The sequence below is a fragment of the Klebsiella terrigena genome (genome assembly GCF_012029655.1).
GTDB classification, from domain to species: domain Bacteria; phylum Pseudomonadota; class Gammaproteobacteria; order Enterobacterales; family Enterobacteriaceae; genus Klebsiella; species Klebsiella terrigena.
In genome coordinates, this window is record NZ_CP050508.1 from 4285719 (window position 1) to 4401061 (window position 115343).

Annotated in this window: 101 protein-coding genes, 2 tRNA genes, 1 other RNA gene, 5 pseudogenes and 1 other annotated feature (2 of these 110 cut by a window edge); of the genes and pseudogenes, 47 read left to right on the top strand and 62 right to left on the bottom strand. The window is 57.2% G+C overall.

The features are described from left to right. A protein-coding gene (locus HCK03_RS20135) for an IbrB-like domain-containing protein (protein ID WP_115193413.1) crosses the window boundary here: on the top strand, window positions 1-286 show its 3' portion. The gene continues 341 nt to the left of window position 1, outside the view; the window shows 286 of its 627 coding nt (coding positions 342-627); its start codon lies off the left edge, out of view; it ends in the stop codon at window positions 284-286. Between the two features lie 141 nt (window positions 287-427). Here the strand turns inward: HCK03_RS20135 and HCK03_RS20140 are convergent, their stop codons facing one another. The 3 genes from HCK03_RS20140 to HCK03_RS20150 are packed head-to-tail and all read right to left on the bottom strand — an operon-like array spanning window position 428 to window position 1907. Continuing rightward, entirely contained in the window at window positions 428-934 is a 507-nt protein-coding gene (locus tag HCK03_RS20140) for a 2-oxo-tetronate isomerase (protein WP_264766044.1), read from the bottom strand. 13 nt (window positions 935-947) lie between these two features. Beyond that, on the bottom strand, window positions 948-1394 hold the full coding sequence (locus HCK03_RS20145) for a DUF421 domain-containing protein (RefSeq protein ID WP_041144412.1): 447 nt from the start codon (window positions 1392-1394) through the stop codon (window positions 948-950). Between the two features lie 9 nt (window positions 1395-1403). Continuing rightward, the gene (locus HCK03_RS20150) at window positions 1404-1907 is read right to left on the bottom strand and encodes a hypothetical protein (RefSeq protein WP_041144411.1); all 504 of its coding nucleotides are present in this window, start codon (window positions 1905-1907) and stop codon (window positions 1404-1406) included. A 380-nt stretch (window positions 1908-2287) separates the two neighbouring features. Here HCK03_RS20150 and HCK03_RS20155 point away from each other — a divergent pair, with 380 nt between their 5' ends. The 3 genes from HCK03_RS20155 (at window position 2288) to HCK03_RS20165 (ending at window position 4364) form a co-directional block, all read left to right on the top strand. Continuing rightward, entirely contained in the window at window positions 2288-2638 is a 351-nt protein-coding gene (locus HCK03_RS20155; protein ID WP_167692093.1) for a DUF1304 domain-containing protein, read from the top strand. Window positions 2639-2929: 291 nt separating this feature from the next. After that, on the top strand, window positions 2930-3754 hold the full coding sequence (locus HCK03_RS20160; RefSeq protein ID WP_167692094.1) for a hypothetical protein: 825 nt from the start codon (window positions 2930-2932) through the stop codon (window positions 3752-3754). A 19-nt stretch (window positions 3755-3773) separates the two neighbouring features. Further along, window positions 3774-4364 (top strand): nucleotidyltransferase domain-containing protein, encoded by a 591-nt coding sequence (locus HCK03_RS20165; RefSeq protein ID WP_206110926.1) that lies wholly within the window; start codon window positions 3774-3776, stop codon window positions 4362-4364. 23 nt (window positions 4365-4387) lie between these two features. Here HCK03_RS20165 and HCK03_RS20170 read toward each other — a convergent pair whose 3' ends face one another. Both HCK03_RS20170 and HCK03_RS20175 read right to left on the bottom strand, forming a co-directional pair. Then, window positions 4388-5560, bottom strand: a complete 1173-nt coding sequence (locus HCK03_RS20170; RefSeq protein ID WP_041144408.1) for an MFS transporter — start codon at window positions 5558-5560, stop codon at window positions 4388-4390. Further along, window positions 5557-6750 (bottom strand): serine hydrolase domain-containing protein, encoded by a 1194-nt coding sequence (locus HCK03_RS20175; protein ID WP_143967609.1) that lies wholly within the window; start codon window positions 6748-6750, stop codon window positions 5557-5559. Before HCK03_RS20175 ends, HCK03_RS20170 begins: the two co-directional genes overlap by 4 nt. A 116-nt stretch (window positions 6751-6866) precedes the next feature. Here HCK03_RS20175 and HCK03_RS20180 point away from each other — a divergent pair, with 116 nt between their 5' ends. After that, window positions 6867-7787, top strand: a complete 921-nt coding sequence (locus HCK03_RS20180; RefSeq protein WP_167692095.1) for a LysR family transcriptional regulator — start codon at window positions 6867-6869, stop codon at window positions 7785-7787. 699 nt (window positions 7788-8486) lie between these two features. Further along, the gene (locus tag HCK03_RS20185; RefSeq protein ID WP_228283752.1) at window positions 8487-8822 is read left to right on the top strand and encodes a SymE family type I addiction module toxin; all 336 of its coding nucleotides are present in this window, start codon (window positions 8487-8489) and stop codon (window positions 8820-8822) included. An 83-nt stretch (window positions 8823-8905) separates the two neighbouring features. Here HCK03_RS20185 and imm45 read toward each other — a convergent pair whose 3' ends face one another. Together imm45 and HCK03_RS26565 are read right to left on the bottom strand one after the other, a co-directional pair. Continuing rightward, window positions 8906-9226, bottom strand: a complete 321-nt coding sequence (gene imm45 / locus HCK03_RS20190; protein ID WP_167692096.1) for an Imm45 family immunity protein — start codon at window positions 9224-9226, stop codon at window positions 8906-8908. After that, window positions 9226-10716: pseudogene (locus tag HCK03_RS26565) on the bottom strand (VENN motif pre-toxin domain-containing protein); the annotation flags it as partial. The pseudogene HCK03_RS26565 and the gene imm45, both read right to left, overlap by 1 nt. 579 nt (window positions 10717-11295) lie before the next feature. Here HCK03_RS26565 and HCK03_RS20200 point away from each other — a divergent pair. Further along, window positions 11296-11742: a SymE family type I addiction module toxin gene (locus tag HCK03_RS20200; RefSeq protein ID WP_228283753.1), complete on the top strand. Its 447-nt coding sequence runs from the start codon at window positions 11296-11298 to the stop codon at window positions 11740-11742. Window positions 11743-11797: 55 nt separating this feature from the next. On the opposite strand, the gene HCK03_RS20205 is transcribed toward HCK03_RS20200, so the two are convergent. The 4 genes and pseudogenes from HCK03_RS20205 to HCK03_RS20215 all read right to left on the bottom strand — a co-directional run bounded on the left by HCK03_RS20205 (window position 11798) and on the right by HCK03_RS20215 (window position 23373). After that, entirely contained in the window at window positions 11798-12031 is a 234-nt protein-coding gene (locus HCK03_RS20205) for a hypothetical protein (RefSeq protein ID WP_167690988.1), read from the bottom strand. Further along, entirely contained in the window at window positions 12028-19917 is a 7890-nt protein-coding gene (locus HCK03_RS20210; protein ID WP_456095404.1) for a hemagglutinin repeat-containing protein, read from the bottom strand. The genes HCK03_RS20205 and HCK03_RS20210 overlap by 4 nt, the downstream gene beginning before the upstream one ends. A gap of 975 nt (window positions 19918-20892) precedes the next feature. Further along, window positions 20893-21699, bottom strand: a pseudogene (locus tag HCK03_RS26705) (filamentous hemagglutinin N-terminal domain-containing protein); the annotation flags it as partial. 12 nt (window positions 21700-21711) lie between these two features. Further along, the gene (locus HCK03_RS20215; protein ID WP_167692099.1) at window positions 21712-23373 is read right to left on the bottom strand and encodes a ShlB/FhaC/HecB family hemolysin secretion/activation protein; all 1662 of its coding nucleotides are present in this window, start codon (window positions 23371-23373) and stop codon (window positions 21712-21714) included. Between the two features lie 285 nt (window positions 23374-23658). Here HCK03_RS20215 and HCK03_RS20220 point away from each other — a divergent pair. After that, a pseudogene (locus HCK03_RS20220) lies at window positions 23659-24100 on the top strand (tyrosine-type recombinase/integrase); the annotation flags it as partial. A gap of 15 nt (window positions 24101-24115) precedes the next feature. Here the strand turns inward: HCK03_RS20220 and HCK03_RS20225 are convergent. Continuing rightward, a tRNA-OTHER gene (locus HCK03_RS20225) sits at window positions 24116-24209 on the bottom strand. A gap of 491 nt (window positions 24210-24700) precedes the next feature. Here HCK03_RS20225 and HCK03_RS26440 point away from each other — a divergent pair. Further along, window positions 24701-25230, top strand: a pseudogene (locus HCK03_RS26440) (IS3 family transposase); the annotation flags it as partial. A 367-nt stretch (window positions 25231-25597) separates the two neighbouring features. Here HCK03_RS26440 and HCK03_RS20230 read toward each other — a convergent pair. The 3 genes from HCK03_RS20230 to HCK03_RS20240 form a co-directional block, all read right to left on the bottom strand. Continuing rightward, window positions 25598-27445 (bottom strand): hypothetical protein, encoded by a 1848-nt coding sequence (locus HCK03_RS20230; RefSeq protein WP_167692100.1) that lies wholly within the window; start codon window positions 27443-27445, stop codon window positions 25598-25600. 411 nt (window positions 27446-27856) lie between these two features. Further along, complete coding sequence (locus HCK03_RS26445) at window positions 27857-27952, bottom strand: hypothetical protein (RefSeq protein WP_255313511.1); 96 nt, start codon at window positions 27950-27952, stop codon at window positions 27857-27859. 418 nt (window positions 27953-28370) lie between these two features. Next, window positions 28371-28447 (bottom strand) — tRNA-Arg (locus tag HCK03_RS20240). A 353-nt stretch (window positions 28448-28800) separates the two neighbouring features. Here HCK03_RS20240 and folD point away from each other — a divergent pair. Beyond that, a complete protein-coding gene (folD, locus tag HCK03_RS20245) occupies window positions 28801-29667 on the top strand; it encodes a bifunctional methylenetetrahydrofolate dehydrogenase/methenyltetrahydrofolate cyclohydrolase FolD (RefSeq protein ID WP_041144398.1) in 867 nt (288 codons plus the stop codon). Between the two features lies 1 nt (window position 29668). Beyond that, window positions 29669-29881, top strand: a complete 213-nt coding sequence (ybcJ, locus tag HCK03_RS20250) for a ribosome-associated protein YbcJ (RefSeq protein WP_041144397.1) — start codon at window positions 29669-29671, stop codon at window positions 29879-29881. A 105-nt stretch (window positions 29882-29986) separates the two neighbouring features. Here ybcJ and cysS read toward each other — a convergent pair whose 3' ends face one another. Next, window positions 29987-31372 (bottom strand): cysteine--tRNA ligase, encoded by a 1386-nt coding sequence (gene cysS / locus HCK03_RS20255; RefSeq protein WP_041144396.1) that lies wholly within the window; start codon window positions 31370-31372, stop codon window positions 29987-29989. A 173-nt stretch (window positions 31373-31545) separates the two neighbouring features. Between cysS and ppiB the strand changes: the two genes are divergently transcribed. The 5 genes from ppiB to mnmH all read left to right on the top strand — a co-directional run bounded on the left by ppiB (window position 31546) and on the right by mnmH (window position 35647). Beyond that, window positions 31546-32040, top strand: a complete 495-nt coding sequence (gene ppiB / locus HCK03_RS20260) for a peptidylprolyl isomerase B (protein ID WP_041144395.1) — start codon at window positions 31546-31548, stop codon at window positions 32038-32040. A 3-nt stretch (window positions 32041-32043) separates the two neighbouring features. Then, window positions 32044-32766: a UDP-2,3-diacylglucosamine diphosphatase gene (gene lpxH / locus HCK03_RS20265; protein ID WP_115193419.1), complete on the top strand. Its 723-nt coding sequence runs from the start codon at window positions 32044-32046 to the stop codon at window positions 32764-32766. A 119-nt stretch (window positions 32767-32885) separates the two neighbouring features. Beyond that, window positions 32886-33395, top strand: a complete 510-nt coding sequence (purE, locus tag HCK03_RS20270; protein ID WP_041144393.1) for a 5-(carboxyamino)imidazole ribonucleotide mutase — start codon at window positions 32886-32888, stop codon at window positions 33393-33395. Continuing rightward, window positions 33392-34459 (top strand): 5-(carboxyamino)imidazole ribonucleotide synthase, encoded by a 1068-nt coding sequence (gene purK / locus HCK03_RS20275; protein WP_167692101.1) that lies wholly within the window; start codon window positions 33392-33394, stop codon window positions 34457-34459. Before purE ends, purK begins: the two co-directional genes overlap by 4 nt. A 111-nt stretch (window positions 34460-34570) precedes the next feature. Beyond that, window positions 34571-35647, top strand: a complete 1077-nt coding sequence (mnmH, locus tag HCK03_RS20280) for a tRNA 2-selenouridine(34) synthase MnmH (protein WP_115193421.1) — start codon at window positions 34571-34573, stop codon at window positions 35645-35647. Between the two features lie 60 nt (window positions 35648-35707). On the opposite strand, the gene HCK03_RS20285 is transcribed toward mnmH, so the two are convergent. Further along, window positions 35708-36853, bottom strand: a complete 1146-nt coding sequence (locus HCK03_RS20285) for a porin (protein ID WP_041144390.1) — start codon at window positions 36851-36853, stop codon at window positions 35708-35710. A 313-nt stretch (window positions 36854-37166) separates the two neighbouring features. Here HCK03_RS20285 and HCK03_RS20290 point away from each other — a divergent pair, with 313 nt between their 5' ends. Further along, window positions 37167-37475, top strand: coding sequence for a monooxygenase (locus HCK03_RS20290; RefSeq protein ID WP_041144389.1), 309 nt, complete (start codon window positions 37167-37169; stop codon window positions 37473-37475). 86 nt (window positions 37476-37561) lie between these two features. On the opposite strand, the gene ybbP is transcribed toward HCK03_RS20290, so the two are convergent. Beyond that, entirely contained in the window at window positions 37562-39976 is a 2415-nt protein-coding gene (gene ybbP, locus HCK03_RS20295) for a putative ABC transporter permease subunit YbbP (protein WP_167692102.1), read from the bottom strand. Then, window positions 39973-40659 carry a putative ABC transporter ATP-binding protein YbbA gene (ybbA, locus tag HCK03_RS20300; protein WP_041144387.1) on the bottom strand — a complete coding sequence of 229 codons (687 nt, stop codon included), beginning with the start codon at window positions 40657-40659 and terminating at the stop codon, window positions 39973-39975. Before ybbA ends, ybbP begins: the two co-directional genes overlap by 4 nt. Here ybbA and tesA point away from each other — a divergent pair. The 3 genes from tesA to HCK03_RS20315 are packed head-to-tail and all read left to right on the top strand — an operon-like array spanning window position 40627 to window position 42965. Beyond that, window positions 40627-41253 carry a multifunctional acyl-CoA thioesterase I/protease I/lysophospholipase L1 gene (gene tesA / locus HCK03_RS20305; protein ID WP_206110927.1) on the top strand — a complete coding sequence of 209 codons (627 nt, stop codon included), beginning with the start codon at window positions 40627-40629 and terminating at the stop codon, window positions 41251-41253. The two genes, ybbA and tesA, sit on opposite strands and share 33 nt — an antisense overlap. Further along, the gene (locus HCK03_RS20310; RefSeq protein ID WP_167692103.1) at window positions 41243-42052 is read left to right on the top strand and encodes an SDR family oxidoreductase; all 810 of its coding nucleotides are present in this window, start codon (window positions 41243-41245) and stop codon (window positions 42050-42052) included. Before tesA ends, HCK03_RS20310 begins: the two co-directional genes overlap by 11 nt. A 58-nt stretch (window positions 42053-42110) precedes the next feature. Continuing rightward, window positions 42111-42965, top strand: coding sequence for a thioredoxin family protein (locus HCK03_RS20315; RefSeq protein WP_148250933.1), 855 nt, complete (start codon window positions 42111-42113; stop codon window positions 42963-42965). Between the two features lie 53 nt (window positions 42966-43018). Here HCK03_RS20315 and fetB read toward each other — a convergent pair whose 3' ends face one another. Next, entirely contained in the window at window positions 43019-43801 is a 783-nt protein-coding gene (gene fetB, locus HCK03_RS20320) for an iron efflux ABC transporter permease subunit FetB (protein WP_041144383.1), read from the bottom strand. Further along, a complete protein-coding gene (gene fetA / locus HCK03_RS20325) occupies window positions 43788-44465 on the bottom strand; it encodes an iron efflux ABC transporter ATP-binding subunit FetA (protein WP_167692104.1) in 678 nt (225 codons plus the stop codon). The genes fetB and fetA overlap by 14 nt, the downstream gene beginning before the upstream one ends. A 137-nt stretch (window positions 44466-44602) precedes the next feature. Here fetA and HCK03_RS20330 point away from each other — a divergent pair, with 137 nt between their 5' ends. Both HCK03_RS20330 and HCK03_RS20335 read left to right on the top strand, forming a co-directional pair. Next, window positions 44603-45520, top strand: coding sequence for an SPFH domain-containing protein (locus HCK03_RS20330; protein WP_041144381.1), 918 nt, complete (start codon window positions 44603-44605; stop codon window positions 45518-45520). After that, window positions 45517-45981: an NfeD family protein gene (locus HCK03_RS20335; RefSeq protein WP_167692105.1), complete on the top strand. Its 465-nt coding sequence runs from the start codon at window positions 45517-45519 to the stop codon at window positions 45979-45981. The genes HCK03_RS20330 and HCK03_RS20335 overlap by 4 nt, the downstream gene beginning before the upstream one ends. Here HCK03_RS20335 and cueR read toward each other — a convergent pair. Continuing rightward, window positions 45978-46388, bottom strand: coding sequence for a Cu(I)-responsive transcriptional regulator (gene cueR, locus HCK03_RS20340; RefSeq protein ID WP_041144379.1), 411 nt, complete (start codon window positions 46386-46388; stop codon window positions 45978-45980). The genes HCK03_RS20335 and cueR overlap by 4 nt on opposite strands. A gap of 115 nt (window positions 46389-46503) precedes the next feature. Between cueR and HCK03_RS26450 the strand changes: the two are divergent. The 4 genes and pseudogenes from HCK03_RS26450 to ybaK all read left to right on the top strand — a co-directional run. Further along, window positions 46504-46677 (top strand): annotated as a pseudogene (locus HCK03_RS26450) (STM2901 family protein); the annotation flags it as partial. A gap of 397 nt (window positions 46678-47074) precedes the next feature. Beyond that, a complete protein-coding gene (copA, locus tag HCK03_RS20345; RefSeq protein WP_167692106.1) occupies window positions 47075-49576 on the top strand; it encodes a copper-exporting P-type ATPase CopA in 2502 nt (833 codons plus the stop codon). Between the two features lie 143 nt (window positions 49577-49719). After that, window positions 49720-50514, top strand: coding sequence for a TraB/GumN family protein (locus HCK03_RS20350; RefSeq protein ID WP_167692107.1), 795 nt, complete (start codon window positions 49720-49722; stop codon window positions 50512-50514). A gap of 201 nt (window positions 50515-50715) precedes the next feature. Next, window positions 50716-51195, top strand: a complete 480-nt coding sequence (ybaK, locus tag HCK03_RS20355) for a Cys-tRNA(Pro)/Cys-tRNA(Cys) deacylase YbaK (RefSeq protein ID WP_076944707.1) — start codon at window positions 50716-50718, stop codon at window positions 51193-51195. Window positions 51196-51263: 68 nt separating this feature from the next. Here ybaK and ushA read toward each other — a convergent pair whose 3' ends face one another. Further along, complete coding sequence (ushA, locus tag HCK03_RS20360; RefSeq protein ID WP_167692108.1) at window positions 51264-52916, bottom strand: bifunctional UDP-sugar hydrolase/5'-nucleotidase UshA; 1653 nt, start codon at window positions 52914-52916, stop codon at window positions 51264-51266. Window positions 52917-53079: 163 nt separating this feature from the next. Between ushA and HCK03_RS20365 the strand changes: the two genes are divergently transcribed. Continuing rightward, window positions 53080-54300, top strand: coding sequence for an MFS transporter (locus HCK03_RS20365; RefSeq protein WP_041144371.1), 1221 nt, complete (start codon window positions 53080-53082; stop codon window positions 54298-54300). Window positions 54301-54623: 323 nt separating this feature from the next. Beyond that, window positions 54624-56300: a YbaL family putative K(+) efflux transporter gene (gene ybaL, locus HCK03_RS20370; protein ID WP_167692109.1), complete on the top strand. Its 1677-nt coding sequence runs from the start codon at window positions 54624-54626 to the stop codon at window positions 56298-56300. An 83-nt stretch (window positions 56301-56383) separates the two neighbouring features. On the opposite strand, the gene HCK03_RS20375 is transcribed toward ybaL, so the two are convergent. From HCK03_RS20375 to HCK03_RS20415, 9 genes are all read right to left on the bottom strand, one after another. After that, a complete protein-coding gene (locus HCK03_RS20375) occupies window positions 56384-57688 on the bottom strand; it encodes an inosine/guanosine kinase (RefSeq protein WP_135185108.1) in 1305 nt (434 codons plus the stop codon). A gap of 63 nt (window positions 57689-57751) precedes the next feature. Continuing rightward, window positions 57752-58714 (bottom strand): ferrochelatase, encoded by a 963-nt coding sequence (gene hemH, locus HCK03_RS20380; RefSeq protein ID WP_041144368.1) that lies wholly within the window; start codon window positions 58712-58714, stop codon window positions 57752-57754. Window positions 58715-58841: 127 nt separating this feature from the next. Then, window positions 58842-59486: an adenylate kinase gene (adk, locus tag HCK03_RS20385; protein WP_041144367.1), complete on the bottom strand. Its 645-nt coding sequence runs from the start codon at window positions 59484-59486 to the stop codon at window positions 58842-58844. A 192-nt stretch (window positions 59487-59678) separates the two neighbouring features. Beyond that, window positions 59679-61553, bottom strand: coding sequence for a molecular chaperone HtpG (gene htpG, locus HCK03_RS20390; protein WP_167692110.1), 1875 nt, complete (start codon window positions 61551-61553; stop codon window positions 59679-59681). A 159-nt stretch (window positions 61554-61712) separates the two neighbouring features. Beyond that, entirely contained in the window at window positions 61713-62318 is a 606-nt protein-coding gene (gene recR, locus HCK03_RS20395) for a recombination mediator RecR (protein ID WP_041144365.1), read from the bottom strand. Then, complete coding sequence (locus HCK03_RS20400; RefSeq protein ID WP_041144364.1) at window positions 62318-62650, bottom strand: YbaB/EbfC family nucleoid-associated protein; 333 nt, start codon at window positions 62648-62650, stop codon at window positions 62318-62320. The genes recR and HCK03_RS20400 overlap by 1 nt, the downstream gene beginning before the upstream one ends. Before the next feature lie 57 nt (window positions 62651-62707). Further along, complete coding sequence (gene dnaX, locus HCK03_RS20405; RefSeq protein WP_115193434.1) at window positions 62708-64612, bottom strand: DNA polymerase III subunit gamma/tau; 1905 nt, start codon at window positions 64610-64612, stop codon at window positions 62708-62710. After that, window positions 63311-63375 (bottom strand) — a sequence feature (DnaX frameshifting element). It overlaps the preceding gene by 65 nt. A gap of 92 nt (window positions 64613-64704) precedes the next feature. Next, window positions 64705-65256 (bottom strand): adenine phosphoribosyltransferase, encoded by a 552-nt coding sequence (gene apt, locus HCK03_RS20410; protein ID WP_041144362.1) that lies wholly within the window; start codon window positions 65254-65256, stop codon window positions 64705-64707. A 150-nt stretch (window positions 65257-65406) separates the two neighbouring features. After that, window positions 65407-65784, bottom strand: a complete 378-nt coding sequence (locus HCK03_RS20415; RefSeq protein WP_041147537.1) for a DUF454 family protein — start codon at window positions 65782-65784, stop codon at window positions 65407-65409. Window positions 65785-65853: 69 nt separating this feature from the next. Between HCK03_RS20415 and priC the strand changes: the two genes are divergently transcribed. Further along, a complete protein-coding gene (gene priC, locus HCK03_RS20420; RefSeq protein WP_143992494.1) occupies window positions 65854-66381 on the top strand; it encodes a primosomal replication protein N'' in 528 nt (175 codons plus the stop codon). Window positions 66382-66395: 14 nt separating this feature from the next. Next, complete coding sequence (gene rsmS / locus HCK03_RS20425) at window positions 66396-66572, top strand: pleiotropic regulatory protein RsmS (protein WP_071844892.1); 177 nt, start codon at window positions 66396-66398, stop codon at window positions 66570-66572. 39 nt (window positions 66573-66611) lie between these two features. Here the strand turns inward: rsmS and mscK are convergent, their stop codons facing one another. Together mscK and acrR are read right to left on the bottom strand one after the other, a co-directional pair. Further along, the gene (gene mscK / locus HCK03_RS20430; protein ID WP_115193436.1) at window positions 66612-69956 is read right to left on the bottom strand and encodes a mechanosensitive channel MscK; all 3345 of its coding nucleotides are present in this window, start codon (window positions 69954-69956) and stop codon (window positions 66612-66614) included. A 142-nt stretch (window positions 69957-70098) separates the two neighbouring features. Beyond that, window positions 70099-70749 carry a multidrug efflux transporter transcriptional repressor AcrR gene (gene acrR, locus HCK03_RS20435; RefSeq protein ID WP_041144359.1) on the bottom strand — a complete coding sequence of 217 codons (651 nt, stop codon included), beginning with the start codon at window positions 70747-70749 and terminating at the stop codon, window positions 70099-70101. A gap of 142 nt (window positions 70750-70891) precedes the next feature. Here acrR and acrA point away from each other — a divergent pair, with 142 nt between their 5' ends. The 5 genes from acrA to maa all read left to right on the top strand — a co-directional run bounded on the left by acrA (window position 70892) and on the right by maa (window position 77065). Next, on the top strand, window positions 70892-72073 hold the full coding sequence (acrA, locus tag HCK03_RS20440; protein ID WP_041144358.1) for a multidrug efflux RND transporter periplasmic adaptor subunit AcrA: 1182 nt from the start codon (window positions 70892-70894) through the stop codon (window positions 72071-72073). Window positions 72074-72107: 34 nt separating this feature from the next. After that, entirely contained in the window at window positions 72108-75254 is a 3147-nt protein-coding gene (gene acrB / locus HCK03_RS20445) for a multidrug efflux RND transporter permease subunit AcrB (protein WP_041144357.1), read from the top strand. A gap of 475 nt (window positions 75255-75729) precedes the next feature. Beyond that, window positions 75730-76104, top strand: coding sequence for an Hha toxicity modulator TomB (gene tomB, locus HCK03_RS20450; RefSeq protein WP_041144356.1), 375 nt, complete (start codon window positions 75730-75732; stop codon window positions 76102-76104). A gap of 26 nt (window positions 76105-76130) precedes the next feature. Next, window positions 76131-76349: an HHA domain-containing protein gene (locus HCK03_RS20455; protein WP_041144355.1), complete on the top strand. Its 219-nt coding sequence runs from the start codon at window positions 76131-76133 to the stop codon at window positions 76347-76349. 149 nt (window positions 76350-76498) lie between these two features. Further along, entirely contained in the window at window positions 76499-77065 is a 567-nt protein-coding gene (gene maa / locus HCK03_RS20460; protein WP_041144354.1) for a maltose O-acetyltransferase, read from the top strand. On the opposite strand, the gene HCK03_RS26665 is transcribed toward maa, so the two are convergent. Next, a complete protein-coding gene (locus HCK03_RS26665; protein WP_370461147.1) occupies window positions 77037-77174 on the bottom strand; it encodes a hypothetical protein in 138 nt (45 codons plus the stop codon). The two genes, maa and HCK03_RS26665, sit on opposite strands and share 29 nt — an antisense overlap. On the opposite strand from HCK03_RS26665, the gene HCK03_RS20465 reads away from it, so the two are divergent. Beyond that, window positions 77164-77631: a YlaC family protein gene (locus HCK03_RS20465; RefSeq protein ID WP_041144353.1), complete on the top strand. Its 468-nt coding sequence runs from the start codon at window positions 77164-77166 to the stop codon at window positions 77629-77631. The two genes, HCK03_RS26665 and HCK03_RS20465, sit on opposite strands and share 11 nt — an antisense overlap. Here HCK03_RS20465 and pdxR read toward each other — a convergent pair. Next, complete coding sequence (pdxR, locus tag HCK03_RS20470) at window positions 77603-79060, bottom strand: MocR-like pyridoxine biosynthesis transcription factor PdxR (RefSeq protein ID WP_167692111.1); 1458 nt, start codon at window positions 79058-79060, stop codon at window positions 77603-77605. The genes HCK03_RS20465 and pdxR overlap by 29 nt on opposite strands. Window positions 79061-79161: 101 nt before the next feature. Here pdxR and HCK03_RS20475 point away from each other — a divergent pair, with 101 nt between their 5' ends. Next, a complete protein-coding gene (locus HCK03_RS20475) occupies window positions 79162-79872 on the top strand; it encodes a GNAT family N-acetyltransferase (RefSeq protein ID WP_167692112.1) in 711 nt (236 codons plus the stop codon). Here the strand turns inward: HCK03_RS20475 and ykgO are convergent. The 3 genes from ykgO to HCK03_RS20490 form a co-directional block, all read right to left on the bottom strand. Next, window positions 79869-80009: a type B 50S ribosomal protein L36 gene (ykgO, locus tag HCK03_RS20480; RefSeq protein ID WP_003859006.1), complete on the bottom strand. Its 141-nt coding sequence runs from the start codon at window positions 80007-80009 to the stop codon at window positions 79869-79871. The two genes, HCK03_RS20475 and ykgO, sit on opposite strands and share 4 nt — an antisense overlap. A 2-nt stretch (window positions 80010-80011) precedes the next feature. Further along, on the bottom strand, window positions 80012-80272 hold the full coding sequence (locus HCK03_RS20485) for a type B 50S ribosomal protein L31 (protein ID WP_041144350.1): 261 nt from the start codon (window positions 80270-80272) through the stop codon (window positions 80012-80014). A 118-nt stretch (window positions 80273-80390) separates the two neighbouring features. Then, window positions 80391-81464, bottom strand: coding sequence for a LacI family DNA-binding transcriptional regulator (locus tag HCK03_RS20490; RefSeq protein ID WP_115193440.1), 1074 nt, complete (start codon window positions 81462-81464; stop codon window positions 80391-80393). Between the two features lie 269 nt (window positions 81465-81733). On the opposite strand from HCK03_RS20490, the gene HCK03_RS20495 reads away from it, so the two are divergent. Then, a complete protein-coding gene (locus HCK03_RS20495; RefSeq protein WP_167692113.1) occupies window positions 81734-83005 on the top strand; it encodes a maltoporin in 1272 nt (423 codons plus the stop codon). A 218-nt stretch (window positions 83006-83223) separates the two neighbouring features. On the opposite strand, the gene HCK03_RS20500 is transcribed toward HCK03_RS20495, so the two are convergent. The 6 genes from HCK03_RS20500 to HCK03_RS20525 all read right to left on the bottom strand — a co-directional run bounded on the left by HCK03_RS20500 (window position 83224) and on the right by HCK03_RS20525 (window position 90538). Next, window positions 83224-83538, bottom strand: a complete 315-nt coding sequence (locus tag HCK03_RS20500) for a glucose PTS transporter subunit EIIB (protein ID WP_041144347.1) — start codon at window positions 83536-83538, stop codon at window positions 83224-83226. Between the two features lie 67 nt (window positions 83539-83605). Further along, the gene (locus tag HCK03_RS20505) at window positions 83606-85663 is read right to left on the bottom strand and encodes a beta-galactosidase (RefSeq protein WP_167692114.1); all 2058 of its coding nucleotides are present in this window, start codon (window positions 85661-85663) and stop codon (window positions 83606-83608) included. Window positions 85664-85794: 131 nt separating this feature from the next. After that, window positions 85795-86997 carry a glycoside hydrolase family 53 protein gene (locus HCK03_RS20510; RefSeq protein WP_115193441.1) on the bottom strand — a complete coding sequence of 401 codons (1203 nt, stop codon included), beginning with the start codon at window positions 86995-86997 and terminating at the stop codon, window positions 85795-85797. 4 nt (window positions 86998-87001) lie between these two features. Then, the gene (locus HCK03_RS20515) at window positions 87002-87853 is read right to left on the bottom strand and encodes a sugar ABC transporter permease (protein WP_041144345.1); all 852 of its coding nucleotides are present in this window, start codon (window positions 87851-87853) and stop codon (window positions 87002-87004) included. Window positions 87854-87863: 10 nt separating this feature from the next. Beyond that, entirely contained in the window at window positions 87864-89171 is a 1308-nt protein-coding gene (locus HCK03_RS20520; protein WP_076944689.1) for a carbohydrate ABC transporter permease, read from the bottom strand. Window positions 89172-89305: 134 nt separating this feature from the next. Beyond that, complete coding sequence (locus HCK03_RS20525) at window positions 89306-90538, bottom strand: extracellular solute-binding protein (protein ID WP_041144343.1); 1233 nt, start codon at window positions 90536-90538, stop codon at window positions 89306-89308. A 354-nt stretch (window positions 90539-90892) separates the two neighbouring features. Between HCK03_RS20525 and HCK03_RS20530 the strand changes: the two genes are divergently transcribed. Both HCK03_RS20530 and HCK03_RS20535 read left to right on the top strand, forming a co-directional pair. Continuing rightward, window positions 90893-92002, top strand: a complete 1110-nt coding sequence (locus tag HCK03_RS20530) for an ABC transporter ATP-binding protein (protein ID WP_076944687.1) — start codon at window positions 90893-90895, stop codon at window positions 92000-92002. 264 nt (window positions 92003-92266) lie between these two features. Beyond that, window positions 92267-93826: an EAL domain-containing protein gene (locus HCK03_RS20535; protein WP_167692115.1), complete on the top strand. Its 1560-nt coding sequence runs from the start codon at window positions 92267-92269 to the stop codon at window positions 93824-93826. Window positions 93827-93893: 67 nt separating this feature from the next. Here the strand turns inward: HCK03_RS20535 and HCK03_RS20540 are convergent, their stop codons facing one another. Further along, complete coding sequence (locus tag HCK03_RS20540; RefSeq protein ID WP_041147535.1) at window positions 93894-94247, bottom strand: DUF1428 domain-containing protein; 354 nt, start codon at window positions 94245-94247, stop codon at window positions 93894-93896. A gap of 92 nt (window positions 94248-94339) precedes the next feature. Beyond that, window positions 94340-94954 carry a membrane protein YczE gene (gene yczE, locus HCK03_RS20545; RefSeq protein WP_115193443.1) on the bottom strand — a complete coding sequence of 205 codons (615 nt, stop codon included), beginning with the start codon at window positions 94952-94954 and terminating at the stop codon, window positions 94340-94342. An 87-nt stretch (window positions 94955-95041) separates the two neighbouring features. On the opposite strand from yczE, the gene yczR reads away from it, so the two are divergent. Then, the gene (gene yczR / locus HCK03_RS20550) at window positions 95042-96469 is read left to right on the top strand and encodes a MocR-like transcription factor YczR (RefSeq protein WP_143967632.1); all 1428 of its coding nucleotides are present in this window, start codon (window positions 95042-95044) and stop codon (window positions 96467-96469) included. Window positions 96470-96601: 132 nt separating this feature from the next. On the opposite strand, the gene HCK03_RS20555 is transcribed toward yczR, so the two are convergent. The 3 genes from HCK03_RS20555 to ffs all read right to left on the bottom strand — a co-directional run bounded on the left by HCK03_RS20555 (window position 96602) and on the right by ffs (window position 97883). Next, on the bottom strand, window positions 96602-96817 hold the full coding sequence (locus HCK03_RS20555; protein ID WP_041144338.1) for a hypothetical protein: 216 nt from the start codon (window positions 96815-96817) through the stop codon (window positions 96602-96604). Then, on the bottom strand, window positions 96814-97071 hold the full coding sequence (locus HCK03_RS20560) for a hypothetical protein (RefSeq protein ID WP_041144337.1): 258 nt from the start codon (window positions 97069-97071) through the stop codon (window positions 96814-96816). The genes HCK03_RS20555 and HCK03_RS20560 overlap by 4 nt, the downstream gene beginning before the upstream one ends. 715 nt (window positions 97072-97786) lie before the next feature. After that, window positions 97787-97883, bottom strand: an RNA gene (gene ffs, locus HCK03_RS20565) — signal recognition particle sRNA small type. Between the two features lie 284 nt (window positions 97884-98167). Between ffs and HCK03_RS20570 the strand changes: the two genes are divergently transcribed. Continuing rightward, window positions 98168-98575, top strand: coding sequence for a hypothetical protein (locus tag HCK03_RS20570; RefSeq protein ID WP_045854230.1), 408 nt, complete (start codon window positions 98168-98170; stop codon window positions 98573-98575). Window positions 98576-98640: 65 nt separating this feature from the next. Next, window positions 98641-98952, top strand: coding sequence for an MGMT family protein (locus HCK03_RS20575; RefSeq protein ID WP_041144334.1), 312 nt, complete (start codon window positions 98641-98643; stop codon window positions 98950-98952). Between the two features lie 32 nt (window positions 98953-98984). Here the strand turns inward: HCK03_RS20575 and HCK03_RS20580 are convergent, their stop codons facing one another. After that, a complete protein-coding gene (locus HCK03_RS20580) occupies window positions 98985-99512 on the bottom strand; it encodes a YbaY family lipoprotein (RefSeq protein WP_041144333.1) in 528 nt (175 codons plus the stop codon). Between the two features lie 218 nt (window positions 99513-99730). Between HCK03_RS20580 and tesB the strand changes: the two genes are divergently transcribed. After that, window positions 99731-100594 carry an acyl-CoA thioesterase II gene (tesB, locus tag HCK03_RS20585; protein WP_041144332.1) on the top strand — a complete coding sequence of 288 codons (864 nt, stop codon included), beginning with the start codon at window positions 99731-99733 and terminating at the stop codon, window positions 100592-100594. 65 nt (window positions 100595-100659) lie between these two features. Here the strand turns inward: tesB and amtB are convergent, their stop codons facing one another. From amtB to HCK03_RS20610, 5 genes are all read right to left on the bottom strand, one after another. After that, window positions 100660-101949 carry an ammonium transporter AmtB gene (gene amtB / locus HCK03_RS20590; RefSeq protein ID WP_041144331.1) on the bottom strand — a complete coding sequence of 430 codons (1290 nt, stop codon included), beginning with the start codon at window positions 101947-101949 and terminating at the stop codon, window positions 100660-100662. 33 nt (window positions 101950-101982) lie between these two features. Continuing rightward, complete coding sequence (gene glnK, locus HCK03_RS20595; RefSeq protein WP_004858743.1) at window positions 101983-102321, bottom strand: P-II family nitrogen regulator; 339 nt, start codon at window positions 102319-102321, stop codon at window positions 101983-101985. Window positions 102322-102563: 242 nt separating this feature from the next. Next, window positions 102564-104342, bottom strand: coding sequence for a SmdB family multidrug efflux ABC transporter permease/ATP-binding protein (locus HCK03_RS20600; RefSeq protein WP_041144330.1), 1779 nt, complete (start codon window positions 104340-104342; stop codon window positions 102564-102566). Then, entirely contained in the window at window positions 104335-106107 is a 1773-nt protein-coding gene (locus HCK03_RS20605) for a SmdA family multidrug ABC transporter permease/ATP-binding protein (RefSeq protein ID WP_041144329.1), read from the bottom strand. Before HCK03_RS20605 ends, HCK03_RS20600 begins: the two co-directional genes overlap by 8 nt. A gap of 42 nt (window positions 106108-106149) precedes the next feature. Beyond that, window positions 106150-106608, bottom strand: coding sequence for an Lrp/AsnC family transcriptional regulator (locus HCK03_RS20610; protein ID WP_041144328.1), 459 nt, complete (start codon window positions 106606-106608; stop codon window positions 106150-106152). Between the two features lie 115 nt (window positions 106609-106723). Between HCK03_RS20610 and HCK03_RS20615 the strand changes: the two genes are divergently transcribed. Beyond that, on the top strand, window positions 106724-107776 hold the full coding sequence (locus tag HCK03_RS20615; protein WP_041144327.1) for a PLP-dependent cysteine synthase family protein: 1053 nt from the start codon (window positions 106724-106726) through the stop codon (window positions 107774-107776). 59 nt (window positions 107777-107835) lie between these two features. Here HCK03_RS20615 and cof read toward each other — a convergent pair whose 3' ends face one another. Further along, window positions 107836-108654 carry an HMP-PP phosphatase gene (gene cof, locus HCK03_RS20620; protein WP_041144326.1) on the bottom strand — a complete coding sequence of 273 codons (819 nt, stop codon included), beginning with the start codon at window positions 108652-108654 and terminating at the stop codon, window positions 107836-107838. 468 nt (window positions 108655-109122) lie between these two features. Between cof and HCK03_RS20625 the strand changes: the two genes are divergently transcribed. Next, window positions 109123-110823: an SgrR family transcriptional regulator gene (locus tag HCK03_RS20625; RefSeq protein ID WP_167692116.1), complete on the top strand. Its 1701-nt coding sequence runs from the start codon at window positions 109123-109125 to the stop codon at window positions 110821-110823. Window positions 110824-110889: 66 nt separating this feature from the next. Further along, window positions 110890-111585 carry a 7-cyano-7-deazaguanine synthase QueC gene (queC, locus tag HCK03_RS20630; RefSeq protein WP_041144324.1) on the top strand — a complete coding sequence of 232 codons (696 nt, stop codon included), beginning with the start codon at window positions 110890-110892 and terminating at the stop codon, window positions 111583-111585. A gap of 101 nt (window positions 111586-111686) precedes the next feature. Here the strand turns inward: queC and HCK03_RS20635 are convergent, their stop codons facing one another. The 5 genes from HCK03_RS20635 to lon form a co-directional block, all read right to left on the bottom strand. After that, entirely contained in the window at window positions 111687-112085 is a 399-nt protein-coding gene (locus tag HCK03_RS20635) for a YbgC/FadM family acyl-CoA thioesterase (protein ID WP_041144323.1), read from the bottom strand. 110 nt (window positions 112086-112195) lie between these two features. Then, window positions 112196-112558 (bottom strand): helix-hairpin-helix domain-containing protein, encoded by a 363-nt coding sequence (locus tag HCK03_RS20640; RefSeq protein WP_134525329.1) that lies wholly within the window; start codon window positions 112556-112558, stop codon window positions 112196-112198. Between the two features lie 148 nt (window positions 112559-112706). Continuing rightward, on the bottom strand, window positions 112707-114581 hold the full coding sequence (gene ppiD / locus HCK03_RS20645; protein WP_123551000.1) for a peptidylprolyl isomerase: 1875 nt from the start codon (window positions 114579-114581) through the stop codon (window positions 112707-112709). A gap of 213 nt (window positions 114582-114794) precedes the next feature. After that, window positions 114795-115067 carry a nucleoid-associated protein HU-beta gene (gene hupB, locus HCK03_RS20650; RefSeq protein ID WP_002444653.1) on the bottom strand — a complete coding sequence of 91 codons (273 nt, stop codon included), beginning with the start codon at window positions 115065-115067 and terminating at the stop codon, window positions 114795-114797. 207 nt (window positions 115068-115274) lie between these two features. Next, window positions 115275-115343 carry the 3' end of an endopeptidase La gene (gene lon, locus HCK03_RS20655; protein WP_041144320.1) on the bottom strand. The gene runs 2286 nt beyond the window's last position, so the window shows 69 of its 2355 coding nt (coding positions 2287-2355); its start codon lies off the right edge, out of view; the stop codon is at window positions 115275-115277.

Consider the following 115343-nt stretch of genomic DNA (forward strand, 5'->3'; position numbering starts at 1 on the left):
CCAGCGCCTGCATGGCTATCTGCCGGTTACGCTGATCAACGTATCGCGTCAGGGGAAGAAGGAGCGCATCGCCGCGACCATTCGCCACAACCGCGCCCGAGGCAAGCACCAGATCGCCGCCATGTCGGATATCGTTCGCGATCTTTACCGTCTGGGCTGGGACGATCGGCGCATCGGCCAGGAGCTGGGAATGGACAGCGATGAGGTTTTACGCCTGAAGCAGATTAGCGGGCTGGCAGAGATTTTTATCAACGATAGCTTCAGCCAGGCCTGGACGGTTGAATAGCCCACGGCCGGGAGCGCAAGGGCTAGCGCCCGCGGCGACATCCGGCCCATGCGCCCCGGCCCGGTCACCCACGCCTTACCGCAGCCGGCGGCGCCGCGCAGCTAACGCGGCTGCCGCCAGGCCGCCACAAAGAGCACGCCGTCACGCGGGCGCCCACTCGTCCAGCTTCTCCAGCAGCGCGGCCAGCGAATAGCGCACCGCTTTTTCCACCACTTCCTGACAGGCGCCAGAAAACAGCAGCCGCTCGGTGTATATCTGCCCGCGAAAATTCCATGCAAACCAAACCGTTCCCGCCGGGGTACCGTCCTCGCCGCCGTCAGGTCCGGCGTAGCCGCTGATCGCAATACTGATATCAGCCCCGGCACGCTCCAGCGCGCCGGCTGACATCTCGCTTACCGCTTGCCCGCTGACGGCGGTGAAGTGCTCCAGCGTGCTGGCACGCACGCCGAGTAGCCTGCGCTTCGCCGAGTCGCTGAAGACAATCGTGCCAATATCATAAAATGCGGCCGTATTCTCCTGCGCACAGAGCGCTACCGCGAGGTTACCGCCGGTACAGGACTCGGCGGTGGTCAGGATCAATCCTCGCCGGGTCAGCGCCCCAGCTACCTGCTCCGTCAGCTGTGGGGTTGTTTTGCCCGAATCCGTCATGATGATGCGCTCCTTACTCTTCTGCCGGGATAACCGATATATGGCCGTTGCGCTCCAGAATGGCATATTTTATTTTGCGAAACTCCGTGATGCCCTGATTTTGACGCGCGGCGACCAGGATGTCGTCGCAGGAGACATCGACCTTTTTCAGGTTATCGGTTAACGGTACCCCATCGGCTACCAGCACCACGGGGGAGCCATCGAGTGCGGACTCCGCGCCGGAAATATACTTTTTCATTAGCCCAAACAGGATATCGACCACCACCAGCGTAATAATCGTCAGCATCGCCCCGGTAACCGAAAAATCGTTGCCGAGCAGGGCCTGCTGCGTCGCCTCGCTGATAATCAGCAGCAGGATCAGGTCGAAGCTGGTCATTTGCAGCAGCGCGCGGCGGCCGGCAATTTTAAATACCACCAGCAGGATTAAATAAATGGCTAACGCCCGAAAGACCATCTCCATAGCAACCCCCTAAGGATAAATAAACTGCCAAAAGCGGATTTCAGGCTCGGCGTTCACCTGGATAGAATTCTCCGACCTCCCCGGCTTCGCCGGCGTGACGTATAGCCAGATGGCGAAGTCGCCTTTATTTTTCACGTTGTTGTAGATCAGATACAGCGTCTTTCCCTGGCTGTACATCCCGTCCGGCTGCGGCCAGATGCTGCCAGGCTCATAGTTTTCATTGAAATCGCCGCCGAGGCTGAAGACATATTTATCGCCCCGCTGCGGGTGCGCCGTGATTTTGAGGCGAAACTCTTTTTGCAGCCGGCCAAAATACTCGTAGTCGATCTTTAGCGTCCCCGGCGGATTGGTTTTTTCAGCCTCGCTGAAATAGCCGACAGAAAATCCGCCGGCCAGCGCGATGCAGATAATAGCCAGCAGAATAACCAGGCCCACGTTCCTCGAAGCGGCCTCAAAATTCAGCAGGCGCTGACTCTCTTTTATCCCCGGCAACTTCACCTTATTATCTGCCATTCATCACCCCACCGCTTCGCCTGCAAGCTATAAACCATATATTTTACAATTAGATATTGTTTTAAGGCGCATATTCTTTGCCTGATTAAGCAATAGCAAGCACGCTTAATATGTCAAGCCGATCGCCGCAGGAAGGCAGCGCGAGGTTATTGGCGGTAGCGCTATTGTGTCCGTTTTTAATCGCGACGCACTGGCTGTATTCGCGCAGGAATGTGCCAGGGCGCCGCTTCGTTCAGAGCGTTTAAAATAGCCGTGCTATTTAATACATCATATTTAAGGTATAAAACGCATCCCGCCGCCGCCCTGATAAACAGCGAGCGGCGGCGCAAAAGAGTTTTAACTATAATCACCCTGCTCCCACATTTTCAGCGAGGCCTGCCGTGTTAGCCAATCTTCTTATCGCCCTGGTGGCCGCCATCTACCTCTACATACTGATCCTCGAGATGTTTCTATGGGATACCAAAACGGGCCGTCAGGCATTTAATCTGAGCGCTGATTTCGCTCGCGACACCCGGGTGATGGCCGCGAACCAGGGGTTGTACAACGGCTTTTTAGCCGCGGGCTTGCTGTGGGGACTTTGGGCGGGAGAGAGCGGGTTTCAGCTTAAGGTCTTTTTCCTGTCCTGCGTTGTGCTCGCCGGAGTATACGGCTCGATCACGGCAAGCAGGAAAATACTCTACGTTCAGGCTTTGCCCGCCATCGCGGCGCTGGCGGCCCTGTTTATCGGCTGACGGCGGGCTACGGTAAATAAGACACCGTTAACCTGCCCCGGCCGTTGCGTAACGAGGCTATCAGCGGCCGCCGCTGCAGGTGCGCACAGGAGATGAGCCTCAAGCCCTGCCGATCCCCGCCAATATCCAGGGTCAAAATCACGCGCTTGCGTTAATCGGTCAATAAGGCAGCGGCATTGAACCCAGGGTTATGAGCCTGTATCGTTTAGTCTGCCTGGAAAATAAACCGGCTAAGGTTGTGGATAGCGGGAGTCATTCCGTTGCTATGGAAGAAATAAAGGGAGTTCGCCCGTGAGTGACGTCGCTTCAGCAGCAAATAACATCTCCGCCTTTATTAGCTCGGAATCATTAAAGCTTTTTTTAGGGGTGCTGGTCCCAGGCATCATGAAGTATGCCCTCCTTGGGCTGCGAAAATTTTTTGATATTCAGCCGGCAGAGAAAATAGCGGTGACGGAAAAGAGGTCAAAGGTCCTTGCCGCTATATCGGGCATGATGAATGAGAGGCTAACCGATGCCGGTAAAAACACCATCAAAGCGCTATATGAAACTATCGGCATGTTCTATCCCCTCTCAATCAATGAGCGGCTGCTGACCTTTTTGCGTGAGAATAGCCTCTCTTATGATGACCGCGACTTCCGGTCATTTATCAAAGCGCCGCTTGTTCAGGGTGTTGAAAGCGGCTCGGTGAGCCTTTACAACGTCAGGTACAGAAGAGAACGAAAACAGCGCGCCCTATTTTCCGGCATCTCTTTTTTAATTTTATTTGCCGCATTCATGCTCTTTGCCGGTCTAGCGAAAAACAGCACCGGCCCGGAAAAAACCTTCTTCATCGTCATGGCGATGGCCTTTTACCTGCTTAATTTCGCCTTTGTTTTTTTCATCATGAATGAATTTGAGCGCTCGCGGAGAGCCCGGCAGTTTTATAAAAAGTTTGCCCCCTGGATCAGGCAAAAAATTGATCAGCAGGACGCGGCGGCCCCCTCGCCGGAGGCCGGGCAGCGGGAATTACCCTCAGCCTTCTCATCCACTGGCCTGACGTACCGCATTTCTGGCGGAGCTGCCGGGGCGGTGGCCCGGCAAAACCGTCCGCCGATGGTCGAATATGAGGGTCGATAAGATGAACGAGCGACCGATTGTGCCAGACGAGAATAGCTGGGACTCCTGGAGTCCTGCCGAGCTCTCCCGTCGGCTGAGCCGCGTATCGAGGCCGTGGTGCGTCGTGGGCGGCTGGGCGCTCGATCTGTGGCACGGGAAGAAGACACGCGAGCATGAGGATATCGAGTTCACGATCCTGCGCGAGGATCTGCCCCTTTTTCGTAGTGCGCTGCGCGATATGGCGTTTTACACCGTCAGCGACGGCGTGCTCGAGCGGCTGGCGGCCGACCGGCAACCGGAGGCCGAGATTTCCCAGATCTGGTGCTTCGATCGCCCCGCTGGCCGCTGGCGGGCGGATATGATGATTGAACCGGGAACGGATGAGCGCTGGGCCTATAAGCGGGATCCGCAGCTCACGCGACCGCGCAGCGAAATGGTCGCGCGGACCGCGAGCGGCATTCCTTACCTAAGCCCCTCAGCCGTGCTGCTGTTCAAGGCAAAGCACCGTCGGCCGAAGGACGAGGAGGATTTCGCCAGGGCCATGCCGGGATTACTCCCGGCCGAGCGTTTATGGCTGCGGGAGTGTCTCGAGCGCCTGCACCCGCACCATCCGTGGGCAGGCATGCTGTAACGCCCGGGATAGCGCCCGGCCGGTCATCCCACCGACGCGGGAAAGCCGCGATCTCTGGCCGACCACGCCACCAGCAGCGTGGCTAGCAGCAGCACCAGCAGCGCAGGAGAGAATGCCCCGACGCCAAAACGGTCCAGCAGCACGCCGCCAACGATACCTCCGCTGGCAATAGCCGCATTCCAGGCGGTCACCAGCATCGACTGCGCGATATCGGCCGCATCGCCGGCGCTCCTCGCCAGCGCGGTCTGAAACAAGGTCGCCGCCCCGCCGAAAGCCAGCCCCCACGCCCCTACCGCCGCGTAGACCGCGACAGGATCGCCACCGGCCATACCCAGCGTCAACGCCGCCGCGCCGAACAGGATCGTGCTTGCCAGGGTCAGCCTGCGCAGGTAGCGGTCGATCAGCACGCCGACGATCCAGATACCCGCTACCGACGTCCCGCCAAAAACCAGCAGCACCACATCCGTGCGGTCCACCATTCCCGCCGTCAGCAGATACGGAGCGATATAGGTGTAGAGGATGTTATGCGCCAGCACGAAGGCCAGCACCACGAACAGCACCGGGCGGATCCCCGGCAGGATGAACACCTGCCGCAGCGACAACCGCTTGTCCGTCGGCTGCCCGGCGAAGTCCGGCACTTTCAGCCTCACCCAGCCCATCAGCAGTAGCGCCAGCAGGCTGATGATGCCAAAACACATCCGCCATCCCAGCAGATTGCCGAGCAACGTACCGGCAGGCACGCCCAGAGAAAGCGCCAGCGGCGTGCCCACCATGGCGATAGCGATGGCGCGCCCCTTCTGATGCTCCGGCACCATCCGCGCCGCGTAGCCGGCCAGCAGAGCCCACAGCAGGCCCGCCGAAACGCCCGCCACGAAGCGCGCCGCTAGCGTCAGCGCATAGCTGGCGGAGAGCGTCGTGACCGTGTTGGCGATGGCGAATCCGCCAATGGCGGCCAGCAGCAGCGGCCGGCGACGGACTCCTTGAGTGGCGGCGGTCAGCGGAATGGCGGCCACCAGAGAACCGATGGCATAGACAGTAACCGTCTGGCCGACCCACGCCTCGGAGACGGCCAGGCCTTGCGCCATCTGGGGCAGCAGGCCGGCCGGCAGCGCTTCGGTCAGAATGGTGATGAAAGCCGCCATCGCGAGCGCCAGCAGCGACGCGACGGGCATGCGATGCGCGGTTGCCGAATTCATCGTTCAGCCTCCAGGGCGCCGTAGACCGCATCGCGCAGATCGCCGACAAAGCGGCCCGACATCCCTTCGTATAAGGTGTTCGTGAAAGCGACGACGCTCAGCCCGCGCGCCCGATCCACGAACCACGAGTGGCCGTAGGCGCCTCCCCAGCGCCAGGTGCCTTCTGATTCAGGCGAAGCGGCCAGCGTCCGATCGCGCAGAACCGAAAAACCGAGCCCGAAGCCGCAGCCCGGCGCATTGGGCAGCTCCAGATTCTCCGCCCGATCCCGCGCCATTTCCGCAATCAACTCATCCGGCAGGATCGCGCCGCCGCCCTGACGCAGGGCCTCCAGCAGGCGCAGGAAGTCTTCGGCGGTTCCCGCCATGCCCGCACCGCCCGAGGGAAACGCCTGCGGGTCGAAGATGCGCGCAGGGCTGTAGGGAATGCCAACCGCCCCCTCGAAGGGCGAAACGATTTCACCTTCCGCCAGCGGATGCGGCTGAGGCGTATCGTTCACGTAGGCGGTCGCCACGCGCTGCGCATCCCGCGCGATAAAGCCGGTATCGGCCATGCCCAACGGGCCGGTCACCAGCTGGCGCACGGCTGCGTCAAGCGGTTCGCCCTGCACCCGCTCGATCAAGGCGCCCAGCACGTCGGTCGCCAGCGAGTAGCCCCAGCCCGTGCCAGGCTCGTACAGCAGCGGCACGCTGGCGATGCGGCGCAGGTTCTCCGCCAGGCTGATACCGGACGCATCCATGCCGTCCGATACGCCGGCCCGCGCATAGGGGCCGTTGGCATCGGCCTCGAAGAATCGGTAGCCCAGCCCGGCCGTATGGCTGAGGAGTTGCCGTACGGCGATCCGCGCAGGCTGGCCGTCAGGCAGCAGCGGCCTGAACTCAGGCAACCAGCGCTCGAGGCTGTCGTCCAGGCTGAGCCTTCCCTGCGCCACCAGCACCAGCGCCGCCGTTGAGACGATAGGCTTGCTTACCGATGCCAGACGGAAGACCGCATCCGCGGCCATCGTCCGACCGCTTTCACGATCGGCCCAGCCGGCGGCCTGGCGGTGAATAAGCGCGCCGTCGCGGGCCACCAGGACCACGGCGCCGACCAGACGCCGTTCGTCCAGCGCCCGTTGAACGGCGGCCTGAACTCGGGCGGAGAGTTGCGCAGGCGCAACGCCTGTGTGTAGCGAAAATGCGGGAACCGACATGGGAAATTCCTTTCATCAGTGAACGTTCCCGCCATGATAGAAACGCGGCTATTAAAGAAAAAGTAGGGTACAGTTCCTGTCTTAGCGGAACTATATGTCCGCAATGGAGGAGTGAAGTGGACAACCTTAACGGTTTCGTGGTGTTCGTACGGGTCGCCGAAACGCGCAGCTTCGTCGCGGCCAGCCGGCTGCTTGGCGTTTCGGCATCGGCCATCGGCAAGAGCGTGGCGAGGCTGGAAGAGAAGCTTGGCGTGCGCCTGTTTCACCGCAGCACCCGCAGCGTGACGCTGACGGCCGAGGGCACGCTGTTCCTGGAGCGCAGCCGGCGCATTCTTGCCGAGATCGAGGCGGCGGAGCTGGAGCTATCGCAGGCAACGGCAGCGCCGCGCGGCCGGTTACGGGTCAGCCTGCCCCTGGTCAGCTCGCTGGTGCTGCCGGTGCTCGGCGAGTTCATGCGCGAATATCCGGCTATCGAGTTGGATCTGGACTTCACGGACCGGCTGGTCGACGTGATTGAAGAAGGCTTCGACGTGGTGGTCAGAACGGGGCACCCGACGGACTCGCGCCTGTCGGCGCGCAGGCTGGGCACCTTCCGCTCGATGCTGGTCGCCTCGCCCGATTACCTGGCGCAGCGCGGTCTCCCTACGGCGCCGGCCGATCTGCTGGAGCATACCTGCCTGCACTACCGCTTTCCCAACAGCGGCAAACTGGAGCCGTGGGCGCTACGGCTGGCGTCCGGAGACCCCGAGCTGCAGCTCCCTACCTCAATGATCTGCAACAACATTGAGACGCGAGTGTGCTTTGCTCTGCAAGGTCTGGGGATCGCCTATCTGCCGGAATTCGCGATTGCGGAACCGCTGGCGGATGGCCGGCTGCTCGCCGTTCTGGCCGATCGGGTGGAACGCGCCGGCGTCTTCCACGTGCTCTGGCCCGCCAGCAGGCACCCCTCGCCGAAGGTTCGGGCGCTGGTCGATTTCCTCTGCGCTCGGGTGTTTCCGACCGCCAACGGTGGAAAGATAATCAGCAGCAGAAGCTGAGATTAAGCGTTTGATCCGAGCCTCAGGGATGAATAGCCGCGGCTCGAGAATCATTTAAATGACCGGCAATCCTGTCGGTTAATGGCCGTGCCTGCTGCCTGGCTGGTAACGTCCCACCCGGCGGCCAGCGTCAGGTTGTCGTCCGCTGAAATCGTGGTTCTGTCGGCACTGCTCTGATGGCTTCGCTGCCGCCCGTGCGGCTGGTCTGCCCGGCGCCCGCCGCGTTCAGGTTCAGGTCATTGCCCGCCACCAGCTGTGCGGTTTTACCTGCGTCAATGGCGCAGGCCGTGACGTTCAGGTCGTTGCCCCCTGCATCACCGCGTTACCGCCCTTACAGAAAGCACTAAAAATGCAACTTTACATTAAGCAGTAATATTTCCTGAAGTGGTCTCGCAGATATTAACTTTATTTATTAAGTCAGTGCTGTGTTTTTATTCAGCAAGGTATGATGGTTGCAGAAAAACAACCAAAAGACCGAAACATGAAAAATGATAAAATAGAAATCTCTGATTATTAAAGAGCGCGACATGAAAGTGTTCAAAGCACTTCCATACCACTGACCACAAGCAACTATCAAGGAGTTGAATATGGCTGACACTGATTCTAAGCCAGTAAAAACTATTGCCAAAACACATTCTAAATTTTTGACAAGTAATACAGAAAAACACGAGACAGTACGCAAAAAATAACGATCGCAGCTTGCCTGAAAAAGCAGAACCCAAAGTATTAAGGGATGTGACGGTCAGCTACGTCAGCATTCGTCATTACGATCGCAAAACCAACAGAACCAAACGTTATTCACGAAGCGCCAGCCTGCGTCTGAACGGCATCTGGATGGAGGAAGCCGGGTTTACCACAGGCACAAAATTAGATGTTCGGGTAATGCCGGGTTGCCTGGTAATCACTGCTCGCCCAACCGTCACTCCGCTAATGCAAGTATTCAATAAAGCCAAAGAATTACCCGAATCTGAGCAGCAGCACGTTATGGCCTTTCTGCAAGGCGTGCTTGCTCGAGTGGAACTGGATAAATTTTGAGTTTGCGAAAAACTACCCGCCCAAATAGGGCGGGATTGTTGTCCGTATTGTTTATGGTTCGTTTTACATCTCAATTATCTAGTTTAAGCCTGTTCAGTGGCCACATATCCATCGATTAAGTAGACATCACTAACATCGCATTCCGGATAAATCCATTTTTCCCAATTAGCAATAACCCATTCTGTGCTTAACCCGTGCCCTTCATCTGAGATACTTTCAATAGGTAACTTGATTAAAAAAAGCCCTGCTTTATAACCAGATGAAACGATTAAACCATATGGTCGTTCGTCATCTTGAGTTTCAAATAACATAAAATCGACCCATTCTTCATATGGCCAAGTCGCAGGTAGCCTAAAGACCGTTCCTCTCGATATGCCTTTTTCTTTGTAATTAATGAGTTTCATTACCTTACCTTCAAATTATGACCTCCAGATGGATCAGCTGGTTTTCTTACTTGCATAGGAAAATCAACCTCACCTAAATACTTACCTTTTGATGACACAACCTCAAACCGCCCGTGCTGAGTATCAAGTGCATATAAATTACCATCTGCTCCTCGATAGACATCTCGATTATTTAGTTTGGTCAGCTTGTTGTCCTTCACCATACCCTGTTCAACGACAACTTTATTAACCGTTTCTTTTACAAGAGCCACTCGTTCTCCCGGTGGAAGCCTGGAAAGGCTTGCTTCAAAAGCACCTACAGTATTCCCTGTAGCAATTTTGATAGTTGGATCAACCAATTTCCCTACAGCGGGTATTTTCTTACCAGGTAATATAATCCCGGCCAGCATTCCGCCTGTCGCTTCAAGTGCAGCCTGATCTCCAGTTGAAGCCTGTTTTACCGTATCTGAAATAGCTGACCAAGTGTCACTGCTCATCAGGGCTTCAACGCTATCCGCTACAGCCTGATTCTTCCCAGCCAGGTCGCTCATTGCTCTGCTGCAATAGCTGTCTCCTGCTGCGCATGCAGCCAGCGCCATTGCAGCAACAGCAGCATAATCGACGCCACCTAATGCCGAATCACCTGTATCAGTCAGGGCATTGATAATGCCATTTGCTATAGCGGATGTTGCCCCCTCACCCAAAGTTTCCCTGACCTGATTTTTTAGAGATTCTGCAGCCTTTTTCGCTGTTTCACGAGCCTGATCCCCGGCAAGCGAGTTATTCTCAACTGCATTCTTACCGGCGACAGCCCCTGTAGCTGCTCCTGCAGTATTCCCGCCAACGATAGCGCCCGCCATACCTGAAGAGATACTTGCCAGCGTGCTCAGTGTCTGCTTCTGATCTTCAGTCAGCTTCGACAGGTCTTTCACATCTGGATATAACACCTTCGCTATTGCGCCTGCGATAAGTTCACCTGATGCTCCACCCTCAGCACCAGCCGCAGCGTTGTTACCCTGAAGAGCTGCCGTCACGCCGCCGAGAATGGCATGAGCAATAGCTTTCGCTGCATCGTTATCATTAATTCCGGCATTGTGCCCAATGAAGTTTGCCAGCTCCGGTGCCGAAGCCCCTGCCAGTGCACCAGCGATATTGCCGCCAGCCAGGCCCTGAAGTGCTGCCGTCGCGGCCTGGATACCACGTTGAACTGCGCCACCGGAGCCAATACCTGTCGCGTTAAAGGCTTCGTTGTAGTAGTTCTGATAAATCTGATTGCTGATATCTTCCGGTTTTGGTGTTTTGCCCGGATTTGCCTTCTCCCACTGTGTTTTGGCAGCGTCACGGTCTTCAGGCGTCACGCTGTTCATGCGCTCTTTGGCCGTTTTAATGGCGCTCAGCTCCCCCTGCGTCCGGGCGATATCTGCCACCTGGCCGCCGATATCGCTGATCATCCCGATTTCCTTCAGGCGTTTCTGCTCTTTCTCCTTGTCGAAGATCGGGCTGGTGCTGTCGGCTTTCTGATTAGCGGCGATGTTGATATTATTGCCTCCCCCCATCGCCAGGTCGCCGCCCGTTTTCACCTTCGCGCCGGTGATGTTGATGTCGTTTGCCGCCGCCATATACAGACCATCGCTGGCGCTGATGGAGGCGATTTGCCCAACGTCGGTGCCGCTACGTGGACGTTTCCGCGACGGCTGTCATAGCCCGCTTTGATAAGCCCGGCGTTAAGGTTGCTGAGGCTGTTGCTGCTGTAGATGGCAAGACCGTTCTGCGCCAGCAGCTAACTGCCGCTGTTGGGCAGGGGGTAGTTGCTGTTTAGAATTAAAGAACGTTTTTACAGAAACAGCTAAGAATGCAACGTTACATTAATCAGTAATATTTCCTGAATCGGCCTAGAAGATATTAGATTTGTTCTTTCATACAGTACTGATCTTTTATTCAGCACTGTATAATGGCCGCAGCAAAGCAACCGAAAGACCGCAACAGGAAAATCGATAAAAGAGAAAGTTCTGATTATTAAAGAGCGCGGCATGAAAGTGTTCAAAGCACTTCCATGCCGCTGACCACAAGCAACTATAAAGGAGTTGAATATGGCTGACACTGATTCTAAGCCAGGAAACACTATTGCCAAAACACATTCGAAATTTTTGGCAGGTAATACAGAAAAACACGAGCCAGTACGCAAAAATAACGATCGCAGCTTGCCTAAAAAAGCAGAAACCAAAGTATTAAGGGATATGACGGTCAGCTACGTCAGCGTTCGTCATTACTCTCGTAAAACCAACAGAACAAAACGTTACACCCGCAGCGCCAGCCTCCGCCTGAACGGCACCTGGATGGAAGAAGCCGGGTTTACCACTGGCACAAAATTAGATGTTCGGGTGATGCCGGGTTGCCTGGTTATTACTGCTCGCCCAACCGTCACTCCGCTAATACAAGTATTCAATAAAGCCAAAGAATTACCAGAATCTGAGCAGCAGCACGTTATGGCATTTCTGCAGGGCGTGATTGCTCGAGTGGAACTGGAAAAATTTTGAGTTTGCAAAAAAACACCCGCCCAAATAGGGCGGGTGTTTTCCTGTTAGCATGAAGCTAAAAACCTTTAACTTTAAACAGCCTAAACAAAACCACCCCACCGCCAAAAACACTCCCCCCAGCTATACTAATTTTTAGGATCTTCTTGAATTGTTCAATATCCAGAGATATCGGAATTCCACCAAAGAAATAGAAAAATACCTCTATTGAAAAGTAAAACAACGCCAGTGTGGCAAAAATCCCTATGATTGAGACACAGATCACAATCACCAAAAACATCAGCCATTTCATTTTTTTTCTGCCATTTTATCTAATTTATTCTGGATAGCCGTTCCACCGAATTCAGAGACAGCTCCACCTCCGACATCTCCCATCGCACCTGGAATTCTGCTCGGTTGCATCTCTTTTGAGATCCCCATTTGCCCTTTGATCTCCGCATACTTCAACAGATCAGGATTAAACTTCGGATCCCAGCCATTCGTGACCCACTTGCCCGCAGTATTTACAACGGGCTTGACGACATAATTACCAATACCGTATCCCATCCAAGCACCAGCCCCATTAGTTATGGCTCCTGTGAGTGGATTGTCACCATTTATCTGGTTGGCGAGAGCACCACCAGCAGCATTCCAAGCAACGGTTCCTTTCCAGCCATTACCCATCGTAACAACATTCACCCAGCCGGCTACTACAGAGTTCACAGGATTGATTTCTCCACTTCCCGCATACTGAACTCCTGCATTCATTCCTGCACCAAGCCCCCACATAGCCAAGGCCTCCGCTGAAAGCGAAGCTGTTCCACCAGTAGCAAGAGCCATTGCTACAGCATCTCTTTCATTTTTCGCTTTCTGGCATGCGGCGCCTGACGGATTATCGGAACAACTCGCCATATCAATACCATGCTGCCTTATCCATGTAGCCTGAGCATCCTCACTACCCGCCACAAGGTTGTTTTCAACAGCATTCTTCCCAGCCGAAGCTCCAGCAGCCACACCCGCGGTATTCCCGCCTACAAGTCCACCCGCCATACCGGACGAGATACTCGCCAGCGTGCTCAAAGTTTGCTTCTGATCTTTTGTCAGCGTCGACAGATCTTTCACATCCGGATACAGCGCTTTCGCGATGGCACCTGCAATAAGTTCCCCGCTCGCCGCACCTGCCGCCCCGGCTGCGGCGCTGTTACCCTGAAGTGCCGCCGTTACACCACCGAGAATGGCATGAGCGATAGCTTTTGCAGCCGCGTTATCATCGATACCCGCATGATGGCCGATGATGTTTGCCAGCTCCGGTGCCGAAGCCCCCGCCAGTGCACCCGCTAAATTGCCGCCCGCCAGGCCCTGAAGCGCTGCCGTTGCAGCCTGGATGCCGCGCTGGATATCGCTACCGGTGCCATATTTTTCCTGCTCTTTTTTGTATTCCGGCGTGTCACGCAGTTTCGCCAGATATGCCTGCCGCTGCTCTTCCGTCGCATCCGCAGGAAGAGGCCCGTATTTATCCTGCGCAGCCTTCAGCGCATTCAGCTCCCCCTGCGTCCGGGCGATATCTGCCACCTGGCCGCCGATATCGCTGATCATCCCGATTTCCTTCAGGCGGTTCTGCTCTTTCTCTTTGTCGAAGATCGGGCTGATGCTGTCGTTGGCGTGCTCTGTATCGCGGCTGAGATCAGCGACATCCTGTTTCTGATTGCCCTTGTCGCGGATGGTGATGGTGCCATCAGCCACAGCGGCCTGAGTTGTGCCTTCGGCATGGCCTTTGTTGCCCGCCACCGCAATCATCCCGCCCGGCATGTTGCCCTTGAACTGGTCACCGAAGCTGCCCGCGCCGCTGATGCTGATGCCGGTGTGCTGGGTTTTGAAATCCGCTTCGTTATGGATATCCGTGAAGCCCAGCGTCCCGGTATCCAGGCTGTTTTTATCCGCCGTGGCCGTGGAAGCGATAACCGCACCATCAAGCTGGGTGTGATTACCAACGGTGATATCGAAGCCGCCATCACCGGCGAACATCCCGGTCTGCTCGGCCACCGAGTCAAAGCGGCTCTTCATCTTGTCCTGGGAGGCAGAGATATAGCCGGAGCCCGTCATGCTGCCGAAGGTGAAGCTGCCGCCCGCCGCCACGCTGCTCTGCTTGCTGTCGTATTTGTTGGTGTCCTGCTGGCTGCTCATCAGCAGGTCGTGGCCCACATCGGCGACAATTTTATTGCCGTTAACCTGCGCGCCATTGAGCACGGTGTCGTTCCCGCTCTTAATGGTCACGGTATTGCCGCTGTCTATCGTGGTTTCAGTCCAGTCGGCACCGTTGCCTTTGTCCTTGCCTTTTGCCGCGTTGACGTTGGCAAACACGCTGATACCGGCCCCTTTACCTGCACCAATACTTACGCCGACACCGCCGCCGCTGCTGCTGTTCTTGCCGCTGGATTGTTGGGTGTTGGCCGCGCCGCTGAGAATGACGTCGTTCTTCGCGTCCAGCAGCGTGTCGCCGCCTGCCTTCAGCTGGCTTCCGGCAATCACGATATCGCCTTCACCCTTTTTGCCGTTTGCGGTGATAGAAAGGTTGTTGCCCGCGTTCAGGGTGCTGCCCGCCACCGCATCGCTTTCGGCATGCTGCTGCGATTTGGATTTCTGCGTGGTCAGCGAGAGGCTGACGCTCATCGCGTTCGGGTCGGCCGTGAGGTTTGCCATGTCCGCCGCCTGACCAGCCTGAACGCCAGAGAGGACCGTTTTAGTCGCCTGCAATGCTTTCAGACGACCATCGCTCTCCTCTTTTGTGTCCTGTGCCGACGTGACGGCATTGTTAATTGCGCTGCCGACGGTGCCCGAAAGCGCCAGCGTCAGCCCGCTTTTTTTCTGCTCGAAGGTTTCATCGCGGGTGCGCTTGTCGTGGCCCGGGTCGATAATGACGCTGCTGCCGCTGAGGCTCATGTCCTTCCCGGCAATCAGGTCTGCGCCGCCAATGTGCGCCTGGTTGCCGGCAGCGATAACCACGTTGCCGCCCGTAGAACCGACGGTGCTGAAGCTCTGGCTTTGCGTGGTGCCAGCTTCACGCAGGTCGTGGGTGGATTTGCTGCTGCCGACGGTGATGCCGATACCGCCGGTGCCCATCAGGCCGCTCTTCTTCTCTTCCTTAAAGCGCCAGGAGGAATCGGTGTTGGTGGCCGCCACGATATCGATGTTGTTACCTGCGCCCAGCGCCACGGTGTTATCGCCCACCACCGAGGAGCCTTTCACCAGCAGGTTGTTGCCCGCCTGAACGGTCACGTTATCGCCGGAAAGCAGGGTGCCTGTTTCACGGGTCGCGCTGTCTTCCGCGATGGTGTGGGTCGTTTTCTTGCTGAGGAACCCTTTTTTGGTCTTCGTCTCTTCCTTGTAGTGATAGTCGCTTTCCGTCGCAGTGGTCAGGTTCACGTCCCGGCCTGCCGCCACGCCGATATCGCCGCTGGCGGTCACCTGCGCGGCTTCGCTGTTCACGTCGCGTCCGGCGATAATCGCGGTGTTGCCGGAGCTGGCAATTTCGGTGCCCTGCTGGCGCACGGATCCGTCGATAACGGTTTTCTTTTTCGAGTGTGAGCTGCTGCCGGTCACGGACTCTTCCGCCAGCAGGTTCACATCACGTCCGGCCTGGATACCGACATTCCCTTGCGCCGCGATGCCTGCCGCCTGGCTGGTAACGTCCCGCCCGGCTACCAGCGTCACGTTGTCGCCCGCTGAAACGGTGGTTCTGTCTGCGCTGCTCTGATGGCTTTCGCTGCCGCCCGTGCGGCTGGTTTGTCCGTTGCCCGCCGCGTTCAGGTTCAGGTCATTGTCAGCCACCAGCTGCGCGGTTTTCCCGGCGTCGATGGCGCTCGCCGTCACGTTCAGGTCGTTACCCGCCTGCATCACCGCGTTGCCGCCCGCCGTGATGCTGCTGCCCTGGTTTGAAGTGGATGACGAACCGGTGTCTTTTTGACCCCGGAAACCTGACCGGCTGCTGCTGTCGGTTATCTGGTTGGCGGCGATATTGATGTTGTTGCCTGCGCCCATCGCGAGGTCGCCGCCCGCGCTCACCTTCGCCCCGGTGATGTTGATGTCTTTTGCCGCATCCATGTAAAGGCCATCGCTGGCACTGATGGAGGCGGTTTGTCCGACGTCGGTGCCGCTGACGTGGACGTTTCCACGACGGCTGTCGTCGCCCACGCTCCACTGCTGCGTTTGGGTGATGTTGTTAATGCTACCGCCCGTGCTTTCCAGCTGGACGGTTTTGCCGCTGATGGACGAGCCGATGTTGTTGATGTCGCCCAGCGCGCTCAGGTCCAGCGCGCCGCTCGCCTTGATAAGCCCGGCGTTGAGGTTGCTGAGGCTGTTGCTGATGTCGATGGCAAGCCCGTTCTGCGCCAACAGCGAGCTGCCGCTGTTGGTGACGTTGCCGCTGTTGGTGACGTTGCCGCCCGCCAGCTGCACGTTGTTGCCGCTAATCACGCTGCCGCTCTGCATCGTCACGTCTTTTGGCGACAGGTACACTTTCGGCACCATCACGGTCTGGCCGTTAATGGTGGCACTTTCATACCACAGGATACTGTGGTCGAGCGCCGCCACCTGATCGGCGGTCAGCGCGACGCCAAACTTCAGGCCAAGCGAACTTTGCGCATCGGCGGCGTTGTCCATCAGGTAACGCATCTGGTCGAGATCGGAGCCGAGGCCGTTGATGTAGCGCGTCCCGGTCTGGTTCAGCACGGTGTTCGACACGTAGCGCGTATCAAACGCCGCATCGCCGAGGAAGCGGTAGTCTTTGTCCGGATTCAGGCTGAGGCGGCCCAGCATATACGACGAACCGAGGAACTGATTCATATCGGTGTACTGGCTACCCGTCTCGCGTGGCGCTGCGCCAGGGTTCATGCCGAGCAGCTTATACAGATCGCCAAACAGCGACGGATCGAGCTGGCCGAGGCCATCGAGTTTTGGGTTAACGGTGATCAGATACGGGCTGTCCGGATCGGTGGACGGCACGAAGTAGCCGTTATTGCCGGAAGGCAGAGGATAGTTGCCGTCCATACCGCCTGGCGCCAGCCCCGAGCCGCCGCTAATTGCCTGGCTGGCGGTACTGTCTTTCCAGTCCGGAGCGGTAATGGTCTGGGTTCCGGCGTCTGCAAGCGCCTGCTGGCTTGCGCCGCCGCCGATGCTTTGCGCTGAAGGCGTATTCAGGTTCGGGGCGACGATGGTGTTACTGATTTGCCCGGCGTTAGCGGTTGTATTGGTGTTACTGATATCGCTGGTGAAGATGGCCTTAACCGTGCCGCCCGCCTGGATGACAGCTCTGTAAGTCTCGCCCTGAACCTCATTAACTTCGTTATCTGAAAGAGTATACAGGAACCATATATCCTCTGGTTTCGGTACCCAGTTTGAATTAAATCCAGCCGAGTCAAATTCATATATCTGCCAGATCTCATAAACTTTATTTTGATATGACTTATTTTCGAAAACATTCCCACGAAGATTGATATCACCGTTCGCTAATATGAAAGATGCATTATTAAAAAGATAATCAGCCTCAATATTTATCTTGCCAGCAGACATGATCCGTGATGCATTGCCTGTAGCAATAGCCTTCTCAGTGTTACTCTCAATCAGATAACGCTTTGTGCGGGTTGTTTCATCAATATAGACATAAAGTTTTGGCGCAGGCCCCGAATTCCCACCGCCCACCAGCACCTCATAATCCGGGTGCCACTCTTCGTTTGCCCAGACTTTTATCGAGTTGCCATCCAGGTCAGGTATCTGGTCACGATAATCATTTTTTGAGTGGGTAAACTCGATTTGTTGATATGAATTTTCAAGCCTCCCGGTCTTAATGGTGATATCGCCGCGGGTGGTTTCGATATTGCCGGAGGTATTGATCACCTCGGCGTTCGCCGTGCCGCTGGCGTCTTTCTGCATCACCAGGTTATTGCCCGCCAGCATATCGCCGTGCAGGTTCTGGATGCTGTTGGCAAACAGCGAGAGGTTGTTGCCCGCATACAGCAGGGCGGTGTTAACGATCGACCCGACCGCCGTTAACGCCAGGCTGCCCGCCGTGCCGGTAAAGCCGTCGAGAGTGATATTGCCCCGGCTGGTCAGGCTGACGTCGCCGCCTGCCTGCAGGCTGCCGCTGGCGTTCATCGTAATCTGGCTGCCGCTCAATGCCGTGGCGCCGCTGCCTGCGGACAGCTGGCCGTTGTTGGTCAGCTTGCCCGCAGCGTTCAGCGTGATGCCGTTGCCCTGCAATGTGGCTCCGTTGGTGATATCGCCCTGGCTGCTGATGGAGAGCTGCTTGTTCGCGGCGATAACGCCCTGGGTGGTCAAGCCGTTGGTGAGCTTCAGCGTCAGGTTGCCGAGCGCCACCAGTTGGCCTGCGCCGCTGAGCGAGACCATTTCGGCAAGCACATCGCCGCCGCTGAACACCTTCCCGCCCGCGCTGTTGAGGCTGCTCCCTTTGAACGTCAAACCCTGATTGCCGAGCAGCGTGCCGCTGTTGGTGATGGTCTGCGTGTTGACGTTCAGCCATGCGGCCTGGAAGGTGCCGCCGTTGGTCAAACTGTTACCTGTGAGCGTCGCGTGGTTCGCCGCCATCACGGTGCCATTACTGGCAAGCTTCGCCACGTTCAGCATCAGGTTAGTGGCCTGCAGCCAGCCGCTGCCGCTGTAGTCCGGCGTGGTGAAGCTCAGATCGCCACCGGAGAGAATTTTGCCGCCGTTGCGGGCCTGCGTTGCCGCGCTGAGCGTAGTTTTGCCGTTGCCCTGAAGGGTGCCGTCGTTGGTCAGCACGGGCGCGGTGAGGCTTAACGCATTCTGGCTGAGCAGCACGCCGCTGGCCTGGTTGGTCAGCGCATTAAGCAGGATAAGCGTCAGGCCGCTGTCGCCCTGCACGCGTCCGCTGTTGGTGAGCGAGCTGGCGCTGATTTGGCTATCCGCGCCCTGAAGCTGCCCGCTGTTGCTGACGTCTTTCGCGTTGACGTTAAGCAGCCCGCCGGTCAGCATTTTGCCCTGCTGTTGCAGGTTACCGCTGAGCGTCACGTTCAGGCCGTTGACGCCGCTGATTTCGCCGCCGTTGCTGAGCGAATCGCCTTTCACCTCCAGCGTTTTCGCACTGATTAATCCCTGGTTGCTCAGCGCTTTGCCGGTCAGCCGGGCGTCGCCCAGGGCGGTGATTTTGCTGCCGGTGGCGGCGATAACGTCGCCGCTCAGGGTCAGGGCTAAATCCAGCGCGCTCTGAATAGCGCCGCTGTTGGTCAGGCTGCTGCCGTCCAGGGCGATGTTCTGCCCCTGAAGCCGGCCGCTGTTGCTCACGTCTCCTGCGCTCAGCGTCAGCGATTTCTGGCTCAGCAGATCGCCGCTGTTGGTAAGCCGACCCGTACTGTTCAGGGCCAGGCCGTTCAGGCCAGTGACCGATCCTCTGTTGTCGATGCTGTTGTGACGCAGCGACAGCGTGTAGCCCTGAAGCGTGCCGTCGCTGGTGAAGGTTGTTCCGGCGAGCGACATTTCGCCTGACGAGAGAATGCTGCCGTGGTTACTCAGCGCGGGCGCGTTCAGCCCGAAATTGCCCTGGCTCATCAGGTCGCCATTGTTGAGCAGAGAGGCGCCCAGCGTAGCGTTAAGATTGCCGGTTGCCAGCACCGAGCCATTGTTCGTCCAGCTATCCGCCTGAGCGGTGAGGTTCTGCCCCTGCGTGGTCCCGGCGGTATTCAGCGTTTTGCCGTTGAGGGCGAGATCGCCCGCCGTCAGCCAGCGCCCGTTGGCGCCCTGCGACAGCGTATCCCCGGCAAGGGTCAGCGCCCCGGTTCCCTGCAACAGGCCGTCGCCGCTCAGCGCGGTCGCTTTGACGTTCAGCGTGTCAGCAATGATTTTGCCTGGATTGCTGAGGGAGTCAGCGCTTAGCGTTAAACCGTTATCGCTGGTGATAAGCCCGCTGTTGCGGATATCCGGAATAGCCAGCGTCAGATTTGCGGCGCTGTAGAGGGTGCCGTTCTGCTGGTTGTCCAGCTTTTGTGTGCCAATCAGCAAGGCGCTGTCGCCCTGCATCAGGCCGCTGTTGGTGAGAGTTTGCGACTGAGTGTTCAGGGTGGAAGCCACGAGCACGCCGCTGTTGGTCAGTTCTGGCGCACTAAGGCTGAGTGATGCCGCGCTGCTTTTGCCGCTGTGGGTGAGTTTTTCGCGGGCGTTAACCGTCATGGTTTTTTGTGCCGCCTGCGTACCCGCAAGCGCTGCTTCCCGCGCGCTGAGGCTGAGATTATTGCCACTCTGGAGCTGGGCACTCGCCGCCGTGGTGAGCCTGTCGCCCTGAAGCTCTAGATCGCCGCCCGCGCTGGTTTCCCCGTCGAGCGTCGCCGTGGCGGTATTCAGCGTCATGGCGGCGTCGCTGTGGGTCACCGAATTTTTGCCGGAGGTCAGGGTCTGCGCGTTGACCGTCAGCCCTTTGCCGCCGGACAGCACGCCGTTCTGCGTCACATCCTGCGCCTTCAGCGCCAGCGCATCGTCGCTCACCAGAGCGCCGGTATTGGTCAGCTTCCCGCTGGCGGTGATGCTCGCTTTGCCCTTCGCGCCGGTGCTGCCGCTTTGGGTAAAATCGGTGGTATTAACCGTCAGGTTACCGCCGCTCAGCAGGGATCCCGAGTTGCTGAGCGTGGCGCTGCCCACGCTCAGGGAAGCGCCCTGAACGGAGCCGCTGTTATTGAGCGTGTCGGCATTCAGCTGAGCGCGGTTATGCGCCAGCAGCTTGCCGCCCTGCGTCAGGGTGTTACTGCTCACCGTCAGGTTTTGCCCGGCGGTCATCTGCCCTTGTGTTGTCAGCGTATCGCTGGCTTTAGCCGCGATATCGCGGGCAGCGTTAATCTGGCTGGAAGCATCCTGACTGATGTTTTTCGCGGTCAACGTCGCATCGCGTCCGGCGGTCAGCTTTTCACTGGCGTGCGAAATCGTGCCGTTGGCGTTCAGTACCAGGTCGCCGTCGCTGTTCAGCGAGCCGTTGCTCAGGGCAATGTCGCCCTGGCTGTTCAGCGACATACTGCCGCCGGATTTGTGGTCGCCCGTCAGGGTGAGGCTTTCACCCTTAGCGGACAGCGCCCCGCTGGCGAGGCTGTTGTGAACGGTGAGTTTGCCACCGGCATCCAGGGTGATGTCTCCCTGGCGGGCATTCAGGTCGCCGAGGTTAACCCCGACGCCTTTCTCGCTGGACACCAGATGAATGCGGTTGGCGTACATCCCGCCGAGCGCACCGGTATCCACCGCTACCGTGGGAGCGCTGCCTTCGCCCTGCTGCGCCTGCACGCTGCCGTCGGTGCCAACGCGGTTGGCCCCGGCAACCACCTTTAAATCCTTCGCATGAATGGCGGCGTTCACTTCGGTTGCGCGTGAAATGATCGACAGCGCATCGCTGCTGCTGGCATCAATCCCTTGCCCTTCGATGGTGATGCTGCCTTTTTTCACGTCCAGCGTCTGTAAATTGCCGCTGGCGTCAAAGACGGGTTTGCCCGTGGTCAGGGTGGCTTGCGGGGTGTTGATAAACCCGCAGCCGTTACAGGTGATGCCGTACGGGTTGGCGACCATCACGTTCGCCGCTTGGCCCGCCACTTCCGTGTAGCCCTGAAGCTGTGAACGGTTACCGCCGGTCACTTCGTTGATGATGCCCTTCGCTTCCTTACCCGCTTTCAGCCTGGCGTTGCCGCTAATCAGCCCGCCAAGCTGCGTCTGATTAAGCTTGCCCGTGGCGTTATTGAGGATCAGCCCCTCTTTGCCAACGTTGTAATCTTTAAACTGGTTGTGCGAAATCCCGGCCCCGTTCGGGGTGGCAATGTTCACCACCGGCACGCCGTTTGCCGCTTTATCCATGGCGGTATTACCCACTGGCGTCAGCGTAGCGGCAACGGCAGGCAGCAAGGGCTGCGTCGCGAGCAGGGCACTCATCAGATAGCTGAGCAGGCGGTAAGTTAAGCGAACGGGAGGCTGCTGATTCATGACAATAATCCCTTAAAATGCGACGGCAACGCGGTAATAAACAGTGACGTGATCCGGGCCAAGCCAGTCCGGGTAAACGAGAGGCAGTCCAACGGTGAACGAGCTGGAAACGTGACCATTGGCGGTGCTGAGCCCGGCGGCCGTGCCCCAGAGGGTGCCAGCGGAATGGCGATCCAGCCTGTCGGAGTGCAGCCAGCCGCCGTCGAGGGCCGCCAGCGCGCTGACCTGGCCGATGACCGGCAGCGTGAACAGGGTGTGGTTGAGCTCGTTTCGCCACCAGGCGCCGTTGTCGCCGGAAATGGTTTGCTCTTTAAACCCGCGCACCGAGCTTTCGCCGCCGATGGTCATGCGTTCGCTGCCGTAGAGGCGGTCCGGCGACCATTGCCCATAGGCGCTCGCCAGCCACCACAGATTGTCAGCCACCGGACGCTGGAAGCTGGCGTTCAGGCTCCATTTGCGGAACTGCGCTTTCGGTAAATCACCGTTTTTGCTGCCGTCGCTTTCAGCACCGAGCCACGGCATGCCGCGACTGAAGGTCGGGTTAAACGTCGCTACGCCACCGAACATTTTCTGGGTGTGATTCAGGCCAAACAGCAGGCTGGTGAGCTTACGGCTGCTGCTTTGCAGCAGGACATCGTCGAGATAGTTGCGGTTGATGCGATGGCTTAAGCCCAGGGAGACGCCCGTTTTGATATCGCCGTTGCGGAACAGCACGTGCGACAGATTGACGCGGTGCGTTTCGGTATCGCCGCTCGAGCGCCAGAAGTAGCCGTTGTTATCGATGGTGCTGAGATAGTTGTTCCAGCTGTAGCTGTAGTCCAGCAGGCTGTAGCCCCAGGGCACGCTGACGCCCGCCGCAAAATTCTGCGCATCTTTTGCATGCGAAAACGCGCTGCTGCGCCCGCCGCTGACGAACCAGCTGTCGGCCAGACCCAGTAAATTGTTGCCGTTCAGCCCGCCGTTAATCTGCCCGACGCCCGTATTTTTTTGTCCGCTGTTATCGAAGCTCGCGGAGGCCGAAAGGGGAAATTCCGGCGTGGCGGTAAGATGCACTACCGACCAGCCCTGCTGCGTGCCCGGTAATATTTCAATTTGTACCGGCGTGGTGCGCGTGCGGTTAATCTGCTCCATGCCTTGTTCAATATCGCGCAGATTAAGTATTTTTCCTTCAAGGCCCGGGAATACCATGTTCAGTTCGCGCTCTGGCGCGCCGTCTATGCGGATTTTCTCAAGCTTTCCTTCCAGAATACCTAAGCGTAATTCCCCTGAACGTAAATCCTGTTCGGTGAGGAAAGCGCGGCTGGTGATATATCCTCTGCGGATGTACCAGTCGGAAACGCTATTAGTGAGTTTATTAATTCGCGCCATATCCAGGCACTGGCCCTGCCAGGGCGCAAGTAAATTCCGCTGCTTGCGGGCATCAATAAGGGTGGCGCCATCAAGCACAATGCGGTTGATAGTGAAACAAGGCCCGGATGTCAGCCCAGGCCGCTCCGGTTGAGAGGGGCGGATCAGGGGTACAGCACGCTCCAGAGACTCGCGCTGCTGCTGGTTGTGAAGGAGTAATTGCTGCTGCTGTTGTTCAATGCTGCTGCGATCGGCTGGTGACAATGGGGCTGCCAAAACGGGCTGACTGAGTGCCAGTAATACCCACGCCGGATATAAAGCTTTCATCCCTGATCCTGTATATTTTTATTATTTACGCCATGAATGTATTTAATGACTTTTATTTACACCTTTGGCTACCTTACACTCAGCCCCGGGGGGATTAAAACAGTAAAAACAGGAATGCGGTAATTTTCAGATTTTTATTGTGGCTTTATTCAAGCAAATCAGATTATGGCGATAGCAAATCTGAAGCTATATATATCAGAGAACTCAAATGAGCAGGCGCAGAATCAATATATCTGCGGACAGCCACTTATATAAAATGTCGAAAATATATTCCAGGCAGATGACCGCCGCTCAAACATAATCGGGCTTGAGTGGCAGCAGATCGATATGCAGAGTATTAAGGGATCGGATAGGGAAGTATTTCAGGTGGGTATTCGTTCACACCACGGCAAAATATCGGCCGGATGCAACGTTGACGCCCGCGCTAAGAAACAGGCGGGTTGATGATAATCATGCCTGACGTTCAGGCCTGAGGAAGTCCGGGAGCGAAGATTTCCGCTTTCATGGCCTCCGGCACATCTGGGCAAGCGGGTTAATTCAGTCCGGCGTCCCGCTTTCTGTTCTACAGGAAATGGGGAAATGGGAGAGCATCGAGATGATTCGCCGTTATGCTCACCTGGCAGCGAACTATTTGACCGAACACGCACGGAAAATTGACGTCATTTTGGGCGCTAACGACACAAATACGACACAAGGAGAAAATCAGGCTGGATTAGAATTGACGTAAGCTATTGATTTTAAATGGTACGCCCTACAGGGCTCGAACCTGTAACCTACGGCTTAGAAGGCCGAAAACCCTTGATTTCTTTCGCAATAAAAAGCGCCTGTAAGGGCGCTTTTACTCAAAACTATTAACAAGTGCCGTCGGGCACTGACACAAGTTTTAAGGAAGTTTGAGGAAAACGTTCGCGAATAAACTTTCCTTGCCCCTCACTCCAGTATTCGCACTCACACATAGGTGTTTGAATCTCGGAGCCTTCAAATCCATCGAAAGCCCTTAGAACTATCATTTCGGGCCCAGACCCCGAGGCATGGACCACTCTATCACCAGCTTTGAAATTAGCCATCTGTGTAATTCCTTATTGATTTTGCTTGTGTGTAGAGCCAAAAGGGTAGTAGCGACACATCCATTTCGTAACTAAGGATAAAAAACACATAAATATTAAGAGGTGTTCGGAAATTTTCTGCGAAATACCTACCACCAATAGTACCCTCGCTTATTGTAATGCTACGCTGAATTTGGCCACCTAAACATAGGTGATATGCTCACCTCAGAACATTATAGCTGCCATAATGAAAAATAATTCACACAGAGTTCAAACGCTAATCCGCTCAGCTTGTTGTCGATCAAAATTACGCCTTTGCTGAAGCGGAAAGTGTTATGAATGTTAGACTTTCTACAATGGCATAATGGGTATAAACAGCTGTGTGCTGAGTGTAAGGGAAAGACACCTAAAACCACACCAATTACCTCGAAAAAATTGAAGTACGTGAGTTAAATAAGAAACATCAAACCATTGAAATGGAAACTAAAATATTGAAAAACCGTCCCGTAAAACCAGACGACAAGCGGATTGTATTACAAAGTCAGGCTCTGGGACTGCATAACATTAACCATGGCTCCACTGGCGCAAAAGCATTGCAACCATGCCAACTTCGAGAGGCTTGCGGATAGAACGATGACTTGTTGACAGATTGATGAAAAAGCCAGACCTAGTAAGCTGTCAGCAACCCACTCATTGATATAAATGCGATGGTCATGAACATATCGCTATCCTAAATCACCTTGTGCAGCAATTCGCGGTAACGGAGTCAAACCAGGTTTGGTGCGAAGACATGACATATATCTGGACGGGTAGTACTGGGCTCTCAGGATACACGAATATAACTGTGGATTATGACCAAATGAATCGGAATATTGGTACTGGAAAAACACTAAAGAACGGACAGGTTCTTTCGCAGAACTATTCATTGATCGCTGATGGCGCCTTGCTCTTTTCTATATTGAGCGATATTGATGGCGAATTTCATAAGATTTCGTCAGGAACACCCGTTAGTTGGGTGCTCCATTAGAGTATCAGCGATGTTAAGCAACAAGCCACGATAGTAGAGAGAGTTATTTATAACGTATCGTTCAGTAACATCCGAAACCTTAGCCGAGTGAGACGCTCAAACAATAATTTATATGTTTCATTAGTTTCCCCAAGCCTGTTATAAAAGCATTTTAAATCGGGGTCAATTCAAAACACTTCACCGGTTTCCCATCCTGCATTTCTACCAGTAACCGCGCAGATTGCGGTTGCTCAGTCAACAATCCTTGTTGGAATTGCCCGAACGACAAATGAGCTTCTTCAATAGCCATCTTTTGCTGCATTAACGTTGTTGTCGCCCATTTCCGCAGTAATACTTTATTGGCATTGGTCGTATTGCTCTGTTCCGTCAATGCGCTAATACCTTGTATCCGCTGGTGAAACTGACGCTCAACTTTGTCAATAACGCTTGCGAACTGCTGATAGTTATGAACAATAGTTTGATGGCGGTGCTTGACGAGTGTTGTGTCACCTTCGGCATGAGTCAGAAGATGCAATGCTTGTGCACGAACCTTCATTGCCAGTCCCCATTCATGGATTCGCTCATCAAGGATCTTTTGTTGGGTTTGGATCTTGTTCGTAATTTCTGTACTGCCAAAGAGTCCACGGTCTTTAAGCGCTGACACTTTGTCGCCAGCAGCAGTAATATCAGTCAGTAAGTGCTCCTGCAGGGCGGAAAACTGGACTTCAATATCCTCCAGTTTTTGGCGTATTGCGGGTGAGCATTGTCCCTCCAGCACCGTGGGCGTAATTTGTTGCAGATAGTGTATGGCTCCAATGATCTCTGACTTACGTGCACTGTTCTGGAACGCAGAAATCTCACGCACCGCGTCAACAATTTCCGTTAATTTCTTGCTGATATCTGCCAGATGTTTTTGCGCCAACACAGCAGAAGCAACATTCAACAACATACCGGCATTAACAAGTTGATTGAGTTTGTCAGGATTAAGCAGAACGGCATGTTCCTTAATACCTTTTTCTCCCAGGCTGAATCCACGAAAACCAGGGCCATCTTTTACACTCGCCAAAGAGCCATTAATAACGACCTCCATATATTGATGCTTGGCAATGTGTGCAGAGGTAGCCAGTGAGGGCAACGTTTGCAACAGCGGACTCAGGTGTGAAATACCTGTAATATCCTGTTCCCGCATCCCGTCCGTGCTAATAAGTTCCGAAGGTGGAATTGTCGAAACCGTAAGAGCAGGTTGGTTAATATCCTGCCCAAAACCCCAGCGTTGATCGTATGTGAGAGCAGGCATCGTGACTGGTGATGGTTGAGCGGTAAGTCGAAACAAGCGGGAATTTTTTGAACGAATCCAGGCAATCTGCACCACGCAGGGCAGGGTTACTCGAAATGCTGGGTTCGAGATATCATAGGCTGTATACAGACCGGTAATAGCCAGACCAACCGGCCCCGTCAGAACTCCTAAAACACGCCCGATCCCGAGCCCTGCAATTAATGGCAGGGCTTTGCCTGCTGTAGTTTGGGCAAGGCCATTGGCAACTAATGCTGCTTTCTGCCAGACAGGCATATCCATTCTGGCTGATGGGCTTATGCCCATATCATGCAGAATCTGGCTGCGTTCATCATCCGACATTTTTTTCCATGATGAGGTAAAGACACAGTCAATGATCAGCGCTTCTTTTTCTTCTACAGTAGTAGAGGTTGGGGCTTTAATCTTCAGATGGCTGGCAACGTCATCCACAATTTCGCTATAACCGACACCGTTGCGACGAAACAGATTCACGAACGTATTGCCACCAAAATGCTGCAACTCCCGCACCAGCAGGCGCAGAGTTTCTTCATCGGGCACATCGTGGCGCTTGGCGTCCTGCAATACGGTTTTAACGCTGTCTGATATTGAAAAACCAAACTTGCCAGAGTTGGTGATGTAATCGATCAGCAGATCAATATCACCCTTATCCGCGTTCAGCAACAGTGTAACCAGAGTCTCATCCCCCTGGATATCTATCTCGTTCATGAAAATCCCTCTGCAGTATTCATTGTCTGAAACTATTAAAACCCGCGCATTCCATCAAAAAATGTATCAATCATGCCACGTACTCGCTCATAGTCACGTGTGCGGACCGTTTTACGTTCCAGAATTTTAGGTTGCCTGGTGAGGATTTCGGCTACCCGATCTTTTCGCGTGAATACATCGGTGAAAATGCAATTTTCCTGTAGTCCTGTGAGCTTAATGGCATCCAGTCGTTCTTTTTCACATCGTACTGAAATGGCTCTACTTTTTTCGCGCTCAACATAGGTTTCAAATGTCTGAGTGACAGCTTAATCATTGGTGACGTGTAGCAGATTTTCTTCAATAAAGTTTTCAATCAGCTCACTTTTCTGCGCATCGTGATATTGCTGTCAACGATATCCATGATTTTTTCTTCTACTCCAGCAGCTCTTTCGGCGGTATTACCTGAATACCTGCCAACAGTTTCAAAAGGTAGCCAACGTTAATTTCATCGCAGTGGAGCAGTGGCATTTCAAAATCGATATCATCCAGGCTCGCCCGTGCTCACTGTGCTGGATACGGCTGCTATGCGAACCCGCTGTAAACATGACGATATTATGATAAGTGGGCTGCACTCAGATTCCGAATAAAAATAAAATAACGTAAACGATGGACTTTAATCATAAATTTTATGAATGCCCCATATCAAGGTATTTAAATTTATTAGATATGCGCAGAATCAATACTCTTGCGATGTGTATAACACTCTATACATTCGATTATAAGAATATGCTTATTTTATTACCGGCTACCCTATGGGCCATGATAGTGAGTTATGACTTTTGAAGAGACGCTGGACAAGTTTCTTAATCGTAAGCTTGCTCTGGCAAGAGGTATATTGAAAGATACGTCACAATTAACCGTTGCTGACTTTTAAATCGTACTGAAATGGTACGCCCTACAGGGCTCGAACCTGTGACCTACGGCTTAGAAGGCCGTTGCTCTATCCAACTGAGCTAAGGGCGCACTGAGAAGCGGGAGCTTCATGATGTGCAATCGCCGGGAATTATACGGTGCATGCCTGATGAGTCAATGCATTTTGCCATCAAACTGTTTTCTACGGCCCACTTGCCTACTTATGCACCAGGCGACGCATAAGGATTATCCAATCCGCGTCGTCATTTCCCCGCATAACATCGGCTTAAATGCCCGCCGGTTCGCCGGCTATGCATCTTAATCGCGCCGCAACGGCGGGACTTATCGCCCCTCCGCGCGCCGAAAAGCGATAAAAAATCAAACGAGGACTGACAGAGAGGCTGGCTTCTGACAAAATATCAGCAACCCCCTTTCGTTAAGATACAGATGGAATCCTCTCTCTGATGGCAGCAAAAATTATTGACGGTAAAACGATTGCGCAGCAGGTGCGCTCTGAAGTCGCGGAAAAAGTGAAGGCGCGCACAGCGGCCGGAAAACGCGCCCCAGGGTTAGCCGTCGTGCTGGTTGGCAGCAACCCGGCATCGCAGATTTATGTCGGCAGCAAGCGCAAGGCGTGTGAAGAGGTGGGGTTCATCTCCCGCTCATACGATCTCCCGGAAACCACCAGCGAAGCGGAGCTGCTGGAGCTTATCGACACGCTGAATGCCGATTCGGCTATCGACGGTATCCTGGTGCAGCTGCCGCTGCCTGCCGGGATCGATAATGTGAAAGTGCTGGAACGCATCGCGCCGGACAAAGACGTCGATGGCTTCCATCCCTACAACGTCGGCCGCCTGTGCCAGCGCGCTCCGCGCCTGCGCCCGTGTACGCCGCGCGGTATCGTGACGCTGCTTGAGCGTTACAACATCGACACCTACGGCCTGAACGCCGTGGTAATCGGCGCCTCTAACATCGTCGGCCGTCCGATGAGCATGGAGCTGCTGCTGGCTGGCTGCACCACCACCGTGACCCACCGCTTCACCAAAAACCTGCGTCAGCACGTCGAAAATGCCGATCTGCTGATCGTCGCGGTTGGTAAGCCGGGCTTTATTCCGGGCGAATGGATTAAAGAAGGCGCGATTGTGGTCGATGTCGGCATTAACCGCCTGGAAAGCGGCAAAGTGGTTGGCGACGTGGTCTATGAAGATGCCGCCGCGCGCGCGTCATACATCACGCCGGTTCCCGGCGGCGTCGGCCCGATGACCGTAGCCACCCTCATTCAGAACACGCTGCAGGCGTGCGAAGAGTATCACGACATTCAGGAGGCCTAAGATGGCGACTTTTTCTCTGGGTAAACACCCGCACGTTGAGCTGTGCGATCTGCTGAAGCTCGAAGGCTGGAGCGAAAGCGGCGCGCAGGCAAAAATCGTGATTGCCGACGGTCTGGTGAAAGTTGATGGCGCGGTTGAAACCCGCAAGCGCTGTAAGATCGTTGCCGGCCAGACGGTCAGCTTTGCAGGTCAGAGCATCACCGTGACCGCCTGACCGCCGTCGCTGAATAAAAAAATGCCGGGCCCTTAAGGTCCGGCATTTTTATTTCGCTAAAGGCTTCGCTGCCCCAGGCGTCTCGCCCGGGGATCAGGCTTGAGGCTACTTGCGACGCCAGGTGGTGCCCTGAGCGCCATCTTCCAGCACGATGCCCATTTCGTTGAGACGGTCACGCGCGGCGTCCGCAGCGGCCCAGTCCCTGGCTTTACGCGCGTCGAGACGCTGCTGGATCAGGGATTCAATTTCTGCCACTTCGCCGTCGTCAGCCTGCGCCCCGCTCTGCAGGAACGCGTCCGGCTCCTGCTCCAGCAGGCCCAGCACGCCGGAGAGCTTGCGCATATGCGCCGCCAGCGCGCTTGCCGCCTGCGCGTCTTCGGTTTTCAGCCGGTTCACTTCGCGCGCCATATCGAACAGCACCGAATAGGCTTCCGGAGTGTTGAAGTCGTCGTCCATCGCTTCCACAAAGCGCGCTTCAAACGCCTCGCCGCCGGCAGGAGCTACGCCGCCGTCGGTACCGCGCAGCGCGGTGTACAGACGCTCCAGCGCAGAACGCGCCTGCTTCAGGTTCTCTTCGCTGTAGTTCAGCTGGCTACGATAGTGGCCGGACATCAGGAAGTAGCGGATGGTTTCGGCATCGTAGTACTTCAGCACGTCGCGCACGGTAAAGAAGTTGCCCAGCGACTTCGACATCTTTTCGCGGTCAATCATTACCATGCCGGAGTGCATCCAGTAGTTCACGTATTCGCCGTCGTGCGCACAGGTGGACTGCGCGATTTCGTTTTCGTGATGCGGGAACATCAGATCCGAACCGCCGCCGTGAATATCAAAATGGTTGCCCAGCTGCTTGCAGTTCATCGCCGAACATTCGATGTGCCAGCCCGGACGCCCGGCGCCCCACGGCGACGGCCAGCTCGGCTCGCCCTCTTTCGACATCTTCCACAGCACGAAGTCCATCGGGTTGCGCTTAACGTCAACCACGTCAACGCGAGCGCCGGCCTGCAGCTGCTCCAGATCCTGGCGCGACAGCTGGCCGTAGTTCGGATCGGTCGGAACCGAGAACATCACGTCGCCGTTGTCCGCCACGTAGGCGTGATCGCGGGCGATCAGCTGTTCGGTGATTTCAATAATTTCCGGAATATGGTGCGTCGCGCGCGGCTCGAGGTCCGGGCGCAAAATATTCAGCGCATCAAAATCTTTGTGCATTTCGCCAATCATGCGATCGACCAGCGCCACGAAGTTTTCGCCGTTCTCATTAGCACGCTTAATGATTTTGTCGTCAATATCGGTGATGTTGCGTACATACTTCAGCTTATAGCCGAGAAAGCGCAGGTAGCGGGCTACCACGTCAAAAGAGACAAAAGTCCGGCCGTGACCGATGTGACAGAGATCGTAAACGGTGATACCACACACGTACATGCCAACTTCCCCGGCATGAATAGGTTTAAACTCTTCTTTTTGGCGCGTCAGTGTATTAAAAATTTTTAACATCGAAGATTCCGTGTAAACGTGTGTAGTGATAAGCCGCATATTCTAACCTGAATTCAACCCCGAAGCAGCACACAATGCAAGGTGATCCAACCCCGCGGTTATGCTATAACAGCCCCCTATGTCACGCCCAACATTGGGTTCAAGCACCACAATCATCGGAACAGGATGCAAAAATGGTTACTTTCCACACTAATCATGGCGATATCGTAATCAAAACCTTTGACGACAAAGCGCCGGAAACAGTTAAAAACTTCCTGGACTACTGCCGCGAAGGTTTCTACAACAACACCATTTTCCACCGTGTTATCAACGGTTTTATGATCCAGGGCGGCGGTTTTGAGCCGGGCATGGAGCAGAAAACAACCAAGTCTCCGATCCAGAACGAAGCCAACAACGGCCTGAAAAACACCCGCGGTACTCTGGCGATGGCCCGTACTCAGGCGCCTCACTCCGCCACCGCGCAGTTCTTCATCAACGTTGCTGATAACGACTTCCTGAACTTCTCTGGTGAAAACCTGCAGGGTTGGGGCTACTGCGTATTTGCTGAAGTCGTTGAAGGCATGGACGTAGTCGACAAAATCAAAGCGGTTTCTACCGGCCGCAGCGGCATGCATCAGGATGTGCCGAAAGAAGATGTTGTGATCAAAAGCGTCACCGTCAGCGAATAATTCGTGGCGACACTTTTTATTGCAGACCTGCATCTGCAAACCGAAGAACCGGCGACCGTCGCCGGTTTTCTCCGCTTTTTACGCGAAGAGGCCCGCGAGGCGGACGCGCTCTATATCCTTGGCGATCTGTTCGAAGCCTGGATCGGCGATGACGATCCTAACCCGCTGCACCAGCAAATCGCCGCCGCGCTCAGCGCATTGACCCGCTCCGGCGTCCCCTGCTTTTTCGTCCACGGCAACCGCGATTTTCTTATCGGCCAGCGCTTTGCCCGCGCCTGCGGCATGACGCTGCTGACGGAAGAAAACGTGCTCGATCTCTACGGCCGCCGCGTTTTAATTATGCATGGCGACACCCTCTGCACCGACGATGCCGGCTACCTGGCGTTTCGCGCCAAGGTGCATACGCCGTGGATCCAGCGCCTTTTCCTCGCGCTGCCGCTGTTTATACGCCGCCGCATCGCCGCAAAAATGCGCGCCAACAGCACCGCGGCCAACAGCAGTAAGTCGATGGACATCATGGACGTTAACCCGCAGGCGGTTACAGCAATCCTCGAAAAGCATCACGTTCAGTGGCTGATCCACGGTCATACCCATCGCCCGGCCATCCACCAAATAGAAGCAAACGGCATGCCGGCCTTTCGCGTGGTCCTCGGCGCGTGGCACAGCGAAGGCTCGATGGTGAAGGTCACCAAAGACGACGTTGAACTGATCCCTTTCCCGTTTTAATTATCGCGCTATTTTCCGCCGCAATCGGCCTACGCAACCGTTTTCCTCGCCCGTTTATCGTGTTATTCTCTGTGGCCTCTAAAGCAGTGTGAAGCACACCCACAGGAGTTTTAAGACGCATGTCTTCCCGCAATAATTCGGCGCGTATCGCCATCGTGATGGGGTCCAAAAGCGACTGGGCTACCATGCAGTTTACCGCAGAAATCTTTGATGCCCTGAACGTTCCGTACCATGTTGAAGTGGTCTCCGCGCACCGTACTCCCGATAAGCTGTTCAGCTTCGCCGAAGGCGCAGAGAGCAACGGCTATCAGGTGATTATTGCCGGTGCGGGCGGCGCGGCGCATTTGCCGGGCATGATTGCGGCGAAAACGCTGGTCCCGGTGCTCGGCGTGCCGGTGCAGAGCGCGGCGCTGAGCGGCGTTGACAGCCTCTACTCTATCGTCCAGATGCCGCGCGGGATCCCGGTCGGCACGCTGGCTATCGGTAAAGCCGGCGCCGCCAACGCCGCCCTGCTGGCGGCGCAGATTCTGGCGGTGCACGACGCCGAACTGCACCAGCGCCTGAGCGCATGGCGTCAGGCGCAAACCGATGAAGTGCTGGAGAATCCGGACCCACGGGGTGCGGCATGAAGCAGGTTTGTATCCTCGGCAACGGCCAGCTTGGCCGCATGCTGCGCCAGGCCGGAGAGCCGCTGGGTATCACGGTGTGGCCGGTTGGCCTTGAGGCCGACCCTGAAGCGGTGCCGTTTCAGCAAAGCGTCATCACCGCTGAAATCGAACGCTGGCCGGAAACGGCCCTCACCCGCGAACTGGCGCGCCACCCGGCGTTTGTTAACCGCGACGTGTTTCCTATCATTGCCGATCGCCTGACGCAAAAGCAGCTCTTCGACAGGCTGGGCCTCGCCACCGCGCCGTGGCAGCTGCTGGCGGATAAAAACCAGTGGCCGGAGATTTTCGCGACCCTCGGCGAGCTGGCTATCGTTAAGCGTCGCGTAGGCGGCTACGACGGGCGCGGCCAGTGGCGCCTGCGTGAAGACGACTGCGCGCAGCTGCCCGACGATAACTACGGCGAATGCATTGTCGAACGGGGAATTAACTTCTCCGGCGAAGTGTCGCTGGTTGGTGCCCGCGCCGAGGATGGCAGCACGGTGTTCTATCCGCTGACCCGCAACCTGCATCAGGACGGAATTCTGCGCACCAGCGTCGCCTTCCCGCAGGCCAACGCCCGCCAGCAGGACCAGGCCGAAGGCATGCTCTCCGCCATTATGGACGAGCTGCAGTACGTCGGGGTCATGGCGATGGAGTGCTTCGTCACCGCCGACGGTCTGCTGATCAACGAGCTGGCCCCGCGCGTGCACAACAGCGGCCACTGGACGCAGAACGGCGCCTCTATCAGCCAGTTTGAGCTGCATCTGCGGGCCATTACCGACCTGCCGCTGCCGCCGCCGGTGGTCAACAGCCCGTCGGTGATGATCAACCTGATCGGCACCGATCTTAACTACGACTGGCTGAAGCTGCCGCTGGTGCACCTGCACTGGTACGACAAAGAGGTTCGTCCGGGCCGCAAAGTGGGCCACCTGAACCTGACCGACAGCGATACCGATCGCCTGAGCGCCACGCTCGAAGCGTTGAAGCCGCTGCTGCCACCGGAGTACGCCAGCGGTATTTTCTGGGCGCAGTCGCAGCTCAGCTAAGCCTTTCGTGCCGGGGAAAACGCGTTACCCCTTCCCCGGCACGCCTTCAGGCGCGTAGAATCCCTCCTTCGCTTTACAGAAAATCTCGGTTTCACTTCAGAAGGAAGACCCATGAATAATGGGACGGATTACCGCGCCATTCTCGCCGCGGATACCCCGCTTATTGACGTGCGCGCCCCGGTTGAGTTCAGCCAAAGCGCGCTCCCCGCAGCAGTCAACCTGCCGCTGATGGACGATGAACAACGCGCCGCCGTCGGCACCTGTTACAAACGTCAGGGGGCAGAGGCCGCCCTGGCGCTAGGCCATCGCCTGGTGAATGGCGACCTTCGCGCCCGGCGCCTGCAGGCGTGGCGTGAAGCCTGCCTGCGCGCGCCTCAGGGCTATCTTTGCTGCGCCCGCGGCGGCCAGCGCTCGCACATTGTTCAGCAGTGGCTGCGCGAATCGGGCATCGATTACCCGCTGATTGTCGGCGGCTATAAGGCGCTGCGCCAGGCGGCCATCCAGCTGACGCAGGAGCTGGTTCAGCGCCCAATAGTGCTGATCGGCGGCTGCACCGGCAACGGAAAAACCCAGCTGGTTGCCGCGCGGCCTGACGGAATCGACCTCGAAGGGCTCGCCCACCATCGCGGCTCCTCCTTCGGACGCACGCTGCGCGAGCAGCACGCACAGGCGACGTTTGAAAACCATCTCGCGGTGGCCATGCTGAAAAAAGCGGCCAGCCAGCGCCGCTGGGTGCTGGAAGATGAAGGGCATATGATAGGCGCCAACCATCTGCCGGAATGCCTGCGCGATCGCATGGCGCAGTCGCCGCTGGCGGTGGTGGAGGATCCGTTTGACGTCCGCCTGGCGAGGCTGCGGGAGGAGTATTTTGACCGGATGCACCGCGACTTTATGGCCGCGTACGGTGAAGAGCAGGGTTGGCAGGAGTACAGCGCCTATCTGCACCACGGCCTGTTTGCTATCCGCCGTCGCCTGGGGCTCCAGCGTTTTGCTCAGCTCACCGCCCTGCTCGATGACGCGCTGGCGGAACAGCTGCGTACGGCGAGCACCGACGCGCATTTTGCGTGGCTCGTTCCGCTATTGAAAGAGTACTACGACCCGATGTATCGCTATCAGCTGGGTAAAAAAGCGGAGAAGATTATTTTTCGCGGAACCTGGCAGGACGTTGCCTCCTGGCTGGCGCGGTAGCCCGCGTAAACGCAGCGCAAGCCGGGATTTTCGGCATCGCGCTGCGCGGGAGGTCGCGGTTTAGAAATCGTAGCGCAGACGCACCAGGTTCATATCGCCCAGGTTATCGGTGCTCGACGTAAAGACGTGTTCGTAGTCAACGCGGAAGCCATAATCGAGCTGGAAGCTGATCCCGAGGCCGTTATCAATACGCTGATAGTTACGCCCGTTCACGTATTGCAGGCGGTCGCCCATAAAGTACGGCTGAACGGATTTGAGCGCGTACTGGCCAACCGGGATTTTATACCCCGCGAAGTACTCAATACCCCAGGCATCGCCGGCGAAGTAGTTATTCACGTCGGCTTTTTTGGTGGTCAGGAAGTTCTGATACCAGCCGCCGCCGAAGGAGAAGGTCCAGTTATCCGGCGTCCAGCTTAGGGCGGTACCGAGGATATTCTGGTTGTAGGTTTTGTTCTCAGCGCTCGACGGATCGCGCATTTCGGCACGCGTATAGTTCCACGCCGTACCCCAGGTCAGGTCCTTCATGATGTGGTAGTCCACGCCAACGGAGCCCCCGCCTTTACGCTTATAGCGCAGACCATTCCCCGGCAAATACTCATTATCTTCAAACAGATAAGAAGCATACAGATCGACGTCACCGGCCGATTTTTTATACTTGAGCATATTGCGCGAGCGGTAAGAACCGTCGTAATCGCCGTTGATGCCGTTACCCGGCGCCTGGGCAACCATGTCGTAATCCCAGATATCGGTTTTGGCGCCCACTACATCGTAATAAATACTGTTTTGCTGACCGTAGGTTAACGTCCCCCAGGTATCGCTCTTCAGCCCGGTATAGAGCATACGACGGGAGGTGTTATTGGCGCCTTCCGCATAGTGATTATCCCAGTCGAACAGCGCCGGAATATTGACGCCCAGTTCGTAATAACTGATCCAGCTAATATCGTCGAACAGATAATAATCAGCGGCGAAGCGGAAACGAGTGCCGCCGTCGAAGCCGTTACGCTTATAGGAGCCTTTGTCGCCATCGCCGGACATCATGTTGAACTGCGGACGAATGCTCCCGCCGACGGTGAAGTTCAGACGGCTTAACGGATCGCCGGCCTGCGGATCTTGTTTCAGCAGCGTTATCTCGGCCTGGGAAGCAAAAGAAGTGACTGCCAGCGCTGCGCCGATCGTTATCGCCAGCGCTTTTATTTTATGTGCCATGCTTTGTCCTTGAGTAATAAGCAACCTTATATTTGCAAGGTGAATATTAACCGTGATTACCAACTCCGTGTTGTCGCTTTTTTACGCTTTCGTGCTCTTAAAAATCAGTGACTTACCATTTTGTGCCGTTAACGAAAAGCCGCCGCGAATGTCATTCAACCGTCATTAACCTGCGCTATCTCCCCGCGCCCGCAGAGGCTCGCTTTGCCGTCGCCGAGCGATTGTGGGTATAGTTGCCGATGCACGGCGCTCCCGGGGAGTACCACTCTGCCGACGGCGCACGCAAACCCTACGTCGAGTCCATGGAGGAGTTATGTCGAATAAACTGCTGCAGCTTCACTTTGCCTTTAACGGCCCGTTTGGCAGCGAGATGTCCCGTCAGCTGGTGGAGCTTGCCGAGTCCATCAACCAGGAGCCGGGTTTTATCTGGAAGATTTGGACCGAAAGCGAAAAAAACTACGAGGCAGGAGGCATCTATCTTTTTGCGGATGAGGAGACGGCGCTCGCCTATCTCACGAAGCATACCGCGCGCCTGAAGTCGCTGGGCGTCGAAAGCGTGGAGTACAAACTTTTTGATATTAATGAACCGCTGACCGCGCTGAACCACGGCCACGCGCGGTAGCCTGGCGCCAGGCTTATACGCAACGCAGTAAAAAGCCCGGGGCGCTGATACTCCACCCCGGGCCTGCAGACGATCCGCCCGCTGAACTACTGGCTAAACTGGCGGAACAGCGCCTTACCTTTTAACAAACGCAGCCCCAGCCAGCCGCCGCACAGGGAGAGCAGCAGCGCCCCGCAGAGCGGCAGCATCACCCACAGCCGCCAGTCCGGCGACCACGGGAAATCAAAGACTTTGGTTTGCAGCATCGCCAGCGCCACCTCAGCCCCTATCGCCGCCACAATCCCGGAAACCACCCCCAGCAGGGCAAACTCCGCCCACAGCGTGGTACGCAGCAGCGATTTTCCGGCCCCCAGCGTGCGCCAGACCACCAGTTCCTGATAGCGCTGGCGCATCCCGACCTGAACCTGCGCCAGCAGCAGTAAAATACCGCAGGCGGTCACCAGCACCACCATCACTTCCAGCGCGCGGCTGACCTGCGTCAGAACCTGACCCACCTGACGCAGAATGGCGCCGATATCCAGCAGGCTGACGGTCGGGAATTCGCGGTTCAGCTGCGTCAACATGCCGCTGCCGTTATCCCAGCGGAAGCTGGTCAGCCAGCTCTGCGGCTGTCCGTCGAGCGCGTTCGGCGGGAAAATAAAGAAGAAGTTAGGCCGCAGGCTCTCCCAGTCAACTTTACGCACGCTGGTGACCTTAGCGCTGAAGTCCTGGGTATCGCCGGTAAAGGTGACGCTATCGCCGAGCTTAACCCCCAGCCGCTGCGCCAGCCCCTCTTCGATCGACACCTCACCGGCTTTTGGCGGCCAGCTGCCGGCCACCAGCGGATTATGATCCGGCCGGTCGTTGCTCCAGGTCAGGTTGAGCTCGCGATTCAGCGCTTCGTCCTTATTGCCCTCCGTCGCCTGACCGTTAATCTGCGTCAGGCGCGCGCGGACGATGGGGTAAAACTCCGTCGCCGCCGTCTGGTGCCCGGCAAGAAAAGCTTTGACCGGAGCAACCTGATCCGGGGCAATATTAATCAGAAAGTAGTTGGGGCTTTCCGGCGGCAGCTGCTGCTGCCAGCGATCCAGCAGATCGCCGCGCAGCACCAGCAGCAGAGCGAGCAGCATAAACGACAGCGAGAACGCCGCCAGCTGGCTGAGCGTCGACCACGGCTGGCGCAGCAGCCGGTTGACCGCGAGGCGCAGCGGCAGCGCCTTCAGCGTTACGCGCTTCAGCAGCCACAGTAGCCCCCATCCCAGCAGGCCGCACAGCAGCGCCAGCACCACCGCGCCGGCGAGAACCGCCCACAGCAGCGGGCTGCCGCCCATCAGCCAGGCCAGCAGAATAACCACCACCGCGCAGACCAGCGGAATATAGACCTTCAGCGGCCAGACGTTAGCCACCACGTCCTGACGCAGCACCCGCAGCGGCAGCGTCGCCAGCAGCAGCCGATAGGGACGCAGGCCCACCAGCAGCGAAATCACCACCATCGCGCCAATCGCCCACAGCCACGGCCAAAGGCTGGCGGCCGGCAGCGCGCCCGGGAGAACCGGTTTCAGCATCACCAGCAGGACTTTCTCCAGCCCCATCCCCATCGCGCCGCCGGTAATGACCGCCAGCGCCAGCAGCAGCAGCCACTGCCCGACGATCAGCTTGCGCAGCTGCGCCCGCCCGGCGCCGAGGGTTTTAAGGATCGCCACCAGATCGTAACGGCTGCGGCAGTAGTGGCTCATAGCCACCGCTACCGCCGCCACCGCCAGCAGGAGGGTGAGCAGCGCCGAGAGCAGCAGGAACTGCTGCGAGCGTTCGAGGGATTTACCCAGCGCGCTGTCATCCTGCTCCAGGCCAATCCAGCGGTGTTCCGTCCCCAGCTTTGGCAGCAGCCACTGCTCATACTCCGCCAGCTGCGGCGCGGTTCCGGCAAACTTATAGCGCCAGGAGACGCGGCTGCCGGGCTGCACCGCCCCGGTCTTTGCCACATCGGCGGTATTCATCATCAGCCGCGGCGCCATCTGGAAAGGATTGAACCCGGCGTCCGGCTCCTGAATCACCTCCCCGGCAATGCGCAGCGTGGCGTCACCGACGTCGATGGTATCGCCGGTTTTTAAATTCAGCAGCGCCATTAGCCGCGGAGCCAGCAGCACGCTGCCCGCCTGCGGTTTTAAGCCCGGCGGCTGGGTTTCCAGACGCCCGTAAAGAGGATAGGTACCATCAACCGCCTTGACGTCGGCCAGCTGCGGCGTATCGCCGGCGAAGGTCATGGTGGCGAAGCTGAGCTGTTCGCCAACCGTTAATCCCAGCCGGCGCGCCTGCGCGAGCCAGTCGGCGGGCACCTCGCGCGAGCTGCGCAGCGTCCGGTCTCCGGCCATAAACTCACGGCTCTGCTGGCTGAGCCCCTTTTCCATGCGATCGCTTATCGACCCCAGCGCCAGCACGCAGGCCACCGCCAGGCTCAGCGCCAGCCAGACGATCAGCAGCGACGGCGATCGCCATTCGCGCCAGAACCAGCGGGCAATCATGCTTCCTCCCGCAGCTGACCATCAACCAGCCGCAGCCGCCGGTCGCAGCGCGCCGCCAGCAGCGGATCGTGCGTCACCAGGATAAGCGTCGTCCCGTGTTCGCGATTGAGCGAAAACAGCAGGTCGGCAATTTTATCTCCGGTTTGCCGATCGAGGTTGCCAGTCGGCTCATCGGCAAACAGCAGCTCCGGGCGCCCGTTGAAGGCGCGGGCCAGCGCCACCCGCTGCTGCTCGCCGCCGGAAAGCTGCGCCGGCAGATGGTTCAGGCGCTTGCCCAGCCCCAGCTGCTCCAGCAGCGCTCTGGCGCTGCCCCGGCTTTGGCTGTCGCTCTCGCCGCGCAGCAGCGCCGGAAGCTCGACGTTCTCCAGCGCATTCAGGGTCGGGATCAGCATAAAGGACTGAAAGACAAAGCCGATGTGCTTAGCGCGCAGCTGCGCCCTCGCCTCTTCGTCCATGCGGTGCAGCGGCTGCCCAAGCAGAGAGACCTCCCCGCCGCTGCCGTCGTCCAGTCCGGCAAGGATCGCCAGCAGCGTGGATTTGCCGGAACCCGACTCGCCGATCAGGGCGATGGTCTGCGCCGGTTTGACAACCAGCTCAACTCCGGTAAGGATGGAAAGCTGATGCTCTCCCTGACCGACGGACTTCTTAAGATGATGAACTTCAAGTATGTTTTCCGCTGGCATTTGCCTTTCCTGTTTCTGGTCCTGTTTACCTGCCGCGTGATGGCGGCGGACACGCTGTTAGTTCTCGGCGATAGCCTGAGCGCCGGCTATCGTATGGCGGCCAACGCCGCGTGGCCTGCGCTACTTAACGATAAGTGGCAGGCAAAAACGCCGGTGATTAACGCCAGCATCAGCGGCGACACGTCGCAGCAGGGGCTGGCGCGTCTGCCGGCGCTGCTTAAGCAGCATCAGCCGCGCTGGGTGCTGGTCGAGCTCGGCGGCAATGACGGACTGCGCGGCTTCCCGCCTCAGCAAACGGAGCAGACGCTGCGCACCGTTTTGCAGGATATCAAAGCGGCAAACGCCCAGCCGCTGCTGATGCAAATTCGCCTGCCCGCCAACTACGGGCGTCGTTATAATGAAGCCTTTAGCGCAATGTATCCCGCACTGGCCAAAGAGTTTGATATTCCTCTGTTACCCTTTTTTATGGAAGAGGTCTACCTGAAGCCGCAGTGGATGCAGGATGATGGAATCCACCCCAACCGCGACGCCCAGCCGTTTATTGCCGACTGGATGGCGACGCGACTGGCTCCCTTAGTTAATCATGACTCCTGATCCACAGGGGTTGTTTGCAGGTAAAGTTATGCAAAAAACGGTTTTAGTTACAGGATGTTCCAGCGGTATTGGCCTTGAAAGCGCGCTCGATCTGAAACGTCAGGGCTTTAACGTTCTTGCGGCCTGCCGCAAGGCCGAGGACGTGGCGCGGATGCAGGAACTCGGACTGACCGGTATTTTGCTGGATCTCGACGATCCGCTGAGCGTGGAGCGCGCGGCGGCAGAGGTTATCGCTCTGACCGATAACCGCCTGTACGGCCTGTTTAATAACGCCGGCTACGGCGTGTATGGCCCGCTTATCACCATCAGCCGCCGGCAGATGGAGCAGCAGTTTAGCGCCAACTTTTTTGGCGCCCATCAGCTCACCATGCTGCTGCTTCCGGCAATGGAGCCGCACGGCGAGGGCCGCATCGTGATGACCTCCTCGGTGATGGGGATCATCTCCAGCCCCGGGCGCGGCGCCTATGCCGCCAGCAAATATGCGCTGGAGGCCTGGTCCGACGCCCTGCGCATGGAGCTGCGCTATAGCGGCATTAAGGTCAGCCTGATTGAGCCGGGGCCGATTCGCACCCGCTTTACGACCAACGTCAACCAAACCCAGAGCGATAAGCCGGTGGAAAACCCCGGCATCGCCGCGCGCTTTACCCTCGGGCCGGAGGCGGTGGTGGAAAAAGTGCGCCATGCTTTCGTTAGCGATAAACCGAAGCTGCGCTATCCGGTGACCCTGGTCACGCACGCGGTGGCCCTGCTCAAACGCCTGTTGCCCACGCGGATGATGGACAAAATTATCCAGGGCTGAGTTGAAGCTCCGGCCGTCGCCCCCATGTATACAAAAAATTGATTAAAGAGATGCGCTTATGTCAGTACAGAATATTATCAACATTACCGAAGCTAACCTGCACCAGACGCTGGAACAATCCGTTACCGCGCCGGTGCTGTTTTATTTCTGGTCCGCGCGCAGCCAGCACTGCGAGCAGCTGACGCCGATTCTGGAAAGCCTGGCGGCGCAGTACAACGGTCAGTTTATCCTGGCGAAAGTGGACTGCGACGCCGAGCAGATGCTGGCTTCACAGTTCGGCCTGCGTTCGATCCCAACGGTTTATCTGTTCCAGAACGGTCAGCCGGTGGACGGCTTTGAAGGCCCGCAGCCTGAGTCCGCCGTGCGCGCGCTGCTTGATAAGGTGCTGCCGCGCGAAGAAGAGCTAAAGGCCCAGCAGGCGCTGGCGCTGATGCAGGAAGAGAAGTACGCCGAAGCCCTGCCGCTGCTGAAAGAGGCGTGGCAGCTCTCCGCGCAGGATAGCCAGATTGGCCTGCTGCTGGCGGAAACCCTGATCGCCCTGCAGCGCTCCGACGAGGCCGAAGCGGTGCTGAAAACCGTTCCACTGCAGGATCAGGATACCCGTTTCCAGGGGCTGGTGGCGCAGATTGAACTGCTCAAGCAGGCGGCCGATACCCCGGAAATCCAGCTGCTCCAGCAGCAGGTTGAGCAAAACCCGCAGGACGCAGCGCTGGCGGCCCAGCTGGCCCTGCAGCTGCATCAGGTTGGCCGCAACGAAGAGGCGCTGGCGCTGCTGTTCAGCCATCTGCAGAAAGATTTAGACGCCGGCGACGGCCAGGTGCGCAAGATGCTGCAGGAAATTCTGGCCGCCCTCGGCACCGGCGATGCGCTGGCCGCGAAATATCGCCGTCAGCTCTACTCTCTGCTGTACTGATCGTTACGCCACAAAACCCTCCCCGGCGGCGCTGCGCCGACCGGGGAATGCGGCTAAGCGCTCTTTTTCAGCTGCGTCACCACCAGCTGGTGGCGCGGGTTAAAGAATTTCCGGTAGGTCAGATAGCCGGCGATGATGGTGGAGAGACTGGCGGTCGATAGCAGCATAAACGTGACCATTATCTGATACTTAATCGCTTTAACCGGATCTATCCCGGCAAAAATCAGCCCCGACATCATCCCCGGCAGACTCACCAACCCCACCGTTTTCGCCGAATCAATGGTCGGAATAAGCGCGGCGCGAATGCTCTCGCGAATTAATCCGGCAGAGGCCATTTTCGGCGTCGCGCCGAGGCTCAGCTTCTCCTGAATCTGCTGCTGTTCGCTGCTGAAGCGCTGGCCCATATTGTTGTAGCACAGCCCCACCGCCACCATCGCGTTGCCGGCGACCATGCCGGCAATCGGGATCACCTGCATCGGCACGAAAGAGATCGAGCCGGAGAAGACCAGCACCGCCAGGGTCAGCCCCGCGCCGGTAGTAATGGCGATAAACGATGAGATGAAGGCCTTATCGATATATTTGCTGCGCTTTTGCGCGTTCCACGCCGCGTTAAAACAGATAAACAGCACCATAAGCAGCGTCAGCAGGACGTGATTGACGTTGAAGATATATTTCAGCACGTAGCCGACGATAATCAGCTGCACCACCGCCCGGCAAATGCTCCAGACGATATCTTTCTCCAGCGCCAGCTTTTCGCGATAGCTCACCACGATGGCCACCAGCACCAGCACCATCGACAGGGCCAGCGATTCGTTCGTGATATTATGCCCGTTCATTGATAATCTCCTGTCCCTCTGCGCTCGCCGGCTGCAGCGTAATCACTTCATCAGCGTGGTCAATTTCATTCCGGTCATGCGTCACCCACAGCACCGCAATATTCTTTTCCGTCGTATAGCGATGAATAATATCGTTGACGTTGCGCTTATTGCTCTCATCCAGGGCGCTGGTAATTTCATCGAGCAGCAGCACCTGCGGCAAAAACTGCAAATTGCGGATCAGCGAAACGCGCTGCTTTTCTCCGCCCGAAAGTTCGTTGATCGATTTGCCCAACGTATTTTCCGCCAGCCCGAAGCGGCGTAAATCGGCAATCAGCGCCTGCGGGTCCGGCTGCTGGTTGCGAATTTGCCACGGGAAGATGAGGTTGTCATAAACCGAGTCGCCGAACAGCGCCGGGGTTTGTGCACAGTATGAGACCTGCTGGCGGTAGGTTTCCGGCGATAGCGTATTGATATCCTTACCGGAATAAAAAATCTGCCCGCTGGTCGGGCTGAGCAGCGAGGCGATAATTTTTAGCAGCGTACTTTTACCGCAGCCGGAGGGTCCGGTAATTAGCTTAAATTCCCCGGCGCCCAGCTCGAGATTAATATTATGCAAAATGACCGACTTATCGATCTGAAAGCCAACGCCGTCAAGGCGCAAGATAGCGTTATTTTCCTTCATTATCGTTCCATATATTTCCCAAAACCCGACTAGTTTACTCCACTTTTCTTTCGCCAGGATGAGGAGAAAGATATACTCGATTTAAACATGCGTCATTTTGCTGACGCCTGGCAGGCAATTAAACAGGAGGTTTTTTGATGCTAATTTTTATCCCGGTTCTCATTTTCGTCGCCCTGGTTATCGTGATTGCCGGAGTGAAAATTGTCCCGCAGGGTTACCAGTGGACCGTCGAGCGCTTTGGCCGCTATACCATGACCCTTCAGCCGGGCCTGAGCCTGGTGGTGCCGTTTATGGACCGCATCGGGCGGAAAATTAATATGATGGAGCAGGTGCTGGACATCCCCTCGCAGGAGGTTATTTCACGCGATAACGCCAACGTCACCATCGATGCGGTGTGCTTTATTCAGGTTATTGATGCGCCGAAAGCGGCCTATGAGGTCAGCAACCTCGAGCTGGCGATCATCAACCTGACGATGACCAACATTCGTACCGTGCTCGGCTCAATGGAGCTCGACGAAATGCTCTCCCAGCGCGACAGCATCAACACCCGCCTGCTGCATATCGTCGATGAGGCCACTAACCCGTGGGGGATCAAAATCACCCGCGTGGAAATTCGCGACGTGCGCCCGCCGGCGGAGCTTATCTCCTCGATGAACGCGCAGATGAAGGCCGAGCGTACCAAGCGCGCCTATATTCTGGAGGCCGAAGGGATACGTCAGGCGGAAATCCTCAAAGCCGAAGGCGAAAAGCAGTCGCAAATTCTGAAAGCCGAAGGCGAGCGCCAGTCGGCGTTCCTGCAGGCAGAAGCGCGTGAACGTTCGGCGGAAGCGGAGGCTCGCGCCACCCAAATGGTCTCTTCCGCTATTGCCTCCGGGGATATTCAGGCGATTAACTACTTCGTCGCGCAGAAATATACCGACGCGCTGCAGCAGATCGGCGCAGCAAATAACAGCAAAGTTGTGCTGATGCCGCTCGACGCGACCAGCCTGATGGGCTCCATCGCCGGGATTAGCGAACTGCTTAAAGAAGGCGCCGGCGAACGGAAAAAACTATGATTGCGATGATACTGGTCCATCCGCATCTCTTCTGGCTCAGCCTCGGCGGGCTGCTGCTGGCGGCGGAGATGCTCGGCGGCAACGGCTATCTGCTGTGGAGCGGGGTTGCCGGCGTTATCACCGGCGCCCTGACCTGGATGCTGCCGCTGGGCTGGGAGTGGCAGGGCACGCTGTTTGCCGCGCTGACCCTGCTGGCGGCCTGGCTCTGGTCGCGCTGGCTGCGCGGCCAGGTGAAGCGGCAGAAGCCGGCCGACGCCCGGCTTAACCAGCGCGGGAATCAGCTGATCGGGCGCATCTTCTCGCTGGAGACGGCGCTGGTTAACGGCCGCGGCCACGTGCGCGTTGGCGATAGCTCATGGCCGGTGGTCGCCGACGAGGACCTCCCGGCGGGCAGTAAGGTAGAGGTGCTGGCCGTTGAGGGCATCATGCTGCGGATCAGGCTCGCCCCTCCCCAGCGCTAACTCTGGGCCTTGCGATGACAGCAGCCGGAGAGATTGTCGATAATCGGGCAGTCCGCACCGTCATCGCCGGGACAGGACTCCGCCAGCGCCAGCAGGTGGCTGCGCATGCTCTGCAGCTCGCTGATATGACGTTCGATATCAGCGACTTTATCCAGCGTTCTGCGTTTGACGTCGGCGCTATGCCGCGACGGATCGTTAAACAGGCCGACCAGCTCGCGGCACTCCTCCAGATTAAAGCCAACCTGTCGCGCCTGGCGCAGCAGGGTCAGCTCGTCCAGATGCCGCTGGCTGTAGCTGCGGTAGCCGTTTTCACTGCGCAGCGGCGGCGTCACCAGCCCCTTCTCTTCGTAGAAGCGGATCGCTTTACTGGTTAAGCCGGTTTTTTTTGCCACATCGCTGATATTCATCGCCTCTGCACCTCATCGCTTCTCGCACAGCCCCTATTGTAGGACCATTCGCACAATAACCAACCCTGTGCGCAGGGAAAAAAATATAAGCCATATTTTTTATCAGGTTAAGCGCGTCGGCGTGAGAATGCGTAAAACGAATAACCTTGCTGCGGTTATCGCTCGCTATATTCCCTGGTTAGGTTGGATAGGTCTTGTAAATTCAATTTACCAGACAGCAAGAAAAACTCAGGACAAATACAACCTCATAGCCCGCCCGCAGCATCGTATACGCTGGACATCCTTTTGATGGATCCCATATCGGAAGAGGTACTGGCGCTTTTCAGGAAAGAAATTCCACTTTAGATGTCCTTACGTGCCGACCCATTCGCCAGGCACATTGTGTGACTGTCACTCCAGCATCCGTTTTAGCGGAGCAATAGCCGCAATATTAAGCAAAAAAACGGAATCAACGCCGTAACGACTCACGATTAAAACAGAAAAATCGACGTCGGTCTTAACGTTGTACTCGAAAACAGAATGACCTGAACTGAAGTCTACGACCGTTTTTCGGCGATCGGGTATTCAGGCGCTGTCGCTCCGGAACACGGACATCATCCTAAACGATAAAACGCCTTGACCTTCCCCTTGCTGGAAGGTTTAACCTTTATCACAGTCAGCTCATCCACGTAATAAAGGAGTTTGTTATGTCACAAACCATCGACCTGACGCTCGATGGCCTCACCTGCGGCCACTGCGTCAAACGCGTAAAAGAGAGCCTGGAGCAGCGTCCTGACGTTGAGCTGGCGGAGGTCACCACGACCGAAGCCCACGTCACCGGTAGCGCCAGCGCTGAAGCGCTCATCGACACGATTCAGAAAGCCGGATACGGTGCGGAGCTCAGCCACCCAAAGGCTAAACCGCTGGCGGAATCAACACTCCCGTCGGAAGCACTGACAGCGGCCTCTCCTGCGCTTCCGGCAGCCCATGATACCGATGACAGTCAACAGCTGCTGATCAACGGCATGAGCTGCGCCAGCTGCGTTTCCCGGGTACAGAAGGCGCTTGCCGCGGTACCGGGCGTCGCACAGGCGCGGGTAAACCTGGCGGAACGCACTGCGCTGGTCATGGGCAGCGCGTCCGCCGCAGAATTAGTGCAGGCGGTGGAGAAAGCAGGCTACGGTGCCGAGGCTATCGAAGATGACCTGGAGCGCCGCGAGCGCCAGCAGGAGACCGCCATCGCCACCATGAAACGCTTCCGCTGGCAGGCGATCGTCGCCCTGCTGGTGGGCGTTCCGGTGATGGTGTGGGGGATGTTCGGTGACAACATGATGGTCACCGACGACAACCGCTCGCTGTGGCTGGCTATCGGGCTTGTCACCCTGGCGGTGATGGTCTTTGCCGGCGGCCACTTCTATCGCAGCGCCTGGAAAAGCCTGAGAAACGCCACCGCCACTATGGATACGCTGGTGGCGCTGGGTACCGGGGTCGCCTGGCTCTACTCAATGAGCGTCAACCTGTGGCCGCAGTGGTTCCCGATGGAAGCCCGCCACCTCTACTATGAAGCCAGCGCCATGATTATCGGCCTGATTAACCTCGGCCATATGCTGGAAGCCCGCGCCCGGCAGCGCTCTTCGCGGGCGCTGGAAAAGCTGCTCGATCTGACGCCGCCGTCGGCACGCGTCGTCACGCCAGAGGGCGAAAAAAGCGTACCGCTGGCCGACGTTATGCCCGGCATGACCCTGCGTCTGACCACCGGCGACCGGGTGCCGGTTGACGGCATCATCTCGCAGGGCGAGGCCTGGATGGATGAAGCCATGCTCACCGGTGAACCGATCCCACAGCAAAAAGGCGACGGAGATCCGCTGCACGCCGGTACGGTTGTGCAGGACGGCAGCGTCCTGTTTACCGCCAGCGCCGTGGGGAGTCAGACCACGCTGGCGCGTATTATCCGCATGGTGCGCCAGGCGCAGAGCAGTAAGCCCGAAATCGGCCAGCTGGCGGATAAAATTTCCGCCGTCTTCGTCCCGACGGTGGTGGTCATTGCGCTGTTCAGCGCAGCAATCTGGTACTTCTTCGGTCCGGCGCCGCAAATCGTCTATACCCTGATAATCGCCACCACGGTGCTGATTATCGCCTGTCCCTGCGCTTTGGGCCTGGCCACGCCGATGTCGATTATTTCCGGCGTCGGGCGGGCGGCGGAGTACGGCGTGCTGGTGCGCGATGCCGATGCGCTGCAGCGCGCCAGCCAGCTGGATACCGTCGTATTCGATAAAACCGGGACCCTGACCGAGGGGAAACCGCAGGTTGTGGCGGTGAAAACCTTTACTGATCTCGACGAGGCGAGCGCTTTACGCCTGGCCGCCGCGCTGGAGCAGGGCTCCAGCCACCCTCTGGCGCGGGCGATCCTCGACAAAGCGGCGGAGATCACGCTGCCAACGGTCGGCAACTTCCGTACCCTTCGCGGGCTGGGGGTGAGCGGCGAAGCCGACGGCCATCGTCTCCTGCTCGGTAACCAGGCGCTGCTCAACGAGCAGAATATTGCCACCGACGCGGCGGAGAGCGATCTCAACGCTCAGGCCTCGCAGGGCGCCACGCCGGTGCTGCTGGCGGTCGACGGCGAGGTTGCCGCGCTGATCGCCATTCGCGATCCGCTGCGCAGCGACAGCGTGGCGGCGCTGGCCCGCCTGCATCGCCAGGGCTACCGTCTGGTGATGCTCACCGGGGATAACCCGATTACGGCCAACGCCATCGCCAAAGAGGCGGGTATCGATGAGGTGATTGCCGGCGTCCTGCCGGACGGTAAAGCCGATGCCATCAAGCGTCTGCAAAGCCAGGGCCACCAGGTCGCGATGGTCGGCGATGGTATTAACGACGCCCCGGCGCTGGCGCAGGCCGATGTCGGCATTGCGATGGGCGGCGGCAGCGACGTCGCCATTGAAACGGCGGCGATTACCCTGATGCGCCATAGCCTGAACGGCGTCGCCGACGCGCTGGCGATTGCAAAGGCCACGCTGCGTAATATGAAGCAGAACCTGCTGGGCGCCTTTGTCTATAACTCGCTGGGTATTCCGATTGCCGCCGGGATCCTCTGGCCGCTGACAGGCACGCTGCTCAACCCGGTGGTTGCCGGGGCGGCGATGGCGCTCTCTTCCATTACCGTGGTGAGCAACGCCAACCGGCTGCTGCGTTTTAAACCAAAAGAGTAGCCCCTCGCGCGGGTCAGCACCTGACCCCTTCCCGGACAGCGGCATCACGCACTGTCCGGGCTATTACACGCCGATCCTCCCGCCCACGCTTGCACCCTCAGGCCGCGCGCGCTAGCATGAGTTCTTCACTTTGCGGAGCGCGTATGGGCCTGTTAAACCGAATAAAAATGCTGTGGCGATCCGCCGTTGGCTCGTCTTATTCCTGGCCGGCACTGGATGTTACCCTCCCAGGCGGGCGCTATCTGCACCTCGTCGGCAGTATTCATATGGGCACCCGCGATATGGCGCCGCCCCCGGCCAGGCTGCTGAAAAAAATTCGCCAGGCCGATGCGCTGATTGTGGAAGCCGATATTACCGGGAACGAAACGCCCTTCAGCAACCTCCCCTCTTATCCGCCGCTGGCCGAGCGCCTGAGTCCCGAGCAGCTCGTTGAGCTGGAAGCCCGCGCCGCGGAGCTGGGGCTGGCAACCGCCCTCTTCGATAGCCAGCCGCTGTGGCAGGTTGCCATGGTGCTGCAGGCGACCCAGGCGCAAAAGCTGGGGCTTCGTCCGGATTACGGGATTGATTATCAGCTGCTGATGGCGGCGCGCGAAAGCCGCGTGCGGGTGATGGAGCTGGAGGGGACCGATAGCCAGATTGCGCTGCTGCGCGATTTGCCCGACGGCGGGCTGGCGCTGCTGGAAGACACGCTGACCCACTGGCGAACCAACGCCCGTCTTCTGCAGGTGATGATCGGCTGGTGGCTGGAGCAGCCGCCGACAACAGGGGCGACCTCGCTACCCACAACCTTTAGCCAGTCGCTGTACGATGTTCTGATGCATCAGCGCAACCTCGCCTGGCGCGAGACGCTGCTGGCTCTGCCTCCGGGGCGCTACGTTGTCGCCGTCGGCGCGCTGCATTTATACGGTGAAGGGAACCTGCCTGATATGCTGACGTAAAAAAATGGCCAATATTTCTATTGGCCCGTCAAAGAGGAATTTCATCATTATTATTATCCCGAGATTCGCACCTCGGATCGTTCGATTGTCGCTCAAAGTGACCATCACTGCCAATACTATTGCGCAAGATGGTACTATTTTTTACACAATCATCAGGCGTATGCTTAACGTACATTAGATCGGTTGGTAAGAAGGATAGCGATGACTCCCGCCGTTAAATTACTCGAAAAAAACAAAATTGCTTTTACGATCCACAGCTACGATCACGATCCCGGCGAAACCAATTTCGGCGACGAAGTGGTGCGCAAGCTCGGCCTGAACGCCGATCGGGTGTATAAAACGCTGCTGGTGGCGCTCAACGGGGATATGAAGCATCTGGCCGTCGCGGTCACCCCGGTTGCCGGTCAGCTGGATTTGAAAAAAGTGGCCAAAGCCCTGGGCGCGAAGAAAGTGGATATGGCCGACCCGATGGTGGCGCAGCGGGTAACCGGCTATCTGGTCGGCGGCATCAGCCCGCTTGGCCAGAAAAAGCGCCTGCCGACGGTGATTGACGCCCCGGCGCAGGAGTTCGCCAGCGTGTATATCTCAGGCGGCAAACGCGGACTGGATATCGAGCTGGCGGCCAGCGATCTGGCGAAAATCCTGGATGCGAAGTTCGCCGATATCGCCCGCCGCGATTAATCTTTCCAGCCACCTCGCGCTGCGCTTCGCCGGGCTGAACCCACGACCCGGCGAGCGACGCGGCCCCGTTACTGCCAGCTCACCTCGCCTTTCGGCTCAAACGCCGCCGCGTCCAGCGGGGAGTTCTTCTGGATATACTCCTTCAGCACTTCAGCGTCGATGAACCCGGTGTTGACGTAGCCTGGCTTAGCGTCGATGTGCGGATAGCCGTCGCCGCCGGTGCCGTTAAAGCTCAGGGTCGCCATGCGGTAGGTTTTCGTCGGATCGACCGGCTGGCCTTTGATTTTCAAATCATTCAGCTTGCCGTCTTTCGCCACAAAGCTGACGTTGGCGAACTGCGGATAGGCCCCGGAATCGGGCTTCATCTGCGCCACGGTGGTAAGATACTCCGTCACCTCCTGGCCGTTCATATCGACATACACCAGCACGTTGCCGAACGGCTGCACCTTCATCACGTCTTTATAGGTAATATCCCCGGCTTCGATGGAGTCGCGGATACCGCCGCCGCTCATCACCGCAAAATCGGCGCCGCTGCGCGCCATCTGCGCCGCCAGCAGAAGCTGTCCCATATTGGTCTGCACGAAGCGTACCTTGCTACGATCGCCCTCAAGATGGCCGTTGACGCTGCCGATTTTCACCTGCAGCTGCGCTTTGCCCTTATTCTGGAACGGCGTCAGCAGCGACAGCATCTGCGCGTTTTCCGGGATCTGCGGCGTATAGAGCACGCGTTCGCTCTGGCCGTTGTCGTAGGTCACCTTTTTCTTCAGGTTGACCGGGATCAGCTGATAGTGCACCAGCTTCATTTCACCGTTGCGGAATTCAAAATCCGCGCGGCCCACGTATTTACCCCATTCGTGCGCCTGGACTATCCAGATACCGTTTTGCCTGTCCGGCGCGCACGGCGTACCGGGAACATAATCCACCTGCTTTTTATTCTCCGCCGCCATGCATACCGGATCCTGCGAATGGCCGCCGACGATCATCGCCAGCGCTCCGGCAGGGAGGCTGCGCGCCATCTCCACGTCGCCCGGGGCATTAGAACCGTGAGCGCCGTTGTCATAATGGCCCATATGGGTCGTCGCCAGAATGACGTCCGGCTTTTCATTCTGCTGCAGCTCCTGAATCACCAGCTTCGCTTCTTCCGCCGGGTTGCGGAATTCAATATCGGTGAAGTACTCCGGGTTGCCAATTTTCGCCGTATCGTCCGTCGTCAGGCCAATCACCGCGATATTCAGCCCGCCGCGCTTAAACAGGGCCCAGGGCTTAAACAGGCGCTCACCGGTGCTTTTCTGGTAAATATTAGCCGACAGGAACGGGAATTTAGCCCACTTCTCCTGCTGGCGCAGCACGCTGAGTGGATTATCGAACTCGTGGTTGCCCACCGCCATGGCGTCGTAGCCCACCAGGTTCATGCCGCGAAAGTCAGGCTCCGCATCCTGTAAATCAGACTCCGGAACCCCGGTATTAATATCGCCGCCGGACAGCAGCAGCACGCTGCCGCCCTCGGCGGCAACCTCTTTGCGAATACCGTCCACCAGCGTTTTTTGCGCCGACAGACCGTATTCACCGTAATCGCTACGCCAGAAATGTCCGTGGTGATCGTTGGTATGCAGGATGGTGATTTTATAGGTTTTATCCTGCTCATAGGCCTGCGCTGACAGGCTTCCCAGCGATAGCGCCGCCAATAACGCCAGCGCCACACCCTGTTTCACAAATTGCATCTTTCACTCCCTGATTTAATAACAAGTGCCGAAAGTATAGCGAGTTAAGCCATTAGACAAATAGGTTTTCAGAATTGCGGCTTCCTTCAAACCTTAGGCGCGGGTATGTTAGTCAGATAATAATTCCACCTGCATCCTCTCATAAGAACCTTTAAGCGAATCTATGGCAATGAATCAGACTGCTCAACCCTTACCCGGCTCCGCTGCGCCGCCGCAAAAAGCACGCACCTCGTTTCGCATTCTGGGGGCCATCAGCCTTTCCCACCTGCTGAACGATATGATCCAGTCGCTGATCCTCGCGATCTACCCGCTGCTACAGTCGGAGTTTTCCCTCTCCTTTGTGCAAATCGGCATGATCACCCTCACCTTCCAGCTCGCATCTTCGCTCCTGCAGCCGGTGGTGGGCTATATAACCGATAAGCACCCGATGCCGTGGTCGCTGCCCGTTGGCATGTGCTTTACCCTCTGCGGGCTGGTGCTGCTGGCGCTGGCGGGAAGCTTTGGTACGGTGCTGCTGGCCGCCGCGCTGGTCGGTACCGGCTCCTCGGTCTTCCATCCGGAATCTTCTCGCGTGGCGCGCATGGCCTCCGGCGGACGCCACGGCCTGGCGCAGTCGCTGTTCCAGGTTGGCGGAAACTTTGGCAGCTCGCTGGGCCCGCTGCTGGCGGCGGTGATCATTGCCCCTTACGGCAAAGGCAACGTTGCCTGGTTCGTACTGGCCGCGCTGCTGGCTATCGTTGTGCTGTCGCAAATCAGCCGCTGGTACGCCGCGCAGCATCGGATGAACAAAGGGAAACCTAAGGCCGTCATCGCTAATCCGCTGCCCAAAAATAAAGTTATTCTGGCGGTAAGCATCCTGCTGATGCTTATTTTCTCGAAATACTTCTATATGGCGAGCATTAGCAGCTATTACACCTTTTATCTGATGGATAAGTTTGGCTTATCGATCCAAAACGCGCAGATTCACCTGTTTATCTTCCTGTTCGCGGTTGCCGCAGGAACGGTGATTGGCGGGCCTGTCGGCGATAAAATTGGGCGGAAATACGTTATTTGGGGTTCTATCCTCGGCGTAGCGCCGTTTACCCTTGTTTTACCCTATGCCACCCTCGAGTGGACGGGGATTTTGACCATGATAATTGGTTTTATCCTCGCATCGGCGTTTTCTGCCATTCTGGTTTACGCCCAGGAGCTATTACCGGGCCGAATTGGCATGGTTTCCGGCCTGTTCTTCGGCTTTGCATTCGGCATGGGCGGCCTGGGAGCCGCGGTGCTGGGGCTGTTAGCCGATCACACCAGTATCGAGCTGGTCTATAAAATCTGCGCTTTCCTGCCTCTGCTCGGCATATTGACGATATTCCTCCCTAACAATCATCAAAAAGCGTGATTATACGGCAGCCAAAGTGAAACTTTGGCTGCCGTCATCCCTTACCCCATCAGGATCGCCCCAGCATTACCTACCCCTGTTTTCCGATCTGTGCTTTTTTGCGGGCTAATTCCAGTTTTCTGCATAATTCAATAATTATTCATAAACAAAACGGCTAAAAGTGTCATAAACTATTAATCGGTTTTTAGGTTTATGCCCCCTATCATTCGAGTTGCATCAGGGCCGCGAGCAGGATGAACGCGCGAAGCTAACGCCGATGCAGCCTGAAGGATGAGGTGCTTAATACCGAAAATGGATTGGCTCACCACATGCAAGGAGACGGAATGCACCACGCAACACCGCTTATCACCACCATTGTCGGCGGGCTGGTCCTCGCTTTTATTTTTGGCATGATCGCCAATAAGCTACGTATTTCTCCACTGGTGGGCTACCTGTTAGCGGGCGTACTCTCCGGCCCTTTTACCCCGGGTTTTGTTGCTGATACCAAGCTGGCGCCAGAGCTGGCCGAGCTTGGGGTCATTTTGCTGATGTTCGGCGTCGGTCTGCATTTCTCTTTAAAAGATTTAATGGCGGTAAAGTCGATAGCCATCCCCGGCGCGATTGCCCAGATAGGCGTGGCAACGCTGCTAGGTATGGCGCTTTCAGCAATGCTGGGCTGGTCGCTGATGACCGGTATCGTTTTTGGCCTGTGTCTTTCTACCGCCAGTACCGTGGTGCTGCTGCGCGCGTTGGAAGAACGCCAGCTTATTGATAGCCAGCGAGGGCAAATCGCCATCGGCTGGCTCATCGTCGAAGATTTAGTGATGGTGCTGACGCTGGTCCTGCTGCCCGCCGTCGCCGGAATGACGGAAAAAGGCGACGTCGGCCTGGCGTCGCTGACCGTGGATATGGGCATCACTATCGGCAAAGTCGTCGCCTTTATCGCCATTATGATGCTGGTTGGCCGCCGCCTGGTGCCGTGGATTTTATCGCGCAGCGCCGCGACCGGCTCGCGCGAACTGTTTACGCTTTCGGTGCTGGCGCTGGCACTCGGAATTGCCTTCGGCGCGGTTGAACTGTTTGACGTCTCCTTTGCCCTCGGCGCCTTTTTCGCCGGCATGGTGCTCAACGAATCCGAGCTCAGCCATCGCGCCGCCCACGATACGCTGCCGCTTCGCGACGCGTTCGCGGTGCTGTTCTTTGTTTCCGTCGGCATGCTGTTCGACCCGATGATCCTGCTGGAGCAGCCGCTGGCGGTGCTGGCAACGCTGGCGATTATCATCTTCGGTAAATCGCTGGTGGCCTACTTCCTCGTGCGGATGTTCGGCCACTCTACGCGCACCGCGCTGACCATCGCCGCCAGCCTGGCGCAAATCGGCGAGTTCGCCTTTATCCTCGCCGGGCTCGGCATGGCGCTGGATCTGCTGCCACAGGCCGGGCAGAACCTGGTGCTTGCCGGGGCGATTATCTCCATTATGCTCAACCCGGTGCTGTTCGCGCTGCTGGAGAAATACCTCGTTAAAACCGAAACACTCGACGAGCAAACCCTCGAAGAGGTGCTGGAAGAAGAGAAGCAAATTCCGGTCGATATCTGCAATCACGCGCTGCTGGTCGGCTTTGGCCGCGTCGGCAGCCTGCTCGGCGAGAAGCTGATGGCGCAGGGTATTCCGCTGGTGGTTATCGAAACGTCACGCACCCGCGTGGACGAGCTGCGCGAACGCGGCATTCGCGCGGTGCTGGGCAATGCGGCAAACGAAGAGATTATGAATCTGGCGCATCTGGACTGCGCCCGCTGGCTGCTTCTGACCATCCCTAACGGCTACGAGGCGGGAGAAATCGTAGCCTCTGCGCGCGAGAAGTGCCCGAACATCGAGATTATCGCCCGCGCGCACTATGATGACGAAGTGGACTATATTGTCGAACGCGGCGCGAACCAGGTGGTCATGGGCGAGCGCGAAATCGCCCGCGCCATGCTGCTGCTGCTGGAAACGCCGCCGGCGGGTGAAGTGGTCACCGGCTAAGCTCTGACGCCCTCTCGCCTCGGCTGAGGGCGTGAACCTGTCCCGTCTAACGGTTTCCCTCCCCTGCGGCGAGGGAAACGCGCTTAACGCTCCCAGTACGCCTCTTCGAGGCTGTCTTCCCGCTCCGGCAGCCCGCGGGTTAAACGCGGCGAGTGCTGATTCAGTACCTGATAGCTTACGCGGTTCGCGTATTTGCACACCTGCGCCAGGGATGAGTAGGTCAGCCACTTGCACTTGTGCTTGCTGGAGTTGGGGACGTTATTGCGGTGGTAGTTGTTGGCCGTGATATCGTGCAGCAGCGCCGCCAGCGCGCCGTCGCCGGCACCGTTGGTATTCATGATTTTCTCAGGCCCGCCCATGTACGGGGCGATGTGGGAGTAAATACGCAGCGGGTTTAGACAATCCTGATGGCGCATCGCGCGGCTGAACTCGTACTGATTAAACTCGGCAATGGCCCCCGGCAGCAGCGGGTGCTGGGTTTTGCGTTTCGCCTCGTCTTCGGTGAAGCTGGCCATATACAGGCCCGCAGGCCCGGCGGTGCATAGCACCAGATCAACCCACTCCAGCGCCTTATCTGAGGCCAGCAGCGGATCGGCAAGCCCGGTCAGCGCCTCGGCCTCTTCTTCGTTCATCGCCAGAATCGAGACATTTTCCTTCAGGAAGGCCTGCCACCACTGCGGGTTGTCGGCAATGACGTATTTGGTACCCAGCGTCAGCACCACCGGCACGTCGTGTTTTTTCGCATACTCAATCGCTTTCATCGTGGCGTCCGGCATCGGTTCGCCGGGCTTGCAGCGCACCAGATATGAGGTCAGGACCAGCGCTGAGGCGCCGGCAATCACCGCTTCCGGGATACTTTCCGGGCGCAGCTTATTCATGTGCCCTGGGCTGATGGCGAAGGTGCGCTCGCCGGAGTCGCCGATCAGGGTGAAGCAGCGGCCGATCGCCCCGTCCACGCCCTGAAGATAGTTAAGATCGGTGCGGCTGGAGGTATTACAAAGATAGCGATAGGCGTAGCCGCCGATGTCGATATTGCTGCACATCACGCCAAGCAGCACCGAGCGATCGTCCGCCAGCACCGAATAGTTGTGCATGGTATTGCCGATGGTGCCACCGGCAAACTGGTGGGTGATAAGATCGTTATGCAGCAGATCCTGATAAAGCGCCTCGGCGATATCATCTTCAATCACCAGCGAATGTCCGGCGCTCAGGCCGTAGCGCTCGATAAACGCCTCATCCACTTTCGCTTCGATATCTACCAGCGTCTGGTCAATGCCGACCACCCAGGAAATAGCGGATTCATTTTCCGGCTGAATTTGCTGCAGCAGCGGATCGCGGGCGTTGACGGGAAAGTAGTGTTTAGATTTGCGTTTACCGGGAAATTTCATAGTGGTGGTTTAGTGGCAGTGGACAGGCGGGGAATAGTAGCATATTCCCCGCGCCGCACGCGATTAGCGATACGCTGCCGTCAGGTTAACCATCATTTCAATATGCGCCGCGTCGGCGTTGAGAGCGGGAATATATTCATATTTCTGTCCGCCGGCCTCGAGGAAGAACTCGCGGTTCTGCACGGCAATCTCTTCCAGCGTCTCCAGGCAGTCGGCGGAAAATCCAGGACAGATAACCTGGACGTGCTTCACGCCCTGCTCGCCCAGCATTTTCAGCGTCTCGTCGGTATACGGAGTCAGCCACGGCTCGCGGCCAAAGCGCGACTGGTAGGTCATCATCACCCGATCGGGCGAGAGATCCAGCGCGGAGACCAGCTCACGGGTGGTGTCGCGGCAGCGCTGCGGGTAGACATCCCCTTCGCTAGCGTAGCGCTGCGGAATACCGTGATAGGAGAGCAGCAGCACGTCCGGCTCGCCGTGTTCGGCAAACGAAGCGCGAACGCTGGCGGCGAGCGCCGCAATATAGTCCGCGTCGTCGGCGTAATCACGGATGAAGGAGACACCCGGGATCGCCCGCTTTTTGCCGAGGATCCGCGCCAGCTCGTCCCAAACCGCCGCCACGGTGGAACAGGAGTACTGGGGATAGAGCGGCAGCACCACGATATGGTCAACGCCCTGGGCCAGCAGCTCATCCACCGCGCTTTCCAGCGAGGGTGAACCGTAGCTCATCCCCAGCGCCACCGGCGTCTCCGGCAGTCGGGCGGCCAGCGCCTGCTGCTGCTGACGGCTGTAGACCATCAGCGGCGAGCCCTCTTCCATCCAGACCGACTGGTAAAGCTTCGCCACCCTCGGGGAGCGCAGAGGGAGGATCGCGCCGCGCAGCAGCGGCCACCACAGCAGACGAGGCGTATCAACGACCCGTTTGTCGCTCAGAAATTGTCGCAGATAGCGCTTCACCGCGTCGGGCGTGGGCGCATCGGGAGTGCCTAAATTGGCCAGCAAGATACCTGTTTTCGTCTGATGCATTACCGCCTCTTAACCATTTGAATCGCAGCCAATTGTAGCTGAAATGGCGCTAAACGGAACCAATCATAGAAAAAGGTAGAATGAGAGGTGTTCTCACCCCGTAATGACGGGATGAGAACGCACGGGATTAGCCGAGGATTTTTTCCAGCTCAGCGCGAACTTCAGCCACGGCTTTGGTGCCGTCAACTTTGGCGTATTGGGTGTTACCCGCCTGCGCTTCTTTCTGGTAGTAGCCGATCAGCGGCGCGGTCATCTGATGGTATTCCACCAGGCGCTTACGCACGGTCTCTTCCTGATCGTCTTTACGGGTGCTCAGCTCTTCGCCGGTCACGTCATCTTTGCCTTCAACCTTCGGCGGGTTGAATTTGATGTGGTAAACGCGGCCGGAAGCGGCGTGGACGCGGCGACCGATGATGCGATCGACGATCAGCTCGTCCGGTACGTCAAACTCAAGGACGTAATCGACGGCGATGCCCGCTTCTTTCATGGCGTCAGCCTGAGGAATGGTGCGCGGGAAGCCGTCGAGCAGGAAGCCGTTGCGGCAATCTTCCTGGGTAATACGCTCTTTCACCAGCGCAATCACCAGCTCATCGGTCACCAGCTTGCCGGCGTCCATAATGTCTTTGGCTTGCTTACCCAGCTCAGAGCCAGATTTCACAGCCGCGCGCAGCATATCACCGGTAGAGATTTGCGGAATACCGTATTTCTCCATGATGAACTGAGCCTGAGTTCCTTTACCCGCGCCCGGAGCGCCAAGCAGAATAATACGCATTACGAAAATCCCCTCAAAAGTCGATTCTATTTTTCAAAAACGCTAAACCATACCACCAGAACGCAGATGGCTCAAGGAAGGCAGAGCGGCTGAAACGGTTAATGGTCAGTTTATTTTGGCTGAAGAGGGTATTTCAGAAGGTTTGAGGCAGATACCCTCCCCCGTTTCGGGAGAGGGTATTGAGGGCAGGTGTTAGGATGCCAGCAGCTGGTTCATGCGGCGGATAAACTGGTTAGGATCTTCCAGCGTACCGCGCTCGGCCAGCAGCGCCTGATCGAGCAGCAGCTCAACCCATTCGCCAAACTGAGCATCATCCTGGGTATCCGCGGCGCGTTTAACCAGCTGATGAGCCGGGTTCAGTTCAAAGATGTACTTCACTTCCGGCGCAGCCTGGCCCGCAGCGGCGAACAGCTTCGCCATCTGGGTGCTCATCTCATCCGCATCGGTGGTGACGATGGCCGGCGTATCGGTCAGACGGTGGGTCAGACGAACCTCTTTCACCCGCTCGCCCAGCAGCGTTTTCACGCGGTCAACGAACGGCTCCAGCGCCTTTTCGGCCTCTTTGGTGCTTTCATCGACTTCATCCGCCAGCTTATCCAGCGACTCGTCGGTTTTGGCTACCGACTGGAACGCCTTGCCGTCGAACTCGGTCAGATAGCTCATCATCCACTCGTCAATGCGGTCAGAGAGCAGCAGCACTTCGATGCCTTTCTTACGTAGCAGCTCGAGGTGCGGGCTGCTCTTCGCGGCGGCGTAGCTGTCGGCGGTGATGTAGTAAATCTTCTCCTGCCCTTCTTTCATGCGGGAGACGTACTCTTCCAGCGACACAGTCTGCGCGGCGGAGTCGGTATGCGTACTGGCGAAGCGCAGCAGCTTAGCAATGGTCTGCTGGTTCGCGCTGTCTTCCGCCGGGCCCTCTTTCAGCGCCAGGCCGAACTGCTGCCAGAAGGTCTGATATTTTTCGGCATCGTCTTTCGCCAGTTTTTCCAGCATCTGCAGCACGCGCTTGCTCAGCGCGCTGCGCAGGTTGCGGGTGACGCTGCTGTCCTGCAGGATTTCGCGCGATACGTTCAGCGGCAGGTCGTTGGAATCAACGAGGCCGCGGACGAAGCGCAGGTAGTTAGGCATGAACTGCTCGGCGTCGTCCATGATGAAGACGCGCTGAACGTACAGCTTCAGGCCATGTTTATGATCGCGGTTCCACATATCCCACGGCGCCTGGGACGGGATATACAGCAGGCTGGTGTACTCCTGCTTCCCTTCAACGCGATTGTGGCTCCAGGTCAGCGGGTCGCTATAGTCGTGGGCAATGTGCTTAAAGAACTCGTGGTACTCGTCGTCTTTAATTTCCGACTTGTTGCGCGTCCACAGCGCCTGCGCCTTGTTGATTTTCTCCCAGGAGATAACGGTTTCACCGTCAACTTCTTCCTGTTTTTCAATCTCTACCGGCAGCGCGATATGGTCGGAGTATTTGCTGATGATCGAGCGCACGCGCCAGTCGTTGAGGAAATCATCCTCGCCTTCGCGCAGATGCAGGGTTATCTCAGTTCCGCGATCGGCCTTGGTGATATCGGCAACGGTGTAGTCGCCTTCGCCGGCGGACTCCCAGAATACACCGTTTTCGGCGCTGTCGCCCGCGGCACGCGTGCGTACGGTGACCTTATCGGCCACGATAAACGCGGAGTAGAAGCCGACGCCAAACTGGCCAATCAGCTGGCTGTCTTTTGCCTGATCGGAGCCCATCGATTCGAGGAACGATTTGGTGCCGGATTTGGCAATCGTCCCGAGATGATCGATAACCTCGTCGCGATTCATCCCGATGCCGTTGTCGGCGATGGTCAGGGTGCGGTCATCTTTGTTAAAAGAGACCCGCACGCGCAGCTCACCGTCGCCCTCGTAGAGATCCGGCTGCGACAGCGCGCGAAAGCGCAGCTTGTCGGCCGCATCGGAGGCGTTGGAAATAAGCTCGCGCAGGAAGATTTCTTTATTGGAATAGAGAGAGTGGATCATCAGGTGCAGAAGCTGTTTTACCTCTGACTGAAAACCGCGAGTTTCTTGTCCTTTCATCTAGCTTAACCTCAACAATGCCATGTTTAATGGTAAAAAAACCGTTGAGTGTGAGATGGGGACGGCAGGAAAATTTTTCAAGCAATGGCGGCGAAAAATGCCGAATGCGCGAAATAATTCAGGCTGCGGACGACGCGCGCCAGCAGCCTGAATGTCGGACTAAAGCCGGATCTTATGCCGTCCGGCGAGGGAGTGTGACAGCGTGGTGCCGTCAACCATCTCCAGCTCGCCACCAACCGGCACGCCGTGGGCGATGCGGCTGGCCTCGACGCCGTACTGCGCGCAGAGTTCGGCAATGTAGTTCGCGGTCGCTTCGCCTTCTACCGTTGGGTTGGTGGCGAGGATCACTTCCTGCATCGATTCGTCACGCAGCCGCTGCTCCAGGCGGTCAAGCCCGATGTCATCCGGTCCAATCCCGTCAAGCGGCGACAGGTGGCCCATCAGGACGAAGTAGCGGCCGGAAAACTGCCCGGTCTGCTCGATGGCATAGATGTCCGCTGGACTCTCCACCACGCAGATCTGCCCGTTCTCCCGGCGGCGCGGATTGCTGCAAATATTGCACACCTCCTGCTCGGTGAAGGTGCGGCAATCGGCACAGTGGCCGATTTCCGACATGGCGCGCGTCAATGACTGCGCCAGACGCATCCCGCCGCTGCGATCGCGCTGAAGTAGCGTAAACGCCATGCGCTGCGCCGACTTTGGGCCAACGCCCGGCAGGCAGCGCAGTGCTTCCATAAGCTGAGTTAACAGCGGGCTGGTTTGCATCAGAACGGCATCTTAAAGCCAGGCGGCAGCTGCATACCGGAAGAGACGGAGGCCATCTTCTCTTTCTGGGTCTCTTCAATGCGGCGCGCCGCATCGTTGAAGGCCGCAGCCACGAGGTCTTCCAGCATATCTTTGTCATCTTCCAGCAGGCTTGGGTCGATCTCCACGCGACGGCAGTTGTGCGCGCCGTTGATGGTGACTTTAACCAGCCCTGCGCCGGATTCACCGGTCACTTCCAGCCGGGCAATCTCTTCCTGCATCTGCTGCATTTTGTCCTGCATCTGCTGGGCCTGCTTCATCAGGTTACCCAGGCCGCCTTTTCCACCAAACATAGGCTTCTCTCTCAGTAGGTCATCGTTAAGGATGATGATGGCAAGTCGAACTTGTCATCAAATGGGGCGAATACTCTCTTCATCCAGGTCTGCATCGAAGAACCGGCGCAGCGTCTGGATGTTGTTATCCGCAATAATCGCTTCACGCGCCTGCGTGAGCTTCTCTTCATAAATTGCCTGCCGCCACTCCAGCGGCGTGCGCATCGCAGGATTATCGTCTTCCACGATGGTCAGTTCAACCGCTGCGCCGTATAAAACGCCGAGCGCTTCCGCCAGCTTTTGCTGCGCGCCAGCGGAGTTGAGATGCCGCTGGCTCGGCCGTAGATGCAGGCAGATACGGTTACCGTCCTGCTCTTTCCACGCGTTGAGCGCCACCTGCTCGACCAGCTTCGGTACCGCAAGCTGGTTAACTTCCGCCGCCCAGCTATCGCGTTCGACCGCTTCAACGGCGAGCTTTGCCGCCAGCTCCGGGGTTTTCTCATGCTCCAGCGCTTTCTTCAGCGCCTTCGGCGTGGCAACTTCTTCCTTCACCGTTTCGACGACGGTCGTCGATTTCCAGCGATAGGCTTCTTTCTTCGCCGGGGCCTGCTCCAGCGCCGCTGCAGCAGGACGTGCCTGCACGCGCTCGGTAATCGAACTCAGACGCTCCAGCGCAGAGTTATTCACCGGCCGCGCGCGGGATGCGGCTGCCGGTTCACTCTTTTTTGGGCTGGGTGCTCCCTGATTACGCTGCAGATGGCTCCGCGCCGCCAGTACCTGACTGGTGTTCTGCGGCAAATTCTGCGGCGGCGGCTGAACCGGCGGCGCCGCTGCGGCCTGCGGCGGTGCGGCGGCTATGGTCTGCACCGGCCGGACCTCCGGCTCGGGCAGCGGCTTATGCGGATGGAAAGCCAGCGCGCGCAGCAGGGTCATCTCAACGCCCATGCGCCGGTCCGGGGCATAGGGCAGCTCTTTACGGCCAATCAGCAGCGTCTGATAGTATAGCTGTACATCGGCAGGCGGGACGGTGCGCGCAAGCTCGCGCATGCGCTGCTCTATCGCGGCCATATCGGCACCCAGCGCCGAGGGCGACAGCTGTACCATCGCGATACGGTGCAGCAGGCTCTGCATTTCGACCAGCAGCGCCTCCCACTCAACGCCGCGCGACGCGGCCTCGTTAACGCCGGCCATGACCCGCTCGCCGTCGGCGGCTACCAGCGCCTCAATTAAAGAGAGCGCCTGGTCGTCGTCCAGGGTGCCAAGCATCGCGCTGACCGACTCCGTCGTCAGGCGACCATCGCCGCTGGCAATGGCCTGATCGGTCAGGCTCAGGGCGTCACGCAGGCTGCCGTCCGCCGCACGCGACAGCAGCTGCAGCGCGCGGGATTCAAAGGCAATCTGCTCTTCGCCGAGGATATGCTCAAGCTGATGGCGGATCTGCTCGACGTCCAGCGCCTTCAGATGGAACTGAAGGCAGCGCGACAGGATCGTCACCGGCAGCTTTTGCGGATCGGTGGTGGCCAGCAGGAATTTGACGTGCGCGGGCGGCTCCTCCAGCGTCTTTAACAACGCGTTGAAGCTGTGGCGCGACAGCATGTGGACTTCATCAATCAGGTAGACTTTGAAGCGGCCACGGGCCGGCGCGTACTGAACGTTGTCCAGCAGATCGCGGGTATCTTCGACTTTCGTCCGCGAGGCGGCATCGATCTCTATCAAATCGACGAAGCGCCCCTGCTCTATTTCACGGCAGTTGTCGCACACGCCGCACGGCGTGGCGGTAATGCCGGTTTCACAGTTCAACCCTTTTGCCAGCAGGCGCGCAATGGAGGTTTTACCTACCCCGCGGGTGCCGGAAAAGAGATAAGCGTGATGGATGCGCCCTAACGACAAGCCGTTCGCCAGTGCGGTCAGCACATGTTCCTGGCCGACGACGTCAGCAAAGGTTTGTGGGCGCCATTTACGGGCTAAGACCTGATAACTCATGGGCTGGCTCTGAAACGCTGGAAGGTGAAATCACGAAGGGGCCATGCTATCACAGCCCCGCCGGATCGGCGAGGCTATGTATCGGTAAATGCTTAGTGACCCGGGAACGGAACCAGGCTGTAGCTGTTGATGCCCAGCTTATCGAGACGCTGCTCGCCGCCCAGATCGAACAGGTTGATGACGAAAGCAGCATCCTGCACCTCACCGCCCAGACGGCGGATCAGCTTCACGGTCGCATCGATGGTGCCGCCGGTCGCCAGCAGATCGTCAACCACCAGCACCTTGTCGCCTTCTTTGATGGCGTCAACGTGGATTTCCAGGCTGTCGGTGCCGTACTCGAGCTCGTAGCTCTCGGAGATAGTTTCACGCGGCAGCTTACCCGGTTTACGTACCGGAACGAAGCCAACACCCAGCGCCAGCGCAACCGGTGCGCCAAACAGGAAACCGCGCGCTTCGGTACCCACCACCTTGGTGATGCCGGCATTTCTGTAACGCTCGGTCAGCAGCTCGATGCTCAGGGCATAGGCCTGCGGGTCTTCCAGCAAGCTGGTGACATCACGGAAAAGGATACCCGGTTTCGGATAGTCCTGAATGCTTTGGATGCTGTTCTTCAGATATTCAAGCTGCTGTGCAGTTGCGGTCATAAGTTTATGCCTGATAAAAACGGTGTTACTCACGGACGCGCCAAACGGGCCAGGGAAACATTTGATTAACCTTTGACCAGGCGTACCCGCGCTCGAAAACGCTCGAATTTACTGACTGTCAGCGACAATTGCAACAGGCATTATGGCGCATCAGTGCTTTTGTTGCTTTGCATCAACCACCGGAATACGCCACATAAATATCAGCAGACAGGCCAAAATCACCAGCAGCATGATGCGTACCCACGTAAGCTTAACCAGCCACAGGGAAATGGCAAAGGTCAGTATAATCATCGCTATCGCCCGCGGCTTGGCGCCGGGCGGCATGGCGCGGTGCTGCTGCCAGTGGCGCAGGTAGCCGCCAAACCACGAGCGATACAGCAGCCAGTGATGAAAACGCGGCGATGAGCGGGCAAAGCACCAGGCCGCCAGCAGAATAAACGGCGTCGTCGGCAGTAAAGGCAGGAAGACGCCCAGCGTTCCCAGAACTACCGCCAGCCAGCCAATGATGATTAAAATAATACGTGGCATAATGCGAATCGTTATCAAGCAGATGTGGCTACTGTAGCATAGTTGCTTATCAGGGTAGGGAGGAGTTATTTGAAAACAACCCGGCTTTTACACTCGCTGGAAGAGCAGCTTGCCCGGCTGGCCGCAGAGGTCGCGCCGCTGGCGAACCACGCAACGCTGAGCGCCCGCTTCGATCGCCAGCTGTTCCGTACCCGCAGCACGCTGATGCAGGCCTATCTGGATGAAGCCCAGGATAATTTTGCCAAATTACAGCAGGCCGTCACCCACCAGCAGCTGCCGCAGGTTGCCTGGCTGGCAGAGCGTCTGACCGCGCAAATTGTCGCCATCAGCCGCGAGACGGCAACCTGGTCGCTGCGCAGCTGGGACAGCGCGGCATCGGGGCTGGGCCGCTGGCAGCGGCGTCGGCTGAAGCACCAGGAGTATGAGCGTCGCCTGCTGGCCATGCGCAACGATCGCCAGCGGCAGTGGCTGCAGGCGACGACGCTCGATGAGCAGCAGCGCCTGGCGAAAGAGGTCGAGGCCTATGCCGGACGCCTGGCCCGCTGCCGCGATGCGCTGGAAAAAATAGAGAGCGTGCTGGCACGCATGACGCGCTAACGGAAGGAATGAGAATGTCGCTAGAAAATGCCCCGGATGAAGTCAAACTGGCCGTCGATTTAATCATGCTGCTCGAAGAGAACCAGGTCAGCCCGCGCACGGTGCTCGGGGCGCTGGAAATCATTCGCCGTGATTATGAAGCCAAGCTAAAGAACGCGCCGGGATCGGCGCAGAACAATAAGGAACAGTAGCGGGCTGCGGGGCGGCGCATCGGCCGCCCCGAGAGTCAATTAACCGAGCGCCGGGGAAGGATCGTCCCCTTTAACTTCACGCTTCAGCTCCGTCACTTCATCACCCTTTTCATTACGCAGATGAACTTCCAGCTGGTTGAAGGCGATGTTGATATCGTTTTCACGACACAGGCGATCGATGGTGCGGTTTAGCTCATCCACGGTGTAGCTGCGATCGCGCAGTTCGCGAACGTAGAGACGCAGTTCGTGATCCAGCGTGCTGGCACCAAAGGTCGTGAAGAAGACCGCCGGCGCTGGTTCAGGCATCACCTTCGGATGCTCATGCGCGGCCTGCAGCAGGACTTCCTTCACCTTATCCAGATCCGAGCCGTACGCCACGCCGAGGCGGATGACGACGCGGGTAACGGTGTCAGACAGCGACCAGTTGATCAGACGCTCCGTCACGAACGCTTTGTTCGGAATGATCACCTCTTTGCGGTCAAAGTCGGTAATGGTGGTCGCGCGGATGCGGATCTTGCTGACGGTGCCGGAGAAGGTCCCGATGGTAACCGTATCGCCGATGCGTACCGGGCGTTCAAAGAGGATAATCAGGCCGGAAACGAAGTTACCGAAAATTTCCTGCAAGCCAAAGCCCAAACCTACCGACAGTGCGGCCGCCAGCCACTGCAGTTTGTCCCACGATACCCCCAGCGAGCCAAACACCGTCATCGCGCCAATGGCGATAATGGCGTAGTTCAGAATCGAGGTTATCGCATACGACGTCCCCTGGCGCATGTTGAGCCGCGACAGGATTAGCACTTCCAGCAGACCCGGCAGGTTGCGGATGAGCGCCCAGGCCACCATCGAGGCCACTATCGCAAACAGCAGGCTGCCCATGGTGACGCTTTTTACCACGTTGACGCCGGCTTCGGTGCCGTTGTAGTGCCACAGGGTGACGCTGTCGAGATAGGCGAAGACGGTGATCAGATCCGACCAAATAGCCCAGAACAGAATGCCGAACAGAGCGATCATCACCAGCATGGTGATGCGCAGCGTTTGCTGGTTGACCTGCTCCAGCGCGATCGTTGGCTCCTCCTGCGGCTCAGCGCCTTCGGCGCCCTCTTTGACCAGGTGCTGACGGCGAGCCAGCGCGCGACGCCAGGCGATGCGGCGGGCCGCCACGCTCAGGCCGCGCAGCACGGTCTGATACAGCAGATTCCACAGCATCACCAGATAGACGGTTTCAATCCAGCGGCCGGCAAGGCGCAGCGTGGTATAGAAGTAGCCTGTTGCAGTCAGCGCCATCAGCGCAATGGGGACGATCGACAGCACGGTGACGGTCGCCAGGCGCAGGCTGTGCGACTCCTTGTCGCGCCAGCTTTCGCGGCACATCGGCCACACCAGCACCGCGATAAGCAGCAGGTTGATAAAGATAACGAACTGCCCCAGCACATCATCCATCAGATGCAGCGGAGAGAGTTCGGAGATAACCGACCACAGGTTCAGCGGCAGCAGCGCCAGGCTGACGCGGACAATCTGCCGACGCCAGTGGCTGGTGAGCTGCGGCGGCATATTGAAGTGGCTCACCGCCACGCCGTCTTTTTCCAGAACCTTCCAGCACAGGCCAAACACCAGCCAGAACAGCGCCAGCTTCTTGCTGTAGGCCCACAGCAGATCGCTGATATTGAGCTGCATCGTCAGCAGAATAAGGCCCGCGGCGAGGATCAGCAGCACCACCGGCAGAGCCCTTATCAGATCGATCAAAATCGCTTTTGGCGTATGCAGCTGGGTATCGTTACGCAGCTGCCCGACCTGCGACGCCAGCTTTGCCTGGTAGCTGCGCAGCCACTGCAGGCGCCAGCGGATAAGGCCGGCAATCAGCAGCAGCGGCAGCCCGGCAAGGAAGGCCACGAAGACGGCGGGCCAGGCTTTTTCCCAGTTTACGGTGATTTTCATCGCCTTAAACTGCCCTTTCAGCGCTTCAGGGAAGGATTTGATCCACTCCCAGTCCATGGGCTTGTTGCTGTTAACCCAGAAAATTTGCTGGGTCAGGATGGCCTTCAGGGTGCTGGAGACGCTCATCAGCTGCTGCTGGTTAATCTGCAGGTTGATCGCCATCATCAGCTGATTACCCAGCTGTTTGTTGAACTGATCGAGCAGCTCGCGGCGCATATCGACCACGTCCAGCAGGGCGTCGTGGACTTCCTGATTCACGTCGCTGCTGTGCCCTTCTTCCAGTTTTGCGACGTAGGCGTCGCTCTGGAACAGGGCGTCGCGCTGCTGGTTAACCTCAAATTGTTCGAGGCGCAGGTCGGCGATGCGGTTGGTCATATCCTCCAGCTCGTCGGCAGACGGCAGGGTCTGCTGCTGCTGGTAAAGGATACGCGACAGCAGCAGGCTGCCTTTGAGGACCGAAATCTGTTCTTTAATGTCGCGTTCCGACTGCAGCGCGCGATCGAGCCAGTTTTTGACCTTAATATTGCGCTGCACCAGCTGGTTGCCGTTTTCAGTCGCCGAAATCAGCCTCTGGCTAAGCTGGTGGTTAATCTCCAGCTCCTGCTTCACCAGCGGATTGGCCTGAATGCGCGCGGTTTCATCGGGCGTCACCGCTTCCTGCGCGGTTTTTTCCGTCAGCGTCAGCCGCTTGCTGTTAACGGCTTCCTGCAGCAGCTGCAGCTGATGCTCCAGACGGTTGCTGTTGGCGCTGACGTAGTCCCGCTGCTTCTGCAGCGTGTCCTGCAGGACGGTATTCCCTTCCAGGCTTTTACGCTGCTGGTCGATCTGCGCGTTCAGCAGCGCCTGCTGTGTCAGCAGAAGCCCCTGCAGGGTTGGACGCAGGGCCTCTTCCCCCACCGAGGTGCCGTTCAGCCGGTTACGGATCTGCTGCAACTGCTGGGACGCCGAGTACATCGCGTTCTGCACGCGCTCCGGCTGGGTTTGCAAAGCAACCAGCTGGCTGTTGTACGTCGCCAGATCGTTCTGGGCATTTTGCAGTTCGTCGAGGGCCTGAGTGACGCGGGCTTCCAGCTGACGGAGCGACAGCGAGGCCAGCGTTTTGCGCGTGGCCTCATCGTCAGGCACATCGCCGAGCGCGTTCAGGCCATCGACCGCCTGGCGCATTTTTGCCGGGGCCTGATCGACCTGCTGGCGCAGCTGGGCCGACTCCGACTTGATGCGCTCAATTTTATCGAGCGTTTCGAGGGTTTGCGTCAGGTCCTGCTGAACCAGCTTGTCCTGGGGAGTGAGCTCTTTCTGCTTATTCAGCGTATTGAGCTGGCTCTGCACATCGGAGCGATCGGGTAAATCGGCCGCAAAGGCCCGCGTTGCGCCAAGGCTGCCAACGAAAAACATCAGTACAATTACAAAAGCGGAAATGGCGTTTCGCCAACGAATAGTATGCAGCATAGTGTTAACATGAGTGGTTGCAGAAGCCGGAGAATACCGGGGGTCGTCGCAGCGCGCAGAATAGCACTTCTACCCGCGCGCGAATAGCGGCGGATAGCGGCATTTTTTCGCGCCGGTTCAGGTCGGGAACTTAAGCGAAGCGCTAGAGCGCGGCCTCGGCTGGAGCCCGCAGTGAAGGGCAAAACTGATACATCTCGAGCAGCGTCTCGACAAATTCGCGCGCGTCTTTTTGCAGATCGAAAGAGTCCGGCGCAAATAGCCAGTTTTCCATCAGGCCAGAAAGGTAGCTGCGCATTAAAATCGCCGCCCGCCGGGTTAATAAATTGGCCGGCAGCATCTTCGCCGCAATGCATTCGTTAAGGGTGTGCTCGATGCGATCGTAGCTCTCGAGACAGAGGCTGCGCTGCGCCTCCTGGGCCGCCGTCATCTCGCCCACAAACTCGCATTTATGGAAGATGATTTCCATCATCAGCCGCCGACGCTCTTCTGTCACCGTTGCTTCAAGAACATAGACTAAGATCTCACGAACAACTGACAGTGGATCGTTGGGGAATTTTGCCCGATACTCAACTTCGAGGTCACTAATGCTGGCCTCCGAAAGCACCCATATTTCATTAAATAAATCTGATTTATTCTTGAAATGCCAGTAGATAGCCCCCCTCGTCACTCCTGCAGCTTTTGCAATTGCTGCCAACGAGGTAGATGATACGCCTTGCTGCGAAAACAAACGCAGAGCAACGTCCAGAATGTGTTGCCGGGTTTCAAGTGCCTGTTGTTTGGTTTTTCGTGCCATAGGTCGATGAGTTTACAGAGGTTACGTTTACATACATTTATGAATGTATGTACCATAGCATGACCATAATAGAAACACAGTAGTGGGTTTGTGGTCGTTTGAGCCACTGAACAATTTGAAATTGGACACTCGAGGTTTACATATGAACAAAAACAGAGGGTTAACGCCTCTGGCGGTCGTTCTGATGCTCTCAGGCAGCTTAGCGCTAACAGGATGTGACGACAAACCGGCTCAACAAGGGGCCCAGCAAATGCCGGAAGTCGGCGTTGTGACGCTCAAATCCGCACCTCTACAAATCACCACCGAGCTGCCTGGCCGCACCAGTGCATACCGCGTTGCTGAAGTTCGCCCTCAGGTGAGTGGCATTATTCTGAAACGTAACTTCACTGAAGGTAGCGATATCCAGGCAGGCGTGTCCCTTTATCAGATCGATCCGGCAACCTATCAGGCCAGCTACGAAAGCGCAAAAGGCGACTTAGCCAAAGCACAGGCGGCGGCAAACATCGCCCAGCTGACGGTCAAACGTTACCAGAAACTGTTAGGCACCAAATATATCAGTCAACAAGACTACGACACCGCAGTTGCTGACGCTCAGCAGAGCAATGCTGCCGTCGTGGCGGCAAAAGCTGCCGTGGAAACCGCGCGTATTAACCTGGCGTATACCAAAGTGACTTCGCCTATCAGCGGTCGTATTGGTAAATCGGCAGTGACGGAAGGTGCGCTGGTGCAGAACGGCCAGACCACCGCGCTGGCCACCGTTCAGCAGCTGGACCCGATCTACGTTGACGTGACCCAGTCGAGCAACGATTTCCTGCGCCTGAAACAGGAGCTGGCAAACGGTAAGCTGAAACAGGAAAACGGTAAAGCTAAGGTCGAGCTGGTCACCAGCGATGGTCTGAAGTATCCGCAGGGCGGCACGCTGGAGTTTTCTGATGTGACCGTTGATCAGACCACCGGTTCTATCACTCTGCGCGCTATCTTCCCGAACCCGGATAACTCCCTGCTGCCAGGTATGTTCGTCCGCGCGCGTTTGCAAGAAGGCACCAACCCTGACGCACTGCTGGTACCACAGCAGGGTGTAACCCGCACTCCGCGCGGTGATGCCAGCGTAATGGTGGTGGGCGAAGGCGATAAGGTCGAGGTTCGTCAGGTCACTGCAACGCAGGCGATTGGCGATAAATGGCTGGTCACTACCGGGGTGAAATCGGGCGATCGCGTCATCGTCACCGGGCTGCAAAAAGTAAAACCAGGCGTGCAGGTGAAAGCGCAGGAAGTAGCCTCTGACGATAAGCAGCAAGCTGCAAGCAACGCTCAGTCAGAGTAAACCAGGTCTTAACTTAAACAGGAGCCGTTAAGACATGCCTAATTTCTTTATCGATCGCCCCATATTCGCATGGGTGATCGCCATAATAATCATGCTAGCTGGGGGACTTGCGATCCTGAAGCTGCCTGTCGCGCAATATCCAACGATTGCGCCGCCGGCGGTGACAATTTCCGCAACCTACCCTGGTGCTGATGCGAAAACGGTGCAGGATACCGTCACGCAGGTTATCGAACAGAACATGAACGGTATCGATAACCTGATGTACATGTCCTCCAACAGTGACTCAACCGGTACGGTTCAGATCACGCTGACCTTCCAGTCCGGTACCGACGCGGATATCGCGCAGGTGCAGGTGCAGAACAAACTGCAGCTCGCTATGCCGCTGCTGCCGCAGGAAGTACAGCAACAGGGCGTGAGCGTGGAGAAATCCTCCAGCAGCTTCCTGATGGTTGTCGGCGTTATCAACACCAACGGCACCATGACGCAGGAGGATATTTCCGACTACGTTGGCGCCAACATGAAGGATGCGATCAGCCGTACGTCGGGCGTGGGCGACGTTCAGCTGTTTGGTTCCCAGTACGCGATGCGTATCTGGATGGATCCGAACAAGCTGAACAACTTCCAGCTGACGCCGGTCGATGTCATTAGCGCCATTAAAGCGCAGAACGCCCAGGTTGCAGCCGGTCAGTTAGGCGGTACGCCGCCGGTGAAAGGCCAGCAGCTGAACGCTTCGATCATTGCGCAAACGCGTCTGAAATCTGCGGACGAATTTAGCAACATCCTGCTGAAAGTGAACCAGGACGGTTCGCAGGTTCGCCTGCGCGATGTGGCGAAGGTCGAGCTCGGTGGCGAAAACTACGACATCATCGCGAAGTTTAACAACCAGCCGGCTTCCGGTCTGGGTATCAAACTGGCGACCGGCGCTAACGCGCTGGATACCGCAAACGCCATTCGCGCTGAACTGGCGAAAATGGAGCCGTACTTCCCGTCAGGCCTGAAGATTGTTTACCCGTATGACACCACGCCGTTCGTGAAAATCTCCATTCATGAAGTGGTTAAAACGCTGGTTGAAGCAATTATCCTGGTCTTCCTGGTTATGTACCTGTTCCTGCAGAACTTCCGCGCCACGCTGATTCCAACCATCGCGGTTCCGGTGGTCCTGTTAGGGACATTCGCCATCCTCGCCATCTTTGGCTTCTCGATAAACACCTTAACCATGTTTGGTATGGTGCTGGCGATAGGCCTGTTGGTGGATGACGCCATCGTGGTGGTAGAAAACGTCGAGCGCGTCATGGCCGAGGAGGGGCTCCCGCCGAAGGAAGCAACCCGTAAATCCATGGGCCAGATCCAGGGCGCGCTGGTCGGTATCGCGATGGTCCTGTCGGCGGTATTCATCCCGATGGCCTTCTTCGGCGGCTCAACCGGGGCGATTTATCGTCAGTTCTCCATCACTATCGTTTCGGCGATGGCGCTGTCGGTACTGGTGGCATTGATTCTGACGCCGGCGCTGTGCGCCACGATGCTGAAACCTATCGCTAAAGGCGGTCACGGCGAGCACAAAGGCTTCTTTGGCTGGTTTAACCGCATGTTCGATAAGAGCACCCACCACTACACCGATAGCGTAGGCAACATCCTGCGCAGTACCGGTCGTTATCTGGTGCTGTATCTGATCATCGTTGTCGGAATGGCATTCCTGTTCGTTCGTCTGCCGAGCTCGTTCCTGCCGGATGAAGACCAGGGCGTGTTCCTGAGCATGGCGCAGCTGCCTGCTGGTGCCACCCAGGAGCGTACGCAGAAAGTGCTGGATGAGATGACGGACTACTACCTCACGAAAGAGAAAGCCAACGTTGAATCCGTGTTCGCGGTTAACGGCTTTGGCTTCGCGGGTCGTGGTCAGAACACCGGTATTGCGTTCGTTTCTCTGAAAGACTGGAGCGAACGTCCGGGCAGCGAGAACAAGGTTGAAGCGATTACCGGTCGTGCGATGGCGCGCTTCTCGCAGATTAAAGATGCGATGGTCTTCGCCTTTAACCTGCCGGCTATCGTCGAGCTGGGTACCGCAACCGGCTTTGACTTCCAGCTGATCGACCAGGGTGGCTTAGGCCATGAAAAACTGACCCAGGCGCGTAACCAGCTGTTTGGTGAAGTGGCGAAACACCCTGACCTGCTGGTCGGCGTGCGTCCGAACGGCCTGGAAGATACTCCGCAGTTCAAGGTGGATATCGATCAGGAGAAAGCGCAGGCGCTGGGCGTATCCATCAGTGACATCAATACCACGCTGGGCGCAGCCTGGGGCGGTAGCTACGTCAACGACTTTATCGACCGCGGTCGCGTGAAGAAAGTGTACGTGATGTCCGAAGCGAAATACCGCATGCTGCCAGAAGATATTGGCAACTGGTACGTTCGCGGTAGCGACGGGCAGATGGTGCCGTTCTCGGCCTTCTCAACGTCGCACTGGGAGTACGGTTCACCGCGTCTGGAACGCTATAACGGTCTGCCGTCGATGGAAATCCTCGGTCAGGCGGCTCCGGGTAGAAGTACCGGTGAAGCCATGAACCTGATGGAAGAACTGGCGGGCAAGCTGCCGGCTGGCGTTGGCTACGACTGGACCGGTATGTCCTATCAGGAACGTCTGTCCGGTAACCAGGCTCCGGCACTGTATGCCATCTCGTTGATTGTGGTATTCCTGTGTCTGGCAGCGCTGTATGAAAGCTGGTCAATTCCGTTCTCGGTTATGCTGGTTGTACCGCTCGGGGTTATCGGCGCGCTGCTGGCCGCAACCTTCCGCGGCCTGACTAACGACGTCTACTTCCAGGTAGGTCTGCTGACCACCATCGGCCTGTCGGCGAAGAACGCGATACTTATCGTAGAGTTCGCCAAAGACCTGATGGATAAAGAAGGCAAGGGCCTGATTGAGGCAACGCTGGAGGCGGTACGTATGCGTCTGCGTCCAATCCTGATGACCTCGCTGGCCTTTATCCTCGGGGTTATGCCGCTGGTTATCAGCTCCGGCGCAGGCTCCGGCGCGCAGAACGCCGTAGGTACCGGCGTAATGGGCGGGATGGTCACCGCGACGGTTCTGGCAATCTTCTTCGTGCCGGTATTCTTCGTGGTCGTTCGTCGCCGTTTCAGCAAGAAAACGGAAGATATTGAGCACAGTCATCCGACCGGGCATCATTAATCTCTAAACTCAGGGCCGCATTTGCGGCCCTTTTTTTATCGATGAAAGCGCACACAATGTGATTGTTTAGCGGATGTTCTGCTATATAATCAGCAAAGATATGACGTAACCTATTTTTACCAGATTATTCTTCACGGTTTAACCCTTCGGTCTCACTCAGAATATTCTTAATACCAGCGTTATCCGTGGCTGCCGACGGGCGCATGACAAAATAACCTGCTAAACCAATGATCCATAAGGTGTGCTTTGCGATAGCCATCACCTTGATATGTTGCGGTATAATAAAATCCGATGCGTTAAGATAAATTAAGGGTCATAATTGTAATTTTTCGTAATAGCACGGTGAAATCTGTTTAAGAGTGGATTATAGTTAAATCAACAGGATTACAATGTATGTGCCAGGTCTGTTAGTCGTGTTCATCCCACAACGGTGCTTGTTAGTCGTCGTTTAAAACCACTCAAAAGGGGATGTGTTATGGACGAATACTCGCCAAAAAGACATGATATCGCACAGCTTCGATTTCTCTGCGAAACCCTGTATCATGATTGCCTTGCAAACCTGGAAGAGAGCAACCACGGGTGGGTCAATGACCCGACGTCGGCTGTCAATCTTCAGCTTAATGAATTGATCGATCACATTGCTACCTTCGCGCTTAATTATAAAATTAAGTACGCTGAGGATAATAAACTGATTGCTCAGCTCGATGAATACCTTGATGACACTTTCATGTTGTTTAGCAGCTACGGCATTAACAGCGTAGACCTGCAGAAATGGCGTAAATCGGGAAATCGGTTATTCCGTTGTTTTGTTAACGCCAGCCGGGAAAATCCGGCAAGTCTTTCTTGTTAGTATTATTACAATCTAAAGGTGAATTTATGTCTGGTGAACCATTAACCAAAACAGACTATTTGATGCGCTTACGCCGTTGTCAGACAATTGATACGCTGGAACGCGTAATTGAAAAAAATAAATACGAACTTCCGGACAACGAACTGGCTGTATTTTACTCAGCGGCCGATCACCGTCTTGCCGAATTGACCATGAATAAGCTCTACGACAAAATCCCGACGTCGGTATGGAAATTCATTCGCTAATTCATTTCAGGTAACGACCAGGCGGTAATCAGCCCTCTCCCCTCACTTCGGGTATATTTGTGATATTACTCGCATAAATAGCCAAACGGCGTATCTGAAACCGGTTTCTTTTTTATACTGTGGCCCACCCGCTATTTGAGGAAAGCCCCATGAGTGAAGAGAAGCTTAAGATGATCGCCGGAGAGCTGTATCAGCCCGGAGATGCGACGCTACGCGCGGATCGCCTGCATGCCAGGCAGGAGCTGCATCGCTACAACCATTCGGCGCCGGAAGAACGTGAACTACGCAAAAACTGTCTGACAGCGTTATTTGGTCAGGCGGGCGATGCCTGGATTGAGCCCACCTTCCGCTGTGACTATGGTTACAATATTTATCTCGGCAGTAATTTCTACGCTAATTTCGACTGCGTCATGCTCGACGTCTGCCCGATAAGGATCGGCGATAACTGCATGTTGGCGCCCGGCGTACATATCTATACCGCCACCCATCCTCTTGATGCCGTCGAGCGCAACAGCGGCAGAGAGTACGGTAAACCGGTCACCATCGGGAATAACGTCTGGATTGGCGGCCGCGCCGTGATTAACCCTGGCGTGACGATTGGCGATAACGCCGTCATCGCCTCCGGGGCCGTGGTCGTCAAAGACGTTCCGCCGAATGCGGTTGTTGGCGGCAATCCCGCGCAAATCATCAGGATGCTGGAAGCTGAAAAAGAGTAACTGTTATGCTTTTCCGCAACTGATCTGTTACTTTTCCATCTGATTCCCGCAACATAAAATAGCCTTCAGGCTGGGCCTTAGTAGAATTCGGGGACAAAATGACAGAAATACAGCAACTGCTGACCAATACCATTGATGAGCTCAATGTGAAAGAGAAGCGCGACAACCGTCCGCGCTTCAGTATCAGTTTTATTCGCAATCATCCGTGGCTGTTCGTCGCGATGTACGCCGCCTTTGCTGCGACCTTCGTCGTCATGTTCACCTCAGAGACGCTGGTAGATTCCGTATGGCTTCTGGTGGTGCTGTTTGTCCTGCTGAACGGCTTCTTTTTCTTTGACGTCTATCCGCGCTATCGCTACGAAGATATCGACGTCCTGGACTTTCGCGTCTGCTACAACGGCGAATGGTACAACACCCGCTTCGTCCCGCCTCAGCTGATCGAGCGGATCCTGCAGTCGCCGCGCGTAGCGGGCGAGCAGAAAACGCAGCTGCAAAAAATGATTGATACCAAAGGCGAGCTGTCGTTCTACGATGTCTTCAGCCTGACCCGCGGCGGCACAGCCTGATAAGACGATTTAACGTCCGCAGCGCCGGAGCAAAATGCGAAGCGGACGTATTGCCATATCCCAGCACCAGCCCGCTTCGCGCGCGCCGTGCGTCCAGATAGAAGCGGCTTAACGCCGCAGGGGCCTGCTGAAACTGGCGGGCCTGCTCAACCACCGCCACATCATCAATCCCCTCAACGGCGACCGTCAGGTGCAGCCCGCCCTCGCCGCCGAGAATGTCACAAGGCTGGGTCAGCTCCCTGGCCAGGGCATCGCGTAGCTGCAGCTGTCGCTTACGATACAAACGGCGCATGGCGGCCAGATGACGGGCATAGTGGCCCTCTTCGATGAAGAGCGCCAGCGCCCGCTGTTCAGCCCGATGGCCGCCCCGCAGCAGCGCGCTAACCGCCCCCTGAGCCGCGGCGGCCAGCGCCGGCGGCATGACCACAAAACCAATCCGCAGCGCCGGGAACAGCGTTTTGCTGAACGTACCGAGATAGACCACCGGCGCGTCTTTTACCATTCCCAGCATCGCCGGGATCGGCTCACCGCTGTAGCGAAACTCGCTATCGTAGTCATCTTCCACGATCCAGGCATTATGCTGGCGCGCGTACTCCAGCAGCGCCAGACGTCGCCCGGCGCTCATCACCGCTCCGCATGGATACTGGTGCGAAGGGGAAGTGAAAATGAGCCTCGGCGTTTCGCCCTCATCCACCTCCGGACGCATGCCTTCGCTGTCGACCGCCATCCCCTTCACCCGCAGCCCGGCCTTCAGAAACACGCTTTTGGCACCTAAATAGCCCGGCTCCTCTACCCAGGCGGTGTCGCCAGCGACGCTCAGCAGGTGGGTACACAGATTGACCCCCTCGAGCGCGCCTTCGGTAATGACAATCTGCCGGGCATCGCAGCGAATACCGCGCGACAGCGCCAGGTGGCGCACGATAGCCTCCCGCAGCGCCAGCTCCCCCGCCGCATCACCGTAGCCCAGCAGCGTGCTGCCCTCTTCGCGCAGGACGCGATCGAGCAGGCGTCGCCAAATGGAGAGAGGAAAGTAGTTAACCGCCGGCGTACCGGGAGTAAAGGCCAGCGCAGGAGAGTCGCGCCGGGCCCCCGCCGGGAGCGCCAGCAGCCGTTCCGGCAGCACAATCGCCGGTAGCGTAACCTTGCTCTCCTGCGCAGAACTCAGCGCCGCCACGTGCGTCCCCTGCCGGCTGCGCAGCAAGTAGCCCTCCATCGCCAGCTGCTCCAGCGCCGCGTTAACCGTATTGCGCGACAGATTGAGCCAGCTGGCGATGGCGCGTGAGCCAGGCAGACGGCTGCCTCCTGCCAGAGTCCCCTGCAAAATAGCGCCACGCAGCGCGTGGTACAGCGTCCGCTGCAGCGTCTCATCGCCCCTGTCGCGCAGGGCATGTTCCAGTAAAGTGAAAAAGGCATCGTCAGGGATATTCATTGCGGCTCCTCGTGGCACCATAAAAATATAGTTCAATGGCACTTTTTATGGAACCAGCAAGGCCTTAGTCTCAGCGCATACGTCCATATAAGGAAAGCAAAATGAGTCAGCATAACCACTTCGGCCAACCCGTTGGCGATGCCCTGCCCGACTGGCAGCCGCGTCCCGCTCCGCAGCGGCACACCCTGCAAGGACGCCTCTGTTATCTGGAGCCGCTGGCCGGGAAGCACGCTGAGGCGCTCTTCGCCGCCCATCAGCTGGCCCCGGATACGCGCAGCTGGACCTGGCTGCTGCGTGAGCCTGATAGCAGCGTCGAAGAGTTTAGCGCATGGGTAGCCAGCGTAGCCGAGCTTAGCGACCCGCTTCATTTTGCGGTGATTGACCGCCAGACCCGACTGCCCGTCGGCTCGCTGGCGCTGATGAGAATTGATGCAAATAATGGCGTTATCGAGGTGGGGCACGTGCATTTTTCGCCGCTGCTTAGCCGAACGGCAATGGCTACCGAAGCGCACTGGCTGCTGATGCGCTACGCGTTTGATACCCTCGGCTATCGCCGCTACGAATGGAAATGCAACAGTCTGAACGAGCCTTCACGTCGGGCGGCGCGGCGACTAGGTTTTCACTATGAGGGGCGCTTTCGTCAGGCGCTGGTGATAAAGGGCCACAACCGGGATACCGACTGGTTTTCGATAATCGATGCGGAGTGGCCGCAGATTGATAGCGCTATGCAGAGATGGCTGGCCAGCGACAACTTCAGCACCGATGGCCAGCAGATCCGTACCCTGGAGAGCCTTCGCCCTCAGGCAGGCTAGCGCCTTTTTTTCCGCCCCTGCACGGCCTTAAAGCGGGGGTTACTTTTGCAGATGACGTACAGACGCCCTTTGCGTTTGACTATCTGGCAGTCCGGATGGCGCTGTTTGGCGCTGCGTAACGAATTAAGCACCTGCATGGCTAGCTCCTTTTCGCGTCAATAAAGCCGCCGAAACGCTGGCGGAAACGGGCGGTGCTCCCCTCACTGGAGAAGGTTTTCTGCTTACCGGTGTAGTACGGGTGCGATTTGGAGGAGACGTCAACCGGCACGTACGGATAGGTCACCCCTTCCAGATCGATCTCACGCTCGGTTTTTATCGTCGAACCCACTTTAAAATATTCATTAGCGCTGGTGTCGTGAAACACAACGGTGCGGTAATGCGGATGAATATTCGCTTTCATGATGACCTCACTCGATACGTTATAACATAACAACAAGGTTACGCCGGTAAACAACAAAGATCAACCATGAACAGCAAAGGGATTTAGGCGGCGGGCTGAGACGCCCGTCCGCTGGCTATCAGGGATTCAGCTGATGGGCAAGCGCGCGCAGCTGCTCGGCAATGGCCTGTAGGTTCTTCCCCTGCTCCATTTTGGGCCCGGTAGAGTGACGTACCACCAGCCGCGCCGGAAGAATGGAGGAGGTGTTCAGCTTTTCGCTATCGCCGCTGTCCAGGATGCGGCGCACGGCCTCTTTCCCCTGTAAATCGAGATCCAGTGAAACGGTGGTTAGCGCCGGATAGAAGAAGGAGCTTTCATAGGTGTCATCATAGCCAATGACCGACTTCTCACCGGGGATCGGCACCTGATGCTGATGGAAAGCGCTCAATACCCCCAGCGCCATCTGGTCGTTGCCGACCAGCACCGCGCTAAATTTCGGCGTCTCGCGCAGCATCTGTAAAGCCCCGGCATAGCCGCTTTGCGCATCCCAGTTGCCGCGGATCACCGTTACCGGCTGCAGGCCATAGCCCTCCAGCGTTTCAAGCCAGCTTTTCAGCCTCAGCCTGGCCGATACGGAGCTTTCCGGGCCGGCCAGCAGCGCAATTTCACGATGGCCCATCTCATAGAGATATTTCACGCTCGCACGGGTGCCGTCGGCCGGGTTAAACGAAACGTTAAACACCGAGCTGTAGGGATCAACGTCTAAAAACAAACATACGATGTCGTCATTGTCAGCGGCGATTTTCTGCGCCTGTTCGGTATCCAGAGGGACGTTAATGATCACCTTGTCTACCAGCTGAGACTTCAGCTCGTTGAGCGAATCCTGGATACTTTGGTTGACGCTCTCATCAATCATTGAGATCAGCACCTGATACCCTTCAACGTTAGCGTAGCGTTTCACCGCCGCCGCCACCTGCGAAGGCGCGTGCAGCGCGAGCGAAATGGTCACCAGACCCACGGTCCGACTTTGCTTACCCACCAGCTGCTGAGCCAGCCGATTTGGCACGTAGCGCAGCAGCTCAATAGATTTCTCCACCTTGTGACGCGTGGCTTCGGATACATTGGCAGATTTATTCAGTACCCTGGACACCGTCTGATAAGAGACCCCCGCATGGCGAGCGACATCTTCTAAGGTTGCACTTTTAGACTTCATGGTCCGGTTCCTTATGTTGTTATCCCTGGATTGTAACAGGGGCTCTTTGAAAAAACGCTCCCCGCGACGTTCCCCGGCGAAAAACTGCCAATAAAAGTATTACGCTCACAATACATCAAATTGTGAATGGACTCACCGACCGTAACAAAATACGCGGTTTTATTTGCACTTAGTCACACTATCGCGATCGTTCATTTGCCTGAACTTACGTTTAGGCATTTTATGACATCGTTAATGTGAACGTAATACAAAACAATAAGAGGATAGACATGAACACTACGCTGCGCACTCTTTCTGCTGCGTTAACCGCCGCGCTGATTTCACCCTCCGTAATCGCGGCCACCGCTACGGTTCCGGGTATCGATTTTCATGGTTATATGCGCGCCGGGGTTGGGGTCTCCGGTGATGGAAGCCTCGCCGAATGGCAAAAGAATAAGATTGGCCGCCTGGGCAACGAATCCGATACCTACGGCGAGCTGGAGCTCGGCTCAGAAGTCTATAAAAAGAACGACGTCAGCTTCTACCTTGATAGCATGGTCAGCATGGTGTCAGACGGCTCCAACGATAACGAAACCACGCTTAACGACGATGCGCAGTTTGGCCTGCGCCAGCTCAACCTGCAGATTAAAGGCCTGGTCCCGGGCGACCCGAATGCGGTGATATGGGGCGGTAAACGCTATTACCAGCGCCACGACCTGCACATCATTGATACCAAATACTGGAACATTTCCGGCTCCGGTGCCGGGCTCGAAAACTACACTCTGGGCCCGGGCGCGGTCTCATTCGCATGGATCCGCGGCGACGCTAACGACGTCGACTACCGCGTCGATGGCGACAGCAACGTCAATATTAACTACCTCGATCTGCGCTACGCCGGCTGGAAACCGTGGTCCGGCTCGTGGACCGAATTCGGTATCGACTATGCCATGCCGAACACCACCAAAAAGCAGGACAGCTACGGCGGACTCTACGATGCTGAAAACGGCGTCATGCTGACCGGTGAGATAAGCCAGGATATGCTGGGCGGTTATAACAAGCTGGTGCTGCAGTACGCCAATAAAGGGCTGGCGCAAAATATGGTCTCCCAGGGCGGCGGCTGGTACGACATGTGGAACTACGTTAACGACGCCAGCGGCTATCGCGTTATCAATACCGGCCTGATCCCGATTACCGAGAAGTTCTCCATTAACCACGTTCTGACCTGGGGTTCCGCCGACGACATCACCGACTACACCAATAAAACGCGGATGCTTTCTCTCGTCGCCCGCGGACAGTATCAATTTACGGAGTACGTACGGCTGATCGGCGAGGTGGGCGGGTTCTACCAGAAAGATAGCTACAAGAACAATACCGACTACAAGCAGGCGGGTGAGAAGTACACCATTGCGCTAGGCCTCGCCGACGGTCCTGACTTTATGTCGCGTCCGGAGCTGCGTATTTTTGCCTCCTACCTGAATGATTCCGAGCACGGTAAGCCATTTGAAGATCAGACTGCCAGCAACACGTGGAACTTTGGTGTCCAGGTCGAAGCCTGGTGGTAATAAATATCGCGTAATATCGTTTTATCTCCAGCTGTAAGGTTGTTAATTACCCTCCGGTAATGAGTATTGCCATTGCTATTTTAATATCCTGAATAATTCTGGTTGCAGGACGGCGGCAGGCATGAAAGCGTTTTTTAACGACAGCAGCTGCCCACCTATGGCGTGAAATATGCGGCGTATATCAGGGATAACTCACCGTTGAGTTATCCCTTTTTTATTTAACGACGGGCGGTAAAATGGCCGTCTAATAATTGACGCAGGGCATCCGACTGCTTACCAAAAATAGCATGCACCTGTTGCCCAAGAATAATAACGCCCAACGCCCCCTGCTGCTGTAAAGCCTGAGAGTCAACGACCGCCAGATTATTTACCGTGACCCGCAGGCGGGTAATACAGGCGTCAACGTTAACAATATTCTCCTCGCCGCCAAAGGCGGAAATGAGGGACTGAACCTGCTGTTTTTCCACATCGCTTAGCGGAACCGTCGGGCGGGGCTGGGAGAAATAGTGCAGGAAGGATTTTAAACTCACCATAATACGCTCCAGATGATAACAGATAAAAAAAAGCCTGCTCGCGAGAGCAGGCATGGGCAGAGAGGAATTACGCTTTGCGGCTGAGGATGCGGCAATCCCAGGCGCTCAGGCTCAGAGGCGCATCAGCCGCGGCGCCGGAGAGGCAGTCGCGATAGCCCTGCGGGAGCGTCACGCTATGCTGCTGGGCGCTGTAGTTTTGCAGGAACACAAAGGTCGTTTCGCCGTCGGTACGCGCCGTTGCCACGACGCCCGGCGGGAAATCAGCATCGACGGCCCGCGGCAGCGCCAGCTCTTTGCTTATCGAGGCGAAGAAATCGCGCTGGAAGGCCAGGTCGTTGCGCGACGCCACGTGCCAGGCCTTGCCTTTGCCAAAGCGGTTAACGGTCACCGCCGGCCGCCCGGCGTAGAAATCATCCCGATAGGTCGCCAGCGGCTGCGCGCCCTCAGCGTGGATCAGCTCGCAGAGGTGGCGCACCTGATAAGGGCCCTGCAGGCCGCTCTCATTGCCCGCCAGCCCCTGAACCAGATTACGTTCGCCGTCATTCAGGCAGTCAATCTCCTCCGCCCAAATTCCCAGCAGGTTGCGCAGCGGGCCCGGGAAACCGCCGAGGTGGCAAAGATCGCTCTCGTTTACAATCCCGGTCCAGTAGGTGGTCACCAGATGACCGCCGCCGGCAACGAACGCTTCGGCGCGCTCGGAAAAGCCGTCGCGAACCATATAGAGCATCGGCGCAATCACCAGCCGATAGGGGCTTAAATCGACATCGGCATCGATGATATCCACCGCAATGCCCTGCTCCCAGAACGGGCGGTAGTGCTCGTTAACGGTATTTTCATACTCCATACCCATATTGCGCGGCCCCTGGGCATCGTCCAACGCCCAGCGGTTTTGCTGATCGAAAACGATCGCCACTTTGGCATCGGTGCTACAGCCCACCACCTCCGGCAGCTGGCTCAGCATCTCACCCAGCCGGGTCACTTCCCGGCCGACGCGGGTATCAAGGTGCCCGACGTGATCGATAATTGCGCCGTGGAATTTCTCCACCGAACCCCGGCTCTTGCGCCACTGGAAGTACTGCACCGAATCCGCGCCGTGGGCCACCGCCTGCAGGGAGGAGAGAATGTGCATGCCCGGCTTTTTCAGCTTGCTGGTCGGCTGCCAGTTGGTTGCGCTCGGCGTCGATTCCATCAGCACAAACGGCTTACCGCCCTTCAGGCTACGCATCATGTCGTGATACATCGCGGTGTAGCAGGCCAGCGTCGTCTCATCCTTGTCGCGATGCCACATCGGGTAGCTATCCCAGGAGATGAAATCGAGGTTTTTTGCCAGCTGCCAGTAGTCGTAATCGTAGAAATATTCCATAAAGTTTGTGGTCACCGGCAGGTCGGCATTTGCCGCTTTCAGCGGGGCAACTTCATGGCGACAAAAATCGCTAACCTGCGCGGTATTAAAGCGATGCCAGTCGAGGTTGAGGCCGTGGATGGAGACCTCCCCCTGCGGGGACGGAGATTCAATCTGCGACCAGTCGCTATAGGTGTGGCTCCAGAAGGTGCTCCACCAGGCATGGTTGAGATTATCCAACGTCTCATAGCGTGCCTTCAGCCAGTCGCGGAAGCGCTCCTGGCAGATATCGCAGTGGCACTCGCCGCCGTATTCGTTGGAGATATGCCAGCCCAGCACCGCCGGATGCCGTGAATAGCGCTCCGCCAGCAGGCTGTTTATTTTGCCGGTCTTTTCCCGGTATACCGGCGAGCTCATGCAGTGGTTGTGCCGCCCGCCGTGCAGCGCCGGCACGCGGTCGCGCCCGACGCGCAGCACCTGCGGATAGGCCTGCGACATCCAGGCCGGCCGCGCCCCGCTCGGGGTGGCAAGAAATACGTGAATGCCGGCGGCATAGAGCTTATCCAGAATGCTATCCAGCCAGCCAAACTCAAATACGCCTTCCCGAGGTTCAAGTTTGGCCCAGCTGAAAATACCCACCGACATCACGTTGCAGTTTGCCTGCTGCATCATGGCAATATCATGGTCGATAATATCGGGATAGTTTTCCCACTGTTCCGGGTTGTAGTCCGCACCATGCAATAGCGCATTAACCTTCGGACTCAAAGGCGCAAATTTTTTCATAATAAACATCCTGAAGTTTAACATTCATATATTCCCTGAATAATTTGAGCGTCGGCCGACGGGCAATTAAGCCCATGTCGGGGTAGCCAAATGCCGCCGGCGTCTGCGAAGCTCAATACGTCTCGGGGATATTAATTAAAGACTTTTATCGACGGTAATACTTTTCCCTGGCAATCAAACAGCGCCTGGTTTTCGCGGGCATTTCCCTGCTTCCACTCATCATGGATATATTTCATTCCCGCCGGCGTGGCCCAGGTATTTCCCGGCACGGCAATCCATGTGGGCTCCCAATAAAATATGCCCTTGCCGCGATGGTCAGGAACATCGGCAACGGCCTGCATTAAATCGTGAACGTAATTATATTGTCCCTGCACCGTTGCCGGATAGCCGCCGTCTTTTTCCTCTTTGGCCTGGAAACTATTTTCGGCATTGTCGCAATTCTCCAGGGTATAGGCGTAAGCGGCCTCCACCACGATAACGTCTTTGTTATAGCGCTTGCTGATATCGTCCATATTGGCCTTCAGCGCGCTAATCGGGCCATTCCAGTAGGTGTACATCGACAGGCCAATGATGTCGTACGGCACGTTGCGCTTGCTGATTTCATCAAACCACCAGCGGAAGGTATCGTTTTTGGTGCCTTCAGCCAGATGGAGCATGATTTTGACCTGCTCGCCGCCCTTCAGGTTCTCCTTCAGGCCATCGATGGCGGCGTTCAGCAGGCCGGCCAGCCGGTCAAACTCGCCGCCGCCCTGCCCCCAGCTTTTGCCTTCCGGCCACAGCATGCCGCCGTTAATTTCATTGCCAATCTGCACCATATCCGGCAGCACGCCCTCCTGCTTAAAGCGGGCGATGGTATCGCGGGTATAGTCGTGGATAGTGGTTTTCAGCTGCGGATAATCCATCTTTTCCCAGGCTTTTGGCTTGAACTGCTTGCCCGGGTCGGTCCAGAAATCGCTGTAGTGGAAGTCGAGCAGCAGCTTCATGCCCTGCGCTTTTGCCCGCTTAGCCAGCGCCAGCGTTGCCGCCAGATCGTTATCGCCGCCGCCGTAGGCCTGGCCCTGCGCATCTTTCGGATCAACCCACAGGCGTAGGCGCACGTAGTTAACGCCGTCAGCCTTGAGGATCGCGATGGGGTCCTGCAGCTGGTTGCTGTGGTTATAAAACTTTGCCCCGTGCTTTTCGGCATCCAGCAGGGTGGAAATATCCGCGCCTTTGATAAAGTCGGCGGGCATATTGTTAAAAGAGCGCGTTTGCAGCGTATCGGCAGCATGCAAACTGGCGGAAAAACTGCATGCCAGACAAACAGCAAGCAGCGCGGGCGTTAATCTTTTCATGGGGTTATCCTTTTGTACTGCCAGAAGTCAGGCCGGAAACAAAGTATTTTTGTAATGCCAGATAGAGAATCGCTACCGGTACCGCAATCAGCACCGCGCCCGCCGCATAGGTGGTGTAGCTGGCGCCCATTTTCTGCGCCACCAGGTTATACAGGCCGATCGGCAGCGTGTATTTGTCCGGCGTGCGCAGGATAGTGCTCGATAAAATGAAGTCCCCCAGCGGGCCGGTGAACGAAAACAGCGCGACCACCGCCAGAATCGGCTTCGACAACGGCATGATGATTTCGAAAAAGATCCGCAGGCTGCTGGCGCCGTCCATGCGCGCCGACTCGTCCAGATCTTTGGGGATCGCGTCGAGGTAGCCCTTCATCAGCCAGGTGTTCATCGGGATCATGCCGCCAACGTAGATCAGTACCAGCGCCAGATGGCTGTTGATCAGGCCCAGCAGCTGCGAGAGGACAAAGATCGCAATCAGCGCCGAAAACTGGGGGATCATCTGCAGCAGCAGAAACAGCATTAGCCCGTTCTGCCGCCCTTTAAAACGAAAGCGGGAGAAGGCGTAGGCGGTGAAACTGACGCTGATGAGGGTCAGCGCCATGGTCATGAAGCTTATCTTCATCGAGTTCCAGTACCAGGTCAGATAGTTCACGTTACCGTTGAACAGATCGGCGTAGTGCTGGAAGGAGAGATTCTCCGGAATAATCGAGGTGCTGAGCAGGCTGTTTCCGGCGTTCAGCGACGCCCCAACCGTCCAGACCAGCGGATAGATGATGATCGCCGACACCGCGGCGATAACCAGCCAGGTGAGCGACAGGCGAATCCACTTTTCGCGTTTAATACTGGGTGATTTAGCCATGTTGCTTCCCTTACGCCATCTCGTCATTTTTAAAGGATTTAGTGGCGCGGAACTGCCACAGCGCCAGGCCGACGACAAAAATCGACAGCAGGATGGTAATGGTCGCCGCAATGGCATATTGCGAAGACGACATCGTCAGCTTGTAGATCCACGACACCAGGATATCCGTCCCGCCGGCGTTCGACCCCGCCACCGCAGGCCCGCCGTTGTTGAACAGGTAAATGATGTTGAAGTTGTTAAAGTTGAAGGTGTACTGGGTGATGATGATCGGCGCAATCGAGTACAGCACCAGCGGCAGCGTAATCGTCCGCAGACGGGTCCAGGCGCTGGCGCCATCCATCGTTGCCGCCTCATACAGATCGTCGGGGATCGCCTGCAGCACGCCGGTGGTCATGGCGAATACGAACGGGAAGCCCAGCCAGGTCTGCATCATTATCAGCGCGGTTTTCGTCCAGAACGGATCGGTCAGCCACGCCTTCGGGCTGATGCCAAAGAAGGAGAGGATCGCGTTGTTAATCACCCCAAACGAGTCGTTAAACATTCCCGCAAACACCAGAATGGTGACGAAGCCCGGCACCGCCCACGGCAGAATGAAAATGGTGCGGATCATCGGCTTAAAGCGCAGGTCTTTCTGGTTGACGAGGATCGCCAGCAGAACGCCAACGGTACACTGCAGGGTGGTCGCCAGCAGGGTCCAGACCACCGTCCACTGCAGGACGTCAAAGAACGTCGAGCGCCAGATAGAGAGGGTAAAGATATTAATAAAGTTCTTTAATCCCACCCAGTCCACCAGCTTCGCCGGCGGCGTGTGGTAGAGGTTGTAGTTGGTAAACGCAATCGCGAAACCGAACAAAATCGGGAAGATCACGACAAACACCAGCAGAATAAAGCCGGGGGTAATCATCAGATACGGGAAGCCGTCTTTGAGCAGCATCTGGTACTGTTTGCGCACGCTGTTGAGCGCCACGCCCTCATCGCGCTTTTTGCCGTTGACCCAGGCGTCGCGCAGCGAGAGAAAGTAAACCAGCACGCCGAAAGCGACGATCAGCACGCTGATTATCCCCTCCGCCAGCAGGAAAATAGAGTTGTCTCGCGGCACCTCTTCACCGAGGGTGTACAGTCCCCACAGCCCCTGATGCAGGAAGTCGTAGAAAACGCTCATAAAACTGCTCAGCAGCACGAGGAAAACCAGCCCCTTCAGCCACTGACGATGATAAAACTGGCCAAAACCCGGCACCACAGCCAGCAGCAGGCCGCACCACGCATGGCGTCCCGCACCGCGCGCTGCGGCAATATTTTCGCTGGGATTGATAATCACACACGACTCCTTCTGAAAACGGGAGGTTTCCCGCCCGTTCTGTTACAGCGATACCCTGGATCGTTCGCGCTGCGTTACAGCGCGAATCAACGTCGCCAACCTACGCGTCGCCTGCAGAGTGGCGAACATCGCCATTACTGGTTGCTGGCCTGCATCGCTTCAATTTGCATTTTGATCTGTTTTTCCGCGTTATCGAGCGCCGCCTGCGGCGCCTGTTTGCCGGTCAGACTCAGCTCCAGCGCGGCGTTAGCCGGCCCCCAGACCTCGCCCATCTCCGGGATCCCCGGCATCGCCGTCGCGCGTGCCGACTGCACTGCCACCGCGCTGGCCTTCTCATCATTTTTGATTAACGGGTCGTCAATCATCGCCTTCAGCGCCGGGATTTCACCGGTAGCAACGTAGCGGGCCTTCGCGTACTGCGGCTGATTGATAAACTCAATAAACTGCTGCGCCAGCGCTTTGTCTTTGCTCCAGGTCGATACCACGTAGCCTTTCACGCCGAGGAAAGAGCTCATTGGCTTACCGTCCGGCAGCGTCGGCAGCGGTACGACGCCGTAGTTGATCCCCGCCGCTTCGTACGGCTGGAAGGCCCACGGGCCGTTGATCACCGCCGCCGCTTTTTTCTCGGTAAACAGCGAGTCGATCGCGTTCAGGCCGTTATCGCCAAGGATCCCCGCCGGGAAGACGTTATCGCTGTAGAATTTTTTCAGGAAGGTCACCGCCTCGACGGCCCCCGGTTTATTCAAGCCGACGTCCTGCGGGTTAAAGCCGCCGTTGGCATTTTTGCCAAAGATATAGCCGCCCATCGGGCCAATCGCCCCCCAGCTGTAGTAAATCTGGTCAAACTTCGCCAGCAGGCCGTATTTGTTCTGCGCACGCTGCGCCTTCGAGAAGTCATACCACGCCTGCAGGCTATCCAGCGGCTTGTCGATCAGGTCTTTGTTATAGATAAGCACCAGGGTTTCTACGGCTTTCGGCACGCCGTAGAGCACATTATCGAGGCGGAAAGCGCCGATCGATGCCGGCGTAAACGCCTCTTGTTTCGCCTGCTCCAGCTTCAGCGGCGACAGCAGCCCCTGAACCACCGCTCCGCCCAGCTGGTCGTTTGGGATAACCAGTACGTCAGGGCCAATACCCGCCGGGCCATCGAGACGCAGCTTTTCCAGCTGCTGCGCGTAGGGCATTTCCTGCACGCTGACCTTCACGTCGTACTGTTTTTCAAAATCGCTCACCGCGGCTTTGATGCCGTCGGATTTTTTGATGTCTTCCCAGACGTTAAGCTGGCCGGCGGCCTGCGCCTGCAGGCTAACCAGCTGTCCGGCAGCCAGCGTCGTGAGGATAAGTGCGGCAAGAGTGTTCTTTTTCATTATCAACCTCATGTGAAGGTATAACAATTTATTGGTTTTTATTAAGCCATTCGACGTTTGTCGATGTTTACATCAGGCACTTTACGGTGATTTATAACGCTAAAATCCTATTTCCGTGATTTGTTATACGCTACGCTTTGAAGGCGGATAAAACCATATGAAGCTACCAGTTGTGTGATCGTGATTGCAGAAATGAAACATCGGTGTAGGGCGCAAAAATACTGGAAGTTATAGTCATAGCATGATTTCAGTGCTGTTGATCATCGGTCAGACGAGTTGTTACACGTAATACAAAAACCCGCTGCAACCCTAATCCCAACGGCAAATAACGACTACTAACCCCGGGGAACGTTGATGTCCAATATACGACTGAGGAATGTCACCAAACGGTTTGGCAGTACCGTGACGCTGCATCAGGTTAATCTTGATATCGAAGATGGTGAATTTGCGGTTTTCGTTGGGCCTTCCGGCTGCGGAAAGTCAACCCTGCTGCGGATGATTGCCGGTCTTGAAGAGGTCAGCGATGGTGAGGTGCTGATTGGCGATGAGGTGATGAATGACGTTGTTCCCGCCCACCGCGGCGTGGCGATGGTATTCCAGTCCTATGCGCTCTATCCGCATATGACGGTCGCGGAAAACATGGGCTACGGCCTGAAGGTCAATAAGGTGCCGAAGGACGAGATTCGCCGTCAGGTTGAAATGGTGGCGAAAACCCTGCAGCTCTCGCATCTGCTGGACCGCAAGCCCAAACAGCTCTCCGGCGGCCAGCGTCAGCGCGTGGCGATCGGCCGCGCCATCGTGCGCAACCCGCGGGTGTTCATGTTCGATGAACCGCTCTCTAACCTCGACGCCGAGCTGCGCGTCGAGATGCGTCTGCATATCGCCAAACTGCACCATGAGCTCAAAACCACCATGGTGTATGTCACCCACGATCAGGTTGAGGCCATGACCCTTGCCGATAAGATAGTGGTGATGAACTACGGCAAGGTTGAGCAGATGGGCTCGCCGATGTCGCTGTACTACAACCCGGTCAATAAATTCGTTGCCGGGTTTATCGGCTCGCCGAAGATGAACTTCCTGCCCGCCACAGTCACCGCCTGGCAGCCGGGCCAGCTCAGCGTGAAGATGGCGCAGGATCATCACCTGACGCTGAATGTTACCACCGCCCCGGTAAGGCCCGGCGATAGCGTCACGTTAGGGATCCGCCCTGAGCATCTGTCGACCGACGTTCGCAGCGGGACGGTTGTCGGCTTCCAGTGCGAAGTCGTTGAACGACTGGGGAACAACACCTATCTGTTCGGCCAGTGCTACGGTCACGATAATGTCAAAATCCTGCTCCCCGGCGACGTCCACTTCCGGCCGTGGCAGAAAATCGACGTCGCCTTCGACGATAGCTTCTGCATGGTCTTTGATGAAAATAACCTGCGCATCAGCGCCGATATTGCCGCTCCGGACGCCCACTAGTCCTTCATGCTGCGCAACATCTCGCTGTCACGATCGGCGATTAAGCTGTTACCGGATGCCGAACGCTAGCGCGAAAGGCATTCCGGCCCTCGTTTTCTCCGCGCGCTCAACGCCTTGAACGCAGCGGATCGTCCATCTTAGCCCGAACAGGCGACATCTGCCGGTTCGGGCATTTTTTACATCCAATAATAATTCACCGGCACCGCGACCTTTTTCCGCTATCGGGTATACTCATCGAACCCCCTCTGACATAAGGATATTCTCATGACAACCCGACACCTGGTGAGTCTGGTTACGGGGGTGCTGATTCTCGCCATTATTTTGCCCACCGGGCTGAGCATCTGGCTGGCAACGAGTCAGGCAAAAACGCAGTTTTATAGCGAGCTGGATAACTACTCCGCACGCGTTTTAACGCGGGTGCAGCAGGTTGCCGATCAGGCGAAAGAGGCGCTGCAGGAAGCGGAGGCTATTCCCTACGCCTCGTGTAGCCCGCAGCATTTACAGGCGATGCGGCGCATTGCCTATACCCATCGCTACGTGCAGGAAGTGCTGTGGCTGCATGATTCAGTCCCGCAGTGCTCTTCGCTTGAAGACCGCAGCGCGCCCGTCAAATTTCCCGAGCCCGATAGCATCACCTCCGACGGCTACCGCGCCTGGCTGACAACCCTCAACGATCTCGGCATGCAGCGCCGGATGACGGCCCTGGGCAGCGATAACCATATGGTGATGATAGATCCCGCATCGTTTATCGACGTCGTCCAGCTGAGCCCGGATGAGATCCACACCGTTCTGTTTGGCACCCGGCGCGAACGGGCGATCGTCAGTAGCGAAAAGATCGATCCGCTTATCTGGGAGAAAATAAAAAATCAGGGTGCCAAAACGCTGACCCTCGACAATACCGTTTTCCGCATTCACCGCATCCCGGAGCTGGGCCTCGGGATTGCGACCTGGTCCTCGACCCTGCCGCTGCAGGAGCGATGGCGGCATCAGCTGCTGCTGTGGGTGCCCATCGGCCTGTTTACCAGCCTGCTGGCCTCATTTTTAATTCTGCGGCTGCTGCGTCGACTGCGCTCGCCGCGCTATGGGATGCTGGATGCCCTGAACTCCAACGCCATCCAGGTCTACTATCAGCCGATTGTTTCGCTGCAGAGTGGCAAAATCGCGGGGGCGGAAGCGCTGGCGCGCTGGAAGCAGCCCGACGGTAGCTTTCTGTCACCGGATATTTTTATCCCGCTCGCCGAGCAAACCGGGCTGATTACCCGCTTAACCGAAGATATCGTCCGCACCATTTTTGCCGACCTCGGCCCCTGGCTACAGCAGCGGCCGGAGGTCCATATTTCCATTAATCTGTCAGTAGATGATTTGCGCTCGCCAAAGCTGCCGATACTTCTGCGCGAACAGCTTCAGCACTGGAATATCGCCGCGCAGCAGATCATTCTGGAGATTACCGAGCGCGGCTTCGTTGACCCGCAAACCACGCTGCCGGTGATCGCCAGCTACCGTCAGGCAGGACACCGCATCTCCATCGATGATTTCGGCACCGGCTACTCCAGCCTGAGCTACCTGCAGCGGCTGGACGTCGATACCCTGAAAATCGATAAATCGTTTGTTGATACGCTGGAGTATAAACCGCTGACGCCGCACATCATCGAGATGGCAAAAGCGCTCGACCTGGCGACGGTTGCGGAAGGCGTGGAAACCGAACGCCAGCGCGACTGGCTGCGCGATCACGGCGTGATATACGCCCAGGGCTGGCTGTACAGCAAAGCGCTGCCGAAAGAGAAGTTTATTCTGTGGGCGGAAAATAACCTGAAGGGATCGTGAACGCCGCGTAGCTGGCTATCACCATCCCCGAAACCGGCGGGCCGGCGGGGATGGTGCTGCTGGCAGATTATTCATCGAGTAGCGGCGCAAAGCCGCCAAAGATCATGCGCTGGCCGTCAAAGGGCATCCCCTCTCCCAGCGCCTTCATCCGCGGGTCCGTCATCAGTTTTGCGTTGGCGTTATCCCTCGCCTCTTTCGACGGATATTCGATCCAGCTGAATACCACCTCTTCATCGTCCTCGGCTTTTACCGCCATCCGAAAGTCGGTGTACTTGCCTTGCGGCACGTCGTCCGCCCAGCACTCCACAACGCGCAGCGCGCCAAACTCTCTGAACAGTGACGCGGCCTTCGCTGCCATCTCGCGGTATGCCTCCTTATTTTCCGCGGGCACGGCAACGACAAAACCATCAACGTACTTCATGAGCATTATCTCCGAAGTGAACAGCGCAGCCGGCGAACCCGGCGGCATCTGCAGCGTTAAGTTTAGTTGTCATCGCCGAAGACGGCATAAAATCAGGATGCGGCTTCGCGGCTGGCGGCAACGGGCTGCACAGCGACGGGCTGGCGGAACCAGGGCAAACAGAGCTGAATAAGCGGCCCGATGGTCAGCGCATACAGCACGGTGCCGACGCCAAAGGTGCCTCCGGCCATCCAGCCAATCAGCAGTACCGATACCTCGATGGCGGTGCGGATCCCGCGTAGCGACCAGCCGGTACGGGCATGGAGTCCGGTCATCAGACCGTCGCGCGGCCCGGGGCCAAATCCGGCACCAATATACATACCGGTTGCCAGGGCGTTGAGGATCACCGCGCCGACCAGCAGCAGGCTGCGCGCCACCACCGATTCAAGCGGCGGCAAAACGGCCAGGGTCGCATTTGCCGCCAGGCCCAGCACGATCACATTGCTGATGGTGCCCAGCCCGGGCATCTGGCGCAGGGGGATCCACAGCAGCAGGACCGCCGCGCCGGTCAGGATCATCACCGTGCCAAAATCCAGACCAAACTGTTTACCCATGCCGAGATGGAAAACATCCCACGGGTCGGCCCCGAGATTGGCGTGCACAAAGAGCGCGGTCGACACGCCGTACAGAACAAGGCCGATATAGAGCTGCAGTAGACGACGTAACATTTTTTACCTCTGGATGATTGCGGACCTCTCCATCATCGGCAAAAATGGATTGATAATTAATGGCCAGTTTTACAAAAGTGGATCGCTATGGCTTCTCGTCGATTTGGTACGCAATCTTTAGTGCGCCTGCTGGGAAACTGGCAGGAGTCCGCCTCCCGCACCCCGCTCTGGCGCCAGCTGGCAGAAGCGCTGAGGCTACTGATCCTTGACGGCCGCCTGACGCTGGAAACGCGTCTGCCCGGCGAGCGCGAGCTGGCGACGGCGCTGAGCGTTAGCCGCACGACCATCGCCAGCGCGCTCGGCCAGCTGCGGGAAGAGGGGTATCTTTACAGCCGCCAGGGCAGCGGCTCGCGCATCGCCCTGCCCCAGCGCCAGGCTGGAACGGTAGAACAGGCCGCCAGCGCCACGTCGGTGAACCTGGCCACCGCCGCCCTCAGCGCCGGGCCGGAAATCCATCAGGCCTACCATCATGCGCTGGGCGTGATGCCCCAGCATCTGACCAGCACCGGCTACGATCAGCAGGGGCTGGCGACGCTGCGCGAGGCGATAGCCCGCCGCTACTGCGAGCGCGGTTTAGCGACCCAGGCTGATGAAGTGATGATTGTTAACGGTGCGCTTAGCGGCCTGGCGCTGGTGCTGCGCTTAATGACCGGACCCGGCGACCGCGTGGTGGTCGATGCACCAACCTATCCCATGGCGATCAGCGCGATTCAGGGAGCCTCCTGCCGGCCGGTTGGCGTGGCGCTGCCCGCCCAGGGCTGGGACTGTGACGGGCTGGCGGCAACCATTGCGCAAACCGCCCCGCGCCTGGCCTGGCTGATGCCGGACTTTCACAATCCCACCGGCCGCTGCATGGATAGCGCCACCCGCCAGCGGGTGGCTGATATTGCGGCCCATACGCGCACCACGCTGGTAGTCGATGAGACAATGGTTGATTTATGGTACAACGCCCCGCCGCCTCCGCCGCTGGCGGCCTTCAATCCCGATGCGCCGGTTATCACCATCGGCTCCGCCGGCAAAAGCTTCTGGGGCGGGCTGCGCATTGGCTGGATCCGCGCCTCGTCCCGAACCATCGCCTCGCTCGTCCAGGCCCGTGACTCCCTTGACCTCGGATCGCCACTGCTCGAACAGCTGGCCTGCTGCTGGCTGCTGGAAAATGAAAAACAGCTGCTGCCGCCGCGTCGGGCAATGCTGGCCGCCCGCCGGGATATGTGCGGTAAATTAATGGCTGAATATTTTCCCCACTGGCACTTTACGCCGCCGGAGGGCGGGCTCTCTTTTTGGGTTGAACTACCGGGGATGCTGGCGACGATACTTTCCGCGCGGGCAGAAAGCCGCGGTATTCATATCGGGACCGGGACGCGCTTTGGCCTCGCAGGGGCTTTCGATCGCTATCTGCGGCTGCCGTTTACGCTGGAAGATGAGGCGCTACGCAGCGCCTTCAGCACGCTACAGCCGCTGTGGCATAGTCTTGCACAGCAGAGTGAAAATACGCGGGCGCGGAAAATAATATAATAAAATATCGACGGGCTGGGTTCAGCCCGTCAAAAATCATCGTCCATGACGGATATGAGATGTTTTTATAAAATTGCAGTTTATCTTGTCATCGCAATATGTCAGCGGAATGACAAAATAAACCGCATTTCATTAATGCTGGCGCGGAATGGGAAAACTTTTTAACGAGATAATAAAACCATCGTCATCTTTTTTTATTTTTGCCCCGGTTTCGCACCAGTCGGAAGCAATGCGAAAGAACTCATCGCTGCCGATATTCCAGTTCAGGCGAACGTGCTTCACATACCCTGAACGTAACATGTCGCAGGCTTCGCTGTAGTTGCTGGCTGTAGAGAGTTGTTGTTTCATTTTCTCTTCTTCAGAATCTTTCTTAATGCTTTGATTTCTTTAGGGGTTAATGGAGTCGTTTCCTCTTCGGTATGCTGGCTGTCAATATCCTCTTCCGAAACCCCCGCCTCGTCCGCTGAATCCGCTATTTGAAAAGCGAGTAGCAGCAGTTTCTCCGTCGCAGTACCCAGGTTTTCGTTATTTACTTCCGCATAGTGACGCAGCTTCTCTTTTAATTCTGCATCAATTTTTACGTTCAAAACCACAGTGGTCATAGTCACGCTTCCCGTGCAATAAATTCATCATAATTAATACACGAAGTTAACATGTTGATCCAGACATATATTTACGGCTTGTAATCTGGCAACAAATTCCCACTGCTAATCTGCCAGTTATTTATGACGAACGCATGACGGATATATTTCATTATTATTTCAAAATTATGACAACTCATTTTCTGGGTAGCAGAAGAGTCGAGTTTGTGCAAAAAATAAATTCTTTGCCGTTGCCGGGCGGCGAGCCTCTTCGGGTATGCAGTAATGCTCTGTGGTGTGTTAAGGAACTATCGCAAAATCACTCTGATTCAGCGTTAGCCTCTATTGTTGGTTTCGCTGTCTGCGTACCTCTGATCCTGCTCACCTTCAAGAAAGTGAGATAACCGTCAAAGGCTGGAACCTACCAGCCTCTCCCCGATTTGAGACAATAGAGGCCATAAAGCCTGCTGGTAGTACAAATAACAACGAGATTTTTCCCCACACGGAGCAAGGCTTCACGCCTGGAACGTGTGCGAAGAGAAATACGAATTTTACGGCGTTTCCGAGGTGTCAGGCAGACCCTACGGTAGAACCAAATCCCGTGACGGGAAAGCATAAGATGCGACATTGATTAGCGTCCTAAGTGATAAACAAAAGTTGTATCACCGCCGTTTCAATGCACGAAACAAAGGGGTTACATGATGGACATCATGCGCTTAGCAGAATTGGGTGGGGGCCCTGCCAGCTACATCCCGGCACACACGTCGTCTGCTCTGGCTGCTTCCTTCCGGATCTGACCTGGTAAACAGAGTAGCGTTGCGGGAGAACCAACAGAGCCCCCATTGAGAGCGTTGTTAACCAACGCGCCGGCGCATTATCCCTACTGCGGCGCTGAATTGCAAGCTGGCGTCGATCGGATGCTGGTTTATTGCGCAAAGCCGCTAACAGGCTAGCGAAAACCCGCCGCCGGCCGGGCTGTTAAATTTCGCGACAATCCTTACCGGGCAATACAAGGGATTGCGAGCGCCGTCGCGGCAGAATGCTTCATGCTCATCCATACTTCATCGGATACCGAAGCCCTCTTTTTAAATCAACATCTTATCGTTATGGGGAATCAATGAGCGAATCACCGCGTTTGACGTCAACTCTGGCGATGCCGGCGATTGACGGTGTGACCGTATCCTTCAAGGGCTTGCACTACCTGCGCCCGGAGCTGGTGCTGGATTTTATCACCATCAGCAGCGGCACGATGCTGGCGGTGACGCCGGTTGCGCTGCTCTACTCCACCGTCGGCGTGCTGCAGAGCGTCGAGTTACGCAGGCTGCCTATCGCGGTCTGCGGGCGCGTGGTTTACCCCATCACCTCGCAGAAGCTCCCGGCCCTGCGCGCAAAGCTGATTATTAACGCTCAGTCGCGGCGGCTGAAGTTTCTCGAAAGCCTGATGGCTTTGACTCCGCATGACAACATACACGGGATGCAAACCCTCGGCCTGGCGCTGGAGTTTACCCTAGCGCATTCCGCTTAAGCCGCGGGCTGTACAGCCCGTTATCCAGCGCTTATCCTGAACCTTTCCCGGCAACAGGGCGCCTCATGGATCCTCAAGACACATTTCCTCAGCGGGTATGGCAGATTATCGCCTCGATACCGGAAGGCTATGTCGCCACCTACGGCGACGTCGCGCTGCTGGCAGGCTCGCCGCGCGCGGCCCGCCAGGTGGGTGGCGTGCTCAAGCGTCTGCCGGAAGGCTCCGCTCTGCCGTGGCATCGGGTGGTCAACCGGCACGGCGATATTTCACTGACAGGCCCGGACCTGCAGCGTCAGCGCCAGGCGCTGCTGGCTGAAGGGGTACAGGTCTCCGGTAGCGGGCATATCGACCTGCAGCACTATCGCTGGATTTATTAAAAAAATGCCCCTGAACAGGGGCATTTGAGGTCTTATTGCGCGACGGCCGGCGTGTTCGCCGCTGCGCCATCGCCGGCGACAGGTACCGCAGTTTGCTGTACCGGTACCAGCAGCAGATCGGCACGACTGCCGCCACCGTTGACCACCGTCTGGACCGTATCGGTGATAAACATCAGCTGACCATTGACCGTAATGGCCGAGCTCAGCAGGATACGCGCGTTAGGCTTTATATCCGCCTGGTTGTACGGCAGAACAAAGTTATACGGCGGCTGCTGGCCTTCGGTACGTACGGCTTTCTGCGCCAGCACGCGCGACGGCGCGTCGGCCAGTGAAGCATCAGACAAGGTCACGGTCAGTACCGCATCCGGCGGCAGGGCAACTTTCTGCCGAATAGAGATAGTCCCGGAAACGTTAGGCTGTTGCTGCGAGGACGTCAGTGACGCGATGCCGTAAGGATCGGCGGCAGCCGCGTTATTTTTCGCACTGTCGCTGTGATTATTGGCACAGGCGGTCAATGCGGTGGCAACGGCTAAAGCACTTAACATATAGGCAAATTTCATGTTGTTCTCCTTTTCATCCCTATATACACAGGAGCATGTCCACCGACTGAATGGCATGAACATTTGTATCGTGCATAAGTGTGGCACAGATCTCAGTTCTCTTCCTGCAAACGACCCCTTATTCAGATTATTACACCCATCGGACCACTTGCGATTCCAGGTTATACTTTGCCTCAATACGCGCCGCGAGAAGCGGTTATCACCGATTGAGGGTAAATATGAGTCAGGCACTAACTAATCTGCTGGCATTGTTAAATCTGGAAAAAATTGAAGAGGGGCTGTTCCGCGGGCAGAGCGAAGATCTGGGGCTGCGTCAGGTTTTTGGCGGCCAGGTCGTCGGCCAGGCGCTGTACGCGGCGAAAGAGACCGTGCCTGCCGAGCGCCTGATCCACTCATTTCACAGCTACTTCCTGCGCCCCGGCGATAGCCAGAAGCCGATTATTTATGATGTCGAAGTCCTGCGCGATGGCAACAGCTTCAGCGCGCGCCGGGTGGCCGCGATTCAAAACGGCAAGCCGATTTTCTATATGACCGCCTCTTTCCAGGCCCCGGAACCGGGCTACGAGCATCAAAAAACGATGCCAGCCGCCCCGGCGCCGGACTCTCTGCCTTCAGAGACCGATATTGCCCGTAAGCTGGCGCACCTGCTGCCGCCGCAGGTCAAAGATAAGTTCCTCTGCGATAAGCCGCTGGAGATCCGCCCGGTTGAGTTCCATAACCCGCTAAAAGGCCACGCCGCGGAGCCGACCCGCCAGGTATGGATGCGCGCCAACGGCGCCGTCCCGCAGGACATCCGCATCCATCAATACCTGCTGGGCTACGCCTCGGACTTTAACTTCCTGCCGGTCGCACTGCAGCCGCACGGCGTAGGCTTCCTTGAGCCCGGAATGCAGGTAGCCACGATCGATCACTCGATGTGGTTCCATCGCCCGTTCAACATTAATGAGTGGCTGCTGTACAGCGTTGAGAGCACCTCAGCCTCCAGCGCCAGAGGATTCGTGCGCGGCGAGTTCTATACCCAGGACGGCATCCTGGTGGCCTCAACGGTGCAGGAAGGCGTGATGCGCAACCGCAACGCATAGGGCGTAACGGCATAAAAAAAGCCTCCCGAGGGAGGCTTTGCTGCTACTGGAGATAACACAAGGATTCAGGCGTTGTAGGCGTTTTCGCCGTGGCTGTTGACGTCCAGACCTTCGCGTTCCTGCTCTTCCGGCACGCGCAGACCGACGGTCATATCAGCAACTTTATAGCCGATCCAGGCGACGACGCCGGACCAGACGATGGTGATACCGATACTTTCCAGCTGCACCAGCAGCTGATGCCCCATGGTGACGCCTTCTGCGTAACCCACACCGCCCAGAGAAGTCGCGGCAAAGATACCGGTCAGGATACAGCCGACAATCCCACAGACGCCGTGCACGCCGAACACGTCGCACGGGTCGTCAACGCGCAGCCAGCGCTTCAGGACAGTCACGCCCCACAGACCCGCCAGACCGGCAGCAAGACCGACAATCAGTGAACCACCCACGCCGATGTAACCACAGGCTGGCGTAATGCCGACCAGACCAGCAATCGCTCCGGAGCAGGCACCCAGCAGGGACGGCTTACCGCGAGTCACCCATTCGCCGAAGGTCCAGGCCAGAATCGCAGCGGCGGTTGCCACGACGGTGTTCACAAATGCCAGGGCCGCAATTTCGTTCGCCGCGCTCGCAGAACCGGCGTTGAAGCCAAACCAGCCAACGTACAGGATCGCGGTGCCGGTGAAGACCATCGGCAGGTTATGCGGTTTGAACGCCTCTTTGCCAAAGCCCACGCGTTTGCCCATCATGTAGGCACCCACCAGCCCGGCAACCGCGGCGTTGATATGTACGACGGTACCGCCGGCAAAATCCAGCGCGCCGTGCGTCGCCAGCAGACCGCCACCCCATACCATATGGGCAATCGGGACATAAGAGAGCGTCATCCACACCACCACGAAAATCAGCACCGCAGAGAAGCGAATACGCTCCGCCAGCGCGCCGACGATGAGGCCGACGGTAATACAGGCGAAGGAGCCCTGGAAAGCGACGTGAATGTACTGATAGAAGGAGCCCATCAGCGCTTTCAGCTCAATATTCTTCAATAATACCCAGTCAAAGTTGCCGAAGAAGCTGCCGCCGGTACCGAACGCCAGCGTGTAGCCGTAGACCACCCACAGAACGCACACCAGAGCAAAGGTGACAATCACCTGAGTCAGCATCGAAAGCACGTTTTTGCCGCGAATCAGGCCGCCGTAGAACAGCGCGATGCCCGGAATCGTCATAAACAGCACCAGCGCGGTGCAGATCATCATAAAGGCGTTGTCGGCTTTATCCGCCACCGCCGGTGCGGCCATGGCCAATCCTGGAAGAAGCGCCAGTGCACCCAGACCTGTTTTCATTGTTGTTGCTATTTTCATCTTCTCAATCCCCATCACTGTGTGGTCTGGACGTTACAGTGCCGCTTCGTCGGCTTCGCCGGTGCGGATGCGAATAACGCGCTGCAGCTCGGCGACAAAAATTTTGCCATCGCCAATTTTCCCGGTGTATGCCGCTTTACTGATGACGTCAACGACCTCATCCAGCTGATCGTCGGCGATCGCCACGTCAATTTTTACCTTCGGCAAAAAGTTAACGCTATATTCGGCGCCACGGTACAGCTCAGCATGGCCTTTCTGGCGGCCAAACCCTTTCACTTCAGTGACCGTCAGGCCCTGAATGCCGATGGAAGATAACGCTTCGCGAACGTCTTCCAGTTTAAACGGTTTGATTACCACGGTAACCAGCTTCATAAGTCCCCTCCGATCAGAATTCGTAATGGCAGCAGCTAACACACAGGGAATAAAGCAAAGGCTATGCCAGAAATGAAAAAGGACCGCTAAGCGGCCCTTTTGATGGAGAAAAGCGAGAAACGACCCGGGAACGCGGGGGAAAGCGCCCGGGAGCGGCTAAAAATGCACCATTTTAGTGCGTAAGAGGTTGCATTTTTGCACCACGCTATATCGCCGCAGAATCACTGCCTGCTTATAGTGCATCAGGCAATCAGGGACTCTTCCTGCGAGCTGGCCGCCAGCTCCTCGCCGGCCAGCTGCAGCTGGTACATCTGCCAGTAGCGCCCTTTTTCCGCCAGCAGCTGCTGATGGTTTCCGCGCTCAACCGCCTGGCCGCGATGGAGCACCAGGATCGTATCCGCTTCGACTATCGTCGACAGGCGGTGGGCAATCACAATCAGCGTCGTGTTCTGACGAACCTTTGCCAGCGCCTGCTGGATCGCCTGCTCGGTGCCGGAATCGATATTGGCCGTCGCCTCGTCGAGGATCAGTATCTGCGGCGTATCGACCAGCACCCTGGCCAGCGCCAGCAGCTGCTTCTGGCCCACCGAGAGATTGTTGCCCTGCTCGCCCAGCTGGGTATAAAGCCCGCCCTCCAGGCCGCGCGCCAGCTCGGCCAACTGCACGGCTTCCAGCGCGTCCCAGACCTGCGCCTCGCTGATATCGCGGCCGAGAGTGACGTTGGCGTAGAAGGTATCGGCCAGCACGACCGGATCCTGCTGCACCATGGCGACGCCCTGGCGTAATGCGCTGTGGCTTAAAGAAGAGAGCGGACGGCCGTCAATACGGATCTCGCCTTTGCTCAGCGGGTAGTAGCCCATCATCAGGCTGGCAAGCGTACTTTTGCCGCTGCCGGTGTGGCCCACCAGCGCCACAAAGCTGCGGGACGGAATCTCCAGATTGATATCCTGCAGCACCAGCCGATCGCCGCGGTAGGCAAACGAGAGATCCTCGATCGATACCGCCCCGCTGCGCAGCGGGGCATCGTCCTGACCCCACGCCTGACGCGGTCGATCCATCAGCTCGAAGACCCGCTCGCCGGCCACCACCGCCTGCTGCAGCATCGACTGCTGCGTAGTCAGCTCAATCAGCGGCTCGTTCAGCCGGCCGAGATAGCTGATAAAGGCGTACAGCACCCCGACCTCAATGGTTCCCGAGGCGCTGAAGCCAAAGAGCATCAGCAGCCCGCACAGCACCAGCGTCGAGAAGAGGCTGAGCAGCGGACGCAGCAGGAAGCCGTCGAGACGCAGCGTTTGCATGCGCGCCAGATAGTGGGCATAGCTGGCCTCGCGCATCCGCTCGCCGAACCGCGCCTGCTGGCGGAACTGCTGGATAACGCCCATGCCGTTAATCACTTCATTAAAGCCGTCGTTGATATCCGCCAGCCAGGCGCGCACCCGCCGGACAATAGGCGTGCTGTAGCGCTGATAGATCATCATGACGATCAGCACCGCCGGGAAAATCGCCAGCGCCACCAGCGCCATGCGCCAGTCGAGGCTGAACATCGCCACCAGCATGGCGCCAATCAGCGCCGCGCTGCGCAGCACCGTCGCTACCACGGTGACGTAAAGATCGCGGATCACCTCGGTGTCGTTAGTGACGCGGGAGATAAGCTGCCCGACCGGCTGCGTATCGAATTCGCTCAGCGGCTGGCGCAGCGCGGCATCCATCACGTCGCTACGCAGCTGCTGAACGACGCCGACGGCGGCGCGGTTAAACAGCAGCGACTGGTTGTAGTGCAGCGTCGCCGCGAGGATCTGCAGGCCAAGATAGGCCACCGCGAGCCCGCTAACCAGCTTCAGCGGCAGCGAATTCTTCGCCACCATATTGTCGATGAAGTAGCTGATCAGCAGCGGGCCGCTGACTTCGGCGGCGGCTGCAATCCACATCATTCCGACCGCAATCAGCAGCGGCCTGCGCCACGGCGAGCCGTAGGCCAGCAGGCGTTTTAAGGTCGGCCAGAGTTCGGTAAAACTACGCATCGGCAGCCTCCTCAAGGTCATGAGGGGCATCATCCAGCGCCGCCTCCAGCTGCTGATAGCGGTACATATCGCGATACCAGCCCGGCTGCGCTGCCAGCACGTCATGGCGGCCGCGCTGGGCAATATGGCCATGCTGCATCACCAGGATTTCGCTGGCTTCCGTCAACGCCGATAGCCGATGGGCGCTGATGATCACCGTCCGCCCTTCTCCCCACTGCCGCAGGTTATAGAGTATCTGGTGCTCCGTGCGGCCATCTACCGCCGACAGGGCATCGTCAAGAATCAGGATCTCCGCCTCCAGCAGCAGCGCTCGGGCAATGGAGATGCGCTGTTTCTGTCCACCGGACAGCATCACGCCGCGTTCGCCCACCTCGGTCTCGTAGCCCTGAGGCAGGCGCAGAATATCCTCGTGAACGCTGGCAAGGCGCGCCACCCGCTCAATTTGCTCGGCCGTCGCGTCGGGTCTGCCGAGCGCGATGTTGTTTGCCACGGTGTCGGAAAACAGGAACGGCGTCTGATTGACCACCGCCAGCCTGCCGCGCCAGCTGTCGAGCTGTAGCCGGGTTAAGGGAATATCATGAAAACGAATATCTCCCTGGGTGACGTCGAAGTGGCGCTGTATCAGCGCCAGAATCGTGCTTTTCCCCGAGCCGGTTGGCCCGCAGATGCCGAGCATTTGCCCCGGCTGCAGCACAAAATTGACCTTCTCCAGCGACGCTTTGTTGGCCTGAGGATAGATAAACTCGCGCACGGCGACGCTAAGCGTTCCGCGCCCTTCCGGCGCCGATTCGCTACCGTCTTTGACCGCCGGCGCCTCTTCCAGCATCGTGCGAATTCGGCTGTAGGCCGCGCTGCCGCGCTCGACGATATTAAACATCCACGCCAGCGCCAGCATCGGCCAAATCATCAGCCCCAGATACATCACAAAGCTGGTGAGCTGGCCTAACGTCATGCTGCCCTGCAGCACCATCCAGCTCCCGCCGCCGATTGCCAGCAGGTTGGCGGTACCGATAGCGATGTAAATCGTCGGGTCAAAGCGCGCATCGATACGCGCCACGCGCATGTTTTTCTTACCGGTATCCTGCGCATCGGCCGCGAACTGCGCCGACTGCCGATCTTCCAGGCCAAAGGCTTTAATCATGCGGATACTGGTCAGGCTTTCCTGGGTTCGGTCGTTGAGGCTTGAGAACGCCGCCTGCGCCACGCGAAAACGTTCGTGCAGCGCATCGCCGTTGCGCTTGATCACCAGCGCCATCACCGGCATCGGCAGCAGCGCCAGCAGCGTCAGCTGCCAGCTGATTTGCGTCGACATGACGATCAGCACCGCGCAGCCCATCACCAGCGAATCCACCAGCGTCAGCACGCCCTCACCCGCCGCGAAGACCACCCGGTCAACGTCGTTGGTGGCGCGGGCGATCAGGTCACCGGTGCGGTGGCGCAGGTAGAAGGCCGGATGCTGGCGGCTCAGCTGGCGATAGAAATCTTCCCGCAGCTCGACGGCCAGCTGATAAGAGGCGCCAAACAGCAGCACGCGCCAGACGTAGCGCAGCAGGTAAACCATTATCGCGATAAGTACCAGCACGCCAATCCACATCCACACCTTTTCTGCGGTGTAATGTTCTTTGGTGACGCCATCAACCACAATTCCCACCACCTTAGGCGGGATCAGCTGTAGGACGGCGATAATGGCCAGCAGAGCAATAGCGCCGAGATAACGGCGCCACTCCCGGCGGAAGTACCAGCTAAGTTGAGCAAATAATCGCAAGCAGTTAAATCCTGAGTGTATAAATCGTCGCGGCAAACGCCGTTAATCAATCGGTAAGGCCGTAGTGTATTTTATCTGTTCCATGGCAAAACTCGAAGTCACATCGGAGAGTCCCGGAACGCTGTTCACCAGCCGTTTATAAAAATCGTCGTAGCGCTTCATATCCGCGACCTGGACCCGCAGCAGGTAATCATACTCCCCCGCCATGCGCCAGAAGCCGAGAACTTCCGCCATTTGCGTCACCTCGCTTACGAAGCGGCAGTACCAGTCGCTGCTGTGATGCTGGGTCTTGATCAGCACGAAGGCCGTCAGGCTAAGACCGAGCTTTTCGGCATCCAACAGCGCAACCCGCTCGCGCAGGATACCCTCATCTTCCAGCCGCTTCAGCCGTTTCCAGCAGGGCGTGGTGGTCAGATTAACGGCATCAGCCAACGCCTGCAAAGAGAGGGTGCAGTCCGTCTGCAGTAAAGAAAGCAGCTTGCGGTCAATTTTATCTAACATAGGTCACCAATAGAGAAAATTTTACTCCTTTTATTGTAATTCAAAGGCTAAATAGCAACAATTTTTCCTTCGACTTCCTTTAAGCTGGGCACAAAATGACAAACAGGAAATGAAGATGAACAGCGCCTGGGTAAAACACGCCATTAGCGAAATCAACGCCGACTATCAGCGCTCCGCCGACACGCACCTTATTCGCCTTGCGCTGCCCGGGTTCCCAGGGATCCAGATCTACCTGAAGGATGAAAGCACCCATCCCACCGGCAGCCTGAAGCATCGCCTGGCGCGCTCGCTCTTCCTTTATGGTCTGTGCAACGGCTGGATTAAAGAAGGGACGACGATTATCGAGTCGTCTTCCGGCTCCACCGCGGTGTCTGAGGCTTATTTCGCGCGCCTGCTGGGCCTGCCGTTTATTGCCGTGATGCCTTCCTGCACGGCGAAGCGCAAAATCGAGCAGATCGAGTTTTACGGCGGCCGCTGCCATTTCGTAGCCAGCGCCTGTGAAATCTACGCCGCCTCCGAAACCCTGGCTCGCGAACTGAACGGCCACTATATGGATCAGTTTACCTTTGCCGAGCGGGCGACCGACTGGCGAGGAAACAATAATATTGCCGACAGCATCTTCCGTCAGATGACCCATGAGCCGCATCCGCAGCCGTCGTATATCGTGATGAGCGCGGGAACCGGCGGGACCTCGGCAACCATCGGCCGCTATATCCGCAGCCAGGGCTATGATACTCAGCTGATGGTGGTTGACCCACAAAACTCGGTGTTTCTCGACTACTGGCAGAGCCGCGACGCCAGCCTGCGCAGTCCGGTCGGCAGCAAAATAGAAGGTATCGGCCGCCCGCGCGTCGAGCCGTCATTTATTCCGGATGTGGTTGATGAAATGCTGCGCGTGCCGGATGCCGCCAGCGTCGCAACCGCCCTGTGGCTGGAGACGCTGCTGGGCCGTAAGGTCGGAGCCTCGACCGGTACCAATATGTGGGGCGTGCTGGAGCTTGCCGTACGCATGCGTGCCGAAGGGCGGACCGGCTCGATTGTGACCCTGCTCTGCGACAGCGGCGAGCGCTACCTCGAAAGCTATTACGATCCCCAGTGGGTGGCGGCCAATATCGGCGACATCGCGCCGTGGCAGGCGCAAATTGCGGTAAAGACGGCGGCACAATAAAAAAAGCCAGGCTTAATGCATCATCGCGATGCCCGGCCTGGCTTGCTGGAATGGTCTAATTATTCGGGGGAATAAGGAAGATCGGGTGTATCCAGCCAATGCGTTAAAAAGTGGGAAACGGCCTGGTTGCGGCAGTCTCCGATAACCGGTAAATGCGGCAGCTCTGCCTTGAGCTGCGCCATGGCGTTGCCCATAATCACCCCGCGGCCGACGCTGCCCAGCATCTCGCGGTCGTTCATCGCGTCACCAAACGCCATACAATCCTGCAGCGTCAGGCCAAGATGCCGGCTAAGTACCGCCAGAGCCGCGCCTTTATTACAGCCATTCGGCAGCACTTCCAGACAATCAACGGCCGAGAAGCACATATGCGCGCGCTCGCCCAGGGCTTCAGTAAGCTGAACTTTCAGCCGCTGGAGATCCTGATGATCGCCGCAGAAGCACACTTTGGTGACCTCGTGCGCCGGAATGCGTTTTAAATCACAGATGTGGTAGCGGAAGCCGCTAAAGATATGCGCCTGCAGCAGCTCGGGGATTGCTTGCCCGGTAAACCAACCGCCGTCGTTGAATACGTGCATGCTGGCCGCCGTATCCCAGGCGCCGTGCAGTACGAGTTCAGCGACGCCCGGATCGAGATCGCACTGATGCAGCACCTCCCCCTCGAGGGAGTGGATGCGCGTACCGTTGCCGGTAATAAGGAATGCATCGAGCGCAAACTCGCCGATCACGTGGCGCATTTCCAGGGCATGGCGGCCGGTGGCAAAGGTCAGGGTAATATCGCGCTCACGCAGGCGTTTCAGGGCCGAAAGCGTGCGTTCTCCCAGACGATGGTCCGGCATTAACAGCGTACCGTCCATATCAAATGCAGCGAGTCTGGCCATGTTTTGCTCCCGGAGGTGAGGTGGGTTTTGCTTGTGTTCCAGTATTGCCTGAGATATACGGAAGTAATAGTGAATAGATATTTTTTATTGTTCCGGGTTTATAAGTGGCGCTTGCGCTGGCCTCAAATGGACGCAATGCAGCCACAACAAGCAGCAAAGATTGCCTTGCCAGGTAAAGTGGGTATACACAAAATCATTCGACCTGCATAAGGCGGCAAGTGCGCGAATCCCCGGGAGCTTACATCAGTAAGTGACTGGGGTGAGCAAGCGCCGCCAACGCAAGAAACACAAGCAACTCAAGCAACTCAAGCAACACAAAGACAGCCTTGTCGGCGGGGTGAATATACACAAAATCATTCGACCTGCATCAAGGCGGCAAGTGCGCGAATCCCCGGGAGCTTACGCAAGTAAGTGACTGGGGTGAGCAAGCGCGGCCAACGCAGAGGCAGGTTGAAGGATGAAGTGTATATGAGATTATTGAACAGGCTGAACCAGTACCAGCGCCTCTGGCTGCCTTCTTCCGGCGCTCCGCAGCAGGTTACCGTGGGTGAGCTGGCTGAGCGCTGTTTTTGCAGCGAACGTCATATCCGCACGCTGTTACGCCAGGCGCAGGAGGCCGGCTGGCTGAGCTGGCAGGCCCGTTCCGGCCGCGGCAAGCGCGGCACTCTTCTTTTTCACACTTCGCCTGAGATGCTGCGTAATGAGATGATGGAGCTGGCGCTCAATAGCGGGCAGCAGAAAAACGCGCTCGAGCTGGCCCAGCTGGCGCCGGTCGATCTTAAAGCGCTGCTGTCGCCGTTCCTCGGCGGTCAGTGGCAGAACAATACGCCGACCCTGCGTATCCCCTACTATCGCCCGCTCGAACCGCTGCGGCCCGGCTTTTTACCCGGCCGGGCGGAGCAGCACCTCGCCGGGCAGATCTTTTCCGGGCTGCTGCGTTTTGATGCGCAAAGCACCTGTCCGATGGGGGATCTGGCCCACCACTGGCAGGTCTCGGCGGACGGCTTGCGCTGGCATTTTTACATCCGCTCGACGCTGTTCTGGCACAACGGCGACCCGATAGAGACGCCTCAGCTACGCCAGCGTCTGCTGATGCTGCTCACGATCCCGGCGCTGCGTACGCTCTTCGCCAGCATCAGCCGGATTGATGTTACCCACGCCCAGCGTCTGACCATTACGCTGCATCGTCCGGACTACTGGCTGCCGTTTCGCCTCGCCAGCTATTGCAGCGTCCTCGCGCATCCGGACGATCCGACGATCGGCAGCGGCCCGTTTCGCCTCAAGCTGTTGAGCCCCGAGCTGGTGCGGCTGGAGAATCATCCCCGCTATCATCTGAATCATCCGCTCATCCAGGCCGTCGAATACTGGATAACCCCGCAGCTTTTCGAGCAGGATTTAGGTACCAGCTGCCGTCATCCGGTGCAGATAACGATTGGCGATGCCGACGAGCTGGCCCATCTTCGTCAGGTCAGCAATAGCATTAGCCTGGGCTTTTGCTACCTGACGCTGCGCCAAAGCCCTCGTCTAAGCAAAGCTCAGGCCCAGCGGCTGGTCGCGCTTATTCACCGCTCTTCGCTGCTGGAAACGCTGCCGCTCGACGAAGATCTGATTACTCCCAGCAACGAAGTGCTGCCCGGGTGGTCAATTCCGCAGGAGCCAGAAGATCGGCAGGTGCCGCTGCCCGAGCGGCTTACCCTGCTCTACCATCTGCCGGTTGAGCTGCATACCATGGCCGAACAGCTACGGCAGCGGCTAAGCGAGCTCGGCTGTCGCCTGACGCTTATTTTTCACGATGCCAAAAACTGGGACGGCTGCCAGGCACTGGCGCAGGCGGATTTGATTATGGGCGATCGCCTGATCGGCGAGGCGCCGGAATATACCCTTGAGCAGTGGTTACGCTGCGACGCCATGTGGCCAAATTTGCTGACCGGGGCGCAGTATGCTCATCTGCAGGCCACGCTTGATGCGGTCCAAACGCAGCCGGATGAGCGCAGCCGCAACGATGCTTTGCGCAACGTATTCAACAGGTTGATGGACGACGCCATCATGACACCGCTGTTCAATTATAATTATCGCATTAGCGCCCCGCCGGGGGTTAACGGCCTGCGCCTTAACGCGCGCGGCTGGTTTGATTTCGCCAGCGCCTGGCTGCCGGCCTCATCGCCGTGATGAAGCTGGTCGCCGCGCCCATCAAGCGCTACCATACGGCTTTCATTTTAATAGCCAGGAATGACCATGAAACGCGCCGTAGTTGTCTTCAGCGGAGGACAAGATTCAACGACCTGTCTGGTGCAGGCTCTGAAACAGTATGATGAAGTGCACTGCGTCACTTTTGACTATGGACAGCGCCACCGCGCAGAGATCGACGTCGCTCGCGAGCTGGCGCTAAAGCTGGGCGCCGTGGCCCATAAGGTGCTCGACGTCACCCTGCTTAACGAACTTGCGGTGAGCAGCCTGACCCGCGATAGCATTCCGGTTCCGGACTACGAACCGGACGCCAGCGGTATTCCGAATACCTTCGTTCCCGGGCGTAATATCCTCTTTTTAACCCTGACGGCGATCTACGCTTATCAGGTTAAAGCAGAGGCGATCATCACCGGCGTTTGCGAAACCGACTTCTCCGGCTATCCCGACTGCCGGGACGAGTTCGTGAAGGCCCTTAACCATGCCGTTAATCTGGGCATGGCAAAAGATATCCGCTTTGAAACGCCGCTGATGTGGCTCAACAAGGCTGAGACCTGGGCGCTGGCCGACTACTGGGGCCAGCTGGAGCTGATTCGTAGCGAAACCCTGACCTGCTATAACGGCATTAAGGGTGACGGCTGCGGGCAGTGCGCCTCCTGTAACCTGCGCGCCAACGGCCTGAATCAGTACCAGGCCGATAAGGTCGGCATCATGGCCCTGATGAAGCAAAAAACGGGCTTACGCTAAGCATCGCCGGGCGCTTCCCGCGCCCGCGCTTCGCTAAGCGGGGTTAGCGCGCCATAGTATCGCTGGAGCACAGCGGGAGACATGGGCGCTTGCCCTTTCCGCTACAGCTCCATCTGCTCGAGCTTCTCGCGCAGCTCACCGTCCAGCGGCAGCGCCTTCTGAGTTTTCAAATCGATACAAACAAAGGTAATCATCGCGTCGGCGACCACTTCCCCTTCGGGATTCAGGGTTACCGTCTGGCTTAAGGTGCCGCTTTTGCCGTTCAGCTGCTGCAGGTGGCTGGTGACGGTTAACACGTCGCCAAGGACCGCCGGACGGCGATAGTTAATATTGATGTTCACCACCACGAACGCGATATTGCGGGCGGTCATCCAGTGGAACGCCGCGCTGTTTTCCAGGCCATCCCAGCGCGCCTCCTCGAGGAACTCGAGATAGCGGGCATTATTAACGTGCTGATAAACGTCCAGGTGATAGCCGCGAACTTTAATTTGTGTCTGCATAGCGCAAGTGCCTTTGTCTTATTATCGTTAATGAGGTAAGAGGTCACACCACTCGTGTAACCTCTTTAGTCTGGCAAAGATTTACGCTGCTGCAAACCCCCGGCGCAAAATTACAGGGTGAGGTGCGCCAGGTTGCGCTCTACCAGCGCATGACCCATTCCGGGAACCTGCTTGAGATCGTCGATGGTCTTAAACGGCCCAAACTCTTCGCGATAGCTCACAATCCCCTGCGCTTTCTTCAGGCCTACGCCATTCAGCGCCTCCATCAGGTCCTGCGCGCTGGCGCTATTGATGCTGACCTTCGCCGTCCCCGACTCCCCCACTTTGGCTGAGTCGGGCGTTTTAGCCCGCATGCTCTCCTTACCTGTCGACACCGACGACTTGCCCTCGGCAGGTGCCCCCAGCGCCATCGGGCTTCCCGCAGCGCAAAGTAATGCCGCGGCAACTACGATCGCTTTCACTCTTGGTTTCATGCTGTGTTCTCCTTTTTTGTAGACAGCAGAGCCACAATAGCGGGCAGAGAAAAGGAGGACAAAAGGCGAATGCCAGAAATGGAAAAGGCCGCGAAAGCGGCCTTTAGGGATTGCATGACGTTACTTGATTTTGCGAGTATGCGCGAAATTACTGCTGCTGGTCGATGATATCGCCGAGCTTAATTTTCGCTGATTTACGCAGGCTGCTCATCAGCGCTTCGAAAGCAATCTGAGCATTGTTTTGCGTAATACCCTGCACCATGGCCTGTTTCTGCTCAGCCGGCATGTCACCTGCTTTAACAGCATCCAGAGCCAGCAGGACCACGTTACCGTTGGCATCGCTGCCCACGCCGTAGCTTGCTTTACCCTGCTGCGGCAGCGGCAGAGCGAATGCGGCCTGGCTCAGCGGATCCTGTCCGGTACGTGCCAGCGTCTGCGCCGCGCCAAAGCTTAAGCCTGCGGCCTTCATCGCGTCATCGCCTTTGCCGTCTTTCAGGGCAGCCAGCAGTTTGTCCGCATCAAGCTTCGCCTGCTGCTCGGCTTTAGTGTGCTTAATGATATCCGTCACCTGCGCTTTGACTTCCGCCAGCGGTTTAACGGCCTGCGCTTTATGCTCGCTAATGCGGACAACAAAGGCGCGATCGCCATCAACGGTGATGATATCGGAGTTGCTGCCCGGTGCGCCGTTTTCGCCCACCAGACCACCGTTAAAGATAGCGTCGGAGACCGGCTTAAAGTTCAGCTCCTCCGGCAGGTTGTCGTGTCCGAACCAGCCGGTTTCAACAACCTTAACGTCTGCGACCTGTGCTGCGCTGGCCAGAGATTCGTTATCGTTGCTGGCGGCATCGCTCACCTTCTGCTGCAGCGCGTAGTACGCATCGAGGGCTTTTTCCTGCTTCACCTTCGCGGCGATATCCGCGCGAACGTCAGCCAGCGGTTTCACCTGCGCAGGCTGAACGTCAACCAGGCGTACGACCAGGAAACCGACGGAAGATTTGATCACGCCGGAGAGCTGACCTTTTTCTTTCAGCCCGGCCTCTTTCAGCTCGGGAACCGTTGCCGCATCTTCCAGCCAGCCCATGTCGCCGCCGTTGCGGGCAGAGATAATGTCGGTAGATTTTTCTTTCGCCAGCGTCGCGAAATCGGCGCCTTTTTTCAGTTCGTCGAGCACGGCCTGGGCGTCTGCTTCGGTCCTGGTCTGAATCACGCTGTAGCGGTTACGCTGCGGCTGAGTGAACTGATCCTGATGCTGGTCATACCAGGACTGAATTTCCGCGTCAGAAGCGTTCTCCTGCATGCTCGCTGCATCCATTTTGATGTAGCTCACGCGGAACTGCTCCGGCGCCATGAAGCGCGCCTGGTTCTGCTGATAGTAAGCCTCAACTTCCGCGTCGGTTACCGTCTGCTTCGCCGCCAGCGCGTTGACGTCAATCGTTGCTTCACGCACCACGCGCTGCTGAGAAACCAGCGCCGCCAACTGGTCGGATTCGCCCGGCAGCATAAAGTCGGTGCCGGCAACGGCGTTAATCAGCTGCTGAGTCGTCAGCTGGTTGCGCAACGCCTGAGCGTACTGGTCGGTGGTCATGCCCATCTGATTAACGATGCCGCCAAAACGTTCGTTATCAAATTTACCGTTAGTCTGGAAGGCCTGGGTCTGGAAGATGGCCTGTTTCACCTGAGCATCGCTGACGCTAAGGCCGAGTTCACGCGCGTACTGGTCAAGCAGCGATTCGTCGATCAGGCGGTTCAGCACCTGCTGGCGCATGGTTTTCATGTAGTTTTCGTTGGCTGCCAGTTCAGAGAACTGGTCGCCGAGCTGCTGCTGCATGCGATTACGTTCGCTGGCAACGGCATTTTCAAACTGTGAGCGACCAATTTCCTGGTCATTAACTTTCGCGGCATAATTGCTGCTGCCGCCAATCAGGTAACCACTCACCCCGGTCAAAATGAACGAGACAATGATGATACCGAAAATAATCTTGAGCACGACGCTGTTGGCGGCCGTGCGTAGGTTGTCCATCATGGTGTAACAACGCTCCGCTGTAGATGACTTTAGCTCGCGCAGCATAGCACGTGATGGCCGCCGCGCGTGAGGACCTATTTTGACAACAAAATGGGGTGATTGTCAGCCCACAAGTGTCCGCAAACACACATAAAGTCGCTTTCTGGACAAATAAAAAAGGCACATCTCTCGATGCGCCCTTGTACTTCGTCAAATTCCCTGACGGGAAGCCGATCAGTTGACCGCGTCTTTCAGCGCTTTACCAGCACGGAAACCCGGAACTTTAGCAGCGGCAATAGTAATTTCTTTACCTGTTTGCGGGTTGCGACCGGTACGGGCAGCACGCTCTTTAACAGCAAAAGTACCAAAACCTACCAGCGCAACGTCATCCCCAGCCTGCAGAGATTCAGTAACAGAAGCAATTAAAGCATCTAACGCACGTCCGGCTGCAGCTTTAGAAATGTCCGCACCCGCAGCAATTTTGTCAATCAGTTGAGATTTATTCACTGTTCTCTTCCTCTCTTTATAATTTATATCGCACCAGAATCCTTCGTGGTGCGACCGCGCAGCAGTTATATCAGGACTGTCATGCCCTTACAACAGAGTTGTAGATGACCCCCTGCCAGCGATCTAAGTTAGCTACACAAAAAAAGGCTGGCAAGCACGAATTTACTTACCAGCCCTACTTTTCTTAGCGCAATTTGCGCGAAATCACTATTTCGCCGTGACGACCTGCATGCCGAAGGGTTCATTCTGCAGCGCAAGTGCCAGAACTTCTTCGAT

Bases quoted from the DNA above. Each gene is read 5' to 3' on its own strand.
- HCK03_RS20140 (WP_264766044.1), bottom strand. From the start codon at position 934: ATGACGGATTCGGGCAAAACAACCCCACAGCTGACGGAGCAGGTAGCT.
- HCK03_RS20145 (WP_041144412.1), bottom strand. From the start codon at position 1,394: ATGGAGATGGTCTTTCGGGCGTTAGCCATTTATTTAATCCTGCTGGTG.
- HCK03_RS20150 (WP_041144411.1), bottom strand. From the start codon at position 1,907: ATGGCAGATAATAAGGTGAAGTTGCCGGGGATAAAAGAGAGTCAGCGC.
- HCK03_RS20170 (WP_041144408.1), bottom strand. From the start codon at position 5,560: ATGAATTCGGCAACCGCGCATCGCATGCCCGTCGCGTCGCTGCTGGCG.
- HCK03_RS20175 (WP_143967609.1), bottom strand. From the start codon at position 6,750: ATGTCGGTTCCCGCATTTTCGCTACACACAGGCGTTGCGCCTGCGCAA.
- imm45 (WP_167692096.1), bottom strand. From the start codon at position 9,226: ATGAAACTCATTAATTACAAAGAAAAAGGCATATCGAGAGGAACGGTC.
- HCK03_RS20200 (WP_228283753.1), top strand. From the start codon at position 11,296: ATGGCTGACACTGATTCTAAGCCAGGAAACACTATTGCCAAAACACAT.
- HCK03_RS20205 (WP_167690988.1), bottom strand. From the start codon at position 12,031: ATGAAATGGCTGATGTTTTTGGTGATTGTGATCTGTGTCTCAATCATA.
- HCK03_RS20210 (WP_456095404.1), bottom strand. From the start codon at position 19,917: ATGACGGTTAACGCCCGCGAAAAACTCACCCACAGCGGCAAAAGCAGC.
- HCK03_RS20215 (WP_167692099.1), bottom strand. From the start codon at position 23,373: ATGAAAGCTTTATATCCGGCGTGGGTATTACTGGCACTCAGTCAGCCC.
- HCK03_RS20230 (WP_167692100.1), bottom strand. From the start codon at position 27,445: ATGAACGAGATAGATATCCAGGGGGATGAGACTCTGGTTACACTGTTG.
- HCK03_RS26445 (WP_255313511.1), bottom strand. From the start codon at position 27,952: ATGCCACTGCTCCACTGCGATGAAATTAACGTTGGCTACCTTTTGAAA.
- folD (WP_041144398.1), top strand. From the start codon at position 28,801: ATGGCAGCAAAAATTATTGACGGTAAAACGATTGCGCAGCAGGTGCGC.
- ybcJ (WP_041144397.1), top strand. From the start codon at position 29,669: ATGGCGACTTTTTCTCTGGGTAAACACCCGCACGTTGAGCTGTGCGAT.
- cysS (WP_041144396.1), bottom strand. From the start codon at position 31,372: ATGTTAAAAATTTTTAATACACTGACGCGCCAAAAAGAAGAGTTTAAA.
- ppiB (WP_041144395.1), top strand. From the start codon at position 31,546: ATGGTTACTTTCCACACTAATCATGGCGATATCGTAATCAAAACCTTT.
- purE (WP_041144393.1), top strand. From the start codon at position 32,886: ATGTCTTCCCGCAATAATTCGGCGCGTATCGCCATCGTGATGGGGTCC.
- purK (WP_167692101.1), top strand. From the start codon at position 33,392: ATGAAGCAGGTTTGTATCCTCGGCAACGGCCAGCTTGGCCGCATGCTG.
- mnmH (WP_115193421.1), top strand. From the start codon at position 34,571: ATGAATAATGGGACGGATTACCGCGCCATTCTCGCCGCGGATACCCCG.
- HCK03_RS20285 (WP_041144390.1), bottom strand. From the start codon at position 36,853: ATGGCACATAAAATAAAAGCGCTGGCGATAACGATCGGCGCAGCGCTG.
- HCK03_RS20290 (WP_041144389.1), top strand. From the start codon at position 37,167: ATGTCGAATAAACTGCTGCAGCTTCACTTTGCCTTTAACGGCCCGTTT.
- ybbP (WP_167692102.1), bottom strand. From the start codon at position 39,976: ATGATTGCCCGCTGGTTCTGGCGCGAATGGCGATCGCCGTCGCTGCTG.
- tesA (WP_206110927.1), top strand. From the start codon at position 40,627: ATGATGAACTTCAAGTATGTTTTCCGCTGGCATTTGCCTTTCCTGTTT.
- ybbA (WP_041144387.1), bottom strand. From the start codon at position 40,659: ATGCCAGCGGAAAACATACTTGAAGTTCATCATCTTAAGAAGTCCGTC.
- HCK03_RS20310 (WP_167692103.1), top strand. From the start codon at position 41,243: ATGACTCCTGATCCACAGGGGTTGTTTGCAGGTAAAGTTATGCAAAAA.
- HCK03_RS20315 (WP_148250933.1), top strand. From the start codon at position 42,111: ATGTCAGTACAGAATATTATCAACATTACCGAAGCTAACCTGCACCAG.
- fetB (WP_041144383.1), bottom strand. From the start codon at position 43,801: ATGAACGGGCATAATATCACGAACGAATCGCTGGCCCTGTCGATGGTG.
- fetA (WP_167692104.1), bottom strand. From the start codon at position 44,465: ATGAAGGAAAATAACGCTATCTTGCGCCTTGACGGCGTTGGCTTTCAG.
- HCK03_RS20330 (WP_041144381.1), top strand. From the start codon at position 44,603: ATGCTAATTTTTATCCCGGTTCTCATTTTCGTCGCCCTGGTTATCGTG.
- HCK03_RS20335 (WP_167692105.1), top strand. From the start codon at position 45,517: ATGATTGCGATGATACTGGTCCATCCGCATCTCTTCTGGCTCAGCCTC.
- cueR (WP_041144379.1), bottom strand. From the start codon at position 46,388: ATGAATATCAGCGATGTGGCAAAAAAAACCGGCTTAACCAGTAAAGCG.
- copA (WP_167692106.1), top strand. From the start codon at position 47,075: ATGTCACAAACCATCGACCTGACGCTCGATGGCCTCACCTGCGGCCAC.
- HCK03_RS20350 (WP_167692107.1), top strand. From the start codon at position 49,720: ATGGGCCTGTTAAACCGAATAAAAATGCTGTGGCGATCCGCCGTTGGC.
- ybaK (WP_076944707.1), top strand. From the start codon at position 50,716: ATGACTCCCGCCGTTAAATTACTCGAAAAAAACAAAATTGCTTTTACG.
- ushA (WP_167692108.1), bottom strand. From the start codon at position 52,916: ATGCAATTTGTGAAACAGGGTGTGGCGCTGGCGTTATTGGCGGCGCTA.
- HCK03_RS20365 (WP_041144371.1), top strand. From the start codon at position 53,080: ATGGCAATGAATCAGACTGCTCAACCCTTACCCGGCTCCGCTGCGCCG.
- ybaL (WP_167692109.1), top strand. From the start codon at position 54,624: ATGCACCACGCAACACCGCTTATCACCACCATTGTCGGCGGGCTGGTC.
- HCK03_RS20375 (WP_135185108.1), bottom strand. From the start codon at position 57,688: ATGAAATTTCCCGGTAAACGCAAATCTAAACACTACTTTCCCGTCAAC.
- hemH (WP_041144368.1), bottom strand. From the start codon at position 58,714: ATGCATCAGACGAAAACAGGTATCTTGCTGGCCAATTTAGGCACTCCC.
- adk (WP_041144367.1), bottom strand. From the start codon at position 59,486: ATGCGTATTATTCTGCTTGGCGCTCCGGGCGCGGGTAAAGGAACTCAG.
- htpG (WP_167692110.1), bottom strand. From the start codon at position 61,553: ATGAAAGGACAAGAAACTCGCGGTTTTCAGTCAGAGGTAAAACAGCTT.
- recR (WP_041144365.1), bottom strand. From the start codon at position 62,318: ATGCAAACCAGCCCGCTGTTAACTCAGCTTATGGAAGCACTGCGCTGC.
- HCK03_RS20400 (WP_041144364.1), bottom strand. From the start codon at position 62,650: ATGTTTGGTGGAAAAGGCGGCCTGGGTAACCTGATGAAGCAGGCCCAG.
- dnaX (WP_115193434.1), bottom strand. From the start codon at position 64,612: ATGAGTTATCAGGTCTTAGCCCGTAAATGGCGCCCACAAACCTTTGCT.
- apt (WP_041144362.1), bottom strand. From the start codon at position 65,256: ATGACCGCAACTGCACAGCAGCTTGAATATCTGAAGAACAGCATCCAA.
- HCK03_RS20415 (WP_041147537.1), bottom strand. From the start codon at position 65,784: ATGCCACGTATTATTTTAATCATCATTGGCTGGCTGGCGGTAGTTCTG.
- rsmS (WP_071844892.1), top strand. From the start codon at position 66,396: ATGTCGCTAGAAAATGCCCCGGATGAAGTCAAACTGGCCGTCGATTTA.
- mscK (WP_115193436.1), bottom strand. From the start codon at position 69,956: ATGCTGCATACTATTCGTTGGCGAAACGCCATTTCCGCTTTTGTAATT.
- acrR (WP_041144359.1), bottom strand. From the start codon at position 70,749: ATGGCACGAAAAACCAAACAACAGGCACTTGAAACCCGGCAACACATT.
- acrA (WP_041144358.1), top strand. From the start codon at position 70,892: ATGAACAAAAACAGAGGGTTAACGCCTCTGGCGGTCGTTCTGATGCTC.
- acrB (WP_041144357.1), top strand. From the start codon at position 72,108: ATGCCTAATTTCTTTATCGATCGCCCCATATTCGCATGGGTGATCGCC.
- tomB (WP_041144356.1), top strand. From the start codon at position 75,730: ATGGACGAATACTCGCCAAAAAGACATGATATCGCACAGCTTCGATTT.
- HCK03_RS20455 (WP_041144355.1), top strand. From the start codon at position 76,131: ATGTCTGGTGAACCATTAACCAAAACAGACTATTTGATGCGCTTACGC.
- maa (WP_041144354.1), top strand. From the start codon at position 76,499: ATGAGTGAAGAGAAGCTTAAGATGATCGCCGGAGAGCTGTATCAGCCC.
- HCK03_RS20465 (WP_041144353.1), top strand. From the start codon at position 77,164: ATGACAGAAATACAGCAACTGCTGACCAATACCATTGATGAGCTCAAT.
- pdxR (WP_167692111.1), bottom strand. From the start codon at position 79,060: ATGAATATCCCTGACGATGCCTTTTTCACTTTACTGGAACATGCCCTG.
- HCK03_RS20475 (WP_167692112.1), top strand. From the start codon at position 79,162: ATGAGTCAGCATAACCACTTCGGCCAACCCGTTGGCGATGCCCTGCCC.
- ykgO (WP_003859006.1), bottom strand. From the start codon at position 80,009: ATGCAGGTGCTTAATTCGTTACGCAGCGCCAAACAGCGCCATCCGGAC.
- HCK03_RS20485 (WP_041144350.1), bottom strand. From the start codon at position 80,272: ATGAAAGCGAATATTCATCCGCATTACCGCACCGTTGTGTTTCACGAC.
- HCK03_RS20490 (WP_115193440.1), bottom strand. From the start codon at position 81,464: ATGAAGTCTAAAAGTGCAACCTTAGAAGATGTCGCTCGCCATGCGGGG.
- HCK03_RS20495 (WP_167692113.1), top strand. From the start codon at position 81,734: ATGAACACTACGCTGCGCACTCTTTCTGCTGCGTTAACCGCCGCGCTG.
- HCK03_RS20500 (WP_041144347.1), bottom strand. From the start codon at position 83,538: ATGGTGAGTTTAAAATCCTTCCTGCACTATTTCTCCCAGCCCCGCCCG.
- HCK03_RS20505 (WP_167692114.1), bottom strand. From the start codon at position 85,663: ATGAAAAAATTTGCGCCTTTGAGTCCGAAGGTTAATGCGCTATTGCAT.
- HCK03_RS20510 (WP_115193441.1), bottom strand. From the start codon at position 86,997: ATGAAAAGATTAACGCCCGCGCTGCTTGCTGTTTGTCTGGCATGCAGT.
- HCK03_RS20515 (WP_041144345.1), bottom strand. From the start codon at position 87,853: ATGGCTAAATCACCCAGTATTAAACGCGAAAAGTGGATTCGCCTGTCG.
- HCK03_RS20525 (WP_041144343.1), bottom strand. From the start codon at position 90,538: ATGAAAAAGAACACTCTTGCCGCACTTATCCTCACGACGCTGGCTGCC.
- HCK03_RS20530 (WP_076944687.1), top strand. From the start codon at position 90,893: ATGTCCAATATACGACTGAGGAATGTCACCAAACGGTTTGGCAGTACC.
- HCK03_RS20535 (WP_167692115.1), top strand. From the start codon at position 92,267: ATGACAACCCGACACCTGGTGAGTCTGGTTACGGGGGTGCTGATTCTC.
- HCK03_RS20540 (WP_041147535.1), bottom strand. From the start codon at position 94,247: ATGAAGTACGTTGATGGTTTTGTCGTTGCCGTGCCCGCGGAAAATAAG.
- yczE (WP_115193443.1), bottom strand. From the start codon at position 94,954: ATGTTACGTCGTCTACTGCAGCTCTATATCGGCCTTGTTCTGTACGGC.
- yczR (WP_143967632.1), top strand. From the start codon at position 95,042: ATGGCTTCTCGTCGATTTGGTACGCAATCTTTAGTGCGCCTGCTGGGA.
- HCK03_RS20555 (WP_041144338.1), bottom strand. From the start codon at position 96,817: ATGAAACAACAACTCTCTACAGCCAGCAACTACAGCGAAGCCTGCGAC.
- HCK03_RS20560 (WP_041144337.1), bottom strand. From the start codon at position 97,071: ATGACCACTGTGGTTTTGAACGTAAAAATTGATGCAGAATTAAAAGAG.
- HCK03_RS20570 (WP_045854230.1), top strand. From the start codon at position 98,168: ATGAGCGAATCACCGCGTTTGACGTCAACTCTGGCGATGCCGGCGATT.
- HCK03_RS20575 (WP_041144334.1), top strand. From the start codon at position 98,641: ATGGATCCTCAAGACACATTTCCTCAGCGGGTATGGCAGATTATCGCC.
- HCK03_RS20580 (WP_041144333.1), bottom strand. From the start codon at position 99,512: ATGAAATTTGCCTATATGTTAAGTGCTTTAGCCGTTGCCACCGCATTG.
- tesB (WP_041144332.1), top strand. From the start codon at position 99,731: ATGAGTCAGGCACTAACTAATCTGCTGGCATTGTTAAATCTGGAAAAA.
- amtB (WP_041144331.1), bottom strand. From the start codon at position 101,949: ATGAAAATAGCAACAACAATGAAAACAGGTCTGGGTGCACTGGCGCTT.
- glnK (WP_004858743.1), bottom strand. From the start codon at position 102,321: ATGAAGCTGGTTACCGTGGTAATCAAACCGTTTAAACTGGAAGACGTT.
- HCK03_RS20600 (WP_041144330.1), bottom strand. From the start codon at position 104,342: ATGCGTAGTTTTACCGAACTCTGGCCGACCTTAAAACGCCTGCTGGCC.
- HCK03_RS20610 (WP_041144328.1), bottom strand. From the start codon at position 106,608: ATGTTAGATAAAATTGACCGCAAGCTGCTTTCTTTACTGCAGACGGAC.
- HCK03_RS20615 (WP_041144327.1), top strand. From the start codon at position 106,724: ATGAACAGCGCCTGGGTAAAACACGCCATTAGCGAAATCAACGCCGAC.
- cof (WP_041144326.1), bottom strand. From the start codon at position 108,654: ATGGCCAGACTCGCTGCATTTGATATGGACGGTACGCTGTTAATGCCG.
- HCK03_RS20625 (WP_167692116.1), top strand. From the start codon at position 109,123: ATGAGATTATTGAACAGGCTGAACCAGTACCAGCGCCTCTGGCTGCCT.
- queC (WP_041144324.1), top strand. From the start codon at position 110,890: ATGAAACGCGCCGTAGTTGTCTTCAGCGGAGGACAAGATTCAACGACC.
- HCK03_RS20635 (WP_041144323.1), bottom strand. From the start codon at position 112,085: ATGCAGACACAAATTAAAGTTCGCGGCTATCACCTGGACGTTTATCAG.
- HCK03_RS20640 (WP_134525329.1), bottom strand. From the start codon at position 112,558: ATGAAACCAAGAGTGAAAGCGATCGTAGTTGCCGCGGCATTACTTTGC.
- ppiD (WP_123551000.1), bottom strand. From the start codon at position 114,581: ATGATGGACAACCTACGCACGGCCGCCAACAGCGTCGTGCTCAAGATT.